At 60.3% G+C, this 110,877-nt stretch carries 115 protein-coding genes, 2 tRNA genes and 1 riboswitch (2 of these 118 only partly in view); of the genes, 44 read left to right on the top strand and 73 right to left on the bottom strand.

What is annotated here, in order from left to right; all coding sequences use genetic code 11:
• The 3 genes in view from CUR33_RS14640 to rnd are tightly spaced (at most 29 nt apart) and all read right to left on the bottom strand, a layout consistent with a single transcriptional unit that may run on beyond the window.
• On the bottom strand, positions 1-511 hold the 5' portion of the coding sequence (locus tag CUR33_RS14640; RefSeq protein WP_289240375.1) for a D-2-hydroxyacid dehydrogenase. It extends 422 nt beyond the left edge of the window; 511 of the gene's 933 nt are visible here — the first part of the coding sequence; the start codon lies at positions 509-511; its stop codon lies beyond the left edge, outside the window.
• 29 nt (positions 512-540) lie between these two features.
• Complete coding sequence (locus CUR33_RS14635) at positions 541-834, bottom strand: YcgL domain-containing protein (protein WP_090253148.1); 294 nt, start codon at positions 832-834, stop codon at positions 541-543.
• A complete protein-coding gene (rnd, locus tag CUR33_RS14630) occupies positions 831-1,964 on the bottom strand; it encodes a ribonuclease D (RefSeq protein WP_289240119.1) in 1,134 nt (377 codons plus the stop codon). The genes CUR33_RS14635 and rnd overlap by 4 nt, the downstream gene beginning before the upstream one ends.
• A gap of 167 nt (positions 1,965-2,131) precedes the next feature.
• On the opposite strand from rnd, the gene CUR33_RS14625 reads away from it, so the two are divergent.
• Entirely contained in the window at positions 2,132-3,193 is a 1,062-nt protein-coding gene (locus CUR33_RS14625) for an SMP-30/gluconolactonase/LRE family protein (protein ID WP_289240118.1), read from the top strand.
• A 197-nt stretch (positions 3,194-3,390) separates the two neighbouring features.
• The gene (locus tag CUR33_RS14620; protein WP_160087346.1) at positions 3,391-4,218 is read left to right on the top strand and encodes an HDOD domain-containing protein; all 828 of its coding nucleotides are present in this window, start codon (positions 3,391-3,393) and stop codon (positions 4,216-4,218) included.
• Between the two features lie 45 nt (positions 4,219-4,263).
• Here CUR33_RS14620 and CUR33_RS14615 read toward each other — a convergent pair whose 3' ends face one another.
• On the bottom strand, positions 4,264-4,941 hold the full coding sequence (locus tag CUR33_RS14615) for a spermidine synthase (protein WP_160087348.1): 678 nt from the start codon (positions 4,939-4,941) through the stop codon (positions 4,264-4,266).
• Between the two features lie 170 nt (positions 4,942-5,111).
• On the opposite strand from CUR33_RS14615, the gene CUR33_RS14610 reads away from it, so the two are divergent.
• From CUR33_RS14610 to CUR33_RS14595, 4 genes are all read left to right on the top strand, one after another.
• A complete protein-coding gene (locus tag CUR33_RS14610) occupies positions 5,112-5,966 on the top strand; it encodes a sulfurtransferase (protein WP_289240117.1) in 855 nt (284 codons plus the stop codon).
• 236 nt (positions 5,967-6,202) lie between these two features.
• Positions 6,203-6,682, top strand: coding sequence for a hypothetical protein (locus CUR33_RS14605; RefSeq protein WP_282876142.1), 480 nt, complete (start codon positions 6,203-6,205; stop codon positions 6,680-6,682).
• A gap of 163 nt (positions 6,683-6,845) precedes the next feature.
• The gene (locus CUR33_RS14600; RefSeq protein ID WP_289240116.1) at positions 6,846-8,093 is read left to right on the top strand and encodes an OmpP1/FadL family transporter; all 1,248 of its coding nucleotides are present in this window, start codon (positions 6,846-6,848) and stop codon (positions 8,091-8,093) included.
• A gap of 118 nt (positions 8,094-8,211) precedes the next feature.
• On the top strand, positions 8,212-8,853 hold the full coding sequence (locus CUR33_RS14595) for a response regulator transcription factor (RefSeq protein WP_170048763.1): 642 nt from the start codon (positions 8,212-8,214) through the stop codon (positions 8,851-8,853).
• On the opposite strand, the gene CUR33_RS14590 is transcribed toward CUR33_RS14595, so the two are convergent.
• The 26 genes from CUR33_RS14590 to ttcA all read right to left on the bottom strand — a co-directional run bounded on the left by CUR33_RS14590 (position 8,822) and on the right by ttcA (position 31,664).
• Positions 8,822-10,600 carry a hybrid sensor histidine kinase/response regulator gene (locus CUR33_RS14590; RefSeq protein WP_289240115.1) on the bottom strand — a complete coding sequence of 593 codons (1,779 nt, stop codon included), beginning with the start codon at positions 10,598-10,600 and terminating at the stop codon, positions 8,822-8,824. The genes CUR33_RS14595 and CUR33_RS14590 overlap by 32 nt on opposite strands.
• A 3-nt stretch (positions 10,601-10,603) precedes the next feature.
• Complete coding sequence (locus tag CUR33_RS14585; RefSeq protein ID WP_289240114.1) at positions 10,604-11,488, bottom strand: lipase secretion chaperone; 885 nt, start codon at positions 11,486-11,488, stop codon at positions 10,604-10,606.
• A gap of 234 nt (positions 11,489-11,722) precedes the next feature.
• Complete coding sequence (locus CUR33_RS14580) at positions 11,723-12,649, bottom strand: esterase/lipase family protein (protein WP_090253124.1); 927 nt, start codon at positions 12,647-12,649, stop codon at positions 11,723-11,725.
• Positions 12,650-12,773: 124 nt separating this feature from the next.
• A complete protein-coding gene (locus tag CUR33_RS14575) occupies positions 12,774-13,325 on the bottom strand; it encodes a glutathione peroxidase (protein WP_282876146.1) in 552 nt (183 codons plus the stop codon).
• A gap of 40 nt (positions 13,326-13,365) precedes the next feature.
• Positions 13,366-13,491 carry a hypothetical protein gene (locus CUR33_RS14570; protein WP_256665152.1) on the bottom strand — a complete coding sequence of 42 codons (126 nt, stop codon included), beginning with the start codon at positions 13,489-13,491 and terminating at the stop codon, positions 13,366-13,368.
• The gene (locus tag CUR33_RS14565) at positions 13,488-14,696 is read right to left on the bottom strand and encodes an MFS transporter (protein WP_289240113.1); all 1,209 of its coding nucleotides are present in this window, start codon (positions 14,694-14,696) and stop codon (positions 13,488-13,490) included. The genes CUR33_RS14570 and CUR33_RS14565 overlap by 4 nt, the downstream gene beginning before the upstream one ends.
• 155 nt (positions 14,697-14,851) lie before the next feature.
• Positions 14,852-15,742 (bottom strand): hypothetical protein, encoded by an 891-nt coding sequence (locus CUR33_RS14560; protein ID WP_289240112.1) that lies wholly within the window; start codon positions 15,740-15,742, stop codon positions 14,852-14,854.
• 34 nt (positions 15,743-15,776) lie between these two features.
• Positions 15,777-16,505, bottom strand: coding sequence for an adenosylcobinamide-GDP ribazoletransferase (locus CUR33_RS14555; RefSeq protein WP_289240111.1), 729 nt, complete (start codon positions 16,503-16,505; stop codon positions 15,777-15,779).
• A complete protein-coding gene (gene cobC / locus CUR33_RS14550; protein WP_289240110.1) occupies positions 16,502-17,077 on the bottom strand; it encodes an alpha-ribazole phosphatase family protein in 576 nt (191 codons plus the stop codon). Before cobC ends, CUR33_RS14555 begins: the two co-directional genes overlap by 4 nt.
• Positions 17,074-18,129 (bottom strand): nicotinate-nucleotide--dimethylbenzimidazole phosphoribosyltransferase, encoded by a 1,056-nt coding sequence (gene cobT, locus CUR33_RS14545; protein WP_289240109.1) that lies wholly within the window; start codon positions 18,127-18,129, stop codon positions 17,074-17,076. The genes cobC and cobT overlap by 4 nt, the downstream gene beginning before the upstream one ends.
• Positions 18,126-18,647: a bifunctional adenosylcobinamide kinase/adenosylcobinamide-phosphate guanylyltransferase gene (gene cobU, locus CUR33_RS14540; protein WP_289240108.1), complete on the bottom strand. Its 522-nt coding sequence runs from the start codon at positions 18,645-18,647 to the stop codon at positions 18,126-18,128. The genes cobT and cobU overlap by 4 nt, the downstream gene beginning before the upstream one ends.
• A complete protein-coding gene (locus tag CUR33_RS14535; protein WP_289240107.1) occupies positions 18,640-20,097 on the bottom strand; it encodes a cobyric acid synthase in 1,458 nt (485 codons plus the stop codon). The genes cobU and CUR33_RS14535 overlap by 8 nt, the downstream gene beginning before the upstream one ends.
• Positions 20,094-21,086 carry a threonine-phosphate decarboxylase CobD gene (gene cobD, locus CUR33_RS14530; protein ID WP_289240106.1) on the bottom strand — a complete coding sequence of 331 codons (993 nt, stop codon included), beginning with the start codon at positions 21,084-21,086 and terminating at the stop codon, positions 20,094-20,096. Before cobD ends, CUR33_RS14535 begins: the two co-directional genes overlap by 4 nt.
• Positions 21,079-21,987, bottom strand: coding sequence for an adenosylcobinamide-phosphate synthase CbiB (gene cbiB / locus CUR33_RS14525; RefSeq protein WP_289240105.1), 909 nt, complete (start codon positions 21,985-21,987; stop codon positions 21,079-21,081). Before cbiB ends, cobD begins: the two co-directional genes overlap by 8 nt.
• Positions 21,984-22,631 (bottom strand): 5,6-dimethylbenzimidazole synthase, encoded by a 648-nt coding sequence (bluB, locus tag CUR33_RS14520; RefSeq protein WP_289240104.1) that lies wholly within the window; start codon positions 22,629-22,631, stop codon positions 21,984-21,986. Before bluB ends, cbiB begins: the two co-directional genes overlap by 4 nt.
• Positions 22,628-23,935, bottom strand: coding sequence for a cobyrinate a,c-diamide synthase (locus CUR33_RS14515; protein ID WP_289240103.1), 1,308 nt, complete (start codon positions 23,933-23,935; stop codon positions 22,628-22,630). The genes bluB and CUR33_RS14515 overlap by 4 nt, the downstream gene beginning before the upstream one ends.
• Positions 23,932-24,543, bottom strand: a complete 612-nt coding sequence (gene cobO, locus CUR33_RS14510; protein ID WP_090253090.1) for a cob(I)yrinic acid a,c-diamide adenosyltransferase — start codon at positions 24,541-24,543, stop codon at positions 23,932-23,934. Before cobO ends, CUR33_RS14515 begins: the two co-directional genes overlap by 4 nt.
• A 109-nt stretch (positions 24,544-24,652) precedes the next feature.
• A riboswitch (cobalamin riboswitch) is annotated at positions 24,653-24,877 on the bottom strand.
• A gap of 67 nt (positions 24,878-24,944) precedes the next feature.
• A complete protein-coding gene (locus tag CUR33_RS14505; protein WP_289240102.1) occupies positions 24,945-25,538 on the bottom strand; it encodes an MliC family protein in 594 nt (197 codons plus the stop codon).
• Between the two features lie 106 nt (positions 25,539-25,644).
• Positions 25,645-26,910: an alpha/beta hydrolase gene (locus CUR33_RS14500; protein WP_289240101.1), complete on the bottom strand. Its 1,266-nt coding sequence runs from the start codon at positions 26,908-26,910 to the stop codon at positions 25,645-25,647.
• A 64-nt stretch (positions 26,911-26,974) separates the two neighbouring features.
• On the bottom strand, positions 26,975-27,295 hold the full coding sequence (locus tag CUR33_RS14495) for a hypothetical protein (protein WP_167144814.1): 321 nt from the start codon (positions 27,293-27,295) through the stop codon (positions 26,975-26,977).
• A 6-nt stretch (positions 27,296-27,301) separates the two neighbouring features.
• Positions 27,302-27,964 carry an O-methyltransferase gene (locus tag CUR33_RS14490; RefSeq protein ID WP_289240100.1) on the bottom strand — a complete coding sequence of 221 codons (663 nt, stop codon included), beginning with the start codon at positions 27,962-27,964 and terminating at the stop codon, positions 27,302-27,304.
• Between the two features lie 27 nt (positions 27,965-27,991).
• Positions 27,992-28,516 (bottom strand): C40 family peptidase, encoded by a 525-nt coding sequence (locus tag CUR33_RS14485; protein ID WP_289240099.1) that lies wholly within the window; start codon positions 28,514-28,516, stop codon positions 27,992-27,994.
• A 160-nt stretch (positions 28,517-28,676) separates the two neighbouring features.
• Positions 28,677-29,291 carry a C40 family peptidase gene (locus tag CUR33_RS14480; RefSeq protein ID WP_160087398.1) on the bottom strand — a complete coding sequence of 205 codons (615 nt, stop codon included), beginning with the start codon at positions 29,289-29,291 and terminating at the stop codon, positions 28,677-28,679.
• A gap of 76 nt (positions 29,292-29,367) precedes the next feature.
• On the bottom strand, positions 29,368-30,126 hold the full coding sequence (locus tag CUR33_RS14475; RefSeq protein ID WP_289240098.1) for an NAD-dependent deacylase: 759 nt from the start codon (positions 30,124-30,126) through the stop codon (positions 29,368-29,370).
• 10 nt (positions 30,127-30,136) lie between these two features.
• Positions 30,137-30,808, bottom strand: a complete 672-nt coding sequence (locus tag CUR33_RS14470; protein ID WP_289240097.1) for a DNA-3-methyladenine glycosylase I — start codon at positions 30,806-30,808, stop codon at positions 30,137-30,139.
• A gap of 31 nt (positions 30,809-30,839) precedes the next feature.
• Positions 30,840-31,664, bottom strand: coding sequence for a tRNA 2-thiocytidine(32) synthetase TtcA (gene ttcA / locus CUR33_RS14465; RefSeq protein WP_090253070.1), 825 nt, complete (start codon positions 31,662-31,664; stop codon positions 30,840-30,842).
• A 97-nt stretch (positions 31,665-31,761) separates the two neighbouring features.
• On the opposite strand from ttcA, the gene CUR33_RS14460 reads away from it, so the two are divergent.
• The 3 genes from CUR33_RS14460 (at position 31,762) to CUR33_RS14450 (ending at position 33,731) form a co-directional block, all read left to right on the top strand.
• A complete protein-coding gene (locus CUR33_RS14460) occupies positions 31,762-32,364 on the top strand; it encodes a DNA-J related domain-containing protein (RefSeq protein WP_289240096.1) in 603 nt (200 codons plus the stop codon).
• Between the two features lie 158 nt (positions 32,365-32,522).
• Entirely contained in the window at positions 32,523-33,122 is a 600-nt protein-coding gene (locus CUR33_RS14455) for a Yip1 family protein (RefSeq protein ID WP_090253063.1), read from the top strand.
• Positions 33,123-33,236: 114 nt separating this feature from the next.
• Positions 33,237-33,731: a SprT family zinc-dependent metalloprotease gene (locus tag CUR33_RS14450; protein ID WP_090253060.1), complete on the top strand. Its 495-nt coding sequence runs from the start codon at positions 33,237-33,239 to the stop codon at positions 33,729-33,731.
• Between the two features lie 13 nt (positions 33,732-33,744).
• Here the strand turns inward: CUR33_RS14450 and trhA are convergent, their stop codons facing one another.
• From trhA to CUR33_RS14425, 5 genes are all read right to left on the bottom strand, one after another.
• Entirely contained in the window at positions 33,745-34,362 is a 618-nt protein-coding gene (gene trhA / locus CUR33_RS14445; RefSeq protein ID WP_090253058.1) for a PAQR family membrane homeostasis protein TrhA, read from the bottom strand.
• Positions 34,363-34,489: 127 nt separating this feature from the next.
• Positions 34,490-35,671: a CaiB/BaiF CoA transferase family protein gene (locus CUR33_RS14440; RefSeq protein ID WP_289240095.1), complete on the bottom strand. Its 1,182-nt coding sequence runs from the start codon at positions 35,669-35,671 to the stop codon at positions 34,490-34,492.
• 90 nt (positions 35,672-35,761) lie between these two features.
• Positions 35,762-37,399 carry an AMP-binding protein gene (locus tag CUR33_RS14435; protein ID WP_289240094.1) on the bottom strand — a complete coding sequence of 546 codons (1,638 nt, stop codon included), beginning with the start codon at positions 37,397-37,399 and terminating at the stop codon, positions 35,762-35,764.
• Between the two features lie 135 nt (positions 37,400-37,534).
• Positions 37,535-38,674, bottom strand: coding sequence for an acyl-CoA dehydrogenase family protein (locus tag CUR33_RS14430; protein ID WP_289240093.1), 1,140 nt, complete (start codon positions 38,672-38,674; stop codon positions 37,535-37,537).
• Between the two features lie 179 nt (positions 38,675-38,853).
• Positions 38,854-40,176, bottom strand: coding sequence for a dicarboxylate/amino acid:cation symporter (locus CUR33_RS14425; RefSeq protein ID WP_167144824.1), 1,323 nt, complete (start codon positions 40,174-40,176; stop codon positions 38,854-38,856).
• A 371-nt stretch (positions 40,177-40,547) separates the two neighbouring features.
• Between CUR33_RS14425 and CUR33_RS14420 the strand changes: the two genes are divergently transcribed.
• On the top strand, positions 40,548-41,546 hold the full coding sequence (locus tag CUR33_RS14420) for an AraC family transcriptional regulator (RefSeq protein WP_160087412.1): 999 nt from the start codon (positions 40,548-40,550) through the stop codon (positions 41,544-41,546).
• A gap of 220 nt (positions 41,547-41,766) precedes the next feature.
• Here CUR33_RS14420 and CUR33_RS14415 read toward each other — a convergent pair whose 3' ends face one another.
• The 5 genes from CUR33_RS14415 to CUR33_RS14395 all read right to left on the bottom strand — a co-directional run bounded on the left by CUR33_RS14415 (position 41,767) and on the right by CUR33_RS14395 (position 47,115).
• A complete protein-coding gene (locus CUR33_RS14415) occupies positions 41,767-42,954 on the bottom strand; it encodes a GGDEF domain-containing protein (RefSeq protein ID WP_289240092.1) in 1,188 nt (395 codons plus the stop codon).
• 144 nt (positions 42,955-43,098) lie between these two features.
• Positions 43,099-44,481, bottom strand: a complete 1,383-nt coding sequence (locus CUR33_RS14410) for an ATP-binding protein (protein ID WP_289240091.1) — start codon at positions 44,479-44,481, stop codon at positions 43,099-43,101.
• Positions 44,478-45,155, bottom strand: coding sequence for a response regulator (locus CUR33_RS14405; protein ID WP_289240090.1), 678 nt, complete (start codon positions 45,153-45,155; stop codon positions 44,478-44,480). The genes CUR33_RS14410 and CUR33_RS14405 overlap by 4 nt, the downstream gene beginning before the upstream one ends.
• Positions 45,156-45,218: 63 nt before the next feature.
• On the bottom strand, positions 45,219-45,824 hold the full coding sequence (locus tag CUR33_RS14400) for a hypothetical protein (protein WP_289240089.1): 606 nt from the start codon (positions 45,822-45,824) through the stop codon (positions 45,219-45,221).
• 106 nt (positions 45,825-45,930) lie between these two features.
• Positions 45,931-47,115, bottom strand: a complete 1,185-nt coding sequence (locus CUR33_RS14395; RefSeq protein ID WP_289240088.1) for an MFS transporter — start codon at positions 47,113-47,115, stop codon at positions 45,931-45,933.
• 367 nt (positions 47,116-47,482) lie between these two features.
• On the opposite strand from CUR33_RS14395, the gene CUR33_RS14390 reads away from it, so the two are divergent.
• Together CUR33_RS14390 and CUR33_RS14385 are read left to right on the top strand one after the other, a co-directional pair.
• A complete protein-coding gene (locus CUR33_RS14390) occupies positions 47,483-48,193 on the top strand; it encodes a 4'-phosphopantetheinyl transferase family protein (RefSeq protein ID WP_289240087.1) in 711 nt (236 codons plus the stop codon).
• Positions 48,194-48,265: 72 nt separating this feature from the next.
• Positions 48,266-49,555, top strand: coding sequence for a M18 family aminopeptidase (locus CUR33_RS14385; RefSeq protein ID WP_289240086.1), 1,290 nt, complete (start codon positions 48,266-48,268; stop codon positions 49,553-49,555).
• A 71-nt stretch (positions 49,556-49,626) separates the two neighbouring features.
• Here the strand turns inward: CUR33_RS14385 and CUR33_RS14380 are convergent, their stop codons facing one another.
• Positions 49,627-50,343 (bottom strand): UTRA domain-containing protein, encoded by a 717-nt coding sequence (locus CUR33_RS14380; protein ID WP_160087426.1) that lies wholly within the window; start codon positions 50,341-50,343, stop codon positions 49,627-49,629.
• Positions 50,344-50,685: 342 nt separating this feature from the next.
• On the opposite strand from CUR33_RS14380, the gene CUR33_RS14375 reads away from it, so the two are divergent.
• The 7 genes from CUR33_RS14375 (at position 50,686) to zapE (ending at position 57,062) form a co-directional block, all read left to right on the top strand.
• Positions 50,686-51,744 carry an ABC transporter substrate-binding protein gene (locus tag CUR33_RS14375; RefSeq protein WP_160087428.1) on the top strand — a complete coding sequence of 353 codons (1,059 nt, stop codon included), beginning with the start codon at positions 50,686-50,688 and terminating at the stop codon, positions 51,742-51,744.
• A gap of 56 nt (positions 51,745-51,800) precedes the next feature.
• The gene (locus CUR33_RS14370) at positions 51,801-52,607 is read left to right on the top strand and encodes an alkaline phosphatase family protein (RefSeq protein ID WP_289240085.1); all 807 of its coding nucleotides are present in this window, start codon (positions 51,801-51,803) and stop codon (positions 52,605-52,607) included.
• Positions 52,607-53,446: an ABC transporter permease gene (locus tag CUR33_RS14365; protein WP_167354468.1), complete on the top strand. Its 840-nt coding sequence runs from the start codon at positions 52,607-52,609 to the stop codon at positions 53,444-53,446. The genes CUR33_RS14370 and CUR33_RS14365 overlap by 1 nt, the downstream gene beginning before the upstream one ends.
• Positions 53,433-54,227 (top strand): ABC transporter permease, encoded by a 795-nt coding sequence (locus tag CUR33_RS14360; protein ID WP_090387003.1) that lies wholly within the window; start codon positions 53,433-53,435, stop codon positions 54,225-54,227. Before CUR33_RS14365 ends, CUR33_RS14360 begins: the two co-directional genes overlap by 14 nt.
• Complete coding sequence (locus CUR33_RS14355) at positions 54,224-55,213, top strand: ABC transporter ATP-binding protein (protein ID WP_289240084.1); 990 nt, start codon at positions 54,224-54,226, stop codon at positions 55,211-55,213. The genes CUR33_RS14360 and CUR33_RS14355 overlap by 4 nt, the downstream gene beginning before the upstream one ends.
• Positions 55,213-55,866: an HAD family hydrolase gene (locus CUR33_RS14350; RefSeq protein ID WP_289240083.1), complete on the top strand. Its 654-nt coding sequence runs from the start codon at positions 55,213-55,215 to the stop codon at positions 55,864-55,866. The genes CUR33_RS14355 and CUR33_RS14350 overlap by 1 nt, the downstream gene beginning before the upstream one ends.
• 74 nt (positions 55,867-55,940) lie before the next feature.
• Complete coding sequence (gene zapE / locus CUR33_RS14345; RefSeq protein WP_289240082.1) at positions 55,941-57,062, top strand: cell division protein ZapE; 1,122 nt, start codon at positions 55,941-55,943, stop codon at positions 57,060-57,062.
• Here zapE and lpdA read toward each other — a convergent pair.
• Positions 57,059-58,459: a dihydrolipoyl dehydrogenase gene (gene lpdA, locus CUR33_RS14340; protein WP_289240081.1), complete on the bottom strand. Its 1,401-nt coding sequence runs from the start codon at positions 58,457-58,459 to the stop codon at positions 57,059-57,061. The two genes, zapE and lpdA, sit on opposite strands and share 4 nt — an antisense overlap.
• 25 nt (positions 58,460-58,484) lie before the next feature.
• Positions 58,485-59,693: an MFS transporter gene (locus CUR33_RS14335; protein ID WP_289240080.1), complete on the bottom strand. Its 1,209-nt coding sequence runs from the start codon at positions 59,691-59,693 to the stop codon at positions 58,485-58,487.
• A 119-nt stretch (positions 59,694-59,812) separates the two neighbouring features.
• Here CUR33_RS14335 and CUR33_RS14330 point away from each other — a divergent pair, with 119 nt between their 5' ends.
• Complete coding sequence (locus CUR33_RS14330) at positions 59,813-60,394, top strand: PaaI family thioesterase (RefSeq protein ID WP_289240079.1); 582 nt, start codon at positions 59,813-59,815, stop codon at positions 60,392-60,394.
• A 39-nt stretch (positions 60,395-60,433) separates the two neighbouring features.
• Positions 60,434-61,012: a TetR/AcrR family transcriptional regulator gene (locus CUR33_RS14325; RefSeq protein WP_289240078.1), complete on the top strand. Its 579-nt coding sequence runs from the start codon at positions 60,434-60,436 to the stop codon at positions 61,010-61,012.
• A gap of 74 nt (positions 61,013-61,086) precedes the next feature.
• Here CUR33_RS14325 and CUR33_RS14320 read toward each other — a convergent pair whose 3' ends face one another.
• From CUR33_RS14320 to CUR33_RS14305, 4 genes are all read right to left on the bottom strand, one after another.
• Positions 61,087-61,881 carry an SDR family NAD(P)-dependent oxidoreductase gene (locus tag CUR33_RS14320; RefSeq protein WP_289240077.1) on the bottom strand — a complete coding sequence of 265 codons (795 nt, stop codon included), beginning with the start codon at positions 61,879-61,881 and terminating at the stop codon, positions 61,087-61,089.
• Between the two features lie 243 nt (positions 61,882-62,124).
• A complete protein-coding gene (gene ahpF, locus CUR33_RS14315; RefSeq protein WP_090252989.1) occupies positions 62,125-63,678 on the bottom strand; it encodes an alkyl hydroperoxide reductase subunit F in 1,554 nt (517 codons plus the stop codon).
• Between the two features lie 152 nt (positions 63,679-63,830).
• Positions 63,831-64,394 (bottom strand): alkyl hydroperoxide reductase subunit C, encoded by a 564-nt coding sequence (ahpC, locus tag CUR33_RS14310; RefSeq protein WP_090252986.1) that lies wholly within the window; start codon positions 64,392-64,394, stop codon positions 63,831-63,833.
• A gap of 116 nt (positions 64,395-64,510) precedes the next feature.
• Positions 64,511-65,476: an NAD(P)H-quinone oxidoreductase gene (locus tag CUR33_RS14305; protein WP_289240076.1), complete on the bottom strand. Its 966-nt coding sequence runs from the start codon at positions 65,474-65,476 to the stop codon at positions 64,511-64,513.
• Between the two features lie 128 nt (positions 65,477-65,604).
• Here CUR33_RS14305 and CUR33_RS14300 point away from each other — a divergent pair, with 128 nt between their 5' ends.
• Both CUR33_RS14300 and CUR33_RS14295 read left to right on the top strand, forming a co-directional pair.
• Positions 65,605-67,686: a carboxy terminal-processing peptidase gene (locus tag CUR33_RS14300; protein ID WP_167144842.1), complete on the top strand. Its 2,082-nt coding sequence runs from the start codon at positions 65,605-65,607 to the stop codon at positions 67,684-67,686.
• 95 nt (positions 67,687-67,781) lie between these two features.
• Positions 67,782-69,542 (top strand): bifunctional diguanylate cyclase/phosphodiesterase, encoded by a 1,761-nt coding sequence (locus CUR33_RS14295; RefSeq protein ID WP_090252977.1) that lies wholly within the window; start codon positions 67,782-67,784, stop codon positions 69,540-69,542.
• 21 nt (positions 69,543-69,563) lie between these two features.
• Here the strand turns inward: CUR33_RS14295 and CUR33_RS14290 are convergent, their stop codons facing one another.
• Genes CUR33_RS14290 through CUR33_RS14280 form a run of 3 tightly spaced genes read right to left on the bottom strand, consistent with a single transcriptional unit; the run spans position 69,564 to position 70,716 of the window.
• Positions 69,564-70,034, bottom strand: a complete 471-nt coding sequence (locus CUR33_RS14290; RefSeq protein WP_289240075.1) for a sel1 repeat family protein — start codon at positions 70,032-70,034, stop codon at positions 69,564-69,566.
• Complete coding sequence (locus tag CUR33_RS14285; protein WP_090252971.1) at positions 70,034-70,399, bottom strand: hypothetical protein; 366 nt, start codon at positions 70,397-70,399, stop codon at positions 70,034-70,036. The genes CUR33_RS14290 and CUR33_RS14285 overlap by 1 nt, the downstream gene beginning before the upstream one ends.
• A complete protein-coding gene (locus tag CUR33_RS14280; protein WP_289240074.1) occupies positions 70,396-70,716 on the bottom strand; it encodes a helix-turn-helix domain-containing protein in 321 nt (106 codons plus the stop codon). The genes CUR33_RS14285 and CUR33_RS14280 overlap by 4 nt, the downstream gene beginning before the upstream one ends.
• Positions 70,717-70,939: 223 nt before the next feature.
• Here CUR33_RS14280 and CUR33_RS14275 point away from each other — a divergent pair, with 223 nt between their 5' ends.
• Positions 70,940-71,572, top strand: coding sequence for a substrate-binding periplasmic protein (locus tag CUR33_RS14275; RefSeq protein WP_289240073.1), 633 nt, complete (start codon positions 70,940-70,942; stop codon positions 71,570-71,572).
• A gap of 12 nt (positions 71,573-71,584) precedes the next feature.
• Here CUR33_RS14275 and CUR33_RS14270 read toward each other — a convergent pair whose 3' ends face one another.
• The 4 genes from CUR33_RS14270 to CUR33_RS14255 all read right to left on the bottom strand — a co-directional run bounded on the left by CUR33_RS14270 (position 71,585) and on the right by CUR33_RS14255 (position 73,482).
• Positions 71,585-72,040, bottom strand: a complete 456-nt coding sequence (locus CUR33_RS14270) for a YkvA family protein (protein WP_289240374.1) — start codon at positions 72,038-72,040, stop codon at positions 71,585-71,587.
• Between the two features lie 370 nt (positions 72,041-72,410).
• On the bottom strand, positions 72,411-73,118 hold the full coding sequence (locus tag CUR33_RS14265; RefSeq protein ID WP_090252963.1) for an FKBP-type peptidyl-prolyl cis-trans isomerase: 708 nt from the start codon (positions 73,116-73,118) through the stop codon (positions 72,411-72,413).
• 190 nt (positions 73,119-73,308) lie between these two features.
• Positions 73,309-73,385, bottom strand: a tRNA-Asp gene (locus CUR33_RS14260).
• Between the two features lie 21 nt (positions 73,386-73,406).
• Positions 73,407-73,482, bottom strand: a tRNA-Val gene (locus CUR33_RS14255).
• Positions 73,483-73,748: 266 nt separating this feature from the next.
• On the opposite strand from CUR33_RS14255, the gene rdgC reads away from it, so the two are divergent.
• Together rdgC and sugE are read left to right on the top strand one after the other, a co-directional pair.
• The gene (gene rdgC / locus CUR33_RS14250) at positions 73,749-74,669 is read left to right on the top strand and encodes a recombination-associated protein RdgC (protein ID WP_160087462.1); all 921 of its coding nucleotides are present in this window, start codon (positions 73,749-73,751) and stop codon (positions 74,667-74,669) included.
• A 164-nt stretch (positions 74,670-74,833) separates the two neighbouring features.
• Positions 74,834-75,148 (top strand): quaternary ammonium compound efflux SMR transporter SugE, encoded by a 315-nt coding sequence (gene sugE / locus CUR33_RS14245; protein WP_289240072.1) that lies wholly within the window; start codon positions 74,834-74,836, stop codon positions 75,146-75,148.
• Between the two features lie 58 nt (positions 75,149-75,206).
• Here the strand turns inward: sugE and CUR33_RS14240 are convergent, their stop codons facing one another.
• The 3 genes from CUR33_RS14240 to CUR33_RS14230 all read right to left on the bottom strand — a co-directional run bounded on the left by CUR33_RS14240 (position 75,207) and on the right by CUR33_RS14230 (position 78,247).
• Positions 75,207-77,081, bottom strand: coding sequence for an MFS transporter (locus CUR33_RS14240; RefSeq protein WP_289240071.1), 1,875 nt, complete (start codon positions 77,079-77,081; stop codon positions 75,207-75,209).
• A 123-nt stretch (positions 77,082-77,204) separates the two neighbouring features.
• Positions 77,205-77,534, bottom strand: coding sequence for an AzlD domain-containing protein (locus tag CUR33_RS14235; protein ID WP_160087466.1), 330 nt, complete (start codon positions 77,532-77,534; stop codon positions 77,205-77,207).
• On the bottom strand, positions 77,534-78,247 hold the full coding sequence (locus CUR33_RS14230) for an AzlC family ABC transporter permease (RefSeq protein WP_289240070.1): 714 nt from the start codon (positions 78,245-78,247) through the stop codon (positions 77,534-77,536). The genes CUR33_RS14235 and CUR33_RS14230 overlap by 1 nt, the downstream gene beginning before the upstream one ends.
• Positions 78,248-78,395: 148 nt before the next feature.
• Here CUR33_RS14230 and CUR33_RS14225 point away from each other — a divergent pair, with 148 nt between their 5' ends.
• The gene (locus tag CUR33_RS14225; RefSeq protein ID WP_289240069.1) at positions 78,396-79,655 is read left to right on the top strand and encodes an MgtC/SapB family protein; all 1,260 of its coding nucleotides are present in this window, start codon (positions 78,396-78,398) and stop codon (positions 79,653-79,655) included.
• Positions 79,656-79,970: 315 nt separating this feature from the next.
• Entirely contained in the window at positions 79,971-80,912 is a 942-nt protein-coding gene (locus tag CUR33_RS14220; protein WP_289240068.1) for an alpha/beta fold hydrolase, read from the top strand.
• Between the two features lie 85 nt (positions 80,913-80,997).
• On the opposite strand, the gene rmuC is transcribed toward CUR33_RS14220, so the two are convergent.
• From rmuC to CUR33_RS14200, 4 genes are all read right to left on the bottom strand, one after another.
• On the bottom strand, positions 80,998-82,359 hold the full coding sequence (rmuC, locus tag CUR33_RS14215) for a DNA recombination protein RmuC (RefSeq protein WP_289240373.1): 1,362 nt from the start codon (positions 82,357-82,359) through the stop codon (positions 80,998-81,000).
• A gap of 277 nt (positions 82,360-82,636) precedes the next feature.
• Positions 82,637-83,041, bottom strand: coding sequence for a tetratricopeptide repeat protein (locus tag CUR33_RS14210; protein WP_170048716.1), 405 nt, complete (start codon positions 83,039-83,041; stop codon positions 82,637-82,639).
• Positions 83,042-83,422: 381 nt separating this feature from the next.
• Complete coding sequence (locus tag CUR33_RS14205; protein ID WP_289240067.1) at positions 83,423-84,175, bottom strand: RES family NAD+ phosphorylase; 753 nt, start codon at positions 84,173-84,175, stop codon at positions 83,423-83,425.
• Between the two features lie 56 nt (positions 84,176-84,231).
• Positions 84,232-84,600 (bottom strand): antitoxin Xre/MbcA/ParS toxin-binding domain-containing protein, encoded by a 369-nt coding sequence (locus CUR33_RS14200; protein WP_289240066.1) that lies wholly within the window; start codon positions 84,598-84,600, stop codon positions 84,232-84,234.
• Between the two features lie 147 nt (positions 84,601-84,747).
• On the opposite strand from CUR33_RS14200, the gene CUR33_RS14195 reads away from it, so the two are divergent.
• The 3 genes from CUR33_RS14195 to CUR33_RS14185 are packed head-to-tail and all read left to right on the top strand — an operon-like array spanning position 84,748 to position 87,900.
• Positions 84,748-87,336 carry an intermembrane phospholipid transport protein YdbH family protein gene (locus CUR33_RS14195; RefSeq protein ID WP_289240065.1) on the top strand — a complete coding sequence of 863 codons (2,589 nt, stop codon included), beginning with the start codon at positions 84,748-84,750 and terminating at the stop codon, positions 87,334-87,336.
• Positions 87,337-87,351: 15 nt separating this feature from the next.
• Positions 87,352-87,543, top strand: a complete 192-nt coding sequence (locus CUR33_RS14190; protein ID WP_090252927.1) for a YnbE family lipoprotein — start codon at positions 87,352-87,354, stop codon at positions 87,541-87,543.
• Positions 87,544-87,555: 12 nt separating this feature from the next.
• Positions 87,556-87,900, top strand: a complete 345-nt coding sequence (locus tag CUR33_RS14185; RefSeq protein WP_170048712.1) for a YdbL family protein — start codon at positions 87,556-87,558, stop codon at positions 87,898-87,900.
• Positions 87,901-87,982: 82 nt separating this feature from the next.
• Here the strand turns inward: CUR33_RS14185 and CUR33_RS14180 are convergent, their stop codons facing one another.
• The 5 genes from CUR33_RS14180 to oscA all read right to left on the bottom strand — a co-directional run bounded on the left by CUR33_RS14180 (position 87,983) and on the right by oscA (position 92,186).
• Positions 87,983-88,975: a sulfate/molybdate ABC transporter ATP-binding protein gene (locus tag CUR33_RS14180; RefSeq protein ID WP_170048711.1), complete on the bottom strand. Its 993-nt coding sequence runs from the start codon at positions 88,973-88,975 to the stop codon at positions 87,983-87,985.
• 3 nt (positions 88,976-88,978) lie between these two features.
• Positions 88,979-89,851, bottom strand: a complete 873-nt coding sequence (gene cysW / locus CUR33_RS14175; protein WP_090252919.1) for a sulfate ABC transporter permease subunit CysW — start codon at positions 89,849-89,851, stop codon at positions 88,979-88,981.
• A 10-nt stretch (positions 89,852-89,861) separates the two neighbouring features.
• Complete coding sequence (cysT, locus tag CUR33_RS14170; protein ID WP_090252916.1) at positions 89,862-90,680, bottom strand: sulfate ABC transporter permease subunit CysT; 819 nt, start codon at positions 90,678-90,680, stop codon at positions 89,862-89,864.
• Between the two features lie 146 nt (positions 90,681-90,826).
• A complete protein-coding gene (locus tag CUR33_RS14165) occupies positions 90,827-91,825 on the bottom strand; it encodes a sulfate ABC transporter substrate-binding protein (protein ID WP_282876207.1) in 999 nt (332 codons plus the stop codon).
• A 178-nt stretch (positions 91,826-92,003) separates the two neighbouring features.
• On the bottom strand, positions 92,004-92,186 hold the full coding sequence (gene oscA, locus CUR33_RS14160) for a sulfur starvation response protein OscA (RefSeq protein WP_090252912.1): 183 nt from the start codon (positions 92,184-92,186) through the stop codon (positions 92,004-92,006).
• Positions 92,187-92,446: 260 nt separating this feature from the next.
• Here oscA and CUR33_RS14155 point away from each other — a divergent pair, with 260 nt between their 5' ends.
• Both CUR33_RS14155 and CUR33_RS14150 read left to right on the top strand, forming a co-directional pair.
• Positions 92,447-93,028 carry an alpha/beta hydrolase gene (locus CUR33_RS14155; RefSeq protein WP_289240064.1) on the top strand — a complete coding sequence of 194 codons (582 nt, stop codon included), beginning with the start codon at positions 92,447-92,449 and terminating at the stop codon, positions 93,026-93,028.
• Between the two features lie 86 nt (positions 93,029-93,114).
• The gene (locus tag CUR33_RS14150; protein WP_289240063.1) at positions 93,115-94,083 is read left to right on the top strand and encodes a sigma-54-dependent transcriptional regulator; all 969 of its coding nucleotides are present in this window, start codon (positions 93,115-93,117) and stop codon (positions 94,081-94,083) included.
• 12 nt (positions 94,084-94,095) lie between these two features.
• On the opposite strand, the gene CUR33_RS14145 is transcribed toward CUR33_RS14150, so the two are convergent.
• From CUR33_RS14145 to CUR33_RS14130, 4 genes are all read right to left on the bottom strand, one after another.
• Positions 94,096-95,277, bottom strand: a complete 1,182-nt coding sequence (locus CUR33_RS14145; protein ID WP_289240062.1) for a YeeE/YedE family protein — start codon at positions 95,275-95,277, stop codon at positions 94,096-94,098.
• A 105-nt stretch (positions 95,278-95,382) separates the two neighbouring features.
• Complete coding sequence (locus CUR33_RS14140; protein WP_289240061.1) at positions 95,383-96,309, bottom strand: sulfurtransferase; 927 nt, start codon at positions 96,307-96,309, stop codon at positions 95,383-95,385.
• A 103-nt stretch (positions 96,310-96,412) separates the two neighbouring features.
• Complete coding sequence (locus CUR33_RS14135) at positions 96,413-97,648, bottom strand: acyl-CoA dehydrogenase family protein (RefSeq protein ID WP_289240060.1); 1,236 nt, start codon at positions 97,646-97,648, stop codon at positions 96,413-96,415.
• A gap of 2 nt (positions 97,649-97,650) precedes the next feature.
• Positions 97,651-98,619 carry an aliphatic sulfonate ABC transporter substrate-binding protein gene (locus CUR33_RS14130; RefSeq protein ID WP_289240059.1) on the bottom strand — a complete coding sequence of 323 codons (969 nt, stop codon included), beginning with the start codon at positions 98,617-98,619 and terminating at the stop codon, positions 97,651-97,653.
• 391 nt (positions 98,620-99,010) lie between these two features.
• Between CUR33_RS14130 and CUR33_RS14125 the strand changes: the two genes are divergently transcribed.
• The 4 genes from CUR33_RS14125 to CUR33_RS14110 all read left to right on the top strand — a co-directional run bounded on the left by CUR33_RS14125 (position 99,011) and on the right by CUR33_RS14110 (position 103,028).
• Positions 99,011-100,342 carry an OprD family porin gene (locus tag CUR33_RS14125; protein WP_289240058.1) on the top strand — a complete coding sequence of 444 codons (1,332 nt, stop codon included), beginning with the start codon at positions 99,011-99,013 and terminating at the stop codon, positions 100,340-100,342.
• A gap of 131 nt (positions 100,343-100,473) precedes the next feature.
• Positions 100,474-101,466: an aliphatic sulfonate ABC transporter substrate-binding protein gene (locus CUR33_RS14120; protein ID WP_289240057.1), complete on the top strand. Its 993-nt coding sequence runs from the start codon at positions 100,474-100,476 to the stop codon at positions 101,464-101,466.
• Positions 101,467-101,469: 3 nt separating this feature from the next.
• Positions 101,470-102,294, top strand: coding sequence for an ABC transporter permease (locus CUR33_RS14115; protein WP_289240056.1), 825 nt, complete (start codon positions 101,470-101,472; stop codon positions 102,292-102,294).
• 2 nt (positions 102,295-102,296) lie between these two features.
• Positions 102,297-103,028 (top strand): ABC transporter ATP-binding protein, encoded by a 732-nt coding sequence (locus CUR33_RS14110; RefSeq protein ID WP_289240055.1) that lies wholly within the window; start codon positions 102,297-102,299, stop codon positions 103,026-103,028.
• 140 nt (positions 103,029-103,168) lie between these two features.
• On the opposite strand, the gene CUR33_RS14105 is transcribed toward CUR33_RS14110, so the two are convergent.
• Positions 103,169-103,711: an REP-associated tyrosine transposase gene (locus CUR33_RS14105; protein ID WP_289240054.1), complete on the bottom strand. Its 543-nt coding sequence runs from the start codon at positions 103,709-103,711 to the stop codon at positions 103,169-103,171.
• A 156-nt stretch (positions 103,712-103,867) separates the two neighbouring features.
• On the bottom strand, positions 103,868-104,863 hold the full coding sequence (locus CUR33_RS14100; RefSeq protein ID WP_289240053.1) for a sulfate ABC transporter substrate-binding protein: 996 nt from the start codon (positions 104,861-104,863) through the stop codon (positions 103,868-103,870).
• Positions 104,864-105,101: 238 nt separating this feature from the next.
• Between CUR33_RS14100 and CUR33_RS14095 the strand changes: the two genes are divergently transcribed.
• The 7 genes from CUR33_RS14095 (at position 105,102) to CUR33_RS14065 (ending at position 110,586) form a co-directional block, all read left to right on the top strand.
• On the top strand, positions 105,102-105,740 hold the full coding sequence (locus tag CUR33_RS14095) for a peroxiredoxin (protein WP_282876218.1): 639 nt from the start codon (positions 105,102-105,104) through the stop codon (positions 105,738-105,740).
• A gap of 9 nt (positions 105,741-105,749) precedes the next feature.
• Positions 105,750-106,343 carry an NADPH-dependent FMN reductase gene (gene ssuE / locus CUR33_RS14090; RefSeq protein WP_289240052.1) on the top strand — a complete coding sequence of 198 codons (594 nt, stop codon included), beginning with the start codon at positions 105,750-105,752 and terminating at the stop codon, positions 106,341-106,343.
• A 90-nt stretch (positions 106,344-106,433) separates the two neighbouring features.
• Positions 106,434-107,414, top strand: a complete 981-nt coding sequence (locus CUR33_RS14085) for a sulfonate ABC transporter substrate-binding protein (RefSeq protein WP_289240051.1) — start codon at positions 106,434-106,436, stop codon at positions 107,412-107,414.
• A 77-nt stretch (positions 107,415-107,491) separates the two neighbouring features.
• A complete protein-coding gene (gene ssuD, locus CUR33_RS14080) occupies positions 107,492-108,640 on the top strand; it encodes an FMNH2-dependent alkanesulfonate monooxygenase (RefSeq protein ID WP_090252875.1) in 1,149 nt (382 codons plus the stop codon).
• Positions 108,641-108,742: 102 nt separating this feature from the next.
• Positions 108,743-109,537, top strand: coding sequence for an aliphatic sulfonate ABC transporter permease SsuC (gene ssuC, locus CUR33_RS14075; RefSeq protein ID WP_289240050.1), 795 nt, complete (start codon positions 108,743-108,745; stop codon positions 109,535-109,537).
• Complete coding sequence (gene ssuB, locus CUR33_RS14070; RefSeq protein ID WP_282876222.1) at positions 109,534-110,334, top strand: aliphatic sulfonates ABC transporter ATP-binding protein; 801 nt, start codon at positions 109,534-109,536, stop codon at positions 110,332-110,334. The genes ssuC and ssuB overlap by 4 nt, the downstream gene beginning before the upstream one ends.
• 36 nt (positions 110,335-110,370) lie before the next feature.
• Complete coding sequence (locus tag CUR33_RS14065) at positions 110,371-110,586, top strand: TOBE domain-containing protein (protein WP_056842174.1); 216 nt, start codon at positions 110,371-110,373, stop codon at positions 110,584-110,586.
• Between the two features lie 125 nt (positions 110,587-110,711).
• On the opposite strand, the gene CUR33_RS14060 is transcribed toward CUR33_RS14065, so the two are convergent.
• On the bottom strand, positions 110,712-110,877 hold the final stretch of the coding sequence (locus tag CUR33_RS14060) for a choline sulfate utilization transcriptional regulator (RefSeq protein WP_289240049.1). The gene runs 752 nt beyond the window's last position; 166 of the gene's 918 nt are visible here — the last part of the coding sequence; the start codon falls outside the window, past its right edge; it ends in the stop codon at positions 110,712-110,714.

Genomic DNA, 110,877 nt, shown 5'->3' with positions numbered 1-110,877 from the left:
GCAGATTGCGCGGACGGCTGGCGATGCCCAGTAGCTCGATGCCGAACGGCGCCAGAAACTGCGCCACGCTCAGGCCAATATCACCGGTGCCGACGATCAGCACCTTGCGCCCGGCCAGGCTGCGCGGCAGACGATTGTCCCAGCGCTGCTCAACCTGAGAGGCCAGTGCAGCAAACAGTTGGCGCTCATGGGCCAGCAGATGGCACAGCACATACTCGGCCATCACCTGACCGAAGATGCCCACGGCGCGGGTTAACGCGTAATCCGTTGGCAAGTCCTTGCCGAGCAGCGGCGTGATGCCCGCCCAGGTCGATTGCAGCCACTGTGGCCGGCTGCCCTGACGCAGCAAAGGCGCGAGCAGATCCGGCTGGCCCAGCCATAGCGGGCAGCTCGCGGCGTATTCGGCCAACTCGGCCGGCTGATCACTGCTGCACAACTCAAGCTCAGGTGCCTGCTGGCGCAGCAACTCGGCATACAGGCCGTGTTCGGCTTCGGCAATCAATACACGCAGTGGGGCATTCGCAGTGGCGGGCATGGCGGTTACATTGGGTCGTTACGGCGCAACAACTCATCGGGCAGATGCTCGATATATTCGTCTTCCGGCGGCGGCATCTGCAGGTGGTAGCCCTGCTCGTCGAGGTTGGCCAGCACCTTGTGGATGTCTTCGCGGGCCAGAACGCGCTCAGGCGTCAGCACCATCTCAAAGGCCAGGGCTGGAGGGCCGAAAGCCAGCAGCAGGTTTTCCGGCACGCGCTTGAGGCCATCGCTGCGCAGCACATAGAGGTACATCTCATTCTTGCGCGGGCTTTTATAGATTGAGCAGATACGTTTCACGCGGACTCTCCGGTTGCAGCCAGGCAATCAAGCAGCGCCTGACCCATCAATTCACGCCGCCAGCCGCGCAGCGACTCCGGCAGCTGATAAGGCCCTTTGGGATAGCCGGTTTTCAGCAAGGCTTCGAGGGTTTTCTTGCGCAACATCAGCTCCGGGGCGATGTTCAGGCGCTCGCCTTCACGTTGACCAATGGCACGCAGCTTTTTCAGCAGCGACGCGGCCTCAAGCGGCAAGGGCTCAGGCAACGCTTCGGGCCACATCTCAGGCGGGGTTGCGGCGGCTTGCTGGATCAATTGCAGAATAAAGTCGCCGTCCTGACGCACAGTTTTCGGGTGCATGTCCTCGATCCGCGCAAGCGCCACCAGGTTATCCGGCTGGGTGCGCGCCAGTGGCCACAACGAATGCTCACGGATAATCCGGTTACGCGGCTGGTTGCGTTTGCGCGCCTGCTCTTCACGCCAGGTGCACAGCGCTTTCAGCACGGCTAACTGCTGCCGGTTGAGTTTCCAGGCCAGCTTGGCTTCGCGGTAGGCCAGTTCTGGATCGACTTCGCGGTTGAGGTTGCTGACCAGCTCGGCGCCGTCTTCCAGCACCCAGGCGTATTTCTCGGCAGACAGCTGCGCCTTGAGCTGCGCATACACCTCGGCGAGGTGCAGCACGTCTTCAGCCGCATAGCTGACTTGGGTGGCCGACAACGGCCGCTGCAACCAATCGGAGCGGGTCTCACCCTTGGGCAACTCTATATTCAGCACCGCCTGCACCAAACGCGAATAGCCCATGGAGAAACCCAGATTGAGGTAGCCGGCCGCCAATTGGGTATCGAACAGCGGCGTAGGCAGGCTGCCGGTCAGGCGCAGAAAGACTTCCAGGTCCTCGCTGCAGGCATGCAGCACCTTGACCACGGCAGGGTCCTGCAACAGATCGGCAAAGGGCGCCCAGTCGCTTATCAGCAGTGGATCGATCAGGTAAGCCCGCTCGCCCTCGCTGACCTGCAGCAGGCCGGCAATCGGGTAAAAGGTGTCGACCCGCATAAACTCGGTATCGACCGCCACAAACGCCAGCGTGCGCCAGGTTGCACAATGCTGCGCCAGGCTGGCGTTATCACCAATCCACTGAATATCAATCGCCACACAGCTCTCCCATCAAGAATGCCGCGCAGTATATATGCCCAGGCACTGTGCCGGGCATTTGCCGGGCATTTGCCGGCCATTTACCCCCGGGGCGTCACAGATGCGAATGAACCCTGTAATCTGGCCGGCGCTTGCATCTGCTTAACTTCATCACAGGGAATAAAAAAATGAAGAAACTGCTTGGCCTGCTTGCGGCCTTGATTGCTGCGGCGGCGATCTACCTCGCCGTCACACCCAGTCCGATTGATCCACTGGCCTGGGAAGTCCCGGCCATCCCGCCGATGACCGGCGTACTCGAACCCAACGACACGCTGATGAAGGCCGAACTGCTCGGCCGTGGCCAGGTGCATGGCCCGGAAGACACCGCCGTAGATGCCCAGGGCCTGGTGTATGCCGGCCTGCATGACGGCAAGATCTTGCGCATCAAAGCCGATGGCAGCGTGGAAACCTTCGTCGACACCAAAGGCCGCCCGCTGGGCATGGACTTTGACGCCGCCGGCAACCTGATCGTCGCCGACGCTTACAAGGGCTTGCTGAGCATCGACGCCCAGGGGCAGATCAAGGTACTGACCACCGAAGCCGAGGGCGTCGCCTTCAAGTTCACCGACGATCTGGACATCGCCCGCGACGGCACCATCTACTTCAGCGATGCCAGCCAGCGCTTCGAACAACCCGACTATCTGCTCGACCTGCTCGAAGCCCGCCCCCATGGCCGCCTGCTCAGCTACAACCCGGCTACTGGCGAAACCAAGGTGCTGCTCAAGGACCTGTACTTCGCCAACGGCGTGGCGCTGTCGGCCAATGAAGACTTCGTGCTGGTTAACGAAACCTACCGCTACCGCATCACCCGTTACTGGCTGAGCGGCGAGAAGGCCGGCACCCACGACATCTTTATCGACAACCTGCCGGGCCTGCCGGACAACCTGCAAGGCGACCGCAACGGCACCTTCTGGGTGGCCCTGCCGACCCCGCGCAAAGCCGACGCCGACATGCTGCACCGCTCGCCCTGGGCAAAATCGCAGCTGGCTAAACTGCCGCGCGCCTTCTGGCCCAAGGCCGTGCCTTACGGCTTTGCCATCGCCCTCAATGAACAAGGCGAAATCACCCAGAGCCTGCACGACACCAGCGGCACCCACCTGCGCATGATCACCTCGGTCAAGCCGGTGGGCGATTATCTGTACTTCGGCAGCCTGGATAATGACCGGATCGGCAAGCTGAAAATCCGCTAGCCCTGATGGGCCCGCATCTAAGCTGCCTAACAGCTCAGTGCGGGCCCGTTTTCGCAAAAAAACCTGCCAAAAAACCCAGCCCAGCCTGTACGAAGACTGTTTTACTGATCTAAATCAGCGTCCGCCGTATGCCGAACTTTTGCCTGCTTAAATCACTGCTATCGTGATAATTCCCACCTTCTCTGCAGGCTTTTGTCATGGATATAAACGCCCTATTTTCTCAAGTTCACAGCTTGCCCTGCATTCCCAAAGTCGCTCAGGATCTGATCCAGCAGTTTGATAACCCCCACACCAGCCTCGACAGCATCGCCCGCAACATCTCCCTCGACCCAGTGATTGCCGCCAAGGTGCTGCGTTTGGCCAACTCCGCCCGCTTTCGCGGCGCACGCGAGTCCGCCAGCGTTGAGGATGCGGCCATGCGACTTGGCTTCAATACCTTGCGCACCCTGGTGCTGGCATCGGCGGTAACGGGTGCCTTCCAGGCGCCGCCGGGTTTCGACCTCAAAGGTTTCTGGGCACACAGCTTCCAAGTCGCCAGTATCAGTCGATTGCTGGCCAAAACCCGGGGTGTCGCCGTTGAAATCGCCTTTACCTGCGGCATGATGCACAACATCGGGGAACTGCTGATCCAGACCGGTGTGCCTGAGCTGGCAGAACGTCTTAACCAGAACGGCAAGGATGTGGGAGCAGCCCAGCGGGTGGCGTTGGAAACTCTGCAACTGGGCTTCGGCTTCCCTGAGGTGGGCGCTGAACTGGCTCGGCGCTGGCAGCTGCCGGAACTGATCCAGCATGCCATCGCCTACCAGAGCCGCCCTTTCCAAGCACCGGTAGACATGCCCTTGCCGCGCGTGCTGGCTCAGGCTGTATCGATTGCCGAGGCGCTGCGCGAACACCCGGGCGCCATGTCCAAAGCGGTGGACACGCTGCAAGGCCCGCTATTCGAAGGGCTGGATGTGCCAAGTCTGTTGGATGAACTGCCCGCTGTTCTGGATGCCGACAAAGGCTTTGCCGAGTTGCTTGGCTGATCCGAACACCACTGAGCGCCTGGCTGCGCTCAGTGGTGGCTACCACTACTTGCTGGCAATCCAGATGGTATGCCGGGTGCCCTTGTTGCCATGGGCATAAACCTGCACTTCTTCGACCTTGAAACCGGCCTTGCGCACTTTGTCACTGAACACCCGATCGGCACTGGCCGACCACACTGCCAGCACCCCTTTGGGCCTTAAGGCCTGGTAACAACGCTGCAGGCCCTGGGCCGAATACAGCCAACTATTGCGTTTCTGGGTCAGGCCTTCGGGGCCGTTATCGACATCCAGCATGATCGCGTCATAACGCTGATCAGCGTTCTTTAGGCAATTAGCCACGTCGTCCTGAATCACCCGGGTCCGCGGGTCGAGGATTGGATAGCCGGCCTTGGCACCCAGTGGACCGCGGTTCCATTCCACCACTCCTGGCACCAACTCAGCCACTTCCACCTCGGCGCTCTTGCCCAGATTCTGCAACGCGGCGGCCAGGGTAAAACCCATGCCCAGGCCACCGATCAGCACACGCGAATCCGGCCGACCGGCGACCTTCTTGCAGGGGATCGCCGCCAGGGCATCTTCAGAACCATGCATGCGCGTGTTCATCAATTGGCCGCCATCGCCGCCGGCAATCTTGATCACGAAATCCTCGCCGTACTCGAACAGGCATAAGGCACCTGAGCCATCAGGAATCGGGGCGGTATCGAGCAGTACAAAACGCTTCATGGGTCGCAGCAACCTGGGTCAGAACAAAACGGGCATGTAGCATGCCCATAAACCACCAAAGATGCAGCGCCCTGTCGGCAGAAATTCTTCTGCGCACGCGGTCTCGACAGCCCAACGCCAGGGTTTATGATGCCGGCTGCTCCTTTCCCTTTGCCCACAGGATGACTGGCATGCCCCTCGCCCAACTGATCAGTGCCGCACAGCTGCAGCAACGCCTTGATGAGCCCGACCTGCTGATTCTCGATTGCCGCTTTGCCCTGGATGATCTCGCCTACGGCCAACGTAGCTACACCGAAGGGCATATCCCCGGCGCGCAGTTTGCCGATCTGGAGCGCGACCTCTCCGGGCCGATCCATAAAGGCATCACCGGCCGTCATCCCCTGCCAGAATCCGCGCAACTGCTGCAGCGCCTGCGCGAATGGGGCCTGAACAATCACAGCGAAGTGGTGCTGTACGACGACGGTCCGGGTGCCTTTGCGGCACGTGCCTGGTGGCTACTGGCGTGGTTAGGCAAACGTGAGGGCGTTTACCTGCTTGATGGCGGCCTCAAAGCCTGGCGCGAAGCAGGCGGCGCCTTGACCCATGACCTACCTAAGCCAACGCCAGGGGCATTCAGTGGCAAAGCGGATACCCATTTGGTGGTCAGCGCCGCCCAACTGCAGCAGCGCTTGGGCGATCAGCAAATGACACTGCTGGATGCGCGTGGCCTGCCGCGCTTCAGGGGCGAAGTCGAACCGATCGACCCGGTCGCGGGACATATCCCCGGCGCGCAGTGCGCGGCGTTCACGGACAACCTCGACAGCGACGGCCACTTCCTCAGCGCAGAGCAGCTGCGTCAGCGCTTTGCATCACAACTCGGTGAGCGCCCGGCCAGTGAACTGGTGGCCTACTGCGGCTCCGGTGTGACAGCCTGCCATAACCTTTTTGCCCTGTGCCTGGCCGGCTACCCGCTGGCGCCCCTGTATGCCGGCTCCTGGAGCGAATGGATCACTGACCCTGCTCGTCCGGTGGCCACTGGCGACTGATTTCAGTTCAGGCTGGCTGGCCGCGCGCCTCATGCTCGCCAGCCGTGCTTAAGCACCAACTGGAATATAGGCAATAACCGAAAGCCGAAAACAATTTAAAAACAGCCCTTTACAGTAAAAAGGTCGCACTACACTTCAACTTGAGCGGCTAACCCCGTTCCCGGTGGGGCCTTTATCAGAATAAGTCGAAGCTGCCAGCGCCCCGGCCCCACCGGTCACTTTTCGCCGAGGGCTATATGGGAATTGCCGCCTGCGAGTTAAGTCAGTACGTCATCCGCCCGACCCTGCTTTACCTGGGCCGCCATTCCACCGCTGCCGAAGCCTTGTTACTGGGGGCCGCCGCCAGCCAATCCGGGCTTGGCTCTGTCTTAGATGACAAGCACGGTCATGGCCTCTACCGGATCGCCGCTCTGCGCCATCAACAGCTCTGGGATCAACACCTGGCGTTGGATCCGGACCTCGCCAGCCAAGTACGCGGTCTCGCCAGCCAGCATGCCTTCCTCGCTGCGCCGCACCTGGAACTGACCGTTAACCTGCGTTATGCCACAGCGATTGCCTGGATGCTGATCGAAGCTGAGCACCGCGAGCTGCCAGCCGCTGATGACCTGCTGGGTATGGCGCACGTTTGGCGCCGAGTGTTCAAACCGCACGGTCGCACTAAAGACTTTATCGCCGCCTGGCAACGCTGCATCGGCAGCCTCAGCCAAGTGGCTTGAAGCCAAACAGGCCAGAAGATTGTCTGACAACATCCACGCGGTTAGCAGAAAATAGCGTCATGATAAAGGCATAAAACCGCTCTATCTCGGGAACTTCAAAGGCTTGGCAAGGGTCATGGAAAGTTGCTAGTTTCCGCCCCCCGCTAAACCCTAGGAGTCCTCCGTGCCTAAAAGAGTCGTCAAGACCTGCCTGTCAATTGCCTTCATTTCTGCTGCCAGTCAAAGCGTTGCCGGTGGCTTTGCCATCAATGAGCAAAGCGTCAGCAGCATGGGCACCGCCTTTGCCGGCCGCTCCTCCTCTGCCGATGATGCCAGCACCGTATTCGGCAACCCCGCTGGCATGGCACGCATCAAGCGCGAACAAGTCAGCGGCGGCATTGCCCTGATCCACGCTAAAACCGATATCGACAACACCAGCGGTTCTGCACGCGGCAGCAATGACGGCGACATGGTGCCGTTTATCGGCGCGCCCATGGGCTATTACGTCAAACCGCTGGACGACAACTGGAGCTTCGGCCTGGGCCTGTACGTGCCCTTTGGCCTGGTGACCGACTATGAGCGCAGCTTCCAGGGTCGCTACCACGGTGACCGCAGTGAGGTGCGGGTGATTACCCTGCAGCCGACGTTGAGCTATCGCGTCAACGAGCAACTGTCGATCGGCTTCGGCCCAACCATCAACCGCATCGACGGCGAGCTGACTTCGGCCATCGATAACCCAGTGCCTGGCGCCAGTGACGGCAAGGTCGAAATCAAGGGCGATGACACCGCGCTGGGCTACAACCTCGGCGTACTTTTTGAAATCACCCCACAAACCCGCTTCGGCCTGACCTACCACTCCAAAGTGGACTACCGCCTGAAGGGTGACACCACAGTCTCTGGCCCAGGCGTTATTGCAACTTCGGCTGGCACCTACGATGCGTCACTGGAGCTGACCACTCCGGAGTCGGTGGATGTCTCCGTCACCCATGAGCTGAATGCCGACTGGACCCTCTACGCCGGCAGCACCTGGACGCGCTGGAGCCGTCTGGAAGAAATTCGCGCAAATAACAAAGGCGTGGGTGGCTTGCTGGCGGGCAAGCTCAGCAGCATCAGCGAACCGCAGAACTGGCACGACACCTGGGCTCACGCCGTAGGTGCTGCCTACAAGCTGAACCAGGAGTGGACCCTGCGCGCCGGCCTGGCCGTGGACCAATCCCCCACCAACAACACCGACCGTTCGCCGCGCATTCCTACTGGTGATCGCACCATCGTCAGCCTGGGCACAGCCTGGAGCCCGAATGATGACGTGACCATCGACCTGGCCTACTCCTACCTGACGGAAGACGACGCGCACATCGAGCGCGACGACTACAGCGCCACCTACAAAAACACCGCTCACGGCCTAGGCGCCCAGGTGACGTACCGCTTCTAAATCACCCTGCAGTTTGGGTTACACTCGCGCGGCGCACACAACAATAAGAAGAATGGTCTGGAACCGTTCTAACGTCGCGTAGCGACTGCCCGCGGGTGGCCGCCATGGATGGCAGGCCATGAAGCCGCCTGAGACAGCCCTGATGACCACACTCTGCACTGCCCTGCCCGAACAGCTCAGCCTGCTCTTGGTGGACGATCACCGTATTTTTCTTGATGGCCTCAGCCTGGCCCTCGGCCCACTCTGTGCCGACCTGCACATTCGCACCGCCGAATCCGCTGCCGCCGCCGAAGCCTGCCTGCAACACACCACCTTCGACCTGATTCTGCTTGACCTGCGCTTGCCCGACCTGCCGGGCCTGGAGTTACTGCAGCGTTGGCAACAGCAAGGCCGTATGACCCCGGTGGCAATCCTCAGCGCCAGCGATTCGAACCTGGATGCTCAAGCAGCCTTAGCCGCCGGTGCGCTGGGCTTTATTCCGAAAAGCGCCAATAGCGATGAACTGCGTCAGGCAGTAACCCGCGTACTGCTGGGTGAAACCCTGCCCGCACCGCAAACGGGCGACAAACCGCAGCTCACTCCACGGCAGATGGAAATCCTCCAGCTACTCGCCGAAGGCTTGCCAAACAAGTCGATCAGCCGTCAGTTGGGGGTCTCCGAGGACACGGTGAAAACCCACCTGAAATCACTGTTCCAGGAGTTTTCTGTGCACACCCGGACGGCTTGTGTCAGTGCGGCGCGGCAACGGGGCTGGCTCTGAGCTCTGCGGGCAACAGCACTGCCAGCGCTTGACGTAAACGGGCTGGCAACAGCGGCTTACCGAGCAAGGTGACATGGGCGCGGGTACAGCGCTCCTGCAGGTCAGCGCTGACATCGGCAGTAATCAGCAACGCTGGGAGCATGCGTCCGGCTTCTTCACGTAACCGCTCGATCACGCGCAAGCCGTCCTCGGTGGCGGCCAGGCGGTAGTCGCTAATCAGCACCTGCGGCTGCGCTTCACGCAAACACTGCATAGCCTCTGCGGGGTCGGCGCAGGCCCAGACATCACAGCCCCAGCGCTGCAACAAACCGGACAGGGCTTCACGCCCTGCGGCGTCGTCTTCCAGTAATAACACCCGCCCGCTCAATGCAGCGGCAATGGCTGCAGGCGGCTGCCACTCACCGGCTTCAGCTTGCGGCAGTTGCAGGATAAAACGCGCTCCGCCGCCAGGGCTTGAATCCAGCCGCAGCGGATGCCCTAGCAACTGCGCCAGTTGCTGAACGATGGCCAGACCCAGACCCAGGCCACGTTCGGCATTACGCCCAGGGTTATCCAGCTGGCGGAACTCTTCGAAGACCTGACTCTGTTCTTCTTCACTCAGGCCCTGGCCGTCGTCACCGACCTCCAGCTCCACTTCGCCCTGCTCAACACGGACATGCAGCCAGACTTGCCGTGCCTGGGCATGCCGCAAGGCGTTGCTCAGCAGATTGCGTAGCACGCGCTCGAGCAGCAGCGGATCACTGCGCACCCAGAGTTCCGCGCATTGCAGCTGCAGCTCGACACCCTGAGCATCGGCCTCGGCGCGGCTTTCACCACTCAAGCGCACCAGCAAGGGACGCAAGGCAAACACCTCCGGTTTGGCCTGCACGCCGCCGGGCAAGGTCAGGCGGGTGTAATCAAACAGCGACTGCAGCAGTCGACTGAGCTGCTCCACGGCAATGGCCAGGCGGCTGCTGATGCGGTGTACGTTGGGATCCTGATTTTGTTCCAGCAAGTGCTGGGCATACAGGCCCATCGCGTTGAGGGGCTGGCGCAGATCATGGCTGGCCGCTGCCAGCAGGCGCAGCTTACGCGCGTCGTCCGCTTCCGCACGCTGCCTCGCCAGATCGAGCAATCGCAGATTAAGCCAAGCACCGCGCTGGCCATGCTCTTGCAGGTACGCGCCGACACTGCCGATCAGGTTGGCGCAAAACAGAAACAACCCCTGGTAACCCAATGCCACGCTTCCACCCGTGACAACCCATCCCAGCCACAGAAACAACCCGCAGACGCCCCAGGACGCCAGGCTCACAGCACGAAACGAAACCCCCAACAACACGTAGCCAAACAGCAGCACCAGAAACAGCCCGTCATAGGGCATGGCCACACCCAGGCTCCAACACAGGTGAATAATCACCGCAACCGAAGCGCCATTGAGTGCATAGGCCGCCACATAAGCCAGCAAGGCGCGTCGCGGTGGCGTGTGCGGACGACGACAGTAGAAGAAGGCCAACAGCGCACCGCACATCCCCAACAACCGCATGGGCAAAGTTGCCAGGCTGGCGTTGAGGGGCAGTAACACCAGGTCAAGGGCGGTGTAGACCAGTTGGAAGATGACTGCCGTACTGATGATCAACAGCAGGCGGCGGCGAATACGCTGCACCCGATGGTCCAGAAACTCATCTTCCAGAACGCCAGTAAAGCGCAGCCGCCGGTAACCACGCCGCTGCTGGGCCAATAGGAGCGACTCCTGACGCTCCAGGCTCATGCCTTACAACTCGGGGGATTGATTTTCCTGCTGCTTGGCGGCGATGGCGTCATAGGTTTCCACCCGGTGCTGATCTTCGGCGCTGAACAGGCGCTGACGTAACCGTTGCTGCTCCTGCTGCTGATCCGTAGCACTGAGGCCATTGGCCTGCAACGCGGCAAGTTCCTGCTGGTAGGTGGCATAACGCTGTTGCCAGGCGCGCTCATTGCGCTGTTCGTCGAGTACACTCTCGACCGTGGGCGGATCATAGGTCAAGGCAAGCAGCTGGCGCACCTGCTCTTCACTGGCGCCGTCTTGCCAGAGCTTGTCGGTCTGAACTTGTAGCGCTTGCGCCTGCGCCTGGCGCTCCTCACTGGCGCGCATGGCCTCGGGCAGCTGCGCACGCAGACGCTCTTGCGCCTGAGCCTTGGCGTGCTCACTGAGATCAGTACGGGCCATCAGGGCCAGATTATCCAGGGTGTAGCGGCCATAAGCCTCTTCCGCACCAAACAGGGCCTCGGCAGCGGCACTGGAAAAATGCGCCCGGCGTAACTCGGCAAGCTGTTCAAAAGCCCGCTGTAACGCAACGAGTTGGCCATCTGGGGTGCTTTGCTGGGCCGTGCTCAAGGGCTGTTGCAGTAACGCCAGGCTGGCGCGTTTGTAATCCATGTAGTCGCCGAGCAGGCCAATAAACTGGCCAAGGGCAGGCTCCGGCAAACGCCCGCGGGCGTCGGCCAGCATTGCTTCGACCACCGTTTCCAACCCAGCCTGATCCGCGGCGCTAAGGAAGTAATCCAGATAATCGCGCAGCGCCAGGTTCAGCTGCAGATTGCCGGCGCTGTCGGCCTTGAGTTCACCATCCACCTCCGTGTCCTGCAAACCCGGCAGGCTGGTCGGCGCACGAGGCAATGAGCGCTCTGATTTAACGAGGGGTAACTGAGAGGGGGTGACAACAGCTACAGGCGCCGAAGCAGTGACCGGCATAGCCGTCGCACCGGGTGAGGCAGCATCTGGCCACTGCCAATACAGCGTAAAGCCGGCAACGCTGCCGGCCAGGAGTAAAAGAGGAACCGTTGAACGTAACGACAGGGCCATATGACCTCCAAAATGCGGGCTGCAGGACGCAGCCCGCTGAGGTGACGGTCAGACGCCTTTGCTTTTCAGGCGGTTGGCATGTTGGCGGTACAGCGAAACTGGATCGGTCCAGCCACGTACGCCGAACAGGTGATTGATCGCATCCACATGGTTCATGTTGTAACCATCACCAATGACCTGCCCCAGGTAAGTTGAACAGACGCCAACCAGGCCGTCGTTCTTCTCGCTGCCAAACGCCAGGCCGGTGATGGCCAGAAACGGATCAACCGCATCAAAGACGTTGGTGTACGGGGTATTACCGGTCCATGAGTAGTAACGAATGTTGTGCCCGCGCACGTTGTGCACTTCGGTGGACTTGGCGCAGTAGCTGCTGCTGTTCACGCCCCATGGGTGACGGCCATTGAGTGCCGTGGTGCCTGCGGTGGTGAGCGTCTTCAGGGCCGCCAAGCCGTTCTGCGGGTTGTTGTTACCCGACAGCAGGTTGATCAACGAACCGATGGCGTTGGCCAGGCCATTGGCCCCACCTTCGATGGCGCTGTTCGCCGGGATCACACCGCGCAGCACGTCGGCCACTTTCGAGCCTTTATTAACGCCATTGACCGAGGTCACCGACGCCACCAGATCCGGACGTAACGAAGCGGCTACGCGCGAGGTTGGCGACCCCTGGCTATGACCAATCAGGTTGACCTTGCCGCCATTGGCGCTGGCCCACGGCACAATCTGCTGCGCCAGAGAGGCGCCACGTTGCTCACTGTCATTGAGCGCAGAAACACTGGCCACATAGACCTTTGCGCCATCGCGCTCAAGGTTCCAGGGGATGGTGTGGAAGTAGTTGATCAGACCGCCGATGGTGTCAAAGCCGGTCACCCCGTGCACCAGCACGATTGGGTATTTGGTCTTGGTGTAGTTGGCCTGAGCCTCAACCGCGCCGACCAGGGCGCATACAGCTAGAGCAGAAGTAATAACGCGACGCATGGGTGCCTCCTTATTTTTCTTGTTGGCACGCCGGGAGAACTGCGTCCGGCGTATTCACAACTTTAAGGAGGTACTGCGGTGTGGACTATCGCCCAGATGGGTGAGGCACTCACCCATCTGGGTCTCAGCGCTGCGAAGCGATTGCCTGCTCGACGGCGGCCAGGAATGCCGGATCATCCGGTGTGGTGCTGCTGGGAAAGCTGGCGATCACCTTGCCCTTAGCATCGATTACATACTTGGAAAAATTCCAGCGTGGCGCCTGGCTTTGTGCGGCCAACTCTTTGAACAGCGGCAGCGCCTCACTGCCCGTCACACGTTGAGTTTCACTCATGGGGAAGGTCACGCCGTAATTGACATAACAGACCTTCGCCGTTTCTTCGCTGTTGTCGGATTCCTGACGAAAATCATCAGAAGGCACGCCAAATACCTGTAAACCTTGAGCTTTGTAGCGTTGATAGAGCGCTTCAAGGCCTTTGAACTGCGGCGTAAACCCACAGAAGCTGGCGGTATTGACCACCACCAACGGTTTACCGGCAAACTGTGCACACAGATCTATACGTTCCTCGCTGCGCAACTTCTGTACTTCGCCTTGCAGTAACGCCGGGCACTCATCAGCCTGCGCAGGGATGACCCAGGTACTCAGCAAAGCGACAACCAGCAGGGTAAAACGCCACATCCGAATCACTTTGAACCCCTTTCACGACGCCGTAATTGCTTTAACACACACCCAAACCCAGCTGCAGAAAAGCCAGGCCACTTTGTAACCAACCCCACCAGGCCAGGCCCAAAGCCAACATGCCGCCCATCACCAGCGCGGTATTCCAACCGTAATCGGTGTTCATGCATTCGCCTCCTGTTGTTGCAAGCGCGCCACGGGCAACTCACGTACTGGCCAGTTGAGTGCGGCGGCCAGCAAACTCAGCAGCACGGCAATCTGCCAAACCAGATCATAACTGCCGGTGTGGTCATACAGATAGCCGCCCATCCAACCGCCGAGAAACGCCCCTAGCTGGTGGAACAGAAACACAATACCACCGAGCATCGACAGGTTGCGTACACCAAACATCGTCGCCACCGTGCCATTGGTCAACGGCACCGTCGACAACCACAGCAAGCCCATGGCCACACCAAAGGCGTAGGCACTCCACACAGTCAGCGGCGTCACGATAAACGCCACTATCACCACCGCACGGGCCAGATACAGCGCACTGAGCAGGCGCGGCTTGGACATCCGTCCGCCCAGCCAACCGGCAATGTAAGTGCCAAAGATATTGAACAAACCGACCAGCGCCAGCACTGTGGTGCCGACCAGCGCAGGCAGGTGCTGATCGACCAGATAAGCCGGCAAATGCACGCCGATAAACACCACCTGAAAACCGCAGACGAAAAAGCCCAGCGCCAACAGCCAGAACCCGGAATGGCTGCAGGCCTCGCGCAAGGCCTCGCCTAGGGTTTGCTCTTGGCCGGTGAGCGGCAGTGGCGTGTCCTTGAGCATGGCTGCCAGCGGTATGATCAGGGCCACCAACAGGCCCAGCGCCATCAGCGCTACCGACCAACCGAGCCAGCTAAGCAGGCCCAGGGTGCCAGGAAGCATGACGAACTGGCCAAAGGAGCCCGCCGCCGCCGCGATGCCCATGGCCATGCTGCGTTTTTCCGTCGGTACGGCGCGACCCACTGCACCGAGAATCACCGAGAACGAAGTGCCGGACAAACCAATACCGATCAGCAACCCGGCGCTCAGCGACAGGCTCAGAGGCGAGTCAGCCAGGCCCATGCAACCGAGGCCAATGGCATACAGAATGCCGCCGACAATTACCGTGCGTTTGGCACCGAAGCGGTCAGCCAGGGCGCCGGTAAAGGGCTGCGTCAAGCCCCATATCAGGTTCTGTAAAGCGATGGCGAAGGCGAACACCTCACGCCCCCAACCGAACTCGGCGCTCATCGGCGGCAGGAACAAGCCAAACCCATGGCGAATACCCAGTGACAGCGCCAGCACCAGCGATGCGCCCAGCATTAACCAGCCACTGGTGCGCCATAACGAAGTCATACGGTGTCCTATGCGGGGTCTGGCCCGCTCTCGATAAATCGGCAAGATGACGCAGGTATATACCCCTACCCGCGCGGGCAACAGCTACAGCTGCTCGGCAATCCGGTGTTACAGATTGCACGCTGAATTGACCATGCCGACAAGCCGACCATCGGCTAATCGAACCGCAGCGGTGCGTCACTGGCGCGCTGAGCAAAAAACTGCAGCAACGCATCGTGGTAATGGCTGTACACCTCGGGCGGCAGCCAGCGTTGGTAGATCGCCAGGGTACTGGCGGGCGCGGCGGAAACCTCGCGAATCGCCTGATCAAGGCGCCGAGCCATCTGCGCCCCCCATGGTGTGCGCGAGCAATAGATGCCCACCGTCACCAGTTCAGCGTTCTCGCGCAGCGGTACGCTGACCAGCGCATCACTGAGACTGAAATGGCGCATTACCTCGGTGTAGATCACGGGGTAATCGAAGACATAATCAAGACGGTGATGGCTGACCATCAGCAGCAAATTCTCGCCGGCCAGGCTACCGCCTAGCTCAGGGATTCGGCCTTCGGCGTGCGCTTTAAGTAGGCGATCACGAATCGGCGCGGGATAGACGCGACTCTTGGCCAGAGCCCCTCGCAAATAAGGATTACCGAATAGCCAGTCAAGGCTGACCTGACCGTCTTCGATCAGCAGTTGATCCAGGGTTTGCCTGCGTACCAGCACATGGATCGGTGTACTCGCCACATAGGGTACGAAGTAACCCAACTGGTCGCGTTCGGGGCTCTGCAGCTGGCCACTGCTGCACAGTTCACCCTGTTCGCTCATGCGTTGTTCAACCCGAGCCATGGGTAAAACCTCATAACGCATCTGCAACTCGGGTAGACGGGCGGCCAGCAGTTGCATGACCTCGTACAGCACGCCATCAACCACCTCACCGTCACGCACATTGAAGGCGCCGGGTATCGGTACAACGCCCCACACCAGCTCCTCAGCCTGAGTGGCACCCGCACAGGGCACTATCCCAAGCAGTGCCGTCACCAGCGTCGAGTAAAGCAACCTACGCCCCATGTTCATCCCTGCTGTGTCTTGCTGTCCTTACACGCTAGCAGGCCAACGCCACCAACACCGCGCACTCGGCGATTTCCAGCAGAGCTCCGGCGGTATCACCGGTGGTGCCATCCAAACGTTTGAGCATCAAGCTGCGCAGCCAGATAAACACGCCCCCTGCCACCAGCAAGGCGAGCAAAGCCGACCATCCAAACAACAACAACATGGCCAGCACATTGGCAACCAATACCCAAGGCAGTTGTCGGCGCGGCAGATGCTCGGCCAAGGCCTGACCGAGGCCACCGGCGCGCACATAGGGTGTGGTCATAAATAGCAGCGGCAATAGACAACGCGCCAGCCAAGGCACCAGCAGCAACAGCAATCCGCCACCGCTCTCCAGCAAGGCCACCAGCGCGGCGAACTTGAGCAGCAACAGCAGCACCAGCACCACCACTGCGATCGGTCCGCTGCGAGGGTCTTTCATGATCGCCAGGGTGCGCTGCTTATCGCCAAAACCACCGACCCAGGCATCGGCACTGTCGGCCAGGCCATCCAGGTGCAAGCCGCCGCTGATACCCACCCACAGCGCCAGCAATAACGCCGCCTGCAGCAACACCGCGCTATCGCCCAGCAAGTGTTGCGCGGCGAGCAGCAACAGGCCGATCAGCAGCCCCACCAGCGGATAGAACAACAGCGAGCGGCCGACCTGCTCAGGCGTCGGCATGCCAGCCAGGGTCACTGGCAAACGGGTGAGAAATTGCAGGGCAATCCACCAGGGCGTCATGCGCGCTCCCACAGCTCGCCTTGTTCATCCAGGCACAGTTGATAGCGCTCGGCATGGCCCACAGCAACCTGCAGCAGATCATTGCGCGGCAAGCCACGGGCACGCGCCAGCAGCAGGCGAATCACCCCACCATGGGTGACCAGCAACAAGCGCTCGCCGGCATACCGGGCCTGCAAGCGTTGCAAGGCACTCAGTATCCGCGCCTCGAAGGCCAGCAAGGTCTCGCCTTCGGGCGGGGTGAAACCATAGGGATCGTTCCAGAAACGGCCCAACTCTTCTGCGTTGGTCTGCATCAGCTCGGCGGTACTGCGCCCTTCCCACACGCCGAAATGCAGTTCCTGCAGATCAGGCTCCAGACTGAGTGGCACGCCATGCTGCGTGGCCAGCTCTTCGGCAAAGCGCGCGCAGCGCTGCAAGGGCGAGCTGATCAAACGGTCCCAGCGGCTGCCGTCAGCCACCGCCGCGCGCAGCTGCGCCCAACCGGTTTCGGTCAGGGCATCGTCGAGGCTACCGCGCAGGCCGCCGCCCAGTTCGGTTTCACCGTGACGCAGCAGTTCCAGATAGACCGTCATAGCGGACGCTCGGCTACCGCCGCCTCGGCAAAGGTGGCCATGTCGTTGTGCAGGCTGCAGGCCAGTTGCAGCAGTGGCACCGCCAAGGCCGCGCCACTGCCCTCACCCAGACGCAGGCCCAGATCAAGCAGCGGCTCGGCCTGCAGCGCCTTGAGCACCCGCTGATGGCCGGGCTCAGCGCCGCTGTGAGCAAACAACAGCCAGTCGCGGCAAGCCGGATTCAGGCGCACCGCCATGAGCGCGGCCACGCTGCAGATAAACCCATCCACCAGTGCAGTGATACCCCGCTGCGCGCAAGCCAGATAAGAGCCGCTCAGCGCCGCAATCTCAAAGCCGCCGAGGCGCTGCAGGATATCGATGGGTTCGCTGATCGCCGGGCGATGCAAGGCCAGGGCTGCCTCGATGACCTTGGCTTTATGCGCCACACCCGCGCTATCCAGGCCGGTGCCGGGGCCGACCAACTCTTGCGCCGGACACTCCAGCAGCAGGCAGGCCATGGCTGTGGCGGCAGTGGTATTGCCGATGCCCATCTCGCCGCCGATAAACAGCTGGCTGCCAGCTTCACCGGCACGCTGCACGCTGGCTTGGCCGGCAGCCAGGGCCTGCAGTAACTGCGCGGCAGTCATCGCCGGGCCTTGGACGAAATTCTGCGTACCTTCACCGAGATGCAAATGACGCACGCCGCGCAGCGGTTCCAACGGCAGCGCGGTACCCAGGTCGATCACCTCAAGCGTCGCGCCCAATTGTTTGGCCAGTACGCTGATCGCCGCACCTCCATTGACGAAGTTGCGCAGCATCTGCCCGGTGACGGCTTGAGGGAATGCCGAAACCCCTTCAGCGACCACACCATGGTCACCGGCAAAAATGCTGATCCACAGCCGGTCGACCTGCGGCCGCTGGCTGCCTTGCATGGCCGCCAGCTCAATCGCCAGCTGCTCCAGCTGGCCGAGGGAGCCGGCCGGCTTAGTCAGCTGCTGCTGCCGCGCCTCGGCGGTGTTGCGCGCAGGCCTGTCCAACGCCTGACAGCCCTGCTGCCACCATTGCTCACTCACAGCGCCTCTCCTTTGAGAACCATCGGCAGACCCGCCACGGTAAACACCACACGCTCACAGCGTTCGGCCAGGGCCTGGTGCAACCAGCCGGCCTCATCAACATAACGCCGGGTCAGCTCGCCCAGCGGCACCACGCCCAGGCCGGTCTCATTGCTGACCAGCAGAAGCCGCCCCGGCAAGTCGCTGAGGCAATCCAGCAACGCATCGCGCTCGGCGCTCAGGCGCGCCGGATCATCGAGCATTAACAGGTTGGTCAGCCACAGCGTCAGGCAATCGACCAGCAGGCACGTGTCGGCACCCGCCTGTTCGCGCAGCACTCGGGCCAGAGCCACAGGCTCTTCCACCAGTCCCCAGTGCGCAGGGCGACGCGCACGGTGCTGCTGAACCCGTACACTCATCTCGCCATCGAGCGGCTGACTGGTGGCGATATAAGTCACGGCCAGGCCGGATTCGGCCGCCAAACGCTCGGCGAGACGACTTTTGCCAGAGCGGGCACCGCCGAGAATCAGTTCATGCATGACCTACTCCACATAACTCGCGCAGCCGGGCCGTATCCAGATGCGCCTCGACCAGATCGGCCAGGCGCTCGATATCACGCTCACGCAGGGCGTGGTAATCCACCGATTGCACGTCACGCAGCCCCGCCCAGCGCAGCAAGGCGCTGCAAGCCTCCGGGGTTTCAAACAGGCCATGCAAATAGGTGCCGAGCACCTGGCCATCCGCGCTAAGCGCGCCGTCGCTGCGACCATCATCGAGGCGCACAGCCGCATTCAACCCCTGGCCAGAGCTGACCCCAGCATGAATTTCGTAGCCACTGACCGGGGCATTTTCCAGACACAGCTGGCCGCGTACATTACGCAGCTGCTTCTCCGGTTCCAGCACCGTGCGAAAATCCAGAAGCCCCAGCCCAGGGCTGGAACCCGCTGCGCCTTCCAGCCCGTGCGGGTCGTCAATCTGCGTGCCAAGCATCTGCAGCCCGCCGCAGATACCCAGCAGCTTGCCGCCATAGCGCAGATACTTATCGATAGCCGCCGGCCAACCCTGCTCACGCAGAAAAGCCAGATCGCTGCGTACGCTTTTCGAGCCGGGCAGGATAATCAGGTCGGCCGCAGGAATGGCCTGGCCCGGGCCGACAAAGGTCAGCTCGACCTGCGGATGCAGGCGCAGCGGATCGAAATCGGTGTGGTTGCTGATGCGGGGCAACACCGGTACCACCACCTTGATCCGCTCGGCCGTCTTGGCGCTCTGGCGAATATCAATGGCGTCCTCGGCCTCCAGATGGAAATCCATCAGATAAGGCAATACGCCCAGTACCGGTTTGCCGGTGCGCTGCTCCAGCCAATCCAACCCCGGTTGCAGCAGAGCGATATCACCGCGAAAGCGGTTGATCACAAAACCCTGGACCCGCGCCTGCTCGCTCTCGGAAAGCAACGCCAGGGTGCCGACCAGATGGGCAAACACCCCGCCCTTGTCGATATCGGCAATCAGGATCACCGGGCAATCCACCGCCTCGGCAAAGCCCATATTGGCGATATCGCCGGCGCGCAGGTTGATCTCCGCTGGCGAACCGGCGCCCTCCACCATCACCACCGGATAAGTGGCGCTCAGACGCTGGTGCGACTGCAGCACCGCCTGCATCGCCACCTTTTTGTAATCGTGGTACGCCACGGCATCCATGCTGCTCAGGGCGCGGCCGTGGATGATCACCTGGGCGCCGGTGTCGCTATTGGGTTTGAGCAGCACCGGGTTCATATCGGTATGCGGCGCCAGCCCGGCGGCCTGGGCCTGTACTGCCTGGGCGCGACCGATTTCGCCACCATCGGCGGTGACCGCTGAGTTGAGCGCCATATTCTGCGGTTTAAACGGCACCACGCTAACGCCCTGGCGCTTGAGCCAGCGGCACAGTGCGGTGACCAGGGTGCTTTTGCCGGCATCGGAGGTGGTGCCCTGCACCATCAGTGTGCTCATGTCAGCTCTCCAGCGAAGACCGCCAGCGCCTGCTGCAAACGCTGCCAGCCGGCTTCATCCGGTGGTAAACCAAAACGCAGGCTCAGCGGCTTTTCAAACAGGCGGGTAAGAATGCCTTGCAGGGCGAGAAACTCATGCAGCAAGGCGGCCTGCGGTGTGCAACAGAACTGGAACAACGCGCAACCGCCTGTGGGGCTGAAACCATGCGCAGCCAACAGTGCCGCCAGACGTTCACCATCGGCGAGCAACCGCTCACGTTGCGCCTGCTGGCCAGCCATGTCCTGCAACAACGCCGTGGCCACCACGCGGCTCGGTCCGCTGATAGCCCAAGGGCCGAGCAATTCGGCCAGTTGCGCCAGCAGCTGCGGTTGCGCCAGGACAAAACCCAGACGAATGCCCGCCAAACCGAAAAACTTGCCAAACGAGCGCAGCACGATCAACCCGGGCAACTCACTGAACGCCGCCAGGCTGAACGCCGGCGCGCAATCGATAAAGGCCTCGTCCACCACCAGCCAGCCGCCCCGCTCGGCCAACCGCCGATGCCACTCCAGCAAGCGTGCAGGTTCAATGCAGCGGCCGGTAGGGTTATTCGGGTTGACCAGCAACAGCACATCGATGCGCTCCAGCGCCCGCTCGATGGCCCCTTCGCTGAGTTCCAGCAAACGATGCCCTTCGCGCTGCCAGGCCGCCGCATGCTCGGCATAAGCGGGTGAAACAATGCCCACAGTAACGTGCCGCAGCAGACGCGGCAGCCCCTGAATGGCGGCTTGCGAACCCGCCACCGGTAGCAGGTTGGCGACGCCGTAGTAATCGCGCGCCGCTATTTCCAGGCCGTCCTGCTGCTCGGGCAAGCGTGTCCAGGCACTGGACGGGATGGCGGGCAAGGGCCAGCCATAGGGCGCAATTCCGGTGGACAAATCCAGCCACTCCGCCAGGGCTATGCCATAACGCAGCGAGGCTGCGCGTAGCCGGCCACCATGTTCAAGCATAAGCAAGCCCCCACAGCACTAGCAGCGCCAGCCACAGCAGCACGCCGCCGTAGACCAGATTGACTGCCCGTTCGATATCCCGCGCCCGGGGCGGCGGCCCCGCACCCAGATCAGGCCGCACATGCACCTCACCGTGATATTCCGCCGCGCCGCCCAGGCTGACGCCCAAGGCTCCAGCACCCGCGGCCATCACGGGGCCAGCATTTGGGCTGTCCCACAGCGGCGCCTGAGTGCGCCAGCAACGCAGCGCCAACAGGGTTTTACCCAGCAACGCGTAGGTCAGGGCGACCAGCCGCGCAGGCAGGTAATTGAGTGCATCGTCGATCTTCGCCGCGGCCCAGCCGAAGCGTTCAAAGCGTTCATTGCGATAGCCCCACATGGCGTCCAGGGTATTGCTCAGGCGGTACAGCACCACGCCCGGCGCACCGGCAATAACAAACCAGAACAGCGCAGCGAACACCGCGTCGCTGCCGTTTTCCAACACCGACTCGCTGCCCGCACGGGCCACGCCCGTGGCATCCAGCTGCGCGGTATTGCGGCTGACCATATAGCCAACCCGCTCGCGGGCCAGGCGCAAATCTCCCAGACGCAGCGCCTGCGCCACTGGCATGGCATGCTCGCCCAGGCTTTTCAGACCCAGGGCGGCATACAAGGCCATGATCTCCACCGCCCAACCCAGCCCGCTGATCTCACTCAACAGCCAGGCCAGCAGGGTCAGCGGCAACACCGCCAGGCACCAGGCGCTGACGCCATGGCTGCGCCAACCGCCGCCCGCCGGATTGAAGCGTTGCTCGATACGCTCGGCCATACGACCAAAGGCCACCAGCGGGTGCCAGCCCTTGGGTTCGCCAAAAATCGCATCCAGAACGACCCCGGCGCAGGTACTCAGCACCAGGCTCATGGCGTGCCCCACTGATTCTCGAACAGCAACTCGCTGAGCGGCCGAGGCTCAGCCCACCCCTGCTGCACCAGCATCGGCGCCTCATAGAATTCCGTCACCGGTCCCAGGCACAGCACCGCCAATGGCTTACTGCCGGTCGGCATATTGAGCACATCCGCCAGGGCCTGGGGCTCGAACAGCGACACCCAGCCCATGCCCAAACCCTCTGCGCGGGCCGCCAGCCAGAGGTTCTGAATCGCGCAAGCCAGGGATGCCAGGTCCATCTCCGGCAAGGTGCGGCGGCCAAACACATGAGCCTCACGCCCCTCCATCAGGGCCACCACCAACAGTTCGGCGCAGTCGCGAATACCCTCGACTTTCAACCGCATAAATTCATCGCTGCGCTCACCCAACGCCTCGGCGGTGCGCGTGCGCTCCTCCTCTACCAGGCCGTGGATCGCTTCGCGCAAGGCCGGACGGGTGATGCGAATAAATCGCCAGGGCTGCATCAAGCCCACGCTGGGCGCCTGATGTGCGGCTTCGAGCAAGCGCGCGAGCAACTCGGGAGCCACCTCGCCACCGCTGAAATGGCGCATATCGCGGCGCTCAGCGATGGCGCGGTACACCGCCGCACGCTCTTCGGGACTGAAAGCCTGCTCGCTCATGCCGGCGCACCGGGACAAAACAGTGCAGCAGCGGCAACCGGGTCGGACGGCAGATAGAAGTGAATATAGGAGGCGGTCATCCGCCCCTGACGATAGACCGCCTCACTGGTGCGCTTGTAGTTCGGGCACTCACCACGGGTCAGTGGTTGCAGTTCACTGCTGAGCGCCGAGTAGTGGAAGCTATGGCCGCGCAGCAGCCCTTCCGGCAGCTCAGCCTGTTGCAGAGCCATGGCGGTCATGCGTGGTTGCAGGGTCGCCTCGCCGTTTAACAAACCGAGCATCTGCCCGCTGGCGCCCTGCTTGTCGGTCAGTTTGTCGAGCAGGTAAAGCATGCCACCGCACTCGGCGTGGATCGGTTTGCCTGCCTCATGGTGAGCGCGGATTGCCTCGGCCATGGCCTGGTTGGCTTCAAGCGTGGACAGGTGCAACTCCGGGTAACCGCCTGGCAGGTACAGGCTGTCGATATCCGGTAACTGTTCATCTGTAAGCGGCGAAAAGAACGCTAATTCAGCGCCCAGCTCGCGCAGCAAATCGAGGTTGGCCTGATAGAGAAAGGCAAAAGCGCTGTCGCGCGCTACGCCAATGCGTACGCCCTTAAGCAACGGCGCGGGCCTGGCCTGTTCGGGCGCAGCGAAGCTGACTGGCGGCGGCAGACTGGTATCGGCACTGGCAGCCAAAGCATCGGCGGCGGCGTCCAGACGGGCATCCAGGTCGAGCAGTTCGCCCGCCTGAACCAGGCCGAGATGGCGGCTCGGTAAACCGACCTCGGCGCTGCGTGGTAATGCGCCGTACCAGCGGATCGAGGCCGGCAGCGCATCACGCAGGATCTCGCCATGTCGCGTGCTGCCGACCCGATTGCCGAGCACCCCGGAGAACGGCAGATCAGGCTGAAAGGTTGCCAGGCCATGGGCCATGGCGCCGAAGGTCTGCGCCATGGCCGAACCGTCAATCACCGCCAGCACCGGCACGCCAAAGTGCCGGGCCAGGTCGGCTGCCGAAGGCGTGCCATCGAACAGGCCCATCACCCCTTCAATCAGAATCAGGTCGGCTTCACCCGCCGCCTCCCAGAGCAGACGACGGCTCTCGGCTTCACCGACCATCCACAGGTCGAGCTGATACACCGGCGCACCGCTGGCGCGAGCGAGAATCATCGGGTCAAGAAAATCCGGGCCGCACTTGAACACCCGCACGCGCTTGCCCTGGCGTGCATGCAAGCGCGCCAAGGCTGCGGTGACCGTGGTTTTACCCTGACCGGAGGCCGGTGCAGCGATCAATAACGCGGGGCAAGAGTGGGCGCTGTTCAAAACTCCACGCCCTTCTGCGCCTTAACCCCGGCCTTGAACGCATGCTTGACCAGGCTCATCTCGGTCACGGTATCCGCTGCCTCGATCATCCCCGGCAACGCGCCACGACCGGTTACCACCACATGCTGTAGCAGCGGCCGCGCTTCGATGTCGGCGAGCACCGCGTCGAGTTCCAGATAACCGTACTTCAGGGCGATATTCAGCTCGTCGAGCACCACCAGACCGATGGCCGGGTCATTCAGCAGCTGCGCCGCCACCGTCCAGGCTTCGCGCGCCTTGTCGATATCACGCTGGCGATCCTGGGTCTCCCAGGTAAAGCCTTCGCCCATCACGTGGTAGCTGACTTCATCGGGAAAACGGCGAAAGAAGGCTTCTTCGCCTGTGCTGGCTGCACCCTTGATAAATTGCACCACGCCCACTTTGAGGCCGTGGCCCAGGGCGCGGGCAACCATGCCGAAGGCGCTGCTGCTCTTGCCCTTGCCATTACCGCTGTGCACCAGCAGCAGGCCGTACTCATCCTGGGCCTGGGCAATCTTTTCATCGATAAGGGCTTTCTTGCGGGCCATGCGCGCCTTGTGCCGGGCGTCACGTTCAATCGATTCAGTCATCGCATGCTCCACCGCCACAGGGCGATCTGGCTGGAAAAAGCATGCGGGGATAGGGAAAGCGCGGGCCTGCGCACAGCGCACACCACACGCCAGCCATCGCCCTCCGCGATGCCGTGGACTGCAGCAGGCCGGTCTCCGGGCTTGTGAGCGAGCCGAATGGCTCACGACCGCACCTTCCCATGCATCACGCACAGTGGTTCTTGCGGCGTTTGACTCACTTACCGTTGCGGGGGCAGCGTCGGAATTGCTGGCGTTCACACGCACAGCGCACCGACTTCCCTGTTTCACCCCGCACACGCAATGCGTTGGGGGCACCTGCTACAAGGCGCGAAGGTTAGAGAGTTCATGATTAAGCGTCAAACGAATGCGCCATTTGGCGCAGACTGCTTAAGCCACCAGGGTTACTTGGCCTGACACTTCATCTCGGGCGAGCCATAGCCCCACACCACGGTCGCCTCCCCCTGGTGCTCCCAGAATGATTCATTGCGCCCCTGATATTTGCTGCCGCTGGCTGCAGGCTGCTGATACATCAACGACACGCTGTCAGCAAACTCGGCCAGCAGGGTCTCAGGCTCGGTGGGGTAGTAGGTGACGATGACTTCCTTGGCCGGCAGGTCATCGCATTGAAAACGCACCGGACCGGTCCCTTTCAGTAAAGCGTAGCGCGCCTGCAATTCGGCAATCCGCAGGCGATAGCTCTCGGCTACACACTGCTCACGGTCAGCGGCCTTCCAGCAGTCATTGCGGCCTTTTATCCAACCTCTCTGCTCAGCCTTGAGTACAGGAGGATGCTGGTTTGCGGCCTTGGCCGAAGCCTGCTGATAAACACTCGCCATTTTCTGATCAAGTTCGGCCAGAGCAGGCGTCTGACAAATCAGCTCCTCGATACTGCCAGCCGCTACCTTGATACAGCTGAACGATGGCTCAGCCGCCTGCAGGGTCGCTAACGGCAGACCGAGCAGAGCCAAAAGGGCAAAACGCTTAGGGGTGAACATGCTGATTCCTCATCCGCTATCCGTTGGTTTTTACTAGCCGTATCCAGACTTACATCCTGCTGGAACCAAGCTGCATGTTTCGTCACTTAAGGCCAGACCAAAACACCTACCACTGCCCCTTGAGTACCCGCCGGGTTGCTTCACGTACCGTCAGCGGGTAGTCAGTATTCATGTACCAGACTGCCGGGTGCTCGGTGACAGAGAGCGCTCGCTGATCCGGTGGCAGGTTGGTACGCAGCAGCAAGATCACATCACTGCTGACCCAGGGGTGACGGTACCAGTAGTGATGCCCGACGATATCAAAGCCGCGCTCGCTGCTATTACCAGACACATCCAGCAGAGTGACATTGTTCAAGTGCCGCCTGCGGGTGAACTGGTGCAGGCTCTGCTCGGCCCTGCTGCTGCCAATCCGTGCGCCACCGGGCATCAGGCGCTGCGCGTAATCCAGCGCTTCGTCCTGATCAGACACAGTGATCATCACCTGTTCAGCGACGCGACTGATTGCCGGCAGGCGCCCCTCAAATACTTCCTCGGGGACATCCGCAGCGGCAAACACCACCGCGCCAATCCGATAACGCGCCTGTAACTGCGCGGTATTCAAATCCGGATGACGATTCTGGAACGTCTGCAACGCCAGAGATGCCACCCGCCCACCGGCGCTATAGGCGATCAGGTTGATCCGCTCAGCAGCGGTATGTCGCGCCAGCAGCTCGATCAACTGCGCCAACGCCTGGCTGGAATCACGAGCGCGATTCACATCGATGCCGAGCAGATAACTGGCAATGTTCTGGTGTGACGGCCAGTCGAACGCCAGACCGACAAAGTCGCGCCCGGCAAAATGCACAAGCTCGCCCGTCAGTTCACAGGCATTGGCGAAATCCACCTTTGCACCATGCACATAGACGATGATTTCCTTGTCGCGGGCCTTGTCCAGCGCCAGATTGATCGCATCGACATAGCTCTGCACCGGCGGCGCCAAAGGCACATCAACCGGCCGTTGCACAGGCAGTATCGCTGTTTGCTGAGCCGCAATCAGACTCAGTGGCAGCTCACGCGCGCGCAGCTCGCTAACCGAGGCCGAATGCAATTGCGACCAATCACTCTGCTGGTCGCCCAAACGCACCTGGGCACGCCCCAGTTGCAAGGTTGGACTGACGCGATTGCCATAGCCCACGCCCTCTGGCGCCCGGGTAGTGGCGTAGAACAGTGCCACATCGGGTACGCGTTCTGCCGGTGACAAATGGGCGAAAGGATCGATAGCAGCCTGGTGATAAATCACCGGCGTGCTCATCAGCATCAGCGGCGTTGGCCCAGCACAGGCGCCCAACAACAGAGCAAGGCATACACATGACAGCGCGCGTAAACAGGTCATCGGCAGTCGCCACTACTAAGGGGTCAGAAGGTCATCACAAACAAGCAGCAAGCCTAGCCGCGATTCAATGTCTGGGCATAAAGCCCGCCGGTTTGCTGGCCAGCCACTCGACAAACGTGCGTAGGCGTTCGTCGCTGAGCAGGCTGTCGCGATTGTTATAGGTCAGCGCCAGCTCCTTTTCGCTGAACAGCCGGTGGATCTGGTTGTGGCAGGCACGGCAGACCCAGAGCGTGGCGCTGATGCGCTCGCTTTTGCCGAAGCGCTTCTGCACATAAACCTTGTTGTGCAGCGCCTTGGGGATCAGGTGATGGCGGGTCAGGGCTGCCGCGCGGGCGCAGAGCTCGCAGGCATCAGGTTGTTCGGGCAGACGAATCGGTTCAGGCATACGGGTTCAGCGTTTACGGCACAGGCTCAAACCGTCGCCCAACGGCAACAGGGACAGGTCGAGGCGTGGATCATCCCGCAGCGCCAGGTTCAGCGCCTGAATGGCTCGGGTGTCGTCGCTTTCGGGGTTCTGCTCAAGCACACGTCCGCTCCACAGGGTGTTATCGAACAGGATCAGTCCACCCTGGCGCACCAGGCGCAGGGCATGTTCCAGATAGGCGAGGTAATTGGCCTTGTCGGCGTCGATAAACAGCAGGTCGATACTGCCAGCCAAACCTTCAGCTTCTAGCTCCGCCAGGGTCTGTAGCGCCGGCGCCAGGCGCTGTTCGATACACCCATTCAATCCCGCTTCGCGCCAGTAATGCTCAGCTGTGGCGTTGTATTCGCCGGGAATATCACAGCAGATCAGCCGACTACCCTCAGGCATGGCCTGGGCCATGCAGATGGCGCTGTAGCCGGTAAAGGTGCCGACCTCGACAATCCGCCGCGCTCCCGTTAGCTGCACCAGCAAGGCCATAAACTGCCCTTGCTCGGGAGCAATCTGCCAACGCGCCGTACTCAGCTGCGCAGTTTCCTCACGCAGACGTTTGAGCAGCGGTGTTTCACGTAGAGAAACATCCAGCAGGTATTGATACAGGGAGGAATCGAGATTGAGCGTTCGATTGGTCATGCCTACTCCCTCTGCAAACCAAAGCTGTCAGGGGTTGCGCGCCAGTTCCGGGGTGAACACGCGCTTGGCATTCAGGTAGGTGCGCTGCCAATACGTATTGCTCAGGCTATCCAGGCGTACGGTGCCGCCGCTTGAAGGTGCATGAACAAAACGGCCATCGCCGACATAGATGCCAGCATGGCTAACCTGGCTGCCACCATTAGTGGCGAAGAACACCAGATCACCACTTTGCAGGCGATCACGGCCGACGGTTGGAGCGCGCATGCTGATCAGCTCACGGGTCGAACGCGGCAGACTGATACCCGCCGCATCGCGGTAGACATAGCCAATCAGACCGCTGCAATCAAAACCGCCATCCGGGGTATTGCCGCCGTAGCGATAGGGTGTCCCGACCAAACCGAGGGCACGAAAAAGCACATCTTCAGCATTGCCGTTAAAGCTGCTGATAGGTGCATGCACAACAGGTTTTGGGGTTGGCGTGGGTGCGTTGCTGGCGCAGGCACTGAGCAGCGCGGCAAGCACAATCAAGCTGATGCGGGTGATAGCGGTCATGGACGAGCGATCCTGAGCCGGGATGCGCCCTACTCTGCCGACTTGCACATCGTAGTGCAAGCTTTAGCTTTGCTTGGCAGGTTGTTGAAAATTATCGAGATCGGACGGAAGTGTCAGTTAATCGCAGCGACCGAACAGATTCGGTCGCCACTCGCAGGGCTCATGGGTGACGTACAACCGACTCGCTTGGCGCCAGCGCCAGGGCACGTTTGGCCTCGATAAAGGTACGCGACCAGTAACGATCATCCAGACTATCGACCCGCACGCCGCCACTGCGGCTGCTGCTGGAGTGGATAAACTGGTTATCGCCCATGTAGATGCCGGCATGGCTGACGCGATTACGGCCACTGGTGCTGAAGAACAGCAGATCACCCGGCTCCAAGTCATCACGCGACACCAGCGGTGCGTCGATATTGATCATGTCGCGGGACGAGCGTGGCAGTTTCATGCCCAGCTCTTCCTTGAACAGATAACCGATAAAGCCGCTGCAATCGAAGCCGGATTTCACCGAGCTGCCACCGTAACGATAACGGGTACCCACCAGCGACAGGCCATGAGTCAGGATGCTGTCAGCCAGCTGCGGCAATTTGTAGGATTTGTCTTCAGTGAAGTCGCCCAAGGCCGCTTCTTTGGCTTGTTCGTCAAACTCGGCAAGTTCTGTCGAGGAGAACACTGCAGGCTGGGTTGCCAGCTCCGGCTGTGGGGCATGGTTGGCGCAGGCGGCCAGAACCACGGAGAGTGCGATAGGCACGAGGGGTGCGAGGCGTTTGAGCATGGGCACGACCGTGTCGGTGAATTTCATAAGAGCGTGACTATGCCCTCTATGGCATGCATTTGCAAATTCTATGGCTCTAAATGTGACTCAGTAGTTCCGGCAAAACATCTAATGCCCGCCCTTGCAGATGCACATCCACGCGGGCACTCAAGTCGGTTCGTTGCGGGTTGATTTCCACGGTTAAACCACCCGCCTGGTGGGTCCGCAGCAGCGGCTCGACGATATACGGGAAGCTCGCGCTGGTGCCGATGCTGATCACCACCTCAAAGCCTTTGCGCACTTCGGTATAGAGCGTGTCGATGGCCTGCTCTGGGAGCATTTCTTCGAACAGCACCACGGGCGGACGCAGCACCCCGGCGCATTGCCGGCATTTGGGCGGCAGCGGCCGTTCAAGGTGTTCCGCCAGCTCGGTATCGACAGCGCCACAGGACTGGCAATACAGCGGCGCCAGCTCGCCATGAATCTCGATCACCTGCTCCATCGGGCTACCAGCGGCGCGGTGGTAGCCGTCGATATTCTGAGTGAGCAGCCAGCACTCTGGTTTCTTGCGCTGCAATTCGGCGATGGCGTAATGCCCAGCATTGGCCTGAGCACCCAGGCAGGCCTTGCCCAGCTCCGCCAGGTATTTCCAGCACAGCGCCGGATCACGCTGCAGCATCGAGCCGGACAACGCCGCCTCAATCGGCAAACCTTCAGCGGTGTGGCCGTTATACAGGCCGCCAAGGCCGCGATAAGTGGGCAAACCGGAATCGGCGGACAGCCCAGCACCGGTAATCAGCAGGATGCGTTCAGCCTGCTTGAGCTGCTGTGCGACCTTCTTGATTGCCCGCTCCATCGCCAGCCCCTCAGTGGTTGACCGTATGCGCCAGCATCACCGACAGCTGACATAGCGGCCGCCCGCTCTGCTCCTGCCATTGGTTGAACGCGGCCTGCACGGCGGCCCGCTCTTTTAGGCTGGTCGGCACCTTGTCGATAATCTTCTGCGCCTTCAGCGCGGCAACCATGTCATCACTAGGGACGAAGGTGTCCTTGCCAACCATGCGCAAGAACCGCGGTGCGGACAGCCCGCCTAACTGACAGCCATGTTTGGCCAAATACTTCCATAGGCCAACGATATCGCTCACGGGCCAATCAGCAATCAGCGCACCAAAACTGCCCTTCTCCTTTTGCACATCAAGGATGAACTGGGCATTGCGCGGCACACTCTTGAGCTTGCCCAGGTGGCGGATGATGCGCGCATCCTGCATCAGGTTTTCCAGGCGCTCGGCGCCCATCAGCACCACTTTCTCCGGATCGAAACCGAAGAACACCTGCTCGAATGCAGGCCACTTGGCATCGACCAAGCTGTGCTTGAGGCCCGCGCGGAACACCCGCAGGCTGAGCACTGAGAGGTAGCGATCATCACTGATCGCGCGCAACTCATCAGCAGTGCGCGGCTGCGGCAGGATCGACTCCAGCGCGGCGACAGAGCCGAAACGGTTCAGGCAGTACTCATGCAGCCATTTGTAATCACGCATCGGGCATTCCTTGAGGCGGGAAACCGCTGAATCAGAGATTCATTACATCGAGAAAACGCGGTGTGGCGCTGTCGTCGATCTTCAGGCTCTTGAAGTCGAACAGGTTGCGGTCAGCCAGCTGCGACGGTACTACGTTCTGCAGAGCGCGGAACATGATCTCGGTGCGCCCCGGCGACTTGCGCTCCCAGTCCTGCAGCATCTCCTTGACCACCTGGCGCTGCAGGTTTTCCTGAGAACCACAGAGGTTGCACGGGATGATCGGGAATTCCTTGAGCTGGCTGTAAGCCTCGATATCCGCCTCGTTGCAGTAAGCCAGCGGGCGAATCACCACGTTACGACCGTCGTCAGCGCGCAGCTTGGGCGGCATGGCCTTGAGCGTGCCGCCGTAGAACATATTAAGGAAGAAGGTTTCCAGGATGTCGTCGCGATGGTGCCCCAGGGCCATCTTGGTCGCGCCGATCTCATCGGCAAAGGTATACAGCGTGCCGCGACGCAGGCGCGAGCACAGCGAGCAGGTGGTCTTGCCTTCAGGGATCTTCTCCTTGACCACCGAATAGGTGTCCTTCTCGACGATGTGATACGGCACACCGATGGACTCCAGATAGGCCGGCAGCACATGCTCGGGGAAGCCGGGCTGCTTCTGGTCCATATTCACCGCAACGATCTCGAACTTGATCGGCGCAACCTTCTGCAGGTGCAGCAGCACATCCAGCATGGTGTAGCTGTCCTTGCCGCCGGACAGGCAGACCATCACCTTGTCGCCATCTTCGATCATGTTGAAGTCGGCAACGGCTTCGCCGGCCTGACGACGCAGGCGTTTTTGCAGTTTGTTCTGATTGACCGAGAGGGTGCCCATGGTGCGCTGGAGTCCGGAAGTCGTTGAGGATGCGGCATTTTACGCAGAAAGCGTGACGCGCCCTACCCCAGAGTTGCTGAAATGCTAGGCTCGACCGATGAATGACGACTTCGACCCGGGCCTCGACTTGCCCGAACAACTGCACCAGCTGCTGCGCGCGGTCCCTGAAGGCCTCGGTGAATACCAGCTGATCCAACAATTGAAAGCCCGCCAGTGTGTGCACATCCCCAATCTGCCACTGACCGACAAGCTGGTGCTTTTCCGCACCCATTTTCTGCTGTTCAACGCCCTCTACCGGCTGCGTGAACGGCTGTGGGCGACGCAGAGCGGTTACCTGCAGATCAGTGCGCTGAATATCCAATTGCTGCCCTATCAACCCGGAAGCGCGGAACTGAGCGAACACGACCCGCTGCGTGACTATTACCTCGATCTCAGCCAGCTCAACGACACGGATGAGCAGGATGTGGCCAAGCTGCTATTGAGTTTCTGGACGCGCATGCACGGCAGCGAAGAGAAACAGGCGGCGCTGGAGCTGTTCGAGCTCGAAGGCAGCGCGCAGACGCTCAATCTCGCCATGATTAAGCACCGCTACCGACAACTGGTGAGCCTGCATCACCCTGATCGCGGCGGTAACACGGCGCGCCTGCAGTCGATCAACAAGGCCATGGAAATCCTCGAACGCTATTACGGACGTGCTTGAGAGTCCGATTTGCTCTAACACCCAGCCTTTGCCAATCGCGACCTCTGCCTATACTGCGACATACGGTCGCATAGGTTCGGCCTTGTACCTGATGACGCTGCACACGCGAATCAGGCGCTGCGCTGGGGGGCGACCGCTATAAAAACAGGAGGTCTGGCATGATCCATCACGTTTGGGGGCTATTCACCCATCCTGACCAGGAATGGCAGGAAATCCGTGGCGAAGAAGAAACCATCAGCCACATGTATCTCACCCACGTACTGATTCTCGCGGCAATTCCCGCAGTCTCGGCCTATATCGGCACTACCCAGGTCGGCTGGGCAATCGGCGATCGAGCGCCGGTTATGCTGACAGAAGCCAGTGCGTTGCAAATGACCGTCATGACCTATCTGGCGATGCTTGCCGGGATCGCAGTGATGGGCGCGTTTATCCACTGGATGGCACGCACCTACGATGCCAGCCCGAACCTCACGCAATGCGTGGTATTTGCGGCTTATACCGCTACACCGCTGTTTATCGGTGGCTTGGCGGCGCTCTATCCACACCTTTGGCTGGCCATGGTAGTGGGCACGGCGGCTATTTGTTACACGGTTTATCTACTCTACGTCGGCATACCGACTTTCATGGGCATACCCGAGGATGAAGGCTTCATGTTCTCCAGCTCGGTGCTCGCTGTAGGTTTGGTGGTGCTGGTGGCGATGATCGCCAGTTCGGTGATTCTCTGGGGCTTTGGGGTCGGCCCGGTCTACACCAGCTAACGCAACACTTGATGACACAAGATGAAACCACCTGCGGGTGGTTTCGTCATTTCAGGGCTGTGATCGCTGCGCTGCTTGGGCATAATCGCTGCCCCGATCCTGATCACCGCACTTATGTCCGAACACCTTCTAAGCCGCGTAGAACAGTGTTACCAGCAGGCTGAAGCCTTTTTCAAACGCCCCTTTGCCCGCGCCGAGGTGAGTTTCAAGCTGCGTGGACAAAAAGCCGGTGTGGCTCACCTGACGGAAAACAAGCTGCGCTTCAACCCGCAGCTGTACCGGGAAAACCGCGAAGACTTTCTCAAACAGACCGTGCCGCATGAAGTGGCGCACCTGATCGCGCATCAGCTGTTCGGCCTGAAGATTCAGCCCCATGGAGAAGAATGGCAGTTGATCATGCGCGGCGTGTATGAGCTGCCGCCCAATCGCTGCCACAGCTATGCGGTTCAGCGGCGCACAGTCAGCCGCTATATCTACCGTTGCAGCTGCCCGCAGGGCGAGTTTCCGTTTTCAGCCCAGCGTCATTCCCTGGTCAGCAAAGGCCGGCGCTACTACTGCCGGCGTTGCAAAGTGACCTTGAGCTATACAGGCGAACAGCGCGTCGAATAAGCCGATGTTGGCATTAGAGGACGTAACGCAACACCGCGACAAAATGCATCAGGCTGCCGCCCATGACAAACAAGTGCCAGATGCCATGCCAATGGCGGAAGCGGCTGTCATAGGCGAAGAAGATGATCCCCACGGTGTACAGCACCCCGCCACCGGCCAGCCAGATAAACCCCTCCATGCCCAGGGCAGCGATCAACGGTTTGACCGCAATCAACACAATCCAGCCCATCACGGCGTAGATCACAATCGACAACACACGCGCCTCGGAGCGTGGCTTGATCTCCTGCAGCATGCCGATGATTGCCAGCGTCCAGACAATGCCAAACAACGTCCACCCCCAGGCACCTTCGAGGGTGATCAGGCAAAACGGCGTATAACTGCCGGCGATCAGCAGGTAGATCGACAGGTGATCAAGCTTGCGCATCAGCACTTTCGCCCGTCCCTGCACGCTGTGGTAAAGCGTGGAGATGCTGTAGAGCAGCACCAGGGTCAGGCCATAAATCGCCACACTGATGATCGTACGCAGCTCACCGTCCAGGCTCGCCAACACCAAGAGCCACACTGCACCCGCGCAGGCCAGAAGCGCCCCAACCAGATGGGTCCAGGCGTTGAAGCGTTCCCCGTGATACATGTTTTCCGTTCCCAAGCCGCCATATGGCGAAAATGCATCAGGCTTATGCCGGAAAACTCAGCGTTTGACGAGTGACAGTGTGCATCCCCACATGTGACGGGATTGCGCTAACGCCTGCATCACTCGCTCAGGCCACCACTTTAGCTGCCTTGAGCTGGGCGATCTGCTCGGTGCTGTAGCCCAGCTCTGTCAGTACTTCTGCGGTGTGAGCGCCCAGGGTTGCGCCGATATGCCTGGGCGCGGGCAAGCCGCTGGAAAATTTGATCGGACAGGCGATCTGCGTCTGCGGCGCGTTGCCTGCACGCGGCACTTCGGTGACCAGACCGCGCGCCTTGATCTGCGGGTGCTCGACCGCTTCACTGAGGTTGAGCATCGGCTCGACGCAGGCATCCAGACCGGCGAATACCTGACTCCACTCGGCAAAGTCGCGTTTCTCGAACTCGATTTCAATCTCACGTTTAAGCGCTTGCTGATCCTCCGGCTTCTGCGACAGCCCGCGCGCAGCCAGCTCCGGGCGGCCGATGGCGGCGCAGAACTGCTGCATAAACTGCGGCTCCAAACTGCCGACCGAGAACCAGCGGCCGTCGCGGGTGCGGTAGTAGTCGTAGAAGCTGCCACCATTCAGCGCCTGATTTTCCATCGCTGGTTCCACCCCGGCAGCCAGATACCCTGCCCCAGCCATGCCATGCAGACTGAAGGCGCAGTCGGTCATGCTGATATCCACCTGCTGCCCCAGCCCCGTGGCCTGACGCTGGATCACCGCCGCCAGCAGGCCGATCACTCCGTGCAGCGAGCCGCCAGCAATATCCGCCGCCTGAATGCCCAGTGGCAGCGGCCCGGTTTCACGGCGCCCGGTGTAGCTGGCGATGCCGGCCAGGGCCAGGTAGTTGATGTCATGGCCGGCGCGGTCCTTGTACGGGCCGCTCTGGCCGTAACCGGTAATCGACACATAGATCAGCTTCGGGTTGATTGCCTTGAGCGCTTCGTAACCGACGCCGAGTTTGTCCATCACCCCAGGACGAAACTGCTCCAGCACGATGTCGTACTCGGCCACCAACTGCTTGACCATCTCCACCGCTTCGGGCTTTTTCAGGTCCAGGGCGATGCAACGCTTATTGCGGTTGAGGTAGGCGTGACTGGCCGATACGCCGCCATCATGCGGTGGCAGCACGCGCACCAGATCCATGCGCGAAGGCGACTCGACCCGCAGCACTTCCGCGCCCATGTCGGCTAGCAGCAGCGAGGCAAACGGCCCGGGCAACAGGGTGGAGAAATCCAGCACTTTCAGTGACGACAACGGGCCTTGCATAACAGCTCCTCAGGGATATCAATCCCGTAGCCCGGATGCAATCCGGGGAATATCAACAGACTCCCGGATTGTATCCGGGCTACTAAGCGCTCACTGCCAATGCAGCGGCTGCTTGGCATCCAGCTCACGGAGCTGATCGGCAAAGCGAGCTTCCAGTACGTTGCGGCGGATTTTCATGGTCGGGGTCATGCAGCCGTTGTCCACGGTCCAGGCCTCACGCACCAGCACAAAGTGACTCACCCGCTCATGCGCTTGAAGCTGCGCATTGAGTTGTTGCAAGGTCTGCTGCAAGTCCGCGGTGACTTGCTCACGCGATTGCTCGCGGGCCGCCGGCGACAGCTCGATCAGCGCCAGCGGCTGATCCAGATTACTGCCCATCAGGCACACCTGCTCGACCCAAAGGTTCTTGGCAATCTCACCTTCAATCGGCGCCGGAGCGATGTACTTACCCTTGCTGGTCTTGAAGATGTCCTTCACACGACCGGTGATTTTCAGGTAACCGGCCGCGTCGACCTCGCCCTTGTCACCGGTGTGCAGCCAGCCATCGGTGATGGTTTCGGCGGTTTTCTCCGGGTCCTGGTAATAGCCCAGCATCAGGCTCGGGCAGCGCAGGAGGATTTCGCCATTCTCGGCGATGCGCAATTCATTACCCGGCATCGGCCGGCCCACGGTGCCGAAACGCACCTGCCCCGGCCGGTTGAAACAGCCATAGGCCAGGTGCTCGGTCATGCCGTAGCCCTCGCAGATGGTGATGCCGATGCTCTGATACCAGTCGAGCAAGGCACGTGGAATCGCCGCCGCGCCGCTGACCAGAATGCGTGCACGATCCAGGCCCAGGCCTTTGCGAATCTTGCGCGCCACCAGGCCACCAATCAGCGGAATACCCAGCAGCCGTGCCAGCTTGGGCTGCGGCAGTTTCTCCAGCACGCCCTGTTGAAAACGCGTCCATAGCCGTGGCACGGAGAAGAACACGGTTGGCCGCACATGGCGCAGGTCGCTGGCAAAGGTTTCCAGTGACTCGACAAAGGCCACCCGTCCGCCGCTGTAGAGCGCATTCATTTCCACCAGAAAACGCTCGGCGGCATGCGACAGCGGCAGGTAGGAGAAATACTGATCCTGCTCGGTAATCTGCAGTTCCTTCACCGAGCGCCCGCCGGCAATGGCAAACGCCTTGGCCGAGAGCATCACGCCCTTGGGCTGGCCGGTGGTGCCGGAGGTATAGAGAATGCTCAGCAACTCATCCGGTAACTGCAAATGACCATCGCGTAACGGCTGATGCGCTGCCAGCAAGGCATGCCAGCCGTGATTGGCCTCGATGGTCGGATACGGCATGGCGATACGCATGACTTCAGCCGGAATACCCGGCGCGAGCTTGGCCGGCTCATCCAGTTTGCCGAGGAAGATCGCCTTGCACTGAGAATGGCGCAGCACATAGTCGATGCTTTCCGCCGACTGCAACGGATACAACGGCACGCTGATCAACCCAGCAAGCATGATCGCCAGGTCGGCGATGATCCACTCGGCGCAGTTCTTCGCCAGTAGCGCCACCCGATCCCCCGGCGCACAGCCCAGCGCATGCAAGGCAGTGGCCATTCGCCGCGCCTGGTCGTCCACCTGAGCCCAGGTGAAGTCATGCCACTGGCCGTTTACCGGCTGGCTGAGCCAGACCGCATCCGGGCGTTTTTCAACCCAGAGCGCCAGGCGCTCCAGGGGCAGTTGATCGGTCATCGCAATCCCTCGTTCTTATTGTTGTACCGACATGAACGTTAGCGTTTGAACAGCTTCCCTCGGTAAAAAATATCCTACGGCCTAAAGGCGACGACCCCGATAAACCGCCAGGATCGCCAGGTGGCGGCACGTGCTCTACAACTTCATGCCGCGGCTGATGATCTCTTTCATGATCTCCGAGGTGCCAGCGAAGATGCGCTGGATGCGCGCGTTCGCGTACATCTTGCAGATCGGGTATTCCCACATATAACCCCAGCCGCCGTGCAGTTGCACGCCTTCGTCGACCACCTTGCACAGCAACTCGGTGGTAAACAGCTTGGCCTCGGCAGCTACTTCCGGGGTGAGTTTCTTCTCGTTGTGGTCGGTTACGCAGCGGTCCACAAATACCTGCGCCACGTCGATCTGCGTGCGCATCTCCGCCAGCTTGAAACGGGTGTTCTGGAAGTGCGAAATCGGCCGATCGAAGGCCTTGCGTTCCTTCACGTAATCGATAGTGGTCTGCAACGCCGCCTCGGCCGCCGCCACTGCGCCACAGGCGTTGGTCAGGCGCTCCTGGGCGAGCATGTTCATCAGGTAGAAGAAGCCGCCCTTGGCATCGCCCAGCAGGTTGGCCTTGGGCACCTTGACGTTATTGAAGAACAGCTCGGCCGTGTCCTGGCTCTTCATGCCGAGTTTTTCCAGGTTTTTGCCGCGTTCGAAACCTTCCATACCGCGCTCAACCAGGAACAGGCCCATGGCGTGTTTGTTATTGGGGTCGGTCTTGGCAGCCACGATCACCACATCGGCCAGCAGGCCGTTGGAGATAAACACCTTGGAACCGTTGAGTACGTAATGGTCGCCCTGATCCACCGCACTGGTGCGCATACCGGCCAGGTCGGAACCAGCACTCGGCTCAGTCATCGCCACCGCCAGAATCAGATCGCCGCTGATGATGCCCGGCATGAAACGCGCCTTCTGCTCGGCATTGCCGTACTCAGCGATATAGGGGCCGCACAGTGCGGAATGCAGCGGCAACATAAAGCCCGGCTCGTTAATCTTCGCCAGTTCCTCGCACATGATCTGCTCATAGCGAAAATCCTTGAGCCCGGCGCCACCGTACTCCTCATCCGCCCAGGGCAAGAGAAAGCCCATTTCACCGGCTTTCTTCCATACCTCGCGGCTGACCACGCCGGCGGCTTCCCACTCACCCTGATACGGGACCACTTCCTTTTTCAGAAAGGCGGCAAAAGCGTCGCGGAACATGTTGTGTTCGGTGTCGAAAATAAGGCGCTGCATGCGGGTGTGCTCCCAGAGCTGAAGTCGTGCAGCAGGTTAGGCCCCACGCCCCTGCCGCCTCAATGACCCATGCGCTCAGCCTGGATTGACTCATTCGGTCATCTCACGCGCGGCTTGCCGGCGTTTGCCAGGTATAAAAAAGCCCGCCATTAGGCGGGCTGAATGACAGCGTATTTCCCTCAGCTCAGTTCGGCCTTGGCCGCTACTGGAGCAGGCTGCTCCTTACCGCCGCTGCTCAACTCGCGCTGCAGCGTGTCTTCATCCAGTTCCTTGCACCACTTGGCCACCACCAGGGTTGCCACACCATTACCAATCAGGTTGGTCAACGCGCGGGCTTCGGACATAAAGCGGTCGATGCCGAGGATCAGCGCCAAGCCGGCAACCGGCAAATGGCCTACCGCCGACAGCGTGGCCGCCAGCACGATAAAACCGCTACCGGTGACCCCTGCCGCGCCCTTGGACGCCACCAGCAACACCAGCAACAGGGTGATCTGATGAGTCAGGTCCATCGGTGTATCCGTGGCCTGGGCGATAAACACCGCCGCCATGGTCAGGTAGATCGATGTACCGTCGAGGTTGAACGAGTAACCGGTGGGGATTACCAGGCCGACCACGGACTTCTTCGCCCCCAGTTTCTCCATCTTGGTCAGCATGCGCGGCAGCACTGATTCAGACGATGAGGTGCCGAGCACAATCATCAACTCCTCGCGGATGTACTTGATGAACTTGAGGATGCTGAAGCCATGGCCACGCGCTATACCGCCCAGCACCACCAGGATGAAGAACAGGCAGGTGATGTAGAAACAAATCATCAGCTGGCCCAGCTGGACCAGCGAACCGACACCGTACTGGCCGATGGTGAACGCCATGGCACCGAACGCGCCGATGGGTGCAAGCTTCATGATCATGTTGATGATGCCGAACATCACCTGGGCAATGCGCTCAATGAACTCCAGCACCGGGCGGCCATAGTCGCCCATGCGCTGCAGGGCGAACGCAAAGATCACCGAGAAGAACAGCACCTGCAGGATGTCGCCATTGGCGAACGCCCCCACCACGGTGGACGGAATTACATTGAGTAGAAAGCCGATGGTGCTCTGCTGCGCGCCGGCGGAGGCATAAGCGGCGATGCTGCTGGCATCCAGGGTATTCGGGTCAATGTGCATACCCACACCCGGCTGCGCCAGGTTGACCACAATCAGACCAATCACCAGGGCGATGGTGGAGACGATCTCGAAATACAACAGCGCATACCCGCCGGTCTTGCCGACGGCCTTCATGTCTTGCATGCCGGCAATGCCACTGACCACAGTGCAGAAGATGATTGGCGCAATCACCATCTTGATCAGTTTGACGAAGCCATCACCCAGCGGTTTGAGCGCCACACCGGTTTCCGGGTAAAAGTGGCCGAGCAGAATGCCGATGGTGATGGCAGCCAGCACCTGGACATAAAGCATTCGGTAGAAGGGTTGACGGGGTGCTTCGAGCGTCGTGGCGGTCATGGCAGGGTCCTCCATGGTGTTGCGGCGCATCATCCATCGACGCTCGCAACACCCTAAATAAGCGCTAACCCCTTAACAGAGGGGACTTGTTATCGGCGCGTTCAGCGCAGCCTTACAGTCCCTATCGCAAGCCCCGTGCCACTCCATGAAAAATAATTAAATCCTTATATATCAATACTTTATTGAAATTAAACAGACCATCAAAGAGCCAGCCTGGCGGATTCCCGCACGATCATCTGCTCCGGTTTGGCGGATATCCCACGCCCTGCCCACCCCGTAACCCGACATAAGCGATAGCGGCCCCAGCAAAGGGTTTGCTTGTTGCGCAGGCCAGCGTCTGGCTACCATCGGCATACTTTCAAGGAGCCTCCATGCGCGAACGCACCATCGCCAGCCACTTTGTCCGTGCTGCCTTACGCGGCGCCGAACGCCAGGGCCATGACTGCACGCCACTGCTGCGCCAATTGGGTATCCAACCGGCGCTGCTCGACGAACCCCGCGCGCGGGTCGCACCCGAACAGTTCGCCCACTTGGTGCAGCTGTTGTGGGAAAACCTTGATGACGAATACCTCGGTTTTGGCCGCCTGCGCAGCAAACGCGGCACCTTCGCCATGATGTGTTACGCCATCATCCACTGCCATTCATTGGAGAAAGCCCTGGGTCGTGGCGCGCTGTTCTACAGCCTGTTCCCGGAAGCGCCGGCTATCAGCATTCAGCGCGAAGGCGACTGGGCACGCCTCAGCGTGGACGATTCCACCCTGTGGGATCCCGACCACTTTCTGGTGGAAAGCCTGCTGGTGATCTGGCATCGCCTCGGCAGTTGGCTGATCGGCCAACGCATCCGCCTGGAAGAAGCCACCTTCACCTACAGCCAACCCACCCACGCCGGCGAATATGAACTGCTATTCCCCTGCACCCGGCGCTTTACGGCCGGGCGCACCAGCCTGCTGTTCCATGCGCGCTACCTGGCTATGCCGCTGCTGCAGGATGAACGCACCCTCAAGCAATTCCTCCAGCACTCCCCCGCCGACTTGCTGGCCCGGCCGGATGGCGGCGACAGCCTGATCAGCCAGATCCGCCGCTTACTCGGCCGCGACTGCAGCAACTGGCCGGATCTGGATGCCGTTGCCCAGCAATTGCACATGAGCCCGCAAACCCTGCGCCGGCATTTGCGCGAGGAAGGCTCGAGCTTTCAAGAATTGAAGGACCATCTACGTAGAGACCTGGCGATTTATCACCTGGGGCGCGATGAGCTGGCGATTCAGGACATTGCCGAACAGCTAGGATTCTCGGAACCGTCGGCGTTTCATCGGGCGTTTAAGAAATGGACGGGGCTGACGCCAGGGGCTTATCGGGCGCAGGAAGGGTGAACCTTCAAGTCACCTGAAAGTGCTGTGCCCATTAGTTAAACCTCAGAAAACATAGCGCCGACGCTATCTAGAGGTGGAGTAGTCTCGATGTTTAAGGGTTAATGCCAAACCCCAAAAGCGACCTTTAACAGCATCACCGCCCGCAAATCCTCTTCGTTTATTGCCAATGCTTAGCGATGCAGAACCTCTGCAGTCGAATGGCGGGCAGTACATTCACCGTCTAGTCAATTTCCACACGATTACGGCCATTAGCCTTGGCTCGATACAGCGCCAGATCCGCGCGCTGGTAGAGACTGGCGGTCGTATCACTGGCGTTGCTGAAGCTCGCACCCAGGCTGGCAGTCATCACTTGCGCGGGGTTTTTAAGGTGCTCAATCGCCAGTTCGTCGCTGATCTTTCGGCGGATGCTTTCGCAGGTACTGACCAAGTAGGCGCTATCCGGGTTGCGCAACACCAGGGCGAACTCCTCACCACCCAGACGCGCGGCAAAATCAAGATCGCGACGCGGATGGCTGGCCAGCACGCCAGCAATGCGCTGCAAGGCAAGGTCTCCGGCCGGATGGCCATAGCAATCGTTGTAAGCCTTGAAGTGGTCGAGATCGAGCATGATCAGCGCGATACGCGTTTGCTCACGCAGGGCTTCCTGCAATGCACGCTGCAACAACAGATCAAAACTGCGGCGGTTGTAAAGTTGGGTCAGGCCATCGGTATCGGCCATGGTTCGCAGGTCGCGTTTGGTTAGAAACAGCACGCGCATTGAGTGCTCCTGGCAGTAACCAGCCGTTGCGGCGGCAATGGTCGCTAGCGTCAGGTAGGCCAGGGACGTCAGGTATTGGATAGGCGATTCGCCTGAGGCGGTCAGCTGTAATGCCAGGCCGGTACATAACAGCGTGGCGATGCCCAAATAGAGGCTGTTGCGGTAGCTGTAACCGATGGGCACGAAGATCACTATCTGGATCAGCATCATGCCCTCCAGGCCATAGGGCAGTTGCATCTGCTCCAGCCCCTGGTGATATATCAGCGTCACCAGCAGCATGCCCAGACTAAGGCAGCCAAGGCCGATAGGTATCCAGCGATAGCCAGTGGCAACATCCGGAGACTTCAATACCCGGTAGGCAGCAAACACAATAATCAGCAACGCACACAGACGCACCAGCATAACCGGCAGGGTTATCGGGTTGGCGCCAACGCTGTAGAGCAACAGCAGATCAAAGGCGAAGAAGGCCAAAAAGCTGGCCAGCAGTAGGCAGATAGCCACGCGCCGGGTTTGCCGGTAGCTGCGATATGAGAAATCACGGTATTCGGCCTCAAGCTCAGGCTCGAAGCGGCGTAAGGCAAAACCTGTTGCTAACCGATCGACAGCGGCGACGTGGGGATTGGCAACGGCTGATTCAGCTTGAGACGGCATGGCTGACCTCGCAGCGAGCCTTATCGGCTGGCCTATGGCGAAGGTTTAAGGAAGTTTCACTAACGCTGACAATAGCCGACCAGTACGATTATTAGAGCCATTCATCTCTGCGCTTCTGCCACTGCGCATCCACACGGGCTTGTTTCAGTCGCTGAACCGTACACGAAAACTCGCGCCGCCCAACGCCGAATCCTCCAGCAGCAACTCCCCATCGTAGCTTTCGATAATGTCTTTAACTACTGCGGTGCCGATGCCCTGCCCCGGATGCTGAGCATCCAACCGCTCGCCACGGCGCAGGATGCGCTCGCGCTGATCAGCCGGTACACCGGGCCCGTCGTCTTCGACGCAGAGTTCAAGCACACTGCCCTGCTGACGCACGCTCACGCGCACCTGGCCGAGGCACAGGCGGTAGGCGTTTTCCAGCAGGTTGCCGAGCAACTCCAGTAACGCGCCGCGTTCCATAGGCAGGTGCTGCTCGCTGGAAAAATCGCGCAGCATCTGGACCTGCTTGTCGCGGTAGACCTTATCCAGCGCACCGCAGAGCGTATCGAGTAAAGGCGCCAAATGTGTGCTGTGGCGGATCAAGCCGCTTTTGCGCAGGCTGGCGCGCTGCAGTTGATAGCCGATCTGCTGGCTCATGCGTTCGATCTGCTGTTGCAACACCTGAGACTGCTCGCGGCTCTGCGGCTGCTTGTCGATCACTTCAGCCACGCTTTGCAGCACGGCCAAGGGGGTTTTCAGGCTGTGTGCCAGGTCATCCAGCGAATGCCGGTAACGTTCGCGTTGCTGGCGTTCACTTTCCAACAGGCGGTTGAGCGAGCCGGTCAGGCGCAGCAGCTCGCGCGGGTGCTCTTCACTCAGGCTGGCACGGGTGCCCGCCTCCACTTGATCCAATTCGGCGCTAAGCCCGCGCAGGCTACGAAAGCCCCAGGTCAGGCCAAACCACAGCAACCCCAGCAACACCAACAGCGCGCCACCGAGCCAGAGGTAGAGCTGGCCCATAAAGCCGTCGTACATGGCCTGGTAATCGCTGGCAGGCTGCATGGTCACCACGCTGAAGGCCGCGCTCTGCCCGCGCAGCAGGTCGATTTCTACGTCGTAGACAAAGAACTCGTGGCCTTGAGCATCGGTGATGCGCACAAACTCGTGACCACGGCCGTCGTAGCGTGGGCGATAGTCGACGCTTTCATCCAGGGAAGAACGCGACTGCCATACCAGCTTGCCCTGGCGGTCGTAGATAAAGCCCAGCAGCTTGGCTTCCAGGCTGTCGAATTCCTCATCCGGTAGTTTGTCGGGCATGGTCAGCAGACCGTTTTCAGTGCGTGCGGCTGAAACCAGCGCAGCGGCATCCGAGGCCAGGCGTTTTTCGATGGACTGTTCAAGGGCGATAACAAACGCGCCGCGCAAGGCCGGCAGCAGAGCCAGCATAAACAGTACCGCCAGCACCGCCGTGCCGAGCATCAGGCGCAGGCGTAGAGACTCACCGCGACGGCCAGTGACCGGTTTGCTCAACTCGGCCTCGCTCATCGGCAGCGCTCGGTAAACAGGTAGCCTTGGCCGCGCACGGTTTCGATGGGTTTGAAATCCAGCTGACCTTCAAGTTTGCGACGCAGGCGACCGACCAATACTTCGATCACGTTGGGGTCGCGCTCTTCATCATCCGGGTAGAGCTGCTCGATCAATCGCTCCTTGGCCACCACCTGCTGCTGGTGGCGCATCAGGTATTCAAGAATGCGGTACTCGTAGGCTGTCAGTTGCAGGGCTTCGCCATCGAGCAACGCCTGTTTGCGGTTGAGGTCGAGCAGCAGCGGCCCGGCGGCAATACTCGCCTGGGTAAAGCCCGAAGCGCGGCGCAGCAAAGCGTTCAGGCGCGCTTCCAGCTCTTCAAATTGAAAGGGTTTGACCACGTAATCATCGGCACCGGCGGCCAGGCCTTCGACCTTGTCCTGCCAGTTGCCACGGGCGGTGAGTATCAAAATAGGGAAGCTTTTGTCCTGACTGCGCAACTGGCGAATCAGGTCCAGCCCGCTCATGCCTGGGAGGCCGAGGTCGATCACCGCCAGGTCATGATTGTATTCCGCAGCGCGGTACAGGGCTTCTTCGGCATTGGCCACAGCATCGACCACATGGCCCTGCTCGCCCAGCCGGCTATAGAGGTGGTGACGCAGCAACGCTTCATCTTCCACGACCAACAGTTTCATCCTGCACATTCCCCCAATAAAGCGGCCGGGCATGGTGCCCGGCCCTTTTGGCCTACCTGCTGTTTAGAACTTGTAGTTGGCACCCAGGTACAGCTGGCCGCTGCTGTGCAGGTCCAGCGAGCCAGCCTTGCCTGCGCCGTGTTGCGCCATTTCGGTGCTGGCATTGGTGCGCAGGTAGCGGTAGCCGGCTTCAATCGAGGCATTCTGGTTGATGTCCTGAAGAATGCCAGCCTGCAGGCCGAGGGCATAGCCGATATCACTGTCACGCTTGAAGCCTTTGCTCTCCTGCTCCAGCTTGACCAGGCCAGCGGTGGCACCGCCGAACAGCTTGGTGTTGTAGTCACCAATCGGCACGAACACATCATAGCTACCCAGCAGGTTCTGCTGACGCAGCTTGTTGCCGCGATCGGTGTCCGAGACATTCTCGTAGGTCATGTAGTAACGGTTTGCATCGCTGACCTGACCGGCGCGTACGCCCCAGGTGCCACTGTCGTTGATCACCTTGTCGAGCTTGGGGTTGTTCAGGTTGCTGTTGAGCGCGCTGGACTTCTGAATGTTGTTATCGGTCTGACCCCAGGTCAGGCCAACAAAGTTGTCGCCGGCATTGGCCGCAGCCGCAGCGAAGGTCAGGGAAGTTGCCAGGGCCAGTTTGCTAAGAGTGCGGTTCATGGTGTGTCCTCAGTGGTTAGTCGGTGTTGCTTAACTCGAGGTCCATGTTGCCTACCCCAAGCTGAACGCCCACTGAACCCTTGCTGAACAAACGCTGAACGCCCTCTTACAACTTGCGTGCACTGACTCCCGCAGCGACAAACAAAGCCGCCAGCACAGCCAACATCGGCAGCCAGCCGGCGTGCTCCCAGATATACCCAGCGGCGTAGCCAATCACACTGGAACCCAGATAGTAGGCGCACAGGTACAACGCCGAAGCCTGCGCCTTGGCGCCGTTCGCGCGCTGCCCCACCTGCCCGCTGGCCACCGCATGGGCGGCAAAAAAGCCCAGGGTGAACAAGGCCAGGCCCGCCACCGCCGCGCTTAGCCAGGGCGTGGCACAGAGCGCCACACCCAGCAGCATGATGGCGATACCGCCCTGCATCACCTGGCGTGCGCCCAAGCGTGGCACCAGTCGCCCCGCCCAACCGGCGCTGACGATGCCCAGCAGATAGACCGTAAACAGCAGGCCGATCAGGCTGGACGACAGGTTGAACGGCGCAGCCGCCAAGCGAAAGCCGACATAGTTGAACAGCGCGACAAAGCCGCCCATCAATAGAAATGCCAGCAGAAACAGGCGGCGCAATTCACCGTTGCCCAGGTGCAGCGCAAAGTTGCGCAGCAGGCCACGTAGCGACAGCGACTGCGCGGTGAAATGCCGTGACGGCGGCAGCAGCCAGACAAACAGCCCCAGCGCCAACAAGCCCATGCCGGCAATCCCGGCCAGGGCCAACGGCCAGCCGCCGAGATCACTGAGCAGGCCGGCTAGCAAACGCCCAAGCAAACCACCTAAAGCGGTGCCGCCGATATACAGCCCCATCGCCGCCGGCAGTGCCTCGGGGTCGAACTCCTCGCCGACATAGGCCATGGCCAGTGCTGGCAATCCGCTCAGGGCCAGGCCAAGCAAGGCGCGCAGCCAGAGCAGATGATCCCAGCTATCGACCAGCGCGCAGGCGATCCCCAGCAAGGAAGCCAAGCCCAGAGCCGCCACCATCACCGGCTTGCGGCCCCAGCTCTCGGCCAGCGCGCCGGATACCAGCAGACAGATGGCCAGGCTCAGGGTGGTCAGCGATAAGGCCAGGCTACTGCCCGCCGCCGACACGGAAAAATGCGCGGCCAGCAGCGGCAACAACGGCTGCACGCAGTAGAGCAAGGCAAAGGTGGCAAACCCGGCACAGAACAGCGCCAGGGTCGCGCGCCGGTAGGCGGCAGTGCCGCGCATCAGGTGCGCAGAGGAATTGGCAGCAGGCATCGGCAGGCTCACAGAAGGGCTCTAAATCAGCCGTCCTGGCAGATTAGCACGCAGCCAGCCGGGCTGATTTTGCGCACCGTGCATAGCCGTTGTGCTTAATGCGATTAGTACAACGCCTGCCCAGTGACAAACGCAGCGCAAAAAAAACGGGAGCCCAAACGGGCTCCCGTACTCATTCTCAGAGAAATGCCGGAACAAGCCTCACGCCTGCGCCAGCTACAACCTCACCTGCGTCCCCGAAGAAACGCATGCCGCAGTGTGGCAAAAAAGCCTCGGCAACTCCGTTTAGCTTTGTTGCGGCTTTGCAAAGAAATGTAAACGCCCGCGCCGGCTGGCCGTACAAACCGCCGCGCGGCAGAATAGACCGATGAATACAGCCTACTTGCCATCCTGCTGCAGCCCGCTGAATGACCACTGGCCACTGCCGCATGCGCTGCCGGCGGTGCAGCTGATCAGCACACGCTTTAGCCCCGAGCTGCTGGATGCAGAGGATTTCAGCCGCTGCGCCGTCGAGCCGGTGCGCGGCGTGGCCAAACGGCAGACCGAATACCTGGCCGGTCGGCTGTGTGCGCGTGAGGCCTTGATGCGTTTGACGGGCATTTCCGCCACGCCGGCCTGCGGTGAAGACCGTGCGCCGCAGTGGCCACTGGGCATGGTCGGTTCGATCACCCACGGCAGCGGCTGGGCCGGCGCCGTGGTGGGTAACAGCACGGATTGGCGCGGCCTGGGTCTGGACATCGAGCAGATCATGCCAGCCAGTCGCGCCGAACGCTTGGCAGCGGAAATCCTGACGCCCTCCGAGCTGTTCCGTCTGGAAACCTTACCGAGCGAACAGCGCGCCCAACGCATCAGCCTGACTTTTTCGCTCAAGGAAAGCCTGTTCAAGGCGCTCTACCCGCAGGTGCTGCAGCACTTCTACTTTCAGGATGCCGAGCTGCTCAGCATCGACGCCGACAATAACGTGCGTATGCGTCTGCTGATTGACCTGCATGCGAACTGGCCCGCTGGCAGTGAGCTGGCAGGCCAATTCGCCGAGTTCGACGGTTATCTGCTGAGCCTGGTCAGCATCCCGCGTTGATCTGTCGAGCGCGGCAGCCCAAAGCGCTAGGCAAATCCGCTAAACTCGGCCGATTGCCGTCTGGAGTGCCCTATGCGCGAAGATTTGAATCAAGGCCTGATTGAGTTCCTCAAGGCCTCGCCAACCCCTTTTCATGCCACCGCCAGCCTGGCTCAACGCCTTGAAGCGGCCGGTTTTCAGCACCTGGACGAGCGCGCCAGCTGGAACACCGAGGCCGGCGGCCGCTACTACGTGACGCGCAACGACTCCTCGATCATCGCCTTCAAGCTAGGCAAGCGCGCGCCACTGGAAGGCGGTATCCGCTTGGTCGGCGCACACACTGACAGCCCGTGCCTGCGGGTCAAGCCGCAACCAGAACTGCAGAAGCAGGGTTTTTTCCAGCTCGGCGTTGAGGTGTATGGCGGTGCCTTGCTGGCGCCCTGGTTCGACCGCGACCTGTCGTTGGCCGGTCGTGTCACGTACCGCCGCGATGGCAAGGTGGAAAGCCAGCTGATCGACTTCCAATGCCCGATTGCCGTGATTCCCAACCTGGCCATTCACCTCAACCGTGAAGCCAATCAGGGCTGGGCAATCAACCCGCAGATCGAGCTGCCGCCAATCCTCGCGCAGCTATCCGGCGATGAACCGGCGGATTTCCGCGCGCTGATCACCGATCAACTGGCCCGCGAACACGACTTCAGCGCCGATGCGGTGCTCGATTACGAGCTGAGCTTCTACGACACCCAGAGCGCTGCGGTGATTGGCCTGAATGGCGACTTTATCGCCGGCGCGCGACTGGACAACCTGCTGTCTTGCTACGCCGGGCTGCAGGCGCTGCTGGCGGCGCCGGATGAAGAAAGTTGCGTGCTGGTGTGTACCGACCACGAGGAAGTCGGTTCCTGCTCGGCCTGCGGCGCCGATGGCCCGATGCTCGAACAGGTGCTGCGCCGCGTGCTGCCGGACGGTGATGCCTTTGTGCGCACCATCCAGCGCTCGCTGCTGGTCTCGGCCGACAACGCCCACGGCGTACACCCCAACTATGCCGACAAACATGACGCTAACCACGGCCCCAAGCTCAACGCCGGCCCGGTGATCAAGATCAACAGCAACCAGCGCTACGCCACCAACAGCGAAACCGCCGGGTTCTTCCGTCATCTATGTCTGGAAAATGAAGTGCCGGTGCAGAGTTTCGTCACCCGCAGCGACATGGGTTGCGGCTCGACCATCGGCCCGATCACCGCCAGCCAGTTGGGCGTACGCACCGTGGATATCGGCCTGCCGACCTTCGCCATGCACTCGATCCGCGAACTGGCCGGCAGCCATGACCTGGCGCATTTGGTGAAAGTGCTGACGGCGTTTTACGCCAGCGCTGAGCTGCCGTGACGCTCATTATCTAAAAGCTCACGATATTGTAGGGTGGATGAAAAAGCGCCATCCGCCCTACGCTGTTACCGTCACTCCGGCACCTCGACGCTCACATGCAGAGCGTCGTGGCGCCAGAACTCCAGATCGCAATCAATCAGTCGGCCATGCTGGTCGCGGTTGATGCGCACAATGCGCAGCGCCGGGCTGCCCACCGCTACTTTCAATGCCGATGCGGCTTCGCTATGCAACGCTGTGGGCACCATATCAAACCGCACCCGGCCGTAATGAATGCCGTATTCGCTGGCGTACAACTCAGTCAGTGAGCGGGTCAGGTCGAAATCCAGAATGCCGGCGAAGTAATTCGGATTGAGGTAGTGCTCGACATACAGCACCAAACGGCCGTCAATCCGTCGGGCGCGGCGGATCTGGTAGACGCTGGAGAGTGCCGGCAAAGCCAGTAGCTGGCAAATCTCGGCGCTGGCCGGAATCAGTTTGGCGCTAAGCACTTCGGTGGCCGGCACCCGGCCCTGCTCGCCGACCATCGCATGGAAGTGACTGCGCACCAACGGGTTATAGGCCACGCGCGGCGGCGAAACAAACCAGCCGCGGCGCTCCTCGCGGTAGATCAGCCCCTGAGCCTCCAGCTGGCCCAGCGCCTCGCGCAGAGTAATGCGCGTGGTATCGAATACCTCGCTGAGCTTACGCTCGGCCGGCAACTGACTTCCCGACGGCAACAGGCCGTGTTCGATCTGCTCTTCCAATGCCCGGCATATAGCTGTGACTGCCCGCGGCGCTTCATCGCGCATCAAGACCTCCAAAATTGGACTAGTCCAGCCCCATTTCGGGGCATCAACATGTGAATGCAGCAGTAAAAACCATGTTTCAAGTTTAAGCAGTCTTGATGACCACGCCATGACAACTTTCTTTCAGCGCCAGTAAAAGCTGACAAAACTTGGGCTGCAGGCCATACATGACTGAATTTATTCATGGTCTACGCTAGTGGTGCGCCAGTTTGTGCAACCCGGCTCGAGCCGGTAAATGACCAACGTACATAAAACTGTCATTTAACAAGCCTAAATTGGCCTGGGTCTTGCTGATCTAGACCAGAACTTTTCACTGCACGCACTTCAATCGCAAAGGAGTTTCCAATGAAACAACTGCTGCTGGCTTCACTGATGGGCTCAGCCATCGCCCTGGCCACCTCGGCCATGGCTGCTGAAACGGACTTGCAAGCACTGGAAAAGGCCGCGCGCGCTGAGGGCGCGGTGAACAGTGTGGGTATGCCGGACAGCTGGGCCAACTGGAAAGACACCTGGGCCGACCTGAACAAACTGTATGGCTTGAAGCATATGGATACCGACATGAGCTCGGCCCAGGAAATTGCCAAGTTCGCCGCTGAAAAAGACAACGCCACCGCCGATATCGGTGACGTCGGCGCAGCCTTTGGCCCCATCGCCGTGCAGCAGGGTGTTACCCAACCCTACAAGCCAAGCACCTGGGAACAGATTCCAACCTGGGCCAAGGACGCTGACGGCCACTGGATGCTCGCCTACACCGGCTCCATCGCTTTTATCGTCAACAAGCAGCTGGTCAAGGATATCCCGCGTTCCTGGGCTGACCTGAAAAAGGGCACCTACAAAGTTTCTGCCGGTGATGTCAGCACCGCCGCACAAGCCGTAAACGGCGTACTGGCTGCCGCCATCGCCATGGGCGGTAATGAAAGCAACGTGCAACCGGCGCTGGATTTCTACGGCGAGCTGGCCAAACAAGGCCGTCTGTCGCTGGCCAACCCAACCATCCAGACCCTGGAAAAAGGCGAAGTAGAAGTGGGCGTGGTATGGGACTTCAACGGCCTGAGCTACCGCGACCAGATCGACCCAAGCCGCTTCGAAGTGCTGATCCCTTCCGATGGTTCGGTGATTTCCGGCTACAGCACCATCATCAACAAGTGGGCGAAAAACCCCAACGCGGCCAAACTGGCGCGTGAGTACATCTTGAGCGACGCCGGCCAGATCAACCTGGCAAAAGGCAACGCCCGCCCTATCCGCGCCGAGCACTTGACCCTGCCAGCCGAAGTACAAGCAAAGCTGCTGCCGCAGGAGCAATACGCCAAGGTTCAGCCGATCAAGGATGCTGCTGCCTGGGAAGCCACTTCCAAAGCACTGCCGCGTCTGTGGCAGGAACACGTCATCATCAATATGAACTAATGCAATCTGGCCCCGGATACACTCCGGGGCCGATTCGGTTGCTAAGGCTTTCAATCATGTCGCACAACGTCATCCTCGTGGTTCTGGATGGCTTGAGCTATCAGGTGGCTCAGCACGCGCTGGGGCATCTGCAGGCTTACTGCCAGGCTGGACGCGCCGCGCTGTACAAGCTCGACTGTGAACTCCCGGCCCTGTCACGCCCGCTGTATGAAGCGATTCTGACCGGTGTTGCGCCCATCGACAGCGGCATCGTCAATAACGATGTCTCGCGCCTGTCGACCCAGCGCAGCATGTTCCACTACGCCCGCGACGCTGGGCTGATTACCGCTGCAGCGGCCTATCACTGGGTCAGCGAGCTGTATAACCGCTCGCCATTCCAAGCAGCGCGCGACCGTCACACGACAGACGCCAACCTGCCGATTCAGTACGGCCACTTCTACTACGCCGATCATTACCCGGATTCGCACCTATTTGCCGATGCGGAAAGTCTACGCCTGCGCCATGCGCCCAACCTGCTGCTGGTGCACCCAATGAATATCGACGACGCCGGCCACAAGCACGGCCTCGACAGCGCGCAGTACCGTAACAGCGCGCGCATGGCCGATGTGTTGTTGGCCGAATATATTCAGCCCTGGCTCGATGCCGGCTACCAGATTCTGGTGACCGCCGACCACGGCATGAACAACGATCGCAGCCACAACGGCCTGCTGCCGGAAGAACGCGAAGTGCCGCTGCTGGTACTTGGCAGCGCCTTCAGCCTCAACCCCAACGCCCAGCCGAAACAGCTGGAGTTGTGCGGCACGGTCTGCGAGCTGCTCGGCGTGGCCCACGACAAACCTGTCTGCCGGGAGCTTCTCGCATGATGTCTGCCCTGCGCGGCAAATGGCTGGCGCTGCTGTGCCTGCTGCCTTTTGCCCTGTTTTTTATCGCCTTTCAGATCGCCCCGCTGCTCTGGGTGGCCAGTAACAGCCTGCAAACGACTGAAGGCTGGGGCCTGGGCAATTTCCAGCAGGCCTTCTCCTCACCGTTCTACCGCCAGGCGATGCGTCACAGCCTGGAAGTGGCGTTCTGGTCGAGCCTGATCGGCATCAGCATTGCCATTCTCGGCAGCTACTCGCTGCGGCAAGTCGACAGCAAGCTGCGCGACTTCGTCATGGCGTTTTCCAACATGACCAGCAACTTCTCCGGGGTGCCGCTGGCCTTCGCCTTTATCATCCTGTTGGGGTTTAACGGCGCACTGACCATCCTGCTCAAGCAGGCGGGGATCATCGAGGATTTCAACCTCTACTCGAAAACCGGCCTGATCGTGCTGTACACCTACTTCCAGATTCCTCTGGGTGTGCTGTTGCTCTACCCAGCCTTCGACGCCTTACGTGAAGACTGGCGCGAATCGGCTGAATTGCTCGGCGCAAGTAACTGGCAGTTCTGGCGGCATATCGGCTTGCCCGTTTTGACCCCCGCGCTGCTCGGCACCTTTGTGATTCTGCTGGCAAACGCCCTAGGCGCATACGCCACGGTGTATGCGCTGACCACTGGCAACTTCAATATCCTGCCGATTCGGATTGCCGCCATGGTTTCCGGCGACATCTTCCTCGACCCGAATATGGCCAGTGCCCTGGCGATGATTCTGGTTGGCCTGATGACCCTGATCACCATCGTTCACCAATGGCTGCTGCGCCGGAGCTACCATGTCCCACGCTGAAAAACGCTCACCGCTGTTCCACCAGCTGGTGGTCTACAGCCTGCTGCTGATCCTTTTGCTGCCGCTGCTCGGCACCCTGCTCTACTCGTTCTCCACCAGTTGGTCGGCCAGCGTGCTGCCCAGCGGTCTGACCTTCAAGTGGTACCTGGCGCTGTGGAGCGATGCACGCTTCCTCGCTGCGTTTGGCCGCTCGCTGCTGGTCTGCCTGGCGGCGCTAGCGCTGTCGCTGGTGCTGATTCTGCCGCTGCTGTTTGTGGTCAGTTATCACTTCCCCAAGCTCGATGCGGTAATGAACGTGCTGATCCTGCTGCCGTTCGCCATCCCGCCGGTGGTGTCCTCGGTCGGTCTGATGCAGCTATTCGCCGGCGGCCCACTGCCGATCCTCGGTACGCCGTGGATTCTGATTGGCTGCTTCTTCACTATCGCCCTGCCGTTTATGTACCGAGCCATCAGTAACAACCTGCAGGCGATCAACCTGCGCGACCTGATGGACGCCGCCCACCTGCTCGGTGCCAGCACCTGGCGCGCGGCCTTTATGGTGGTGCTGCCTAATCTGCGCAAGGGCTTGATGGTCTCGGTGTTTCTCTCCTTCAGCTTCCTGTTTGGTGAGTTTGTGTTCGCCAACCTGCTGGTCGGCAGCCGCTATGAAACCCTGCAGGTGTACCTCTACAACATGCGCAACGACAGTGGTCACTTCACCAGTGCGTTGGTGATTTCCTACTTCATGTTCGTGCTGCTGATGACCTGGGCGGCCAACCGCCTGAATAAGGACAAGTCATGAGTTATCTGAGTATTCAAGGCCTGCACAAGCGCTACGGCGATACCGCAATCTTCAGCGATATCAACTGCGAGATCGCCAAGGGCGAATTCATCACCCTGCTCGGCCCCTCTGGCTGCGGCAAATCCACCCTGCTGCGCTGCATCGCCGGTCTAACCGGAGTGAATGGCGGGCAGATTCTGCTCGACGGTGAGGACCTGGTGCCCGTTGCCCCGCAAAAGCGCGGCATCGGTATGGTGTTCCAGAGCTACGCGCTGTTCCCCAATATGACCGTGCAACAGAACGTTGCCTTTGGCCTGCGCATGCAGAAGGTCAAGGGCAGCGAAGCCGAGCAGCGGGTCAAGGAAGTGCTGGAGCTGGTTGAGCTGAATGACTTCGCCGGCCGTTACCCGCAGCAACTGTCCGGTGGCCAGTGCCAACGCGTGGCTCTGGCCCGTTCGCTGGTCACCCGCCCACGCCTGCTGCTGCTCGATGAGCCGCTGTCGGCGCTGGACGCGCGGATTCGCAAGCACCTGCGCGAGCAGATCCGCAGCATCCAGCAGGAGCTGGGCCTGACCACCATCTTCGTCACCCATGACCAGGAAGAGGCACTGGTCATGAGCGACCGTATCTTCCTGATGAACGCTGGCAAGATCGTCCAGAGCGGCGACGCGGAAACCCTCTACACCGCCCCCGCCGATGCCTTTGCCGCCGGGTTTATCGGCAACTACAACCTGCTCGACGCCGATACCGCCAGCCGCCTGCTGCTGCGCCCGATCAACAGCCGCGTGGCAATTCGCCCGGAGGCCATCCAGATTGGCGCCCAGGGCAACATCGAAGGGCAAATCCGCAGCCATCGTCTGCTCGGCAACGTGATCCGTTACCGCATCGAGGCGCGCGGCGTCGAACTGCTAGTGGACGTGCTCAACCGCTCACCGGCAGACCTGCACGCCAGCGGGCAACGCATCAACCTGAACATTGAAGACAACGCAATCTGTGAGGTGGCCTGATGGCCCTGGCAATTTTCGACCTGGACGAAACCCTGATCGGCGGCGACTGCGCCAGCCTGTGGACCCAGGAAATGGTCAAGCTCGGCTGGGCCGACGCCGACAGTTTTATCGCCCATGAGCAGGAGCTGATGCGCCAATACGCCGCCGGCAGCCTGGCCATGGAAGACTATATGGCCTTTACCCTGTCGCCCTTGGTGGGCCGCACACCGGAAGAAGTCGCCCACGTGGTGGAGCCCTTTGTCGAAGACGTGATCGAGCCGATTTTCTACAGCGACGCCACCCGCTGCCTGGCCAACCACCGCGCCGCCGGTGACCGGGTGCTGGTGATTTCCGCCTCGGCACATTTTCTGGTCAGCGCCGTCGCCGCACGTTTGAAGATCGAAGAAGTACTGGCCATCGACCTGGAAGTTCAGCACGGCCACTACAGCGGCCGTACCCAGGGCGTCATGACCTACCGCGAAGGTAAGGTCACGCGCCTGCGTGATTGGCTGCAAGAGCACGGTGAAGTCCTCGACGGCGCTTACTTCTACTCCGACTCACGCAACGACCTGCCACTGCTGCAGGTGGTCGACAAGCCCTATGTGGTCAACCCCGACCCCACTCTGCTTGCGCACGCCCAGCAGGCCGGTTGGCCGATACTTAACTGGCGCTGATTGAGCGCTGGATGTGGCGCGTAGGCCTGTCTACAGGCTATAACGCGTCACTTCATCGTCATACGCCTGATTTCATGCCCAGCAATTCACCCCTCGTCGCCTATCAGCAGGCCATCGACTGTGATGGCTTTCAATCCGATCCAGCACAGTGGCAGGCCGCTCAAGCCTTGCACGATTGCTATCAGGCGTTGCACCAAGACGAACCCTTGGCGTCAATCAACGGGGTGTATCTGTGGGGGCCGGTGGGCCGTGGCAAGACCTGGCTGATGGACAGCTTTTACAAAGGCCTGAAAGTCCCGGCGCGGCGTCAGCACTTCCACCACTTTATGCGTTGGGTGCATAGGCGCCTGTTTCAACTCACTGGCACGCCTGACCCATTGCAGGCGCTGGCCGTGGAGCTGAGCCGCGAGGTGCGCGTGCTGTGTTTCGACGAGCTGTTTGTCAGCGATATCGGCGATGCGATCATTCTCGGCCGCCTGTTTCAGGTGATGTTCGAACAGGGCATGGTGCTGGTGGCCACTTCCAACCAGCCACCTGAACTGCTGTATGCCGAAGGCTTTAATCGTGAGCGCTTTCTGCCTGCGGTGGCCGCCTTGCAACGGCATATGCAAGTAGTGAGCATCAACGGCGAGGAAGACCATCGCCTGCACCCAGGTATCGCGCATACCCGTTACTGGGTCGCCACGCCTGGGTTGCCCAGTGTGCTCAGCCGGACCTTCAGTCAGTTGGCCGCAGGTAGGCCCAGCAGCGATCAACCCCTCACGCTCGGCAACCGCAGCGTAGAGACCCTGCGCCACTGCGACGGCGTGCTCTGGTGCCGCTTTGCCGATCTCTGCGAGCAGCCCTTGGCCGCGCCGGACTTTATCGCCCTGTGCGACCGCTTCCAGGCCATTCTGCTTAGCGAAGTGCCCAACCTGAGCAGCCCGCAACGCGCGGCGAAGATCGCCCGTGGCACCGAAGATGGCGTCGAACGGGTGCAGGCCGGTGATCGGCAGCTGCCCGCTCTGTCGGTCAAGGATGACAGCGTGCGGCGCTTTATTGCCCTGGTGGATGAGTGCTACGACCGCAAGGTGCCGCTGTACCTCGAGGCCCAGGTGCCGCTCGCCGAACTCTATATCGAGGGCTACCTGAGCTTCGCCTTTCGCCGCACCCTGAGCCGCTTGCAGGAGATGCAGTTACAGCGCTTTGGCGCTTAAGCCTGCATGGCCCAACCATGCACACTCATCGCCGCCTGGCGTAGCGCTTCCGAACGCGTTGGGTGCGGATGGCAGATCAGCGCAATATCTTCGGCCGAAGCGCTGAACTCCAAGGCCACACAGTACTCGCCGATCAGTTCGCCGGCGCTGGGGCCGATGATATGCACGCCGAGAATCTGATCGGTGCGCTCATCGGCCAGCACTTTGACGAAGCCTTCGGCCTCATGATTGATCTTCGCCCGGCTGTTGGCGGTAAAGGGAAACTTGCCGACCTTGTAAGCCCGCCCCTCGGCCTTCAGCTGCTCCTCGGTCTTACCCACGGTGGCGACTTCCGGTTTGGTGTAGATCACCCCGGGAATCGCCTCGTAATTGACCTCGGCAGCATGCCCGGCGATTCGCTCGATACAGGCGATGGCTTCATCTTCGGCCTTGTGTGCAAGCATCGGCCCGGAGGTCACGTCGCCAATAATCCAGATACCCGGCACGCTACTGCGGTGCTGCTGATTCTCCAGCATGCCGCGCTTGTCGGTGGCGAGACCCACGGTTTCCAGCCACAGGCCGGCGGTATAGGGGCGGCGGCCAATGGCGACCAGCACATAGTTAGCCTGTAGTTGCTCGACCGCGCCGCCAGCAGCCGGCTGCAGGTCAAGGATCACACCGTTGGCCGTGGCCTTGGCGGCGCTGACCTTGGTTGCTAATTTGAAACTCATGCCCTGCTTGCTCAGGGTGCGCTGCAGGGTTTTCGCCGTTTCGTTATCCAAGCCTGGGCAGATGCGGTCGAGGTACTCCACCACCGTCACTTCGCTGCCCAAACGCCGCCACACCGAACCCAGCTCCAGGCCGATCACCCCGGCGCCGATCACCACCAGGTGCTTGGGCACTTGCGGCAGGGCCAGTGCACCGGTGGAATCGAGGATGCGCTGATTATCAATCGTCACCCCAGGCAACGGCGTCGGCTCCGAGCCGGTGGCGATCACGATGTCCTTGGCCTGCAGCTCGCGCACGCTGCCATCGGCGAGGGTCACCGTGACCTTGCCCGGCCCATTCAAACGGCCCCAGCCCTTGATCCACTCGACCTTGTTCTTGCGAAACAGAAACTCGATGCCCTTGGTCAGCGCCGTTACGCTCTCATCCTTCTGCTTCATCATCTGCGCCAGATTGAGCGTCGGCGTAACCTCGATGCCGAGGTTATTCAGCTCGCCGCTGGTCGCCGCCTCATACAACTCCGAGGCATGCAGCAAGGCCTTCGACGGCATGCAGCCAACATTCAGGCAGGTGCCGCCCAGCGTCTCGCGCCCCTCGATACAGGCGACTCTCAGGCCCAGTTGCCCGGCACGAATGGCGGCGTTATAGCCGCCGGGGCCGCCACCGATGATCAGCACGTCATAGTTGCTCATTGAGTTACTCCTAGGCTGCAGAGGTTTAGCGAACCAGGGCCGCGTTCGCTGCCGGCCGTGGGCGCAGCAGGTGGAAGGCGCAGAACGCCGCGACGGCAAATAAACTGTTCAGCAACACCATAGGCCAAGCCGAGCCATCCGCCAGCAGGCTAAGCAAGACGCCGCTGGAGGTGGCGCCGGCCATTTGCGCAAAGCCCATAAAACCTGCAGCCAGACCGGCGCGGTGGGCATTGGGGATCACTGCGCCAGCCACCGATGCCGGCAGCAACATGCCGCCGCCCAGAGTGACCAACACCTGGGGCAACGACAGGCCGAGCAGCGACAAACCAAACAGCAGATAAATCGCCAATGTGGCCAGGGCGCCGCTCGCCACCAGTGCCGCGCCTATGCTGACGATCTTCTCCGGACCCAGCTGCAAGATGCGCCGCTGGGTAAACAGCGCGCCGGCGATCAGCGCCGAAACAATTGCCGCAAAGGTGATGCCGTATTGCGCCGGGCTCAGCCCGAGCAGGCCGATATACACAGCTGAGGAGCCGGCAATTACCGCGAACATCGCGCCATACGTACAGGCCAGCGTCAGGGCCAGCGCGCGAAACGAGGCGGAGCGCAGCAGATCGGCATAGTTGCCGGCCAAGCTGCTCAGTTGCCCAGCCTGAGGGTCGAGTTGCCGATTGCTTTCACGGTACAGGCCCAACACCGCAGCCACAATGGCAACGCCGATCAGCAGTGCCAAGACAATCGGCGCTTGCCAGCCGCCATACAGCGTCAGCACGCCGCCCAGCATCGGCGACAGGACGATGGCGCAGAGCATGCCAATTACCGTCAGCGCCAATGCCGGCCCAGCCTGCGCCTGCCACACATCGCGGACGATAGCCCGCGCCAGCACCAATGCCGCGCACGCCCCAAGACCCTGCAGCACGCGGGCGGCAATGAATTCGCCCATGCTGCTGGCCAGCAGCATCCACAAGGTGGCGAGCAGATAGACCAGCAACCCGGCGATCAGCACCGGACGCCGGCCGATGCGATCCGACAGCGGGCCGAGCAGCAACTGGCCCAGACCAAAGGCGGCGACGAAAGCCGATAGAGCCAGCAGGCTGCTGCCGGGGCGAGCCGTCATTATCAGCTCGATAACGCCCAGGCTGGGAATGATCAGCTGAGTGGAAATCTCTCCAAGGGCGGTCAGGGCCACCAGAATCAACAGCAGGCTGCGCGACGGCAAGGGATAGCGATGCATGGGCGTGGGTCCTGTGATCACGGGCTGGCGTGGCTCGCCAAACAATAACATTTTGACCATAATATAAATGATTAAATTACGCTTGTAATTTTAACTACCCAGCAGACTAGGCCTGATCCATGAGCATCCCATCACGCGAAGAAAAACTGGCCGAATGGCTCGCCGCTGAACAGGCCATGCGCGCCAGCCTCGGTGCATCCGGCAGCATGAGCCTGGCGCAGGTCAGCGAACTGCTGCCGCAGGAGTTCTTTGACGGCATCGGCCGCGGAGAACTGCCCTCGCCGCCCATCGGCCATCTGCTGGATTTTGTTCCGCTGGAATGGTCATCCGGGCGCTTCGTCTTTCAGGGCACGCCCGATGCGCGCCACTACAACCCGCTGGGCAGCGTGCACGGCGGCTATGCGGCCACCCTGCTCGACTCCTGCATGGGCTGCGCCATCCACACCCAGTTGCAGCGCGGCCAGGGTTACACCACCACCGATCTGCGCATCAGCTACATTCGCGCCCTCAGCACCAAGGTCGGGCCGATCCGCGCCGAAGGCCGCATCGTCCATATCGGCCGCACCACGGCGCTGGCCGAGGGGCGCATTTACGATGTCGACGACCGCCTATACGCCGTCGGCTCAACCACCTGCCTGATTCTCAGCATGCCTGGGACATCGCCTACACCCGGCACTGAAACACCGGGGCGAAGCGAGTAAGATGGCAGGCAACATCTGAAACCAGCGGCCAGGTACTCCATGCGATATTCCGAAGACCACAAAGCCCAGACCCATCAGCGCATCATCGAAGAGGCTGCGCGCCTGTTCCGCCGCGACGGCGTTGGCGCCACCGGCCTGCAGCCGCTGATGAAGACCCTCGGCCTGACCCATGGCGGTTTCTACGCCCACTTCAAATCGAAAGATGAACTGGTGGAAACCGCCTTGCGTCACAGCGCTGACAAGCTGACGGCGATCACCAACGAGATGGCCAACAGCGATAAATCGCTGACCCGCCTGATCAGCGGTTACTTGTCGTCCGCCCACCGTGCCAACCCGGGCGATGGCTGCCCGCTGCCGACTATGTCCGCCGAGCTGGGCCAGCGCGGCGCACCCAGCCCAGTGACCGATGAGCTGATCCGCGACCGCCTGCAAGCCATCGAAGCCGGTCTTAGCGTTGAGCATGCCGATGAGCAGAGCGTGCTGATTCTTAGCGCCATGGTCGGCGCCCTGCTGCTGTCACGCAGCGTAAGCGACCCGGAATTGTCTGACCGGCTGCTGAAAACCACCCGCCGCCTGCTGATCGAACAGAATACCGGCTACGCGGCGCAAACTACCTGATTGCAGAACATCATTGCCCATAGCAAAAGCCCTGACTGTCTCCAGCCAGGGCTTTTTGTGTTGTGGCCAGCGATTTACTTGTAACGTGCAGCGGCGCTGCTGTGGGACAGGTTCGGCGCCAGCTTGCCACGGGCATCGGTAAAGGCCTGCCAGTCAGCCGCATCAGGCAGCGATGGAATGGTGATCAGCTCGCCCTGATCGAAACCGGCCAGCGCCGCATCAACCATTTCGCCGACCTCCATGATCATGCTCGCCGGCAATGCCGAGTCATCCATGCCGCTACGCTCCCAGATCTCGGTGCGGGTAATGCCGGGCAATACAGCCTGCACCTGCAGGCCCTGCGCCTTCACTTCGCCGTTGAGGGTCTGGGTCAGGCTCAGTACATAGGCCTTAGTGGCGCTGTACACGGCATTGAACATTTCCGGAGCCAAGGCCACCACCGAGGCGATATTAATGATTGCTCCGCGCCCAGCGGCGGTGAAATTGGCAGCGGCTGCGGTGGACAGGTGAGTCAGTGAAACCACATTGAGCAGAATCATCCGATCCACGGTGTCGAGATCGGCCTCGGCAAGCTGACCGTTCATGGCCATACCGGCGTTGTTGACCAACGTGCTGATGGTCTTGTCAGTACGCAGGCGCTGGGTAACGGCATGCAGATCAGCCTTGTCAGTCAGGTCGGACTTCAGCGTTTCGATCTTTACCCCGTACTGCTCGGTCAAGCGCACAGACAGTGCCTGCAAGCGCGGCAGATCGCGGGCAACCAACAGCAGGTCGTAACCGCGTTGCGCCAGGCGCTCGGCGTAGGTGGCACCAATGCCTGATGAAGCGCCGGTGATCAATGCAGTGCCTTTCTCGTTATGTGTGCTCATGGTGCGTCTCCTGGCTGTGCGGGGGTAGGTAGTGCGTCTGGAGGTATAGTGCGCCAAATCATATTACACACATAATATAAATATTATATGTCGACCATAATAAAAACTATCGACAGCCATACCGCAAACGCCTGGGACTTAAAAACACCCGAAAGGACCGCTAACCGCCTGGTGGCAGAGCACAAAAAAGCGGACAACCCGCAAAGGTTGTCCGCTCTGGCGCGACCTAGATCGTCGAGCTTGTTAGCTGCGGATCAGGTGATCGAAGGCACTCAGGGAGGCCTTGGCACCCTCGCCCACAGCGATGACAATCTGCTTATACGGCACAGTCGTCACGTCACCGGCAGCAAACACACCCGGGATATTGGTAGCGCCCTTAGCGTCGACGATGATCTCACCGAAACGCGACAACTCGACGCTGCCCTTCAGCCAGTCGGTGTTAGGCAGCAAACCGATCTGCACGAAGATGCCTTCCAGCTCGACGCTGTGCAGCTCTTCGGTGGTGCGATCCTTATAGACCAGCGCATTAACCTTCTGACCATCGCCTTTGACTTCGGTGGTCTGCGCGCTCTTGATCACAGTAACGTTGGGCAGGCTGTAGAGTTTCTTCTGCAGCACGGCGTCTGCACGCAGGGTGTCGGCGAACTCCAGCAGGGTCACGTGAGCCACGATACCGGCGAGGTCAATCGCTGCCTCGACGCCGGAGTTACCACCGCCAATAACTGCAACACGCTTACCCTTGAACAGCGGGCCGTCGCAATGCGGGCAGAAGCACACGCCCTTGGCCTTGTATTCCTGCTCACCAGGCACACCCATCTCGCGCCAGCGCGCGCCGGTGGAGAGAATCAGGGTCTTGGCCTTGAGACTCGCGCCATTGTCGAACTTCACCTCATGCAGGCCGCCTTCGCTGCTCGCAGGAACCAAGGCGCTGGCGCGCTGCAGGTTCATGATGTCGACTTCGTATTCACGCACGTGCTCCTCCAGAGCGCGCACCAGTTTTGGCCCTTCGGTTTCCTTCACCGAGATAAAGTTCTCGATCGACATGGTATCAAGCACCTGACCGCCGAAACGCTCGGCTGCAAGGGCGGTGCGAATACCTTTACGCGCTGCGTAAATAGCTGCTGCAGAACCGGCTGGGCCACCACCGATTACCAGCACGTCGAAGGCTTCCTTGGCGCTCATCTTCTCGGCATCGCGGTTGGCGGAGCCAGTGTCGATCTTGGCGAGGATTTCCTTCACGTCCATGCGACCGGAAGCGAACACTTCGCCGTTCAGGTAGATGCTCGGCACGGCCATCACCTGACGACGCTCGACCTCCTCCTGAAACAGCGCACCGTCGATCGACACGTTGCGGATATTCGGATTGAGCACCGCCATCAGGTTCAGTGCCTGAACCACGTCCGGGCAGTTCTGGCAGGACAGCGAGTAGTAGGTCTCGAACTCGAACGAACCTTCGATGCTCTTGATCTGCTCGATGGTCTCGGCATCCAGCTTGGACGGATGGCCGCCCACCTGCAGCAGCGCCAGTACCAGCGAGGTGAACTCGTGGCCCATGGGAATGCCGGCGAAGGTCAGACCGATGTTTGCGCCTGGACGGTTCAGCGAGAACGACGGACGACGGGCGTCGCTACCATCGGTCTTCAGGGTGATCTTGTCGGTCAGGCCGACGATGGTTTGCAGCAGCTCAAGCAGTTCCTGAGATTTCGCACTGTCATCGAGGGACGCGACGATCTCGAACGGCAGGGTGACCTTTTCCAGGTAGGCCTTCAACTGGGTTTGCAGGTTAGCGTCCAACATGGCGAATAGTCCTCAATGACAAAAATTCTGGGCAATAAAATGCCCGGGCGGATCGCGCCCGGGCATCGGGCACCACTAGGGTCGGGTTGCGACCCTGACAGCGCTAAGTACTCCCCACCCAGGGCCTGAGCCCAGGGAGGGTGTTGGCAGATTTAGATCTTGCCAACCAGGTCCAGGGAAGGAGCCAGAGTCTTCTCGCCTTCTTTCCACTTGGCTGGGCACACTTCACCTGGGTGAGCAGCGGTGTACTGAGCAGCTTTCAGCTTGCGCAGGGTTTCCGACACGTCACGAGCGATTTCGTTGGAGTGGATTTCAACGGTCTTGATCACACCTTCTGGGTTGATCAGGAAGGTGCCACGAAGGGCCAAGCCTTCTTCTTCGATGTGCACGCCGAAAGCGCGGGTCAGAGCGTGGGTCGGATCACCCACCAGCGGGAACTGAGCCTTGCCTACAGCTGGCGAAGTTTCGTGCCAGACTTTGTGGGAGAAATGGGTGTCGGTGGTGACGATGTAAACTTCAGTGCCGGCATCGCGGAACGCAGCGTAGTTGTTGGCAGCGTCTTCGATCTCAGTCGGGCAGTTGAAGGTGAAGGCAGCTGGCATGAAGATCAGTACCGACCACTGGCCTTTCAGGGACTGCTCGGTCACTTCGATGAATTTGCCGTTGTGGAAAGCGTTAGCCTTGAACGGTTGAACTTGGGTGTTGATGAGATTCATCTCTGATTCCTTGTTGAGGGTTAGAAATTTACAGAGCGCATCTTAGCGCCTTGTGCAAAAAAAGCTTATTGATTGCCGCCATGATTCCGATTGATTAAGCCAATCGACCCTAGGCTTCACTCCAAGGTTGAGTCTATGACCAGCACCAGCTTGCCGTTGACCTGATTGCTCGCCAACGCAGCAAAGGCAGCCTCGGCATCTTTGAGCGCATAAGCCTGCTGAAGTTGCGGCTTAAGGCGCCCTTCGGCGAAAAGCGGCCAGACAAATTGCTGCAAATCGCGCAGCAGATCAGCCTTGAATTGCTCATCACGATTGCGCAGGGTCGAGCCGATCAACGCAATGCGCTTGCCCAATACCACCGCCAGATCGATCTCAGCCTTGCGTCCGCCGAGCAAGCCGATGTTTACCCAGCGGCCATCCACAGCCAGCAAATCCAGATTAAGCGCGGCGTAGCTGCCGCCTACCGGATCGAGAATGACATCGAACGGAGCAAAATCGCGCAGTGCCTGCAGTTGCTCTTCACCGCGCAGTACCCCGCCCTGAGCACCCAGGCTTTCGCAGTAAGCCAACCGTTCAGCAGAGCCGACGCTGACCCAGCAAGGGCTGCCAAAGGCTTTACACAATTGAATGGCTGCCGAACCTACGCCACTGGCACCGGCATGCAGTAGCACCTTCTGCCCGGGCTTCAACGCTGCCAGCTGGAACAGATTGAGCCAGGCTGTGGCGTACACCTCGGGCAACGCTGCCGCTTCGGCCAGCGTCATGCCTTCGGGCACCCGCAAGGCGTGCCGCGCATCAACCACGACCTCTTCGGCCATACCGCCACCGCTTAACAGCGCGCACACCCGGTCGCCTACTTTCCAGTCGCAACCGGCGCCCACTTCGCTGACGATACCGGCGCATTCCAACCCAAGCACCTCGCTGGCGCCAGGCGGCGGCGGATAAAGCCCAGCCCGCTGCAACAAGTCGGCACGATTCAACCCGGCAGCCGCTACACGGATGCGAATTTCCCCTACATCACAGGCCGGCGCGGGGTGTTGCGCCCATTCCACACGGCCTTCAACGCCTTGCAATGCCTTCACGCTGCCTCCATAGTGCATTTGAACCGAGCCCGGCGCTGACCGCCGGGCTTTTGCATTGCGCCGATGGAACCTGGCGCCCTTAAAGACGGCCTAATATGCGTTATCAACTGCCCACACGTCGAATTAGCATGAAGCGATCCCTACTCAGCGTCACCCTCGCCTTTTCGTTTGCCCTGAGCGCTCTGCCGCTCGCGGCGAAAACCACCAGTGACGACTCCTGGGAATACCTGCAGCCTGACCGCGAACAGGTTATCGCCAGCCTCAACGTCGTGGAGTTGTTGAAGCGCCATCACTACAACAAGCCACCGCTGAATGACGAGCGCTCGGAAAAGATCTATCAGGGCTACCTGAAGATGCTCGACCCCTCGCGCAGCTACTTTATTGCTTCCGATATCGCCGAGTTCGATCAATGGCGCACGCGCTTTGACGACCTGTTGAAAAACGGCGACCTGCAGCCAGGCTTTGTCATCTACAAACGTCACTTGGAGCGTTTGCAAAGCCGCCTGCAGTTCACCCTGAATATGCTCGAAAATGGTGTCGACACGCTCGACTTCAACACCGACGAAACACTATTGATCGACCGCGAGAACGCCCCCTGGGTCAAAGATCTTGCCGAACTCGATGACCTGTGGCGCAAGCGCGTTAAAGATGAAGTCCTGCGCCTGAAAATCGCCGGCAAAGAGCCCAAGGCGATCCAGGAGCTGCTGACCAAGCGTTACAACAACCAGCTCGCGCGCCTCAAGCAGACCCGCGGTGAAGACGTGTTCCAGGCTTATATCAATGCCTTTGCCATGTCCTACGACCCGCATACCACCTACCTGTCGCCGGACAACGCGGAAAACTTCGATATCAATATGAGCCTGTCGCTCGAAGGTATTGGCGCCGTGCTGCAAAGCGACAACGAACACGTCAAGGTTGTGCGCTTGGTACCGGCTGGCCCGGCAGAAAAGAGCAAGCAGATCGCACCCGCCGACAAAATTATCGGTGTAGCCCAGGGCAGCAAGGAAATGGTCGACGTGATCGGCTGGCGTCTGGATGAAGTGGTCAAGCTGATTCGTGGCCCGAAAGGCTCACAAGTGCGCCTGGAGGTGATTCCAGCGAGCAATGCGCCAAATGATCAAACCAGCAAGGTAGTCGCCATTACCCGTGAGGCTGTGAAGCTGGAAGAGCAAGCTGCGAAAAAGTCCATTCTCAACCTCAAGCACGATAACCGGGACTACAAGCTCGGGGTTATCGAGATACCGGCGTTTTACCTGGACTTCAAAGCCTTCCGTGCCGGCGACCCGAACTACAAAAGCACCACCCGTGACGTCAAACGCCTGCTCACCGAACTGGAGAAGGAAAAAGTCGACGGCGTGGTGATTGACCTGCGCAACAACGGTGGCGGCTCGCTGCAAGAAGCCACAGAACTGACTGGCCTGTTTATCGACCAGGGTCCGACCGTGCTGGTACGCAACAGCGATGGTCGCGTTGACGTACTGGCCGACGAAAATACCGGCATCTACTACAAAGGCCCCATGGCCGTGCTGGTCAATCGCCTCTCAGCCTCGGCTTCAGAGATTTTCGCCGGCGCGATGCAGGACTATCACCGCGCGCTGATTCTCGGTGGCCAGACCTTCGGCAAAGGCACCGTGCAAACCATCCAGCCGCTCAACCATGGCGAACTGAAGCTGACCCTGGCCAAGTTCTACCGCGTATCAGGGCAGAGCACCCAACACCAGGGTGTGATTCCCGATATTCGCTACCCGGATATCATGGACACCAAGGAAATCGGTGAGAGCGCTCTGCCCGAGGCCCTGCCGTGGGACAGCATCAAGCCGGCGATCAAACCGGAGTTGGACCCAATCAAGCCGTTCCTCGCCGAACTGCAAAGCCGTTTTGAAGGCCGTACCGCCCAGAACCCGGACTTCACCTTCGCCCGTGAACGCCTGCAACTGGCGCAGAAGCTGATGGAAGAAACCACCGTCAGCCTCAATGAAACCAAACGCCGCGCTCAGCAGACCGATATCGAAGGCCAGCAGCTCGCCATCGAGAACAGCCGCCGCAAAGCAAAAGGCGAAAGCCTGCTAAACAAACTCAAGGAAGAAGACGAAGACGCCCTGCCGGTTGAAGATGAGAAAACCAAGCCGGAAGATGACGCCTACCTCGCCGAAAGCGGACGCATCCTGCTCGACTACTTGGGCTTGAATACGCGCCTGGCAAAACAGTAAAACAGCGAGCGTCATCAAAGGGTCATCAAACTGTCGTGAAATGCGGGGACTGGTAGCAATGCCAGTCCCCGTTTTTTTATGCACAGAGAGCCGCCATGATCGTCACCGAGCAGTTCAGCGCGTTGGACTCCATCCTCGCCAATGGCGACCTGCACAGCTTGTTTCAACCGATTTTTTCGCTCTCCGAACGACGCATTCTGGGCTACGAAGCCCTCAGCCGCGGCCCGTCCAACAGCGCCCTGCACTCGCCGATCAACCTGTTCGCTGTGGCGCGCAGCGCAGGCCGCCTGAGTGAACTGGAGTTGCTGTGCCGCAAGAATGCCTGCCAGCGATTCAGCCAGCTCAAGCTTGACGGCAAACTGTTCCTCAACGTCTCGCCCGACTCGCTGATGGAACCCAAACACCAACCCGGGCGCACCTTACAACTGTTGCAAACCCTGGGCATTCCGCCGAGCCAAGTGGTGATCGAACTGACCGAGCAATCGCCCACTGACGATTTCGCCCTGCTCGACACCGCACTGCACCACTACCGCGCGATGGGCTTTTCCATCGCCTTGGATGACCTCGGCGCCGGTTATTCCAGTCTGCGTTTGTGGTCTGAGCTGCGCCCGGACTACGTGAAGATTGATCGCCACTTTATCGACGGCATTCATCAGGATGCGGTCAAACGCGAGTTCGTCGGCTCGATCCTGAAAATGGCCAAAGCCTCCCGTGCCCAGGTCATCGCGGAAGGCATCGAACTGCCCGAGGAGCTGGCCGTGCTCGCCGAAATGGGTGTCGACCTGCTGCAAGGTTATCTGCTCTGCCGCCCGCAGGAGCAGCCGCCGCGTGATGCCCTCAATCTATTGCCTAGCACCACCAGCAGCAGCCCACTCAGCGAAGAGTCCAGCGACCTGCGTGGCCTACTCAACACACAACAAGCCGTGGCACTGAGCACACCGACCAGCGAGGTGCTGGAACTGTTTCGCGCCCAGGCCAACCTGAACTCGCTGGCAGTGCTCAACCCCGCGCAGCAACCCGTAGGCATCGTTCACCGTCACTCGCTGGCCGAAGCCTTGCTCAAACCCTTCGCCAACGAGTTGTTCGCCCGCAAACCGATCAGCCGCCTGATGAGTGATGACTACCTGGCGGTGGAATGCAGCCAGTCGCTGCAACAAGTCAGCCGCCTGCTCACCAGCCGTGCCCGCCAACGCATCGAAGAAGATTTCATCATCATTGAGGACGGCGGCTATATCGGGCTCGGCCGGGTGATCGATGTTCTCAAGCTGATCACCGAGCTGAAAATCCAGCAGGCCCGTTATGCTAATCCGCTGACCTTGCTACCAGGCAATGTGCCGATCCAGCAGTGCCTGACTCGTCTGCTGCAACAGTGTCGTGAAGTGGTGGTGTGCTATGTGGATATCGACAACTTCAAGCCGTTCAATGACATCTACGGCTATGCCAAAGGTGATGAGGTGTTGCTGAGCCTGGCGCAGTGCCTGAATGACCGAGTTGATCCGTCGCGGGACTTTGTCGGCCACATCGGCGGTGATGATTTTCTCTTGGTACTCGGCTCGCAGGACTGGCGCGCGCGGCTCAATCGCCTACTGGAGGATTTCCAGAGCCAGTGCCGACGCTTCTACCGTGAAGAAGACCTGCATGCAGGCTGCTTTATCGCCCATGATCGCAGTGGCAAACGCCAGGAATATGCCCTGCTGTCTTTGTCTCTGGGTGTGGTGCACGTTCATCCAGAGCAATGCGCGCAATTGGATGCGAGCCAGCTGGCGGCAATGGCCTCAGAGGCCAAGCGTCATGCCAAGGCCGTGCCGGGCTATAGCCTGCATATCATCGACACCCAGGCGGATTCGGCAGCCTGATGGCAGTATCTGGAGGCGGTATCAGAGGCCGCTCAGGCGATTGGATAACGCCGCAAAATGCTCGGCTTGCACGGCATCAGCGTCAATACCTGCCGCACCATTGCGGTACAACTCAGCCAAGCGATAGGCCGCAGCTGGGTGCCCCGCCTGCACAGCCAGCGTCCACCATTCAACAGCCTTGGCGGCATCTGCCGCCTGCTGAGCATCACCCGACAGACTCAACACCCCTAACTGGTAAGCAGCCTTGGCATCGCCAGCCGTGGCCGCCAAACTGAGTAACCGTCGACCCTCGTTTCGAGCGCCCAAGCCTTGGCCACGAAACAGCAGGATATGCCCATAGAAACTTTGCGCCTGGGTATCGCCCAACGCAGCCATGCGCGCAAACTGCCCTTCCATCCAACGCCAGGCCTGCGGCTGCTTAACCAACCCGCTCCAGTGGAACAGGCGGCGCGCAATCAGATAGCCGATACGGGCTCGCAGCGTGCCGAACATCAGGCCTCTTCCGGGTAGCTGAACTCGAACACGCGCGCCACTTCAGCAGCATGCCAGGAGGCAGCAGCGATGCCATCGGATGCACCACTGAAGCGGCCCAAGCGGCTTACACACTCGAAGAAGCCAGTACGCGGCAAGCGGCTGGCTCCCTGACTGATCACCAACGCACTGCGCAACGGACGTTCGGCACGCGCATCCAGTGCCGCCAGATGCTCCAGCGCGGCGGCTAAGGTCTGCATGGCAGGGCTAGGCAAGGCCAGTCGCTCGATCAAGGCACGATAGGTAAGCAGGTGACGTTGACGCTGGGCATCTTCAAGCTCACCAAGCAACGCCTGCCAGTGTTGCCGACTGATGCTCACGCTCAAGACTGTGCCTCCCAACCATCGACACCAAGATGCCAGGCCAGCGCACGCTGGATGGCTGCGTCGGGCTGGCGTTCGCCACTCTCGATCATGCCCAGGTAATGCGGGCTGATGCCGACATTGCGTGCCAGCTGCTCAGCACTCATACCTTTAGCCTCACGTAAGGCTGCCAGCTGATCCAACGTCGGCTTGTAGCTATCGGCTACCACAGCGGCTGCCTTAGGCACCTGTCCAGCAGCCTGCAGCAAAGCCTGATACTGCGCCCAGGGCAGCACTGCATATTCAGGCTGGCCATCGCGCTCGATCACTTGCACATTCATCTGTAAATCTCCATGCAGAGCACTTCCATCACTCTCGGCAACTCCAGAACAGGCGCCCATCTTAACAGCCCGGCACGATAAAGAGCGTGATCTATACTGCCACCAGGTTATCAAGCGGTTGCTGGGGGCTGGTTTGCGCACACTGATAACAATACTGTTGATTAGCTGCGGTGGCTGGGCCTGCGCAGATGAGCTGCGCTGGGGTTTCGCTACGGCTGATGGCATGCCCTATGTCGATGTCCACGAGCAGCAATTACGTGGTGGCTTCATCTACCAGCTGGGCCAATTGGCCAGTCAGCAGCTGGGCTTCGACGCGGCATTTGTCGAAACGCCAAATAAACGCATTGATGAATTTATGCAGCGCGGGCGTATCCATGTGATCTGCAACAGTAACCCGCAATGGATAGACAAACCGGAGCGCTATCACTGGTCAGCCCCACTCTACAGCGAAGAGGACGTGCTGCTGTTGCACAGTCAGCATGCGCCAATTAGCAGCCTGCACGAACTCCACGGCAAGACCGTGGGCACTCAACTGGGTTACGTCTACAGCGGAGAACTTATGGAGGCGTTCGCCAAGCAACAGATCATCCGCCAGGATCTGCGTGACCACAGTGCCGGGCTGAACCTGCTGCGCAAACAGCGCCTAGACGCGATCATCGACATGCGCCGGCCACTGCGCTTCCAGCTGGCCAAACGCGCTGATACACCGCTGCGGATAAACCCCTGGGTAATCGAACGCTACGACATGCACTGCACGTACAGCCCTCAATTGCCGGTCAGCACTGAGTTACTGGACAGAACACTGCAAGAGTTGCGCGACCAGGGCCTTATCGAACAGATGCTCAACAAAATATAAGCCTTCGCCCCGCTACTCCACACGTCCCTGCACTGGTGTCAGCGATTCATCCAGCTCTGGTAGCCGCTCAACAACCCTCAGCAATTCTGGCGCCTGACTCGCCCGCCATTGCTGAAATGCGTTCAACTCTTCCTGCCAAGTACGCAACACCCAGGCCAGCACTGCCAAATCATCAACCAGGCCGATGCCAAACAACCAGTCGGGCATAGCGTCCAGCGGCGTCACGAAGTACACCAAAGCCGCGACCACGGCCATTAAGGCGCGCGAGTCGATGGCCCGATACTCACCGCGCCACCAAGCCAGACAAAGCGCCTGCAGCAATTTCAGCTGATCGGCCAACTCCGCAAAGCCGCTGCCAAGTTTTTCACGCTTTCGGGCGACGGATAATAGCAATGCCGGTAACCGTCCAAGCTTGAGGAAACGCTTGGCTAAAAACTGGTAACGCGCGAAATTCTTCGGTGCTTTCATCGCTTTCTCCCGGCAACCCGCGCACGGGCTGGGCTGGCCATGGTTATCCACTAAAGCTGTGGATAACCTTGTGAACAGTTTCTCGATAACCCTGGCAAACGCCCAGCCCATGCGGCCTCGCCATAGATCGAACATTTTTTGCCCACACAGTAAAAAATCATATAAATCAATAAGTTAAAAATGGCAAAGGGTTTCTGTAAGAAAGTTACCCTAATCCGTCACGGCTAATTTTAGAAATGTGCATAACCGTAACACCACCCCCATTTCACACACCCACTGAGACACTCCAGTCAAGCGAAAAGTGCCGAAAGCAGACTGCAGAAACGACAACGCCCCGTCGAGACGGGGCGCTATCAGGAAACGCTGAAAATTACTCTTGAGCGGCGGCGTCTTTAATCGCAATCAGCTCCAGATCAAACACCAGCACCGAGTTGGCTGGAATGGCCGGAGTCGGGCTCTGCTCGCCATATGCCAGCTCGCTTGGGATGTACAGCTTGTACTTCTCACCAACATGCATCAGCTGCAGACCTTCGACCCAACCTGGGATCACGCCGTTAACCGGCAGATCAATCGGGCTGCCACGCTCAACCGAGCTGTCGAACACGCTGCCATCAGTCAGCTTGCCTTCATAGTGTACGGTTACCACGTCAGTGGCTTTCGGCTGAGCGCCGTCGGCCTTTTTCACCACTTCGTACTGCAGGCCGGAAGCGGTGGTGGTCACACCTTCACGCTTGGCGTTGTCTTCTAGGAACTTCTTGCCGGCTTTGGCCGACTCTTCGTTCAGAGTAACCATGCGCTCTTCGGCACGTTTTTGCAGGAAGGCAAAGGCTTCGATCAGCTCTTCGTCTTTCAGGCGCTGTTCTTTCTTGCCAATGGCGTCTTCGATGCCTTGCGCAACAGCGTTGGAATCCAGGTCATCCATGCCTTCCTGAGCCAGGCTTTTGCCCATGTTCAGGCCGATACCGTAGGACGCTTTCTGTGCTGGGGTTTCCAGGGTGATTTCGCTGGTTTGCGAATCGCAACCTGCGAGAACCAAACCTACCAGGGCGACCGCCGCTGCTAAACGATGCTGTTTCATGCTTGTTCCTTGTCCGGTGCGCCCTAGGGCAAATGGTGTGAAAGCGCGAGCTTAGCAGGCTGCCGCGATCACTGGCTACCGTGTTAGGAGACAGAAAATGCGTATAAGTTCAGATGTTTAGCTGATTATTCAGAAAGGATTTTGCGAGGTATTGCGATATGTCACAGAGGGGATGAAGCGAGGATAAAAATGGCGCAGCGGACGGGACTCGAACCCGCGACCCCCGGCGTGACAGGCCGGTATTCTAACCGACTGAACTACCGCTGCGCGTAACTTCAAAAAGCGAGTTGGTGGGTGATGACGGGATCGAACCGCCGACCCTCTGCTTGTAAGGCAGATGCTCTCCCAGCTGAGCTAATCACCCTTCACTCTCGAAGTGGGGCGCATTCTAGAGAGCGATCCGCACCTTGGCAAGCACTGTTTTGAAAATTTTTTATTGATGCAGCAAAGGCTTAGCGCAGACTTGGCCTCAAGCACCACTCGGGGGAATAATGCGCCCCGAATGCAACGCACAGGTTGCCCAACGAGTCATAGCGCTTCGGTCAACCTGAAACAGCACCCGGATAGGGTACTGACGACTTGTGATACCTGCCGCTGCCGGTAGGTCTGTTAATGGAGATACACCCTCTTATGTGGTTTCGTAACCTGCTGGTCTATCGCCTCACCCAGGACATCCCGTTTGATGCCGAGGCGCTCGAAACGGCGCTGTTAGCTAAACCGGCCCGCTCCTGCGCCAGTCAGGAACTCAGCACCTACGGTTTTATCGCGCCCTTTGGTAAAGGCGGCGATGCGCCGCTGGTGCACGTCAGCGGTGATTTCCTGCTGATCGCCGCACGCAAGGAAGAACGCATCCTGCCGGGCAGCGTGGTGCGGGATGCGCTGAAGGACAAAGTCGACGAGATCGAAGCCGAGCAGATGCGCAAGGTTTACAAGAAGGAGCGCGATCAGCTCAAAGACGAGATCGTGCAGACCTTCCTGCCACGTGCCTTTATCCGTAAATCCGCCACCTTCGCCGCTATCGCCCCCAAGCAGGGACTGATCCTGGTTGACTCGGCCAGCGCCAAGCGCGCCGAAGACCTGCTGTCGACCCTGCGCGAAGCCATCGGCTCGCTGCCAGTACGTCCACTGACCGTGAAGATCGCGCCAAGCGCCACCCTCACCGATTGGGTCAAGGTTCAGCAGGCCGCTCCAGACTTCCACGTGCTGGATGAGTGCGAACTGCGCGACACCCATGAAGATGGCGGCGTGGTGCGCTGCAAGCGCCAGGACCTGACCAGCGACGAAATCCAGCTGCACATGAGCTCGGGCAAGCAGGTCACTCAACTGTCACTGGCTTGGCAGGATAAGCTGTCCTTTGTGCTCGACGATAAGCTGGTGGTCAAGCGCCTGCGCTTTGAAGACCTGCTGCAGGATCAGGCCGAACAGGACGGCGGCGACGACGACCTCGGCCAGCAGGACGCCAGCTTCACCCTGATGATGCTGACATTGGTGGACTTCCTCCCGGCGCTGTTCGAAGCCTTGGGCGGCGAAGAGATTCCGCAGGGGATCTAAGCCGCTGCACGCCTGTAGAGCAACCGCAGAGAAACAGACCACTGGTCCTCTGCGGCTTGCCCTGCGCCGGCCAATGTGCAAAATACTGCACAGCGTGAGGACGACCTCACCACTCTGCGAGTGATCACCACGGGACGGCCCCTCTATCTGTTTTGGAGGTTTGTATGTCCTGGTTCATTCTGCTGCTGGCTGGCCTGTTCGAAGTAGGCTGGGCTGTTGGCCTGAAATACACCGACGGCTTTACCCGCCCTCTCCCCACTCTCCTGACTGTTGCGGCGATCATCGTCAGCCTGGCATTGCTTGGCCTGGCCATGAAGGAATTGCCCCTGGGCACCGCCTATGCAATCTGGACTGGTGTCGGTGCCGTGGGCACGGCGATTGCCGGCATCATGTTGTTTGGCGAGGCCGTGACGCTGCTGCGCATCGCCAGCGTGGCGCTGATTGTCTGTGGCCTGATCGGGCTAAAACTCAGCCACTAAGCCGCTTAAGCAGCACAAAAAAGCCCGCCAAATTGGCGGGCTTTTTCATCTCTGGGGTTTAACGCCGCTCGCCCCGCAACTCAGCCACCTGAGCCTGCAGCAACTCGCGCTTGACCAGTTCGGGCGCAACCGGCATACCGGCCACCAGGGTGATGCGCGACCACAGGCGCTTGAACAAGCCCTTATGCGGATCACGACTGAAAAAGCTACCCCACAAGCCTTGCAACGCCATGGGAATCACCGGCACCGGGTTGGCTTCGACGATGCGCTCGATGCCATTTTTGAACTCATTCAACTCGCCATCGGTGGTCAACTTGCCCTCAGGGAAGATGCATACCACTTCACCATTGCGCAGGTATTCGGCGATTTTCTTGAATGCGGCGTCATAGATCAGCAGGTCTTCGTTGCGCCCAGCAATAGGCACAGTGCCGGCGGTGCGGAAGATAAAGTTGAGCACCGGCAGGTTGTAGATTTTGTAGTACATGACAAAGCGCACCGGCCGGCGCACCGCGCCACCGATCAGCAGCGCATCGACAAACGACACGTGGTTGCACACCAGCACTGCCGCGCCCTCATCGGGAATCGCCTCCAGCCCCTTGTGCTCAACCCGGTACATCGAGTGACTGAGCAGCCAGATCATAAAGCGCATGGTGAATTCGGGGACGATCTTGAAGATGTAGCTGTTGACCGCGATGTTCATCAGCGAAATGGTCAGGAACAGCTGCGGAATCGACAGCTCAGCAACGCTGAGAAACAGGATCGAGACAATCGCCGAGATCACCATAAACAGCGCATTGAGGATGTTGTTGGCGGCAATCACCCGCGCCCGCTCATGCTCCACCGTGCGCGACTGGATCAGCGCATACAGCGGCACGATATAGAAGCCGCCGAACAGACCAATGCCGAGGATCGAGCCGAGAATCCACCAGGCCTGGCCAATGCTCAGCACCGCCAGCCAGTCATGCGCCACCGCTGCTTCGGGGAAGCCGCCGGAAAACCACCAGAGTAGAATGCCGAACAGGGTCAGGCCGATCGAGCCGAATGGCACCAGGCCGATTTCCACCTTGTGCCCACTCATGCGCTCGCAGAGCATCGAGCCCAGCGCGATACCGACCGAGAACACAGTGAGAATCAGCGTGACCACGCTTTCATCGCCGTACAGCCACTCTTTGGCATAGGCCGGAATTTGCGTCAGGTATACCGCGCCGAGAAACCAGAACCACGAGTTACCGACCATCGAACGCGATACGGCCGGGCGCTGACCCAGGCCAAGCTTCATCGTCGCCCAGGACTGACGCAGAATGTTCCAGTCCAGTTTGAGCTGCGGCATGGCCGCCGAGGCAGCAGGAATACCGCGACTGGCCAGATAGCCGAGTATCGCCACCAGCACCACAGCCACTGCAACGATATGTGCATAAGCACTGCTGGCCATGATGATGCCGGCGCCAATGGTGCCGGCGAGGATGGCCAGGAAAGTACCCATCTCCACTAAGGCGTTGCCACCCACCAGCTCCTGCTCTTCAAGGTGCTGCGGCAGGATCGAATACTTCACCGGGCCGAACAGCGCCGACTGCGTGCCCATGGCAAACAGCACGGCAAGCATCAGCGGCAGATTGCCGATGACCACGCCAACAGCACCCAACAACATGATGATAATTTCGGCGAACTTGATCTTGCGGATCAGCGAGTCCTTGGCGAACTTCTCACCAAACTGCCCACCCAGGGCCGAGAACAGAAAGAACGGCAGAATAAACAGCAAGGCACAGAGATTGACCAACAGATCCTTGTCAGCGCTTGAGCTGATTTTGAACAAGATGGCGAGAATCAGTGACTGCTTGAAGATATTGTCGTTGAAGGCCCCCAGCAACTGGGTCAGGAAAAACGGCAAAAAGCGCTTTTTACCCAGCAATGCGAATTGAGAGTGTTCGGTCATCGTCCGTGTACCTGTCTAGAGTGGCCAGTGTTAGGCATTTGACTGCAAGAGCCCCCGACAAAGCCACAGCGAAACATGCCTTTTGCTGCATTTTCTACAAATCCAGGCGGCAAATAACCCTGCTTACAGGGGTAACTGACCCAACAACCAACGCACCATAAAAAACACCAGCAGACCACCGCCGATGGTAGCCAGCAGATGCCGGGTCAACGCAGCGATGGCAATAGTCGCCAGCCCGGCCAACAGGTAGGCATTGTCCAGGCTGAACGCCCACTGCTGGCCATCGGGGATCAGCATGCCCGGCAGGACAATGGCACTCAGCACGGCAGTCGGCACGTAATGCAGCCCCTGCCGCACCAGCGGCGGGAAACGCAGATCGGGAAAGGCAAACAGGCTGTAGCGAATCGCAAAGGTGATCAGCGCCATGCCGAGAATTAGCAGCCAGGTATCCATCACGCGCCCTCCCCGGCAGTCACCGACGGTTTGCGACGCTCAAGCCATACACCGACCGCAATGCCACTGAGCGCAGCTGCCATCAGCCCCAGCTTGTATGGCCAGGTGTGGCAAAGCAGCGCCACTGCGCCGGCTACAAGAGCGGCAGCAATCTGCGGCTGATTGCGCAGCGCCGGCACCACAATGCCGATAAACGTCGCCAACATGGCAAAGTCCAGGCCCCAGCCCGCCAGGTTCGGTACGTTCTGGCCAAACAGTGCGCCCACCAGAGAGCTCGACACCCAGGACAGGTAAAGCGCCAACGCCACGCCAGCGTGATACCACTGGCTGTGCTCGGTCATGCCGCGCGCCAGATAACGGCGCTGCACCACGGCGAAGGTTTCATCAGTCAGGCCGAACGCCAGCGGCACTCGCCAGCGCTGCGACAGCTTGCCGACATAAGGCTGCAATGCGGCGCTATAGAGCACATGGCGTAGATTGACCACCAGCGTGGTGAGCAGAATCACCAGCATGCCGCTGCCCAGGGTCAGCAGGCTGATGGCAATAAACTGCGCGGAGCCGGCATACACCAGCAGGGACATACCCAGGGCTTGCCCCAGGCTCAGCCCAGCCAGACTGGCCAACGCACCATAGATCAGACCAAACGGCAGAATCCCGACAATCATCGGGATGCTGTCGCGACACCCATAGAGAAATTGCTGCAAACGGCTCATGCGCCCTCCTTTGCGGCATAGCCTGGCGCATCCCGGCTGCGGCGTCTTGAACAATCTTGCGCTGCAATAACGCCGCAGGCTGACCTGCCGCAATACAGCCTAAACCCCACTGGCTAGACTGCCAGCATTACCCGCCCAGGATCTGCTCATGCCGGAAGCCCTCGACACCTTGCTGAACTTTGCCAGCGCCCTGGCCGCCGGCCTGCTGATTGGTGCCGAGCGTGGCTGGCAGGGGCGTAATACCGAGGACACCCAGCTGGTCGCGGGGATTCGTACCTTCGCCCTGAGCAGCCTGCTCGGCGCCTTTGCCATGCTGCTGGGCGAACACTTCGGCGTGGTGGCCTGGGCGGTGATCTTTACCGGTTTCGCCCTGTTGGTAGTGGCTTCCTACTTTGGCGAACTGCAACGCCTGGGCGACCTGGGCCTGACCAGCGAAGTAGCGCTGCTGATCACTTTTCTGCTCGGCAGCCTGGCCATGGCCGGTTATGCCGGATTAGCGGCGGCCGGCGCAGTCGCGGTGGCACTGCTGCTGAGCCTCAAGCAATCCCTGCACGGCGCCCTGCAACGGCTCAGCGAGGCGGAAGTTTCCGGCGCGCTGAAGCTACTGTTTATTTCCCTGGTGTTGCTGCCAGCGCTGCCCAATCAGGGTTACGGTCCGTGGCAAGCCTTCAACCCATACGCCATCTGGTGGATGGTGGTGCTGATCGCCAGTATCGGCTTTGCTGCCTATGTGGCGATTCGCCTGGTAGGTACGCGTCATGGCCTGCTGATCACCGCGCTGCTCGGCGGCGTGGTGTCGTCCACGGCGATGACCGTGACCCTGGCGCGTCTGGCCCCGGGACGTAATCTGCAGGCGATTCTGGCCTGCGGCCTGCTTGCCACCTCGGCGCTGATGTTTCCACGGGTGCTGCTGGAGGTCGGTCTGGTCAACGCCAGCCTGCTGCCACAGCTGGTCTGGCCGCTGGGCATTGCCACTCTGGTATACGCGTGCGGCGCGCTGCTGTACTACCGCCGCGCCGGCACGGAGAGCGAAGAACAGGCTGAGCCGCCGCTGAAAAACCCCTTCGAGCTGGGCCCTGCGCTGCGTTTTGCCGCGTTGCTGGCGTTGATTTTGTTGATGGTCGAAGGCGCGCAGCGCTGGCTTGGCGATGTCGGCGTCTACCTGGTGGCACTGCTCTCGGGGCTAGCCGATGTGGATGCCATCACCCTGTCACTGGCGCGCAGCGCCAAGGGCGAATTGCATGCTCAGGTAGCGGTGCAGGGAATCTTTCTCGCAGCGCTAAGCAACAGCCTGGTCAAAGGCTTTCTGGTCACCCTGATCGGTGGCCGCAAGCTGGCACTGATGACCCTGCCGGTGATGGCTACCGGTCTGCTGGCCGGCGCGGCGGCATTACTGCTGCTTGCATAGCAGCCCCCCTGCAGTACGGCAATAATCCCCCTAACCAAGGGCTGGATTTGCTTTGCCAAGCCGCTCATCTGCCCGCGCACAACCCGCGCATAGCCCTATTGCAGAGGGGTTCCAGCTTCTTCAGTAACACCGTAACAGGCCCTGCTATTAGCCCAAAAGTTGGCTAGGCAGATTCCTCCCGAGCGGCCAACACTGGCCAAGACATCGAATGAAGTAACGGTCAGCCATGACAATCCGGAGACGCCGCATGCCCATTGCCCTCGCCTTTATCACCCAGCGCCACTCACTAACGCTCGCTCTGCATCGGACGGTCGTATGAACGCGCCAGCAGTGCTGCCATATAAAGAGCTGCAGGCCGAACAGCTTTGGATTCAGGGCGATGGTGTGCAGCTGGCGGCCTACCGCTGGGGCAACCCGAACGGCCCGACTCTGCTGCTGGTGCACGGCTACCCGGACAACCACGAAATCTGGCTACCCCTGGTGCGCGAGCTGGCAGGTGATTACCAGATCATCGCCTACGACGTGCGCGGCTTTGGCGCATCGGATATTCCACGCAAGCGCCTGGACTATCACCTAGAGAAACTGGCGAATGATCTGGAGGCGGTGATCAAGGCCCTCAGCCCCGATCAGCCGGTGCATCTGGTGGCCCATGACTGGGGCTCGATTCAGGCCTGGGAGGCGGTCACCGAGCCACGCATTCAACCATTACTGGCCTCCTACACCAGCATCTCCGGGCCTTGCCTGGACCATGTCGGCCACTGGATGCGCGACAAGCTCAAACAGAAGACGCCGCGCTCGCTGCTGCAGGTGCTCGGCCAGTTGCTCAGCTCTTGGTATATCGCGATGTTCCACACCCCACTGCTGCCCGAGCTGACCTGGCGCCTGGGCCTGGACCGCGCTTGGCCAAGGCTGTTGCACAAAGTCGAAGGGCTGCGCAATGTGCCAATCAGCAGTAGCCAACGCTCGGACGGTGTGCACGGGGTCAAGCTGTACCGCGCCAACTTTATCCGCAGCTTGTTCACCCCACGCCTGCGTCATACGCAGGTGCCGGTGCAGCTGATCGTACCGACCCGCGACCGCTTTGTGCGGCCGCAACTGTTTGATCAGTTGCAGCACTGGGCACCCAGGCTGCATCGACGCGAGGTCAATGCCAGCCACTGGCAACTGTTGGTGGAGCCGCAGCAATTGGCCGTATGGCTGCGCGAGTTCACCGCACACCATCCTGCGACTGCGAAGCAAGAGCGGCTAAACGCGTAAACCGCACATATGACGGGAATCCTCAGCCCCATTTATCAGTTCGGCACAGCGGGCAGGTACGGCTCTTGCAGGGGCAACAGAGGCGCTACTCGCTGGCTTCATCCAGCACCATCACCCCTGCCGCCTGTTCGAGCAGTTCAACAGGCAGGCTTTTGCTGGCGCGGGCGCCGAGCAGCTTGAGGTTTTCCACCCGACTGATGATATTGCCGCGCCCCTCACAGAGCTTGTTGCGAGCGCCGGCATAGGCTTTATCCAGTTGCTGCAGGCGCGCGCCCATTTCATCCAGATCCTGAATAAAGGCGACGAACTTGTCGTACAGCGCGCCGGCGCGTTCGGCAATTTCACGGGCGTTCTGGCTTTGCCGCTCCTGCCGCCACAAGCTGTCGATCACCCGCAAAGTGGCCAGCAGCGTGGTCGGGCTGACGATCACGATGTGTTGATCGAAGGCCTCCTGAAACAGACCAGGATCGGCCTGTAATGCTGCGGCGAAGGCGGCTTCGATCGGCACGAAGAGCAAGACGAAATCCAGGCTGTGCAGGCCTTCCAGGCGCTGGTAGTCCTTGAGCGACAAGCCTTTCAAATGGCTGCGCAGCGACAGCACATGCTGCTTGAGCGACAGCTGTCGGCTGGCGTCGTCCTCTGCGGCAATATATTGCTGGTACGCAGTGAGGCTGACCTTGGCGTCCACCACCACTTGCTTGTCGCCGGGCAGCTGAATCAGCACATCCGGCTGAAAGCGCTCACCATCGGCACTCTTCAGGCTGACCTGGGTCTGGTACTCGCGGCCTTTCTCCAGGCCAGCGTGTTCCAGCACGCGCTCCAGCACCAGTTCGCCCCAATTGCCCTGGGTTTTCTGCCCTTTGAGGGCGCGGGTCAGGTTGGTCGCCTCATCGCCCAGACGCTGGTTGAGCTGCTGCAAACGCTCCAGCTCCTTACCCAGGGAAAAGCGTTCGCGGGCTTCCTGCTGATAGCTTTCTTCCACACGTTTTTCGAAGGACTGGATGCGCTCCTTGAGCGGATCGAGCAGCTGGCCGAGCTGCTGCTGGCTGGTTTCGGCAAAACGCTGCTCGCGCTCATCGAAGATCTTCCCGGCCAGCTCGGCAAATTGCGCGCGCAGCTCATCGCGCGAGCCCTGCAGGTCGCTCAGGCGCTGTTGATGGCTGTCCTGCTGTTCGTTAAGTTCGGCGCTAAGGGCAGCACGCTGGGCATCCAGACGGCGGATTTCAGCTTCCTGCTGTTCGCGCTGATTGCTCCAAGCCTGAGCGGCTTCGCGGGCGACCTGCCGCTCCTGCTGGAGCAAGTCGGTTTCACGACGCAGCGCCGCCAGTTCGGCCTGCTGATCGGCCTTGATCTCGCTGATCTCGGCGACTTCCTCGCGGCAATCTTCCAGCTGCGCCGTCAGGCCGGCCTGAGCCAGCTGCGCATTATTCAGACGCTCTTGTAGCAGGCTGAATTCCAGCTGCTGACTGGCCAGGCGGCGTTGCAGCGACCAAGCCATATATAGAAGAGGAAGTGCTGCGGCGGCAAAGCCGAGCAGCGCAGGTGCCAGTGCGGTGGAGAGATCGATGGGCATAAGCAGCTCCGCAGAAAAGTACTGGCAGTATAACCAGTATTCTTACAGAGCGGCCCATCGCGTCAGAGACTGCTCAAAGTATTGGAGCTAGTGTCATGCGAGCCTGTTTTTAACGCAGCAGGGCCGACGCGTAGCAGACTTTGAGCTGGCTCTAGAGCTGTTTAAGCAGTTGCTGCGCCTCTGGCGAACCCTGTCCCGCTGCCAGTTCCAACCAATGGCGGGCCTGCTGCGGTTCATTGTTGCGCGGCTGGCTGTAAAGCTGGCCGAGTTCCAGCTGGGCGCCCATATCGCCGGCGCGGGCGGCCTGACGCAGCAGCTCAAAACCCATGCGCCGATCACGCGGGTTGCCGCAATCACGGCAAAGCATTTGTCCCAGTCGACTCTGCGCCTGCACCACACCCTGCAAAGCAGGCTGCTTAAGCAGATGACCAGCAAAGCGTTTGACGCTAGGGGCGTGACCGAGGCGAGGATTGTCCAGTAGCCAGAGCGCCACACGGGTGGGCAGGCGAGGAACCGAGGTTGAAGCAATAGGTAGTCGAGTGATTGCGCGAGGCATAAAAAGCAGCGGTAGCCGGAAAGGCGCGCAACTCTACTCCTTTTTTCAGCCAGGTAAAGTCTTGCAAAAAAGCGCTGACTGGCGGTCTAGAGCAAGCGCTCGGGTTAATCCACAGAAGCTGTGGATAACTTCGTGGATAACATGGGAGCAAGCGTCCTCAGCGCCTATGGCGTGGGGCCCAAGGTCAAACTGGTGATTTTTTCACCAGCGTAAAAAATCCATATATTTCATTGACTTATAAAATCAATAAAAAAAATCAAGGGTTTACGTCAAGCACTGCATCTTGCTTGACAAGGCGCATCGCAATTGTGCACAAGTTGCTGCGTCACGCCGTCGCACTGCTCTTTTTCAGGGCAAAACGCCCTGAAAAAGCCGCCCTGTCTAGGCCGGACGTGGCAGGCGTCCCTCCACTTGATAGGCGTCGAGACGAAAGACTCTGGGAGTATCCGGAATCTGGGCATTCTTGAATGCCACATAGTCGCCGGTGGTTTCGCATAACCAGCTCAACAAATTACGCGGGCGCTTCTCCGCCAACGCAGCGGGCACAAACAGCGCCACGTTATTGCCTTGCAGCAGAGAGCGCGCCGACCGGTATTCAAACGCCTCAACACCTGCTCCGCGCATCGCCGCGCCTAGGGCCTGGCACGGTTGATAAGCACTGGCGTGACTCAGCTCAGCCTGGAAGTCCGCAAACGGCGGATGCTGCAACTGAATACCGCGCTCAACCTGATAGCGCGCCTCGAAGGTGCAATGCTCGGAAAGGATGCGCCCACTCGGCGGCGCGATGCTCATACCATCCCAGAGCAGAAACCGGTAATACGCCGCCTCGGCCATGGCGGTGTCGATACGCAGCGCGCCATAGAACAGGCTCGGCTCATGCACCGAACCAAAGCGCGAGCCCCAGCGCAGCGGCGGATAACGGAATGGGGTTTTCAGCAGGTAATGCAGCGGCTCGGCGCTCTGCGGCAGCGGCGGTTTGCTGGTTTCCAGCAGTTCTTCGAGCAGCGCCTGTTCGGCAAGGGTATCGACCAGTTGCAGCGTGGCGACCTGGGCCTGGCTCTCAACCAAGCGCACCAGGCGCCCGCGCAAGGGTTTGATCTGCTGCGGGCCTTGGCAGCGTTGCCAGATATCCATGGTGGCGTTGTCCTTAACTTTTATTATTGTTGGGTACTGCGCTTACCGGTTACGACTCAACCCTTGCCACGAATCGCATCTAGATACTCCACCACCCGCACCAAACCCTGTACCTGCATCATTAGGGATAAGGGCGGTGCATCCAGATGACGGTTATCGGTGCGCAGAAAATGCTGCATATCCGCCAGGTTGCCGCCGAACAGGGCAAACAGTGAGCGGTATACACGCACCAGCAGCAAGGCCAGCTCACCGGTCTTGCTGTGCACGCGCAGGCCACCCTCAGCCCAGCGCGAGATGGCCGTACGGTGTACGCCAATAATGTCCGCCAGTTCCCGCTGGGTCAGGCCCAGCTGTTCACGGGTATTGAGCAGCGCTTTGGCCAGCACCGCATCGGCGTCGGCAACCGGTCGAATCAATGCGCTCATCACGGCCTCCTACTTTCATAATGTCTGTTTACAGCAAAACTACCACTAAATGCTGTAATTACACAGAAGAGAATAACCCGTGATTGGCAGCCTGCCAGACATGGGTTAACGTCCTGCCACGCAACTCCCCACTATGGATCAGTGCTTATGCCCAGCCGGCGCACCTGGCTGCGACTTATCAGTTGCCTGGTTTTACTGCTCGTACTGCTTAGCGCTTACGGCTACCTGAGCCTGAATCGTCTGCTCGAACGCGAGCAGATCGATAATCTCGAATGGCGCGGTCTGGGCCTATCCACCCAGGGCATACAGCTTGAACAGCTCAGTCTGCAGCACCCTAGCGGCGCAGTGCAGCTGCAACAGGTGCAATTGCACTGGAGCGGATTCAGCCTGGCGCTGCCCTTCTGGCAGCAGGTGCATATCACCAGCCTGCACCTGAATCTGCCCTCTCAAGCCGAGCCTGCATCTGAAGACAGCACGGATTTTGAGGTGCCGCTTGAGCAGCTCTCTGCCGTTATCAGCCTCTTGCCGCAACGCGTGCAGATTGATGCACTGCAGATCGAGCTGCCCTGCGCCGCCACGCGCTGCCAGCTGCTGGGCGATCTGCAACTACTTAGAGACATCTCGCAGGTTGATGCGCAACTCAACCTGCAACATCAGCAAAACCAACTGAGCTGGCACGCGCAGTTGCAGGGCGACGCCACAACTTCAGCGCTGCAGCTCAGCCTGACGATCAATCAGCAACGGCAATTGCAGCTCAGCAGTAGCCTGCAACAGAGCGCCGCCGGGCAACTCTGGCAAGGCGATTTCACCGGTGATCTGCAGCAAAGCGCGGTGCTGCAAAGCTGGCTCAGCCAATGGCTGCCCAACGCCGCAGGCACACTGCCTGAGGCTCCGGCGGCAGCGCAGCTGAAGGCAAGCTGGCAACTGCAGCTTGCCCCTGGCCCACTTAACCTGGCGCAACTGCAGCAGGCCAGCGGCCAGTTGCAAGCCAGCGCCAACCTGCCAGAGCCCTGGCCCATTCCCGCTATCGGTCAATTGCAGGGCAGCTTCGATTTGTCCGCCCAGGCGCTGGATGGGCAGTGGCTGGCCGATAGCCTGAATGCCGACCTCAACCTCAAGCAAATTGCCAATGACCTTATCAGTGGCGTACCGGCAGAGCTGCATCCCGAAACGCTGCAGCTAACAATCCAGTCCACCGAAACGCCCGAAAACTTGGCTGCACAACTGGTTGATCGCGCCCTGCCCCTGCAACTGCTGCTAAAGGGCCAGGGGCGTAGCCAATTCGAGCTGCGCGGTACGCTGGCCCTGGCAAATAGTTTGCCCTGGGGCTTGCAGCTGCTGGACGGCAGCCTTAGCGCATACACCCAGGCATTTCAGTTGGAGAGTTGGAAGATCGGCGCGCTGCAGACGCAGTTGCAACTCGACGCTTTTCTGGATGCACAGCAGCTGGATCTCGTCCTCGGCAAAGGCTCACAGCTAAGCCTGCAGCATCTGCGCAGTGCGGATGTGCAAGCACAGCAACTCAAGGCCAGCAGCAGCGGGCTGCAACTGCAGGCACAACTGGCGGCAGGCGCACTGCTCGACTGGCAGCTAAAAGGCCCGCTCGACCTCAGTGCGCAGCTGCAGCATGGGCAATTGCAGCCTCAGCGCTGGTACTGGCAAGGCCCTGTGACTGCAAACCAGCTACAGGCGGAGCTGAACGGCACACTGCGCAACGATGCCGGCCTGCAGCTCAAGCTGCAGGCACAACACAGCAGCGCCAAGGGCCTGAGCCTGCAAGCGCAACTGGCAGAGCTGTTTCTACGCAGCGGTAACCCCTTAAAAGACAGCTTTACGGCCTGGCCAGCTCTGCTGGAGCTGAACAACGGTCGCCTGAATGCCAACGCCAGCCTGACCCTCGCCAGCGATCAACAGCTGCCCACGGTCAAACTCGAACTGACCGGCAAGGGCCTGGGCGGGATTTATGACCGCACCGCGCTGGAGGGTTTGAATAGCCGCATCACTGTGCGAGTCGATCCCGAACAGCTGCAGCTTGAGTTGAGCGAGCTGCGCCTGGCCCAGGCCAACCCCGGCATACCGCTGGGGCCGCTGCAGCTCAGCGGCCGCTACAACGCAGCCCTGCAAACACCGACCCAAGGCCAGCTACAGCTGCGCCAGGCCGAAGCAGCGCTGATGGGCGGCAACCTGCAACTGGCACCCGGGCAATGGAGCCTGGCCGCCGAGCCGCTGCTATTTCCCGTACAGGTGCAGGGCCTGGAACTTGAGCAGCTGTTTATCCTCTACCCCACAGAGGGCCTGGCCGGCACAGGCACCCTGGATGGCGAATTGCCGCTGCAGATCAGCAGCCAGGGCGTGACCATCGAACAAGGCCAACTCAGCGCACGCGCACCGGGCGGCAGACTGCAGTTCCACTCAGAACGTATCCGCGCCCTCGGCCGCAGCAACCCGGCGATGCAGCTGGTGACCCAATCGCTGGAGGATTTTCGCTTTACGACCCTGAGCAGCCAGGTCAACTACGATCAGCAAGGCAAGTTGGCTTTGGCCATGCGCCTGGAGGGACAGAACCCGGCCATCGAACAAGGCCGACCGATCCACTTCAATATCAACCTGGAAGAAGACATTCCGACCCTGCTGGCCAGCCTGCAACTGACCGACAAGGTCAGCGACATCATCAAGCAGCGTGTGCAACAGCGTATGCTGGAACGCAATGCCAAAACGGCCCCGACAGAGCCATGACCAAGGAGAAGCGCCATGCGCTTGCGTAGTTGTTTCGCCGTCCTGCTACTAGGGCTGCTCAGTACGGCCTGCACCCCGACCGTACAGCTGGCGATGCCCAATGAGCCGATCAACATCAACCTCAATGTGAAGATCGAGCACGAAATCTATATCAAGGTGGATAAAGCCCTGGACAGTATGTTCAGCGAATCCAGCGGATTGTTCTAAAGGAGCCCGAACATGAATATCTATAAGCGCCTTGCCAGCCTGTTACTGCTGCTCAGCCTGAGCCTGCCAGCCGTAGCCCTGAACCTTAACGAAGCCATGTCCGCCCTGAGCGACGCCAAAGCCAGCGGCCAATTGGGCGAAATGCCCAATGGCTATCTCGGCGTAGTGAGTAACGGCGGACAGGCCGCCGAAATCGCCCAGTTGATCAACCAGGCGCGGCGCGCCGAATACCAGAAGCTGGCAGCGCAGAATGGCATCCAGCTCAGTGATGTGGAAGCGATTGCCGGGCAGAAAGCTATCGACAAGACCCCAGCCGGGCAGTACATCCAGCTTGAAGGTAAGTGGCAGCGCAAATAACACGACCTGCTGCGCGTCGCAGCCTCGGTGTTAAAAACAAAAAGGAGCGCAATGCGCTCCTTTTTTGTTTTACAGCCAGAACTCAGCGCTGTTGAATCACCGGCTGCCCCGCTTTCGGTTTGAAGTACAGCGTTTCACCGCGAGTGAGGTTGGCCAGGCTGAGGTGATCCTTGGCCACTTCGGCTTCGATCGGCTCGCTCTGCCCGGCAACTTTAAGGGTTACGCGGGTGATTGCGCCGAGCGGTCGGATGTCGCGTACTTCACCGGCCTGGTGGCCTGCTTCGGCTTGGCGCGAGAGGTGAATCTCGTGCGGGCGGAACAGCACGTGGGTGTCGTTGCCGACGTACAAGCGGTTGGCATCACCGAGGAAGTGATAGACGAAATCGCTGGCCGGCTTCTCATACACCTCGCCCGGCGAGCCGATCTGCTCGACCACGCCCTTGTTCATCACCACGATGCGATCCGCCACCTCCATGGCCTCTTCCTGGTCATGGGTGACGAATACCGAGGTCAGGTGCACTTCTTCGTGCAGGCGCGCCAGCCAGCGGCGCAGTTCCTTGCGCACCTTGGCATCCAGGGCGCCGAAGGGTTCGTCGAGCAGCAGCACTTTCGGCTCCACTGCCAGGGCACGAGCCAGGGCGATGCGCTGACGCTGGCCACCGGAAAGCTGCTCGGGGTAGCGATCCGCAAGCCAATCAAGCTGCACCAGATCAAGCAGATCGTGGACCTTTTTCTTGATCGCATTCTCGTTCGGCCGCTCGCCCTTGGGCTTCATGCGCAGGCCAAAGGCAACGTTGTCGAACACGGTCATATGGCGAAATAGCGCGTAGTGCTGGAACACAAAACCGACGTTACGGTCGCGCACATCGTGGTTGGAAACATCTTCGCCGTGGAACTCGATGCTGCCGCTGTCCGGGGTTTCCAGGCCGGCGATGATGCGCAGCAACGTGGTCTTGCCGCAGCCGGAAGGGCCGAGCAAAGCGACCAGTTCGCCACTCTGGATATTCAGATTGATATCGTTCAGCGCTTTGAACGCATTGAAATTCTTGCTGACGTTAGAGATTGCAATCGACATGACTTATTCCTCGCCAGCACTGGCTTTCAGGCGGTTGATACGGGACTCGCTCCACTGCTTGAGCAGCAGGATAAACACCGCCAGCAACAGCAGCAGGCTGGCGACGCTGAAGGCGGCGACGTGGTTGTATTCGTTGTAGAGAATTTCGACATGCAGCGGCAGCGTATTGGTGTAACCCCGGATATGCCCGGAGACCACCGACACCGCGCCGAACTCGCCCATGGCCCGCGCAGTACAAAGCACCACGCCATAGATCAGGCCCCATTTGATATTGGGCAGGGTCACGTGCCAGAACATCTGCCAGCCATTGGCACCAAGCAGGCGGGCGGCCTCCTCTTCCTGGGTGCCCTGCTCCTGCATCAGCGGGATCAGCTCGCGGGCAACAAAGGGCACGGTGACAAACACCGTGGCTAAGACGATGCCCGGTAAGGCGAAGATGATCTGAATATCGTGCTCGCGCAGCCACGGGCCGAAAAAGCCCTGGGCGCCGAACAGCAGCACGTAGATCAGACCGGCGATCACTGGCGATACAGAGAACGGCAGGTCGATCAGGGTGACCAGAATGCTCTTGCCGCGGAACTCGTACTTGCTCACGCACCAGGCGGCGGCCACGCCGAACACCAGGTTGAGCGGCACCGAAATGCCCACCGCGAGCAGGGTCAGCTTCAGTGCACTGATCGCGTCGGGCTCGAAGATCGCTCCAAAGAAGGTGCCAAAGCCGTGCTTTAACGCTTCGCTCAGTACGATAAACAGCGGCAAAACGAGGAACAGCACAAACACCAGCCAGGCGCTGATGATCAGCAGCCGACGACCGAGCACATTGCCGCGTCGTGCGGCGTTGGCCGAGGCTGACGCGCTTAGGGTTACAGAAGACATGGCGACCTCCTCAGGACTTGGCAATCTGGCGCTGCAGCAGGTTGATCAGCAGCAGCAGAATGAAGGAGACCACCAGCATCAACACGCCAATAGCCGTGGCACCGGTGTAGTCGTACTGGTCGAGTTTGACCATGATCAGCAGCGGCAGAATCTCGGTCTTCATCGGCATGTTGCCGGCGATAAAGATCACCGAACCGTACTCACCGACACCACGGGCAAAGGCCAGCGAGAAGCCTGTAAGCCAAGCCGGCAGCAACGCCGGCAGCAGCACATGGCGAAACACCTGCAGTGGTTTGGCACCGAGGCAGGCCGCGGCCTCTTCGACCTCGCGGGGGATATCAGCCAGCACCGGCTGGATGGTGCGCACCACAAACGGCAGGGTGACAAAGGTCAGCGCCAGGGTGATGCCGATGGGCGTGTAGGCAATCTTGAAGCCCAGGTCGGTAGCAAACTGACCAACCAGGCCGCTCGGGGCATACAAGGCGGTCAGGGCGATACCGGCAACGGCGGTGGGCAAGGCAAAAGGCAGGTCGATCATCGCCTCTATCACCTTGCGGCCTGGGAAGGTGTAACGCACCAGCGTCCAGGCCAGTAATGTACCGATAATGCCGTTGATCACGGCGGCCGCGAAGGCAGTGGCAAAGCTCAGTTTGAGCGCGGCCAGCACCCGCGGTGCGGAAATAATCGCCCAGAACTCAGCCCAGGTGAGCTGAGCGGCGTGAACGAACATGGCACCCAGAGGAATCAGCACCAACAGGCTGAGGTACACCAGGGTGTAGCCCAGCGTCAGCCCGAAGCCGGGTATGACGGGGGAAGTACGACGAGACATTTTCAGTCCTTATCTGCTTCTGCGTTGGAACGCTCAAATCAGCCCTGCCGCCGGTGTCGCCCTTTCCGGCTGGCCTGCAACAAGGCCGACGCTTACACAACAAAGGGTGGGCAGCGCGTGGCTAACCCACCCCGGGTCTATCTGACTTACTGCGCCTGATAGATCTGATCGAATACCCCACCATCATTGAAGAACTTCGGCTGTGCGGTTTTCCAACCGTTGAAGTCCTTGTCGATGGTCACCAGCTTCAGTTCCGGGAACTGCTTGGCGAACTCACCGGCAATGGCCTGGTTACGCGGACGGTAGAAGTGCTTGGCGGCCAGACGCTGACCTTCATCGCTGTACAGGTAGTTGAGGTAGGCCTCAGCCACTTTGCGGGTGCCCTTCTTGTCGACGTTTTCATCGACTACAGCCACCGGTGGCTCGGCCAAGATCGACAGTGACGGTGCGACGATTTCGAAGTTGTCGCCGCCCTCTTCTTTCAATGCCAGGAAGGCTTCGTTTTCCCAGGCCAGCAGCACGTCACCGATCTGGTTGTTGACGAAGGTAATGGTCGAACCACGGGCACCGGTGTCGAGTACTGGCACGTTCTTGTAGAGCTTCTCGACGAACTCTTGGGCTTTCGCTTCGCTGCCGTACTTCTGCTGGGCGTAGGCCCAGGCGGCGAGGAAGTTCCAGCGGGCGCCGCCGGAGGTTTTCGGGTTCGGGGTGATGACTTCCACGCCCGGCTTGACCAGATCATCCCAGTCCTTGATGCCTTCCGGATTGCCCTTGCGCACCAGGAACACGATGGTCGAGGTGTACGGCGTGCTCGATTGCGGCAGACGCTCCTGCCAGTTCTCCGGGATCAGCTTGCCGAGCTTGTACAGCTCATCGATATCACCGGCCAGGGCCAGGGTTACCACGTCAGCACGCAGGCCATCGATTACCGCACGGGCCTGCTTGCCCGAGCCACCGTGGGACTGCTGGATGGTGATGGCTTCATTGCCCTGGGCTTGCCAGTGCTTGTTGAACGCGGCGTTGAATTCACTGTACAGCTCGCGGGTCGGGTCGTAAGACACGTTGAGCAGGGTTTCAGCGGCGGCCACCGGGCCTGCAAAAATGGCGCTGGCCAGGGCAGCGAGGGCAAAACGGCGAATGGACATGGTGCAGCTCCTAAAATTTTTCGAGTGTTTGTTGGTTTTTCTTTAGGGGTTGGCGGTCAACAACGCATTCGCGGGTGACAGCTGCAATACCGGTGTGTGCTCATGGTTTCTGCTCGGTTCATGCTCACACCCTCCGGTGGTCCAGTCGGGTTTTGAGGCTCGGTGTTGATTTAACGGGTCAGGCGTTCTTGCCGGCCGGAGCCTGCAAGCGGAATTTTTCCTTACGCTCGATCTGCACGACCTGGCCGTTGTGCACGGTGATTTCCACCGAGCCAAACTTCAGGCCGTTCAGTGCAGCCTGGATCTCGCGCAGGATGCTGGCCTCATCCTGACCTTCAAGGTTTCGTAGGGTTGCGGTCATGGTAATGCTCCTTGAAATAGCCCCTGTAAGCGGCGAAAACTGGCCGTAGTCAGTGGGCGTGGAGCGGATAGTAGAGAGACACCAATATTCTTAAAAATATTATTTAAGAACATTTATATACTTTTTTTGCATATACCAATCCATGACCTTCTCCCACAGAGAAATTGGATTTCAGGCATAAGCAAATAAGTTCTTATTCTTTTTGATATTCATCAGTCCTCCCTACACTGCAGCCATTCACATCTGCAGGAGGGCGCACGATGCGCAACCAAACTATCCGTTACCTGATAGTGCCGGGCTGGCAAGGATCGGCCGACGAGCATTGGCAGAGCCACTGGCAGCGCAGCCTGCCGAACAGCGCCCGGGTGGAACAAGCCGACTGGCTAAACCCCAAGCGTGAAGACTGGGTCGCCGAACTGCAGCGCAGCATCGCCAGCGATCCGCGCCCGACCATCCTGATAGCCCATAGCTTGGGCTGCATCACCGTGGCGCATTGGGCAGCTCATGCCCCGGTGGAATCGCTGCGCCGGGTAAGGGCCGCGCTCCTGGTCGCCCCAGCCGATGTGGAACGGGCCAACTGCCCGCCAGCGCTGCAGAATTTTGCCCCGACTCCCCAGCACTCACTGCCCTTCCCCAGCCAGTTGGTGGGCTCGGATAACGACACCGCCGCCAGTGCCGCACGGGCTATCGAAATGGCCCGTGATTGGGGCAGCGATGTGGCGATTCTCAGCGGCGCTGGGCATATCAATGTGAAGTCGGGGCATCAGCGTTGGGAGCAAGGTTTTGCCTACCTGTATCGCCTGCAGAGCCGTATCGAACAAGCCGACCGCCGCCGCGCCTGAAAAGCCAATCGCCCGAACGGCCGCAGCCCCTGTAAAGATCAAGCAACCTGCCTGCTCGCAATCCGAGTCGGGCTGGAGACTCGTTGATGAGCCAGAACAATTTCGGTGGCCAACCGCTGCTGACCTTTCCCGATGCAGAGAAAAGCCCGCTAAGCATCCGCGCCAAAGCGCTGGTGTTTATCGATCCCCGCTCCCGGCAGCTACGCGACCAGGTCGAGCTGCTTGCCACACAACCTTTACCGCTGCTGATTGAAGGCGAAACCGGCACCGGTAAAGAGTTGTTGGCGCGGCATATCCACCGCGCCAGCGAACGGCCGGGGTTGTTTGTCGCGCTCAGCTGCAGCGGCCTCAGCAGCAAGCATGCCCAGGCAGAACTGTTCGGCTATGCCGCCGGCGCCTATCAAGGCAGTGCAAGCAGCCGCGCAGGCTGGTTTGGCTCGGCCAACAACGGCACGCTGTATCTGGATGAAATCGGCGACCTGCCGCTGCCGCTGCAAGCTGAACTGCTTAGCGCCCTGGAAACCGGTGAAGTGCTGCGAGTCGGCGCCAGCCAGCCGAGCCCGGCGGATGTCAGGCTGCTGGCTGCAACCAGCATCGACCTGGCTCAGGCCGTGGCAGCTGGCAAATTCAATGAGCGGCTATACGGTTATCTCAGCGACGGCCGCCTTGACCTGCCGCCGTTGCGTGAACGCACCGGCGATATCCTGCCCATGGCGGAATATTTCCTCGGCATCTACGCCCAGCGCCTGAGTCTGCCGCTGCCTGCCATCAGCGATGCCGCACAGCAACGCCTGGAAGCGCACAACTGGCCAGGCAATACCCGCGAGTTGGAAAACGTCATCCACTTCGCCCTGCTGGTCAGCAGCGGTGATGAGATTCTCAGCCAGCACCTCAACCTGGTAGGCAGCGTTGCACCCCTTACAGCCGTGCAAACCGCGATTGAGGCGATACTCAATGATGCTCAGCCTGAGCAACTGCGCGCGTTGCAACAACTGCTCAACGGTAGCCAAGAGCGCCTGCACACTTTAATCAACGCCGCAGACACCCCTGGCTAGCTAGAACGCCGATTACCAGTAACGGCGTATACGCAGCCCGAGCAAAACACCCACTAAACAAAACACCGCAAATACCCAGCCGGACAACGCGCCGGCCATGATCCCTGAGAGCAGCGTGCCTACCGTGCAACCCAGCGCCAGCATGCTGCCCCAGCCCAGCAAAATGCCGCCGAGCAGATTACGCAGCAGTTCACTAACGTGCGGACGCTTGGGCTGGAAGTCCCCCGCCAGCAAAGCGCTGGCCCAAGACGCCACAACCAGGCCGAGAATAAACAGACCGTTATTCGACAGCAGCGCCTCTTTGACTGCCGTGGCGCAGCCGGAAAAACTGTCCAGGCCTTCCAGCCGCTCCGGTAGCCAGCCCAGCCCGTCTGCCGCGGTGCGCGCCATACTGCCTAATTCCGCCGTCACGCCCAGTGGGCCAACACGCAGATAACTCAAGGTCGCGAGAAAGCCGATCAGCACACCGCCCACCCAGGTCGGCCAGCGTTGGCCAAACAGCAGGTGCCGCAGGTTGCGCGCAACCACGCGCGGTTCAGTGCTCGCTTGTACATGCAACAACAGCCAGCAGGCCAGCCCACCGAGCAAAGCGATCTGCAACAGAAACGACACGCCATAACCCTGCCAGGCCGGCAACCAGACCACCGGAGCCTGCTGGATGCTCAGCAAATACAGCGGGTTCCAGCAGAGAAAACCCAGAAAGAAACCTATCAAGGCACCGAACAGCGAAAACAGCGAAGCAAACGCCCCCTCACCCAGGCGATAGAGATGGGCACTGATGCACGAACCGGACAGCGCCATGCCGATGCCAAACACCGTGGCGCTCAACCCCAGCACCCAACTCAACGGCCCGACATGCGCATCCGGCGGCAAGCGCCCGCTGCTCGGATCCGGCACAAAGGCGCTAAATACCAGGTGATAACCCAGGGTACCCACCGCCAATGCGGCGATGATGCCGAGCAACCCATCCGGTTTGCGCTGCTCGATAAAGTCGCGGGTCACGCAGAAAAAGCAGAAGCGCGAACGCTGCAACAACAGGCCGAACAACGCCCCGCCGAGCAAGGACAGGCTCAAGGCCTGGCTGTCACTGTCCGCGCCGCCCAACTGCCAGGCAGCAAACACCAGGCCCAGGCTCAATACCGCCGCCAATGCACTGGCCCAGCGCCCCGGCGCCTGCAACGCAGTCGTTGCCATAGTGGCTCCTCAGATAAAAGAAGAGTGAGCGCCCTGCCTGAACGCTCACCCTAAACAGGGGCATGGGGCTGGCCCATGCCATGATTTCTTCACGGAAGTAGAGGCTTATTTGCCGCCCCACACGGTGCCGGCCACGTTGACTACCGGCACGCCCACGGCATTGCCGTATTCGGTCCAGGAGCCGTCGTAGTTACGAACGTCATAACCGAGGATTTTCTTCAGGGCGAACCAGGTGTGGCTGGAGCGCTCGCCGATGCGGCAGTAGGTGATGATCGGCTTGCTGCCATCGATACCCACTGCGCCGTAGACCTTTTTCAGTTCTTCAACCGATTTGAAGGTGCCATCGGCAGCCACTGCCTGCCCCCAAGGGACGTTGACAGCACCTGGCACGTGGCCGGCGCGCACTGCCAGTTCCTGCACACCTTGCGGGGCAAAGACCTTGCCGTTGTATTCATCAGCGGAACGGATATCCACCAGTTGCACATCGCTGCGCTTCTCTGCCGCTGCGAGCACGTCCGGGAGGAAGGCGCGCAGGTCTTTATTCGCCGCCTGGACCGTGACATTGCCGGCTACCGGCGTTTTCGCGCGGTTATCCAAAGCGCGTTTTTCTGCCTCCCACTTCACCCGGCCACCATCGAGCAGTTTGACGTTGTCCACGCCATACACATCGAACACCCAGGCACCCCAAGCGGCGAACCAGTTGTTGTTATCGCCGTAGAGCACCGTGGTGGTGTCCGCCGAGATGCCGGATTTACGCAACAGCGCCTGGAAGTTTTCCTGGCTGGCGATATCACGGCGCACTGGATCGACCAGATCACGGTGCCAGGCAAAGTTCACCGCCCCAGGGATATGCCCACGCTCGTAAACGCCCGGCGCAACACTCACCTCGATGATCCGCACCTTGGGGTTGTTCAGGTTCTTTTCCAGCCACTCGGTGCTGACCAGCACATCACTGGCGGCCAGCGCTTGGGCGGCTTGCAACAGCGTGGCAGCAGCCAGCAGGCCGGCACCAAACAGGTTTTTTATAGTCATTTCACACTGCCTCAACGGTTATGAAACACGGCCAGGTGGCCCTATTGGTTTACTGGTTTATCAATCTGCTGCATGTCTTTTCTGCGCGCCCCTCCCTGTCGTATCAGCCATACAGCGAAGGCGTGGGCGCCTTGCCGTTGAGTAACCAGTGCCCGAGATCGCGCACCTTGTAATCGAGCGGGTCATGCAGGCTGTGCACTCGCACGTTTCGCCAGAAGCGGTCGAAGCCGTATTTCGAACTGGTGGAACTGGCGCCCATGCTTTCAAAAATGCGCGAGGTTATTTCCAGCGCGGCGCGCGCCGAAACCACCTTGGCTTCGCTGATAGCCAAGGCCACCTCAGCTCGCTCGGCCGCGGTCAATGCGGGTTTCTCCCAGGCGCTCTGCAGGCGTTGCGCGGCGTTATCGGCCAGCAACTGGGCACTGCGAAACAGCAGCCAAAGTTCGCCATAACGCTGTTGGATAAAGGGATCATCACTGGCCAGGGCCACTCCGGAAGCCGGCCAGGCGCGGCTGTGTTCGCGGGTGTAACGCAGCGCGCCATCCAGCGCACCCTGGGCATTGCCCAGGTACAACTGGGTCAGAATCAATTGCGACAAGCAGGCGCGCAGCGTAGTGCGTGGGCTTACGCCGCTGGGACCGAGCTGTTCGCTGCTGTCGACAAACACATTGTCGAATTGCACCGTGCCGCTGTCGGTCTGGCGCTGGCCGAAACCGTCCCAGTCATCATTTACCGCCAGCCCTTCACGCTGGCTGGGCAGCACAATAAACACCCGGTCTTCGGGGTTGTGGCTGCGCGGCGCGCTGATCACCAGGGCATCGGCGCCCAAGGCACCCGAGCAGAACGACTTGCTGCCATTGAGCTCGTAATGCTCCTCACGGCGACTGAGTTTCAGGCGGGTATCGCGGCCATTGGTGGCGTTGCCCCAGAACCAGCGCTCATGCACCGTGCGACTCAACCAGTGGCGCTGCTGATCGGGGCTGCCAAACAGCAGGATGGTCGCCACCTGCAGATGCTGAAAGGCAAACAGGTGCGCCAGTGAGCTGTCCACGGCAGCCAGGTAACGGATGATCTGGTAGATCTCCGGCCACACCAGACCCTGACCACCAAACTGCTGTGGAATGGCCAGGGTCAGCAGGCCACTGTCACGCAGCAACTGACGCTCGGCCTGGGCGCTGCCGCCATGCCGATCACGCTGCACCGCGGTGGCCGCCAGTTTGCGCGCCAAGCGCTCGATCTTGCCGCTGCGACTGGCGAAGTCACTGGGAAACAGCCGTGGATCGAATAGCGGCGCAGCACTATCGAAGGCTTGGGAATTGGCACGAAGCTCGGCGGCCATGGTTATTGCGCCTTCCAGATAGCCACATCGAGGGCGTTCACCGCTTTGGGCAGCAAACCTTCGGCGACAAAGGCGTCAGCAATTTTCTGCTGCTCCTTGAGGCTCTGCGGCTGCACCAAACGCACCTGATAGCTACGCCGAGCATTGGCCTGTTCCACGATGGCTGGGTCCAGACCGCCCCACAGCGGGCTAAGCACTTGCGCCGCAGCGCGCGGGTTGGCGCGCAGCCAATCACCGGTCTTCACCAGCTCGTCGAAGACCACCGCCAGCACCTGCGGATTGTTTTTGGCAAACGCGGTACTGGTCAGGTAATAGCGCTGGTAATCGGCCAATTGCTTGCCATCGGCCAGCGTGCGGGTCGGCAACTGCTGCTGGGCACCGCTGAGAAAGGGTTCCCAGGTGACCCAGGCATCGACTTTGCGGTTTTCGAATGCTGCGCGGCCGTCAGCTGGAGTCAGATAGGCCGGCTCGATGTCACTGAATTTAAGGCCGGCTTTGGCCAAGGCTGCGAGCAACAGGTAATGGCTGCCAGCCGCCTTGGTGACCGCGACTTTCTTACCTTTGAGTTGCGCCACGCTGCGCAGCGGCGAGTCATCACGCACGATAATCGCCTGAGCCGACGGCGACGGCGCCTCCTGAGCAAAATAGGTCAGCTGCGCACCGGCAGCCTGGGCAAATACCGGCACGGTATCGGCGACATCAGCAGATACATCGATATTGCCGACGTTCAGCGCCTCCAATAGCGGTTGGCCGTTGGGGAACTCATGCCAGCTGATACTGACATCCTGCTTGGCCAGGGCCTTCTCAAGATCCCCGTTGCTTTTCAATAAGCTGATCAGGGTCGAAGACTTCTGGTAACCAATGCGCAGTTGCGTGGCGGCATCGGCGGGCAGCACGCTGGCGAGTGCCAGGCTTAGGGACAAGCCCACGCTCAGCAAGGGACGACGGTTGAATAGGGAGCGGCTAGGCATGGCAGACCTCTTCAAGGACGTGCCGGCCTTTTGATAAGCCGGATCACGACAAACTTCAGGGTTGAACAGGAAGTCCGGTGATCCGGTGGAGACAAGCTAAATGATCTAAAAAAGTCTTCGCAAATAATTTTTAAGCATTAGCTTATGGGCTTCACGACTAAGCATCGCTTATTCTTTTTAGTTACTACAAAGTGAAAATAAATTCTTTTTAGGGATTACGAATAATCCCTACAGTGCGCCCAAGCCGACAGCGGACCACCGCATCGGGCCCATGAAACATCAAGGGGCTCTTTGCTATTTCGCTGAGACAGGTGCAACGCACACCGTCCGCTCGAGCCCCTTCTGCAGTGCCACACACATTCCGCACAGACCTGCATTTGGAGCATCGAGCATGAACAAGTCCACACTGGCCCTGGCCGTTACCCTCGCCGCCCTCGCCAACCAGGCCACCGCCGCCGGCTTTATCGAAGACAGCAAAGCCACCCTCGGCCTGCGTAATTTCTATTTCGACCGCGATGATAAAAACACCGCCAACAGCAACAACGAAGCCAGTGAATGGGGCCAGGGGTTTATCTTTAACTACCAGTCCGGCTACACCGAAGGCACCGTAGGTTTTGGCCTGGACGCCATCGGTCTGGTGGGTATCAAGCTCGACTCCGGCGGCGATAGCAGCACGCCACGTAGCCGCGCCCCTGGCGCATTGTTCCCCCTGGAAAGCGACGGCAGTGCGGTGGACAACTACGGCAAGGCCGGTGTCACCGCCAAAGCGCGCCTATCCAAGACCGAACTGCGCATCGGCACCCTGCAACCCAAGCTGCCGGTGATCAACTTCAACGATGGCCGTCTGCTGCCGCAAACCTTTGAGGGCGCACAAGTCACCTCCGCCGAGATCGACGGCCTGACCCTCACTGCCGGCCAGTTGGAAAGCACCAAGACCCGCAGTTCCACTGACGATATCGCCCTGCGCATTGGTGGCGCGGCCAGCTTCCAGGGCAAAGCTGCCGACTCCAATGAATTCATCTACGCCGGTGGCGATTACAAGATCACCAAGGACCTCACCGCACAGTACTACTACGGCAACCTGGAAGACTTCTACAAACAGCACTTCCTCGGTCTGACCCACAATCTGGCTTTGCCGGTCGGCGCGCTGAAAACTGACCTGCGCTATTTCAACAGCGGCTCAGACGGCAAGAACGGCAGCCTGGCTGGCCGCACCGAAGGCTACAAAAGCAGTGGTTTCTGGCGCGCAGGCGACAGCAAAAACGGTGAAGTGGATAACAACACCTGGAGCGCCCTGTTCACTTACAGCCTGAGCGGCCACGCCCTCAGCGCTGGTTATCAGCAGGTGTCCGGCAACAGCGCCTTCCCGTTTGTCAGCCAGGGCGACGGTGCCACCGCGTACCTGATCACTGACCGGCAGATCGGCAAGTTCGCCAGCGCCGGTGAGCGCACCTGGCTGGCCGAATACGGTTATGACTTTGCCAGCGCCGGCATTCCCGGCCTGAAAGCCACCGTGACCTACCTGTCGGGCAGCAACATTGACGCCGCCGACAGCGACCGCAAGGAATGGGAGCGCGATTTGCGCGTGGATTACACCTTGCAGGAAGGCGCACTGAAAGGCCTGGGTCTGTCCTGGCGTAACGCCACCTTCCGTGGCAACACCAGTGCTGCAGATCAGGACGAAAACCGCCTGATCGTCAGCTACAGCCTGCCGCTGCTCTAAGGCCACCCTGCAACAACAAACCCCAAAGTGTACCGGCCTGACCACAGGCCGGTTTCAACCCCGCAATAACTTTGACCTGAAGTGCCCGTCCACGGGTCGACAGGCGACAACCCTAACCAGAGGAAACGACCATGAGTCTGTTCAATCTGCGTCGGGGGCTGACCGCCCTGTTTGTGGCGATTCTGCCTGCCGGCGCCTATGCCGAAACCCCCAAAGAAGTCCGTTTGGACTACGCCTACTACGCCCCCACCAGCCTGGTGCTCAAGCAACAAGGGCTGCTGGAAAAAGCTCTTGCGCCGCAAGGCATCAGCGTCAAATGGGTATTCAGCCAGGGCAGCAACCGCTCGCTGGAATACCTCAATGGTGGCAGCACCGACTTTGCCTCCACTGCGGGCCTGGCCGCCGTACTCAGCCGCGCCAACGGCAGCCCGATCAACACCGTATACGTCGCCAGCCGTCCGGAGTGGACCGCCCTGGTGGTGCCCAAGGATTCGTCGATCAACAGCCTGGCCGATCTGAAAGGCAAGAAAATCGCCGCCACCAAAGGCACCGATCCGTTCCTGTTCCTCCTGCAAAGCCTGCAGAAAGCCGGGCTGGACAAGAACGCCGTGGAAATCGTCCACCTGCAGCACCCCGATGGCCGCACGGCACTTGAACGTGGCGATGTCGACGCCTGGGCCGGCCTTGACCCGCTGATGGCCTCCAGCCAACTGCAAGCCGGTTCGCGCCAGCTGTACCGCAACCTCGACTTCAACAGCTACGGCGTGCTCAGCGTCACCGAGAAATTCGCCGCCACTCAGCCTGAGCTGATCAAGCAGGTGATCGGCGCCTACGAACAGGCCCGCGAGTGGGCGATTGCTAACCCGGATGCATTGGCACAGCTGCTTGCCGACGAAGCCAAGCTGCCGCTGGAAGTCGCCAAACTGCAACTGTCGCGTACCGACTTCAGCAACTCGCAGCCCGGCGCCGAGCATATCGCTGCGCTGAAAGCTGCCGCGCCGATCCTGCTGGATGAGCAACTGGTTCGCCCGGGCACTGACGTGGCCAAGGTGGTGGATCAACTGATCAGCCCGCAACTGGCGGCCAGTGTGATCAAGCAATCCGTAGCCAAGGCGAGCAACTAAGTCATGGGTACCCTCAACCTCAGGCTTAGCCGTTGGGCCGAGCGCTTACCCAGCCTGCGCCCATCACTGGCCAACCTGCGTGGTTGGGCGGTTCCCCTGACGCTGCTGCTGGGGCTTGAGGCCCTGGTGCGTTCCGGCATTCTGCCGGCGCACCAGATGCCTGCACCGACTCAAGTGGCGCAAACCCTGTTCAACCTGGCCGTCAGTGGCGAATTGCTGCGGCATATCAACGCCAGCCTGCTGCGGGTGGCTGCCGGCTTTCTGATCGGCGCTGGCCTGGCCATCGTTATAGGTACCTGGGTCGGCCTTAGCCGCCGCGCCGAGGCCTACCTGGAACCGACCTTTCAAGCCTTGCGGGCGATTCCCAGCCTGGCCTGGGTGCCTCTGCTGCTGCTCTGGCTGGGCATTGATGAAACACCCAAGGTGGTGCTGATTGCCCTGGGCGCATTCTTTCCGGTGTACCTGGCACTGCTGGCCGGGATCCGCAATATCGACCGCAAGCTGGTCGAAGTCGGCCAGCTGTATCAGCTCAGCCGCTTCGCCCTGGTGCGGCGGATTCTTCTGCCGGCCGCCCTACCCAACCTGTTTACCGGGTTGCGCGGGGCGCTGAGCCTGAGCTGGATGTTCCTCGTGGCGGCCGAGCTAATTGCCGCCACGCGTGGCCTTGGCTACCTGCTCAGTGATGGTCGGGAAACCTCACGGCCGGACCTGGTGATTGCCGCCATCCTCTTACTGGCAGTGCTCGGCAAGCTTAGCGACAGCCTACTCAAATACTGGGAAACCCGCGCCCTGAGCTGGCGCGACAGCTATCAGGGTGGGGAGAACTGAACATGAGCGCACTCCTGCAACTTCAGAATATTCACAAAGCCTACGACGGCCTGCGCGTGCTCGATGATGTCAGCCTGAGCCTGGCGCCCGGCGAGATCGTCAGCCTGCTCGGCCCCAGTGGTTGCGGTAAAAGTACCCTGCTGCGTATCGCCGCCGGGCTCGATCAGGACTTCAGCGGCGCGCTGGAATTCAACCCACTGCTGCAGTTCGGCCGTGGCACCGGCATCGGCGTGGTATTTCAGGAGCCGCGGCTGATGCCCTGGCTGAATGTCGCGCAGAACGTCAGCTTCGCCGATGGCTGGATTGCCGATGAAAAATGGGTGCAGCAACTGCTGCGCGATGTCGGCCTCAGCGGCCATGCCAACGCCCTGCCCAAACAGCTTTCCGGCGGCCAGGCGCAGCGTGCAGCGATTGCTCGCGGGTTGTATGGCAAACCTCATGTGCTGCTACTCGACGAGCCGTTCAGCGCGGTGGATGCCTTCACCCGCATGAAACTGCAGGACCTGCTCAGCGAGCTGGCCGAGCGCTATGAAATCGCCGTACTGCTGGTTACTCACGATCTGGACGAGGCGTTCTACCTGAGCGACCGCGTACTGATTCTCGGCGGCACACCCAGCCGCCTGCAGCGCGAACTGGCGGTGCCGCTGGCGCGGCCACGGGACCGTCGCTCGGCCGAACTGGCCTACCTGCGTGGCGAGGCCCTGACTGAGCTGTACCAATCCCACGCGATCTAACCGAATTCCTCAAGGTGGAATCTTTACCGGGCACATGGCCCGGTTTTTTTATGGGCGTTGCGTACGCGGGTTACACCCGCCCTACCCGGTCGTAAATGCTTAGGCCTTCCCAGTCGTAGGGCGGGTGAAACCCGCGTTGCCTACTCACCAACATTCAACTTCACGTCAGCTGTACCACCCCAGTCTTGTGAATAAACACCTTGGCGCACACAGCGGTGAAACGACGACCACGGCCAATCTTTCACGTGCCCAACAAGCCCATGCTTCAGCGGATTGCCATGCAGATAATCGAGATGCTGATGCAAGTCGCGTTCATCACGTATCAGGTGTTCCCAAAAACGCGGCTGCCACAACGTGCCGCAGCCCTTACTCAAAAGCCGCTTATTCAGATACTCGGGCCGCCTGTAGGCGGGGCCACAGCTGCGCGTGACATGACGCTTTATCAGCTGCCAGCGTGTGGAAAAGTCCGCGTCGCCTTCCGGTAGAGTCCAGATCGCATGCTGATGGTCAGGTCGCAGCACCCAGCCGTCGATACGAAAGGGCAAGGTTTGCCGCACCAGAGAGATTCCCTCGCGCAGCGCGCGCCGAATATCGACGTGGGTCAGGATCGGTTGACGGTGCGCGGTCACTACTGTGAAGAAGTAGGTACCACCAGGAACGGCGGCGCGACGGTAATAAGGCATCACAACATCCGTGTTGTGGTTGGAGGGTCAGCGCAGTGTAGTCGGCGCGCGGGTTTCACCCGCCCTACCATTTAGTCTGCCGTAGAGCGGGGGCAACCCGCGAATCGCTAACAAAAAGCCCGGCACATGGCCGGGCTTTTCAATTTCAGGTGCAGCCTACTGCGCGGTGTAAATCTGATCGAACAGACCGCCATCCTTGAAGTGGGTGCTCTGAATCACCGGCCAGTCGCCGAAGGTTTTCACCACGTTGAGGAAGGTGACTTTCGGGAAGCGGTCGGCGAACTCGGCGAGGATGACCGGGTTGCGTGGGCGCAGGTAGTTGTTGGCGGCGATGCGCTGGGCTTCGTCGGACCACAGGTACTTCAAGTAGGCCTCGGCTTCCTTACGAGTACCTTTTTTGTCGACCACCTTGTCGACCACTGCAACCGGTGGCTCGGCCTCGGCGGAGACGCTCGGGTAGACCACTTCAAAACTGCCACGGCCGAACTCGCGGGCGATCATCTCGGCTTCGTTCTCGAAGGTCACCAGCACGTCACCGATCTGGTTCTGGATAAAGGTGGTGGTGGCGGCGCGGCCGCCGGTGTCGAGGACCGGTGCCTGCTTGAACAGCTTGCCGACAAACTCCTTGGCGGCTTTCTCGTCGCCGCCTTTTTCCAGCACGTAACCCCAAGCGGACAGGTAGGTGTAGCGGCCGTTACCCGAGGTCTTCGGGTTGGGTACCACCACCTGCACGCCATCCTTGAGCAAGTCTGGCCAATCCTTCAGGCCCTTGGGGTTGCCCTTGCGCACGATAAACACGGTAGCCGAGGTAAACGGCGCGCTGCTGTTCGGTAGGCGTTCGGCCCAGTTTTTCGGCACCAGGCCGCCAATGTCGGCCAACGCATTAATGTCGGTGGCCATGTTCATGGTGATCACATCGGCGGGCAGGCCGTCGATCACTGCGCGTGCCTGTTTGCTCGAACCGCCGTGAGACATCTGCAGCACCAGCGGCTTACCACCCTCAGCCTGCCAGTGTTTCTGGAAGGCGGTGTTGTAGTCCTTGTAGAAGTCGCGCATTACGTCGTAGGAGACGTTGAGCAGGGTCGTCGCCTGGGCACTGGAGCCGAAGATCAGGCCGGCGGCCAGCAACGAGAAAGGTAAGAGTCGTTTCATTACGCATCCTTTGAATGAGGTGTGCGGCGACTATAAAAGCGGTTTTTTATTCGTAGAAAGAATAGTTAGTTACTTGCTTATGCATTTATCTGCTTTAGAGCGGCTGCAGCTGCTTTGGTGGCGGCATCGCCAACAAAGACCTAAAAGTTATAAATAAATCGTTATTTATTCTTTTTACTATTTTTTGTTCATAAGCATAGTGAGCGCCACGCAACGGACTTTACCAAGGAGAACACGCATGACCATCCGACTCGGCGATATCGCCCCTGACTTCGAACAGGACTCCAGTGAAGGCCGCATTCGCTTCCACGAATGGCTGGGCAATAGCTGGGGCGTGCTGTTCTCTCACCCCGCCGACTTCACCCCGGTGTGCACCACGGAGCTGGGCTTTACCGCCAAGCTGAAAGAACAATTCGCCGAGCGCGGCGTTAAGGCCATTGCCTTGTCGGTTGACCCGGTGGACTCGCACCTGAAGTGGATCGACGACATCAACGAAACGCAGAACACCAAGGTCAATTTCCCGATCCTGGCTGATGCTGATCGCAAGGTCTCCGACCTCTACGACCTGATCCACCCGAACGCCAACGACACCCTGACCGTGCGCTCGCTGTTCATCATCGACCCGAACAAGAAGGTGCGCCTAACCATCACCTACCCGGCCAGCACCGGGCGCAACTTCCACGAGATCCTGCGGGTGATCGACTCGCTGCAACTGACCGACAACCACAAGGTCGCCACCCCTGCCAACTGGGTGGATGGTGATGAGGTGGTGATTGTGCCGTCGCTCAAGGATGAGGACGAAATCAAGCAGCGCTTCCCCAAAGGATACCGCGCCGTCAAACCTTACCTGCGTCTGACCCCGCAGCCGAACCGCTAAGGACTGAAGATGCTTGTCGTATCCCTGGGCGGCAGCCCGAGCCTGAAGTCACGCAGCAATATTTTACTTGATCGCGCCAAACACTCGCTGCAGCTGCGTGGTGTTGAAGTAATCAGCTACCAGGTGCGTGATTTCAATGCCGAGGACCTGCTGTTTGCCAACTTCGGCAGCCCGGCCGTGCAGCAACTGATCGAGCAGGTGGAGCGCGCCGACGGCGTGATTATCGCCACGCCGGTGTACAAGGCCTCGTTTTCAGGCGCGCTGAAGACCCTGCTCGACGTACTGCCCGAACGGGCCCTGAACCACAAAGTGGTGCTGCCCATCGCCACCGGCGGCAGCAGCGCCCACATGCTCGCCGTGGACTACGCGCTCAAGCCGGTATTGGCGGCGCTGAAAGCCCAGGAAATGCTGCACGCGATCTTTGCTGACGACAGCCAGATTGCCTACGGCGAAAACGGCGCTGCCGCGCAACTGGCCCCAGCCCTGGAGCAGCGTCTGGATGATGCCTTGCAGCACTTCCAGCAGGCTCTGGCACGCCGGCCGGCACCGATTGATCCAGGCGTATTGAATGATCGACTGATCAACGCCCGCTGGAGTATCTGACACACCGCAACACGCTTTACCCCACCTTACTCGCCCGCCAACGGGCAAGCAGGTCGCAACCCAATAACCCCAACAGCAAAGGAGAGCGCTATGCGCACTGTTACTTTGCGTCGGAGTCTGGTCGCCCTGTTTGCCGCGGCCATTTCTTTCGGCGCCATCACCCAAGCACAAGCTGAAACATTGCGTATCGGCTATCAGAAATACGGCACCCTGGTGCTGCTCAAAGCCAAGGGCACCCTGGAAAAACGCCTGGCCGACAAAGGCATCGAGGTTAAATGGACCGAGTTTCCCGGCGGCCCTCAGCTGCTCGAAGGGCTGAACGTCGGCTCGGTGGACTTCGGCACAACCGGCGAAACACCACCGGTATTTGCCCAGGCCGCAGGCGCAGACCTGCTGTATGTCGCCTATGAGCCACCGGCGCCGACCAGCGAAGCCATTCTGGTGCCGAAAGATTCGCCGCTGAAATCGGTCGCCGATCTCAAGGGCAAGAAAATCGCCCTGAATAAAGGCTCCAATGTGCACTACCTGCTGGTACGCGCTTTGGAAGATGCTGGCCTGAAATACAGCGACATTCAACCGGTGTACCTGCCACCGGCCGATGCCCGCGCCGCCTTCGAGCGTGGCAGCGTCGACGCCTGGGTCATCTGGGATCCCTTCCAGGCCGCCGCCGAAAATCAGTTGCAAGCACGCACCCTGCGTGATGGCCAAGGCCTGGTAAACAACCACCAGTTCTACCTGGCGACCAAGCCCTATGCCGAGAAAAACCCGGAAGTGGTTGAAGTGCTGATCGAGGAAATTCGCGGCATTGGCGAATGGACTAAAAACAACAGCGCCGAAGCCACCGCCCAGGTCGCCCCACTGCTGGGCCTGTCGGCAGAAATCACCCGCGTCGCCGTCGAGCGCCAGAGCTACGGCGCGCAGTTGATCATCCCGGAAGTGGTCGAGGCGCAGCAGAAGATCGCGGACACCTTTACCGACCTGAAACTGATTCCCAAACGCCTGGTGATCAAGGACGTGATCTGGAACGCCCCGACTAAGGCGTCCCCGGCCAAGGTCGCAACAGCCCAATAACCATTCGCGACAGCTGCACCACCGTAGCCCGGATGCACTCCGGGCTACGCCACGATTCCGTAAGAGGAGACCACTCCATGAGCTTGAATATTTTCTGGTTCCTGCCCACCCATGGCGACGGCAAATACCTGGGCACCGCCGAGGGCGCACGCGCCGTCGATCACGGTTACCTGCAGCAGATTGCCCAAGCAGCCGACCGCCTTGGCTTTGGCGGTGTACTGATCCCGACTGGACGTTCCTGCGAGGACTCCTGGCTGGTGGCCGCATCGCTGATTCCCGTGACCCAGCGCCTGAAATTCCTCGTAGCCCTGCGCCCCGGGATCATTTCCCCGACGGTCGCCGCGCGTCAGGCAGCAACCCTTGATCGCCTGTCCAATGGCCGCGCGCTGTTCAACCTGGTGACCGGTGGCGACCCGGATGAGCTGGCCGGCGATGGCCTCAACCTGTCCCACGCCGAACGCTACGAAGCCTCGGTGGAATTCACCCGCATCTGGCGCCGCGTGCTGGAAGGTGAAGTGGTCGACTACGACGGCAAACATATTCAAGTCAAAGGCGCCAAACTGCTCTACCCACCTATCCAACAACCGCGTCCGCCGCTGTATTTCGGCGGCTCGTCAGAAGCCGCGCAGGACCTGGCAGCCGAGCAGGTCGAGCTGTACCTGACCTGGGGCGAGCCACCGGCTGCCGTGGCCGAGAAGATTGCCCAGGTGCGTGAGAAAGCCGCCGCTCAAGGCCGTGAAGTGCGCTTCGGTATACGCCTGCATGTGATCGTGCGCGAAACCAATGCCGAAGCCTGGGCCGCCGCTGACAAGCTGATCAGCCATGTCGACGACGACACCATCGCCCGCGCCCAGGCCTCCCTGGCGCGCTTCGACTCGGTCGGCCAACAGCGCATGGCCGCACTGCACGGCGGCAGCAAGGACAACCTGGAAGTCAGCCCCAACCTCTGGGCCGGAGTCGGCCTGGTGCGTGGCGGTGCCGGCACGGCACTGGTTGGCGATGGCCCGACCGTGGCCGCACGGGTCAAGGAATACGCCGACCTGGGTATCGACACCTTTATCTTCTCCGGCTATCCGCACCTCGAAGAATCGTACCGAGTTGCCGAACTGTTGTTCCCGCACCTGGACGTCAATCGCCCAGAGGTACCCAGCGGGGCCAGCTATGTCAGCCCGTTCGGCGAGATGATCTCCAGCGACATTCTGCCCAAGGCGGCCTCGGCCAGTTGATGCAATGCCGTAGGAGCGGGCCATGCCCGCGAACCTTAGAAACATCGCGGGAATGGAACTAGGCGTGCCTCCCGCTCCTACAAAGACCTGATGGGGTTTGCAATGAGCAACACAACCTTACACAACCTGGCCCTGCGCCTGGCCCCCTGGGCCTTGCCGGTGGCACTGCTGACGGCCTGGCAACTGGCGGTGGTCAGCGGCCTGCTGTCCACGCGTATTCTGCCGGCTCCGAGCGCGGTGCTGAGCGCCGGCTGGGAGCTGCTGCGCAGTGGCGAAATATGGACCCACCTGGCCATCAGCGGCTGGCGCGCCGGCATCGGTTTTGCCATCGGTGGCGGCCTCGGCTTGCTGCTGGGCTTTATCACCGGCCTGTCGAAATGGGGCGAGCGCTTCCTCGACAGTTCGGTGCAGATGATCCGCAACGTACCGCACCTGGCACTGATTCCGCTGGTGATCCTCTGGTTCGGTATTGATGAGAGCGCAAAGATCTTTTTGGTCGCCCTCGGCACTTTGTTCCCGATCTACCTGAATACCTACCACGGCATCCGTAACGTCGACCCGGCGCTGGTGGAAATGGCGCGCAGCTATGGCCTGTCCGGTTTCAGCCTGTTCCGTCAGGTAATCCTGCCCGGCGCCCTGCCCTCGATCCTGGTCGGCGTGCGTTTCGCCCTGGGCTTTATGTGGCTGACCCTGATCGTCGCGGAAACCATCTCCGCCAGCGCCGGCATCGGCTACCTGGCAATGAATGCCCGCGAATTCCTGCAAACCGACGTGGTGGTGCTGGCCATTCTGCTCTACGCCGTACTCGGCAAGCTGGCGGATGTGGCAGCACGCACGCTTGAGCGCATCTGGCTGCGCTGGCACCCGGCCTATCAGGTCAAGGGAGGTGGACAATGACTGCGCTGCACACACTCAAACGTGGCCTGCCACTCGCAATCAACGGCATTCACAAGGCCTTCGGCGAACGCGAAGTGCTGAAGAATGTTCAGCTGAACATTCCCGCCGGGCAGTTTGTCGCTGTGGTCGGCCGCAGTGGCTGCGGCAAGAGCACCCTGCTGCGCCTGTTGGCGGGTCTGGATGTGCCCACCCAGGGCGAACTGCAGGCCGGTAACGGCTTGCTGGCCGCCTCACGCGAAGACATTCGCCTGATGTTCCAGGACTCGCGTCTGCTGCCCTGGAAGCGAGTAATCGACAACGTCGGCCTGGGCCTGTCCGGCAACTGGCGGCCGCAAGCGCAACAGGCGCTAGAAGCCGTTGGCCTGGCGGATCGCGCCAATGAATGGCCTGCCGCTTTATCTGGCGGACAAAAACAGCGCGTGGCCCTGGCCCGTGCGCTGATCCACCAACCGCGCCTGCTGCTGCTCGACGAGCCGCTCGGCGCACTGGATGCCCTGACCCGCATCGAGATGCAGCAACTGATTGAACGCCTGTGGCAACAGCATGGCTTCACCGTGCTGCTGGTGACTCACGATGTCAGCGAAGCGGTAGCGATTGCCGACCGGGTAATTCTGATCGAAGACGGCCACGTCGGCCTGGATATAAGCGTCGACCTGCCCCGTCCGCGTCAACGTGCCTCGGCCCGCTTGGCGGCTGTTGAGGAACAGGTGCTTAACCGCGTGCTGTCGCTGCCCGAACTGCCACCGCAACCCGAACCCGTTTCACCCTTGCCCACGCAGTTGCGCTGGGCGCTTTAACCCGCATGACCACTCTTAAAACCAAGGAGCATCACCATGACCATTAAAGCCATCAACGTACGCAACCAGTTCAAAGGCACCATCAAGGAAATCGTCCTGGGCGACGTACTCTCGGAAATCGACGTGCAGACCGCCTCGGGCATCGTCACCTCCGTGATCACCACCCGCTCGGTAAAAGAGCTGGAGCTGGGCGTGGGCAGCGAAGTGATTGCCTTCGTCAAATCCACCGAGGTGTCGATCGCCAAGCTGTGAGCAACCATGAAGTGGGCGGGCTACCGCCCACACTCAAATAGCGGCGCAACCTGAAGAACGGCGTCTGGGCATCAGCGCTGGGAACAGGGCTTGGCGTCCCCGTATCGCCTGAGGCCAAGCATCGGTTAAACCCCAGGTCCCTTGGCCAGTTCGGCCTGCAGCCAATCGACAAATACCTGGGTCAAACGCTGGCGACGTTTACGCTCGGGCAGCACCAGGTAGTAACCCAGTTCCGAATGCGCGACTTCATCGCCCATGCGGCACAACAGGTTCTGCGTCAGCAGTTCATCG

Source organism: Pseudomonas sp. FEMGT703P (assembly GCF_002786345.1).
In the GTDB taxonomy this organism is placed as follows: domain Bacteria; phylum Pseudomonadota; class Gammaproteobacteria; order Pseudomonadales; family Pseudomonadaceae; genus Aquipseudomonas; species Aquipseudomonas peli.
Note: the sequence above shows the minus strand (reverse complement) of the source record. Positions and strands in the feature narration are given on the sequence as shown.

What these genes read in the sequence shown, in the direction of transcription:
- ahpF (WP_090252989.1), bottom strand. Translation starts at nt 63,678, where the DNA reads ATGTTGGACGCTAACCTGCAAACCCAGTTGAAGGCCTACCTGGAAAAG.
- CUR33_RS14615 (WP_160087348.1), bottom strand. Translation starts at nt 4,941, where the DNA reads ATGAAGCGTTTTGTACTGCTCGATACCGCCCCGATTCCTGATGGCTCA.
- CUR33_RS14565 (WP_289240113.1), bottom strand. Translation starts at nt 14,696, where the DNA reads ATGACTTCGTTATGGCGCACCAGTGGCTGGTTAATGCTGGGCGCATCG.
- CUR33_RS14415 (WP_289240092.1), bottom strand. Translation starts at nt 42,954, where the DNA reads ATGCCGTCTCAAGCTGAATCAGCCGTTGCCAATCCCCACGTCGCCGCT.
- cobO (WP_090253090.1), bottom strand. Translation starts at nt 24,543, where the DNA reads ATGACTGAATCGATTGAACGTGACGCCCGGCACAAGGCGCGCATGGCC.
- CUR33_RS14485 (WP_289240099.1), bottom strand. Translation starts at nt 28,516, where the DNA reads ATGACCGCTATCACCCGCATCAGCTTGATTGTGCTTGCCGCGCTGCTC.
- cobD (WP_289240106.1), bottom strand. Translation starts at nt 21,086, where the DNA reads ATGCTTGAACATGGTGGCCGGCTACGCGCAGCCTCGCTGCGTTATGGC.
- CUR33_RS14625 (WP_289240118.1), top strand. Translation starts at nt 2,132, where the DNA reads ATGAAGAAACTGCTTGGCCTGCTTGCGGCCTTGATTGCTGCGGCGGCG.
- CUR33_RS14140 (WP_289240061.1), bottom strand. Translation starts at nt 96,309, where the DNA reads ATGACTATAAAAAACCTGTTTGGTGCCGGCCTGCTGGCTGCTGCCACG.
- CUR33_RS14280 (WP_289240074.1), bottom strand. Translation starts at nt 70,716, where the DNA reads ATGAATGTGCAAGTGATCGAGCGCGATGGCCAGCCTGAATATGCAGTG.
- bluB (WP_289240104.1), bottom strand. Translation starts at nt 22,631, where the DNA reads ATGAGCGAGCAGGCTTTCAGTCCCGAAGAGCGTGCGGCGGTGTACCGC.
- CUR33_RS14205 (WP_289240067.1), bottom strand. Translation starts at nt 84,175, where the DNA reads ATGGATATCTGGCAACGCTGCCAAGGCCCGCAGCAGATCAAACCCTTG.
- CUR33_RS14555 (WP_289240111.1), bottom strand. Translation starts at nt 16,505, where the DNA reads ATGACGCCCTGGTGGATTGCCCTGCAATTTCTCACCCGTTTGCCAGTG.
- CUR33_RS14235 (WP_160087466.1), bottom strand. Translation starts at nt 77,534, where the DNA reads ATGGATACCTGGCTGCTAATTCTCGGCATGGCGCTGATCACCTTTGCG.
- CUR33_RS14500 (WP_289240101.1), bottom strand. Translation starts at nt 26,910, where the DNA reads ATGACCTGTTTACGCGCGCTGTCATGTGTATGCCTTGCTCTGTTGTTG.
- CUR33_RS14360 (WP_090387003.1), top strand. Translation starts at nt 53,433, where the DNA reads ATGTCCCACGCTGAAAAACGCTCACCGCTGTTCCACCAGCTGGTGGTC.
- sugE (WP_289240072.1), top strand. Translation starts at nt 74,834, where the DNA reads ATGTCCTGGTTCATTCTGCTGCTGGCTGGCCTGTTCGAAGTAGGCTGG.
- CUR33_RS14380 (WP_160087426.1), bottom strand. Translation starts at nt 50,343, where the DNA reads ATGCGCGATGAAGCGCCGCGGGCAGTCACAGCTATATGCCGGGCATTG.
- rdgC (WP_160087462.1), top strand. Translation starts at nt 73,749, where the DNA reads ATGTGGTTTCGTAACCTGCTGGTCTATCGCCTCACCCAGGACATCCCG.
- CUR33_RS14620 (WP_160087346.1), top strand. Translation starts at nt 3,391, where the DNA reads ATGGATATAAACGCCCTATTTTCTCAAGTTCACAGCTTGCCCTGCATT.
- CUR33_RS14275 (WP_289240073.1), top strand. Translation starts at nt 70,940, where the DNA reads ATGCCCTATGTCGATGTCCACGAGCAGCAATTACGTGGTGGCTTCATC.
- CUR33_RS14370 (WP_289240085.1), top strand. Translation starts at nt 51,801, where the DNA reads ATGTCGCACAACGTCATCCTCGTGGTTCTGGATGGCTTGAGCTATCAG.
- CUR33_RS14320 (WP_289240077.1), bottom strand. Translation starts at nt 61,881, where the DNA reads ATGAGCACACATAACGAGAAAGGCACTGCATTGATCACCGGCGCTTCA.
- CUR33_RS14180 (WP_170048711.1), bottom strand. Translation starts at nt 88,975, where the DNA reads ATGTCGATTGCAATCTCTAACGTCAGCAAGAATTTCAATGCGTTCAAA.
- CUR33_RS14290 (WP_289240075.1), bottom strand. Translation starts at nt 70,034, where the DNA reads ATGTTCGGCACGCTGCGAGCCCGTATCGGCTATCTGATTGCGCGCCGC.
- zapE (WP_289240082.1), top strand. Translation starts at nt 55,941, where the DNA reads ATGCCCAGCAATTCACCCCTCGTCGCCTATCAGCAGGCCATCGACTGT.
- ttcA (WP_090253070.1), bottom strand. Translation starts at nt 31,664, where the DNA reads ATGGGCACCCTCTCGGTCAATCAGAACAAACTGCAAAAACGCCTGCGT.
- CUR33_RS14095 (WP_282876218.1), top strand. Translation starts at nt 105,102, where the DNA reads ATGACCATCCGACTCGGCGATATCGCCCCTGACTTCGAACAGGACTCC.
- CUR33_RS14420 (WP_160087412.1), top strand. Translation starts at nt 40,548, where the DNA reads ATGCGCGAACGCACCATCGCCAGCCACTTTGTCCGTGCTGCCTTACGC.
- CUR33_RS14155 (WP_289240064.1), top strand. Translation starts at nt 92,447, where the DNA reads ATGCGCAACCAAACTATCCGTTACCTGATAGTGCCGGGCTGGCAAGGA.
- cysW (WP_090252919.1), bottom strand. Translation starts at nt 89,851, where the DNA reads ATGTCTTCTGTAACCCTAAGCGCGTCAGCCTCGGCCAACGCCGCACGA.
- CUR33_RS14425 (WP_167144824.1), bottom strand. Translation starts at nt 40,176, where the DNA reads ATGACCGCCACGACGCTCGAAGCACCCCGTCAACCCTTCTACCGAATG.
- CUR33_RS14355 (WP_289240084.1), top strand. Translation starts at nt 54,224, where the DNA reads ATGAGTTATCTGAGTATTCAAGGCCTGCACAAGCGCTACGGCGATACC.
- CUR33_RS14480 (WP_160087398.1), bottom strand. Translation starts at nt 29,291, where the DNA reads ATGCTCAAACGCCTCGCACCCCTCGTGCCTATCGCACTCTCCGTGGTT.
- CUR33_RS14455 (WP_090253063.1), top strand. Translation starts at nt 32,523, where the DNA reads ATGATCCATCACGTTTGGGGGCTATTCACCCATCCTGACCAGGAATGG.
- CUR33_RS14100 (WP_289240053.1), bottom strand. Translation starts at nt 104,863, where the DNA reads ATGAAACGACTCTTACCTTTCTCGTTGCTGGCCGCCGGCCTGATCTTC.
- CUR33_RS14535 (WP_289240107.1), bottom strand. Translation starts at nt 20,097, where the DNA reads ATGAGCACACTGATGGTGCAGGGCACCACCTCCGATGCCGGCAAAAGC.
- CUR33_RS14120 (WP_289240057.1), top strand. Translation starts at nt 100,474, where the DNA reads ATGAGTCTGTTCAATCTGCGTCGGGGGCTGACCGCCCTGTTTGTGGCG.
- CUR33_RS14405 (WP_289240090.1), bottom strand. Translation starts at nt 45,155, where the DNA reads ATGAAACTGTTGGTCGTGGAAGATGAAGCGTTGCTGCGTCACCACCTC.
- CUR33_RS14145 (WP_289240062.1), bottom strand. Translation starts at nt 95,277, where the DNA reads ATGGCAACGACTGCGTTGCAGGCGCCGGGGCGCTGGGCCAGTGCATTG.
- CUR33_RS14475 (WP_289240098.1), bottom strand. Translation starts at nt 30,126, where the DNA reads ATGGAGCGGGCAATCAAGAAGGTCGCACAGCAGCTCAAGCAGGCTGAA.
- CUR33_RS14575 (WP_282876146.1), bottom strand. Translation starts at nt 13,325, where the DNA reads ATGTGGCGTTTTACCCTGCTGGTTGTCGCTTTGCTGAGTACCTGGGTC.
- CUR33_RS14610 (WP_289240117.1), top strand. Translation starts at nt 5,112, where the DNA reads ATGCCCCTCGCCCAACTGATCAGTGCCGCACAGCTGCAGCAACGCCTT.
- CUR33_RS14450 (WP_090253060.1), top strand. Translation starts at nt 33,237, where the DNA reads ATGTCCGAACACCTTCTAAGCCGCGTAGAACAGTGTTACCAGCAGGCT.
- CUR33_RS14230 (WP_289240070.1), bottom strand. Translation starts at nt 78,247, where the DNA reads ATGAGCCGTTTGCAGCAATTTCTCTATGGGTGTCGCGACAGCATCCCG.
- CUR33_RS14300 (WP_167144842.1), top strand. Translation starts at nt 65,605, where the DNA reads ATGAAGCGATCCCTACTCAGCGTCACCCTCGCCTTTTCGTTTGCCCTG.
- CUR33_RS14220 (WP_289240068.1), top strand. Translation starts at nt 79,971, where the DNA reads ATGAACGCGCCAGCAGTGCTGCCATATAAAGAGCTGCAGGCCGAACAG.
- CUR33_RS14115 (WP_289240056.1), top strand. Translation starts at nt 101,470, where the DNA reads ATGGGTACCCTCAACCTCAGGCTTAGCCGTTGGGCCGAGCGCTTACCC.
- CUR33_RS14135 (WP_289240060.1), bottom strand. Translation starts at nt 97,648, where the DNA reads ATGGCCGCCGAGCTTCGTGCCAATTCCCAAGCCTTCGATAGTGCTGCG.
- CUR33_RS14335 (WP_289240080.1), bottom strand. Translation starts at nt 59,693, where the DNA reads ATGCATCGCTATCCCTTGCCGTCGCGCAGCCTGCTGTTGATTCTGGTG.
- CUR33_RS14375 (WP_160087428.1), top strand. Translation starts at nt 50,686, where the DNA reads ATGAAACAACTGCTGCTGGCTTCACTGATGGGCTCAGCCATCGCCCTG.
- CUR33_RS14440 (WP_289240095.1), bottom strand. Translation starts at nt 35,671, where the DNA reads ATGCAAGGCCCGTTGTCGTCACTGAAAGTGCTGGATTTCTCCACCCTG.
- ssuE (WP_289240052.1), top strand. Translation starts at nt 105,750, where the DNA reads ATGCTTGTCGTATCCCTGGGCGGCAGCCCGAGCCTGAAGTCACGCAGC.
- CUR33_RS14295 (WP_090252977.1), top strand. Translation starts at nt 67,782, where the DNA reads ATGATCGTCACCGAGCAGTTCAGCGCGTTGGACTCCATCCTCGCCAAT.
- CUR33_RS14065 (WP_056842174.1), top strand. Translation starts at nt 110,371, where the DNA reads ATGACCATTAAAGCCATCAACGTACGCAACCAGTTCAAAGGCACCATC.
- CUR33_RS14595 (WP_170048763.1), top strand. Translation starts at nt 8,212, where the DNA reads ATGAAGCCGCCTGAGACAGCCCTGATGACCACACTCTGCACTGCCCTG.
- CUR33_RS14195 (WP_289240065.1), top strand. Translation starts at nt 84,748, where the DNA reads ATGCCCAGCCGGCGCACCTGGCTGCGACTTATCAGTTGCCTGGTTTTA.
- CUR33_RS14185 (WP_170048712.1), top strand. Translation starts at nt 87,556, where the DNA reads ATGAATATCTATAAGCGCCTTGCCAGCCTGTTACTGCTGCTCAGCCTG.
- ahpC (WP_090252986.1), bottom strand. Translation starts at nt 64,394, where the DNA reads ATGAATCTCATCAACACCCAAGTTCAACCGTTCAAGGCTAACGCTTTC.
- CUR33_RS14430 (WP_289240093.1), bottom strand. Translation starts at nt 38,674, where the DNA reads ATGCAGCGCCTTATTTTCGACACCGAACACAACATGTTCCGCGACGCT.
- CUR33_RS14505 (WP_289240102.1), bottom strand. Translation starts at nt 25,538, where the DNA reads ATGTTCACCCCTAAGCGTTTTGCCCTTTTGGCTCTGCTCGGTCTGCCG.
- CUR33_RS14470 (WP_289240097.1), bottom strand. Translation starts at nt 30,808, where the DNA reads ATGCGTGATTACAAATGGCTGCATGAGTACTGCCTGAACCGTTTCGGC.
- CUR33_RS14190 (WP_090252927.1), top strand. Translation starts at nt 87,352, where the DNA reads ATGCGCTTGCGTAGTTGTTTCGCCGTCCTGCTACTAGGGCTGCTCAGT.
- CUR33_RS14210 (WP_170048716.1), bottom strand. Translation starts at nt 83,041, where the DNA reads ATGCCTCGCGCAATCACTCGACTACCTATTGCTTCAACCTCGGTTCCT.
- CUR33_RS14265 (WP_090252963.1), bottom strand. Translation starts at nt 73,118, where the DNA reads ATGAAACAGCATCGTTTAGCAGCGGCGGTCGCCCTGGTAGGTTTGGTT.
- trhA (WP_090253058.1), bottom strand. Translation starts at nt 34,362, where the DNA reads ATGTATCACGGGGAACGCTTCAACGCCTGGACCCATCTGGTTGGGGCG.
- CUR33_RS14330 (WP_289240079.1), top strand. Translation starts at nt 59,813, where the DNA reads ATGAGCATCCCATCACGCGAAGAAAAACTGGCCGAATGGCTCGCCGCT.
- CUR33_RS14130 (WP_289240059.1), bottom strand. Translation starts at nt 98,619, where the DNA reads ATGCCTAGCCGCTCCCTATTCAACCGTCGTCCCTTGCTGAGCGTGGGC.
- CUR33_RS14560 (WP_289240112.1), bottom strand. Translation starts at nt 15,742, where the DNA reads ATGGGGCGTAGGTTGCTTTACTCGACGCTGGTGACGGCACTGCTTGGG.
- CUR33_RS14490 (WP_289240100.1), bottom strand. Translation starts at nt 27,964, where the DNA reads ATGACCAATCGAACGCTCAATCTCGATTCCTCCCTGTATCAATACCTG.
- cobC (WP_289240110.1), bottom strand. Translation starts at nt 17,077, where the DNA reads ATGACGGTCTATCTGGAACTGCTGCGTCACGGTGAAACCGAACTGGGC.
- CUR33_RS14495 (WP_167144814.1), bottom strand. Translation starts at nt 27,295, where the DNA reads ATGCCTGAACCGATTCGTCTGCCCGAACAACCTGATGCCTGCGAGCTC.
- CUR33_RS14225 (WP_289240069.1), top strand. Translation starts at nt 78,396, where the DNA reads ATGCCGGAAGCCCTCGACACCTTGCTGAACTTTGCCAGCGCCCTGGCC.
- CUR33_RS14085 (WP_289240051.1), top strand. Translation starts at nt 106,434, where the DNA reads ATGCGCACTGTTACTTTGCGTCGGAGTCTGGTCGCCCTGTTTGCCGCG.
- CUR33_RS14150 (WP_289240063.1), top strand. Translation starts at nt 93,115, where the DNA reads ATGAGCCAGAACAATTTCGGTGGCCAACCGCTGCTGACCTTTCCCGAT.
- CUR33_RS14200 (WP_289240066.1), bottom strand. Translation starts at nt 84,600, where the DNA reads ATGAGCGCATTGATTCGACCGGTTGCCGACGCCGATGCGGTGCTGGCC.
- CUR33_RS14270 (WP_289240374.1), bottom strand. Translation starts at nt 72,040, where the DNA reads ATGAAAGCACCGAAGAATTTCGCGCGTTACCAGTTTTTAGCCAAGCGT.
- CUR33_RS14435 (WP_289240094.1), bottom strand. Translation starts at nt 37,399, where the DNA reads ATGACCGATCAACTGCCCCTGGAGCGCCTGGCGCTCTGGGTTGAAAAA.
- cbiB (WP_289240105.1), bottom strand. Translation starts at nt 21,987, where the DNA reads ATGAGCCTGGTGCTGAGTACCTGCGCCGGGGTCGTTCTGGATGCGATT.
- CUR33_RS14385 (WP_289240086.1), top strand. Translation starts at nt 48,266, where the DNA reads ATGCGCGAAGATTTGAATCAAGGCCTGATTGAGTTCCTCAAGGCCTCG.
- ssuC (WP_289240050.1), top strand. Translation starts at nt 108,743, where the DNA reads ATGAGCAACACAACCTTACACAACCTGGCCCTGCGCCTGGCCCCCTGG.
- CUR33_RS14580 (WP_090253124.1), bottom strand. Translation starts at nt 12,649, where the DNA reads ATGCGTCGCGTTATTACTTCTGCTCTAGCTGTATGCGCCCTGGTCGGC.
- CUR33_RS14460 (WP_289240096.1), top strand. Translation starts at nt 31,762, where the DNA reads ATGAATGACGACTTCGACCCGGGCCTCGACTTGCCCGAACAACTGCAC.
- lpdA (WP_289240081.1), bottom strand. Translation starts at nt 58,459, where the DNA reads ATGAGCAACTATGACGTGCTGATCATCGGTGGCGGCCCCGGCGGCTAT.
- CUR33_RS14240 (WP_289240071.1), bottom strand. Translation starts at nt 77,081, where the DNA reads ATGACCGAACACTCTCAATTCGCATTGCTGGGTAAAAAGCGCTTTTTG.
- CUR33_RS14395 (WP_289240088.1), bottom strand. Translation starts at nt 47,115, where the DNA reads ATGCCTGCTGCCAATTCCTCTGCGCACCTGATGCGCGGCACTGCCGCC.
- CUR33_RS14390 (WP_289240087.1), top strand. Translation starts at nt 47,483, where the DNA reads ATGAATACAGCCTACTTGCCATCCTGCTGCAGCCCGCTGAATGACCAC.
- ssuD (WP_090252875.1), top strand. Translation starts at nt 107,492, where the DNA reads ATGAGCTTGAATATTTTCTGGTTCCTGCCCACCCATGGCGACGGCAAA.
- ssuB (WP_282876222.1), top strand. Translation starts at nt 109,534, where the DNA reads ATGACTGCGCTGCACACACTCAAACGTGGCCTGCCACTCGCAATCAAC.
- CUR33_RS14325 (WP_289240078.1), top strand. Translation starts at nt 60,434, where the DNA reads ATGCGATATTCCGAAGACCACAAAGCCCAGACCCATCAGCGCATCATC.
- CUR33_RS14105 (WP_289240054.1), bottom strand. Translation starts at nt 103,711, where the DNA reads ATGCCTTATTACCGTCGCGCCGCCGTTCCTGGTGGTACCTACTTCTTC.
- CUR33_RS14570 (WP_256665152.1), bottom strand. Translation starts at nt 13,491, where the DNA reads ATGAACACCGATTACGGTTGGAATACCGCGCTGGTGATGGGCGGCATG.
- CUR33_RS14165 (WP_282876207.1), bottom strand. Translation starts at nt 91,825, where the DNA reads ATGTCCATTCGCCGTTTTGCCCTCGCTGCCCTGGCCAGCGCCATTTTT.
- CUR33_RS14400 (WP_289240089.1), bottom strand. Translation starts at nt 45,824, where the DNA reads ATGAACCGCACTCTTAGCAAACTGGCCCTGGCAACTTCCCTGACCTTC.
- oscA (WP_090252912.1), bottom strand. Translation starts at nt 92,186, where the DNA reads ATGACCGCAACCCTACGAAACCTTGAAGGTCAGGATGAGGCCAGCATC.
- CUR33_RS14605 (WP_282876142.1), top strand. Translation starts at nt 6,203, where the DNA reads ATGGGAATTGCCGCCTGCGAGTTAAGTCAGTACGTCATCCGCCCGACC.
- CUR33_RS14125 (WP_289240058.1), top strand. Translation starts at nt 99,011, where the DNA reads ATGAACAAGTCCACACTGGCCCTGGCCGTTACCCTCGCCGCCCTCGCC.
- CUR33_RS14365 (WP_167354468.1), top strand. Translation starts at nt 52,607, where the DNA reads ATGTCTGCCCTGCGCGGCAAATGGCTGGCGCTGCTGTGCCTGCTGCCT.
- cobU (WP_289240108.1), bottom strand. Translation starts at nt 18,647, where the DNA reads ATGCATGAACTGATTCTCGGCGGTGCCCGCTCTGGCAAAAGTCGTCTC.
- CUR33_RS14590 (WP_289240115.1), bottom strand. Translation starts at nt 10,600, where the DNA reads ATGAGCCTGGAGCGTCAGGAGTCGCTCCTATTGGCCCAGCAGCGGCGT.
- CUR33_RS14110 (WP_289240055.1), top strand. Translation starts at nt 102,297, where the DNA reads ATGAGCGCACTCCTGCAACTTCAGAATATTCACAAAGCCTACGACGGC.
- CUR33_RS14350 (WP_289240083.1), top strand. Translation starts at nt 55,213, where the DNA reads ATGGCCCTGGCAATTTTCGACCTGGACGAAACCCTGATCGGCGGCGAC.
- CUR33_RS14410 (WP_289240091.1), bottom strand. Translation starts at nt 44,481, where the DNA reads ATGAGCGAGGCCGAGTTGAGCAAACCGGTCACTGGCCGTCGCGGTGAG.
- cysT (WP_090252916.1), bottom strand. Translation starts at nt 90,680, where the DNA reads ATGTCTCGTCGTACTTCCCCCGTCATACCCGGCTTCGGGCTGACGCTG.